The following is a 95,694-nucleotide window of genomic DNA, read 5'->3' as shown; positions in this document are numbered from 1 at the left end:
GCTTCGTCACCAATCAGCCGGCAGAAAAACTCAGTCCTGTGGAAGTAATCAGCTACTACCGGCGTAAAAATAAAATCGAGGAAGCTTTTCGAGAAATCAAGCACTATCTCAAATTACGACCTGTCTTTGTAACCCGGGAGAAGCGGGTCAAAGCCCATGTAGCTATCTGCGTCCTTGGTTACCTGCTGCTTAACACCCTTGACGAAAAATTAGATGACAGTAGTGACACCAGAAGTGCTGTGCAGGTGCTGGAGCAGATGGGGAAATGCCTATTGAACCGTATTGGATTGAAGGGGGACGATAAATACTCAGAGAGCCTCACTGAGGTTACCGAAAATCAACGTGAAACATTGGAAACATTGGGTTGCGGTTATCTTGTGTCGAAGAAATTCCTCCAACCGTTACTGTCAAATTCTAACATGTAGTAGCGAAAATCGCTCTTTCTAAACCAGGAACCCTTGTCACCATTGGCATGGAAATATTTGTCGCCAAACTCGGGTTGCAACAAAAAAAACCCCTAATAGGAGTTTTAAAAGGATTGTGCTCAGCACAAAACCCTTATTCCTACCGTTCTATCCTTCCTGCCGTTTTTAATTTTATGCTTTCCAAATAATTACACCCGTGCTACAAAATCATTACTGCTGTACTCATATTTGTTGATAACCGCTGGATTGGTATTATTTTAACCCGCGGCGGTTCCTCAAGTCAAGTGGTTCGGAGCCTAAAATGTGTTCGGAGCCTAAAAATCACAGAAAAGCCTGTCCCCAGCGACCTGCAGGGACAGGCTTTTAACCATTTCCGCTAATACAGTATTTTAAGGTCTTCTTCTTTTACCCCGCCAAAAACATGCTCGTCGGAGGGAAAAATTCCTTCCTTTACCTCCTGTTTGTATTGCCGCATGGCCTTGACCACTTCTTCTCCCAAGTTGGCATATCTCTTCACAAACTTCGGCGTGAATCTTTCAAACAGGCCCACCATGTCGTGATAGACGAGAACCTGCCCGTCGCAGTATCGTCCCGCGCCTATCCCGATTGTCGGGATCTTCAGCTTCTGGGTGATGATTCTTCCAACCTCTTCAGGCACGCACTCAATTACCAGGGAATAGGCCCCCCCATCCTGGAACGCAAAGGCGGCATTCAGCAGCTCGCGGATGGATTCCATGTCCTTGCCTTGCACCTTAAACCCTCCCAGCTTGGAAACAGTCTGGGGAGTGAGCCCGATGTGCCCCATTACGGGGATCCCGGCATTGACAATGGCCTCCGCAATATCGCCCATTTCCTTTCCGCCTTCAAGCTTTACCGCATCGCAGCCGCCTTCCTTCATCAAACGGGTGGCATTCATGACGGCCTGTTCTTTCGACTGGTTGTAAGAACCAAAGGGCATGTCTCCAACCACCATGGGATTTGAGGCTCCCTTTACCACCGGCCTGATATGGTGGATCATCTGCTCCATGGTGATAGGTACCGTAGAGTCTAATCCCAGAACCGTCATGGCAAGGGAGTCTCCGACCAGTATGACATCCATTCCCGCCTTGTCCGCAAAATATGCGGTCGGGTAGTCATAGGCGGTAATCATGCTGATCTTTTCACCCTTCTCCTTCATTTCCTGGAGTTTCTGAATGGTTACCTTCGCCATTTTCGCCTTCCTCCTTTGGCAATAATTTTTATTTGGGTTTGAGGATAAACATAAACAGGTGGCCTCTCGTTATTTGCCACCCTTGCCGGCGTAAAAGCACGTTTTTAATGTGTTTTCCTTTAATTCTTCTTTCTCTTTTATTATTTCTTTCTGGTGGACGTGAAGGGACTCGAACCCTCGACCTTCTGAATGCGAGCCAGACGCTCTCCCGACTGAGCTACACGCCCACGCTGCACCGATCGATGCTATTATAACACAAAAAGTTTTAACGCGCACTAGTCAACCTCTCTTCCTTCTTCCTTTTCCTCCGCCCTGTTTTTATATAGTGATATTACCGAAACTTCATCATCCCTGATCACCAGGATACCCGTGGGCCGTAAATTTGCGCCGAACCCCACCAGGCCAAACGCCGGGTCCTTGCCGCCGTTTTTTCCTCCCGACGCCAGTCCCAGGCCAACCTCAACCAGGGGGATCAGTTTTATCTCCCCAATAACAACAGGTTTGCCAATCACCGTCTCAGTGCGGAAAACAACCCCAAGTTGTTCAAAAATCATCTCCAACTCTTCATGAAATGACATGAGAATCAGCCTCCCGGGAGGTTTTGAACGTCCTTCTTTTGCTGGCATTATTTTACAGTATACCCCGTGAAGACGCGTTTAAGTCTACCTGCTTTTTTAGAATAGCCAATCCTCGATTTTGCATAAAATAAACATATACACATGGCAACACTCTTGAGACTATTACCGCGAATGCTTTGGAGGAACAATGCTGATACTTGCAATACGCACTATCATCCTGTACTTTTTGGTGGTCCTGGTGATGCGCATAATGGGAAAACCGCAGATAGGGCAGCTCCAACCCTTTGAACTGGTGGTGGCGATCATCATTTCCGAGCTGGCTGCCGTGGCTATGGCCGACCCGGAGGTTCCCCTTCTAAGCGGCATCATTCCCATAGTGATTCTCGCTTTGACCCAGATCACCATCGCTTATGTAACCCTGAAGAGTGAAAGGGCTCGCTCCCTGGTCTGCGGAAGGCCAAGCATCCTTGTCGAAAAGGGAACCATCAACGAAAATGAGCTCAGGCGCCTGCGCATGAACATCAATGACCTCCTCGAACAGCTCCGCGTAAAAAATTTTCCCAATATCTCCGAGGTTGACTACGCCATCATGGAAACCAACGGCGAACTGAGCGTAATCCCGAAGGGGGACGCGCGCCCTGTCACCACAAAAGACCTCGGCATAAACGCCCCTGATCCAGGGCTTCCGCTGACGCTGGTAATTGACGGCAAAATAATCAATGAAAATCTTAAAAGAAGCGGCATAACGCTAAAACAGCTGGGTTCCGCTCTGCAAAAACAGGGTGTGCAGAGCCTAAATGGCCTTTTTTTTGCCAGCATTGACCCACAGGGTGTTATTTCCTGGCAGCTAAAGGAGGAAGCCGTAAAGAAATGAAAAGAGACCACCTTGTTCCCCTGGCCCTTTTCTTCCTTGCTCTCTCAATTATTTTGCTCGGTTGGGGCAACTACCTTCTCCTGGACCGGGACTCCCGCGATCTTTTAGAATCCGTCGGGAAAATGCGGCAAGCGGTGGAAAACGGCGGCTGGGACGATGCGCAAAAAACATTGGACGAGGCAAGGCAAAAATGGCAAAAAATAAACAGGTACTGGCCCATGCTCGTGCACCACGAAGAAATTGACCGTATAGAAGAAAGCATAAATAAGCTGAAGAGCTATCTCGCACACGAGGATAAGACCGAATCGATGGCGGAACTGTACAGCCTGGGTTACTTTCTCAAGCACATCCCGCAAAAAGAGGCCTTTACTCTCAGGAACATCCTGTAAAGCGCCCAAGGTGCCACGTATCGTTTATATGTTTTTTATTGATATATAGGTCGAATTTCTCCTCCCAGCGTTTCCGCAGGACTTCCGCCAGTTTTTCGGCCATTTTCTCCGCGGTGATCTCTGCCCGGATAAATGAACGCACTACCGGGAAGGAAGCCCGCACTTCCTCATGGGGGCCGGGCAGGTTGACAATGGTCGTCAAACCGGCCTGGCCGACGCCGATACGAACCCCGTCCTTAACATGCCGGCCTTCGCCCCGGTTAAACTTGATGATATAAGGTGTCCAAACATCGTCGGCCACTTTGCTCAACGCTTCAATATTGAAATCCTTGTCTTCGGCCCCCACTCCTCCCGTGGTGATAATTAATCCATAGCCTTCGTCAACCGCCCGGTTGAGCCTTGCAGCCGCAATCACAAGGTCATCGGGCAAAACTTTGCCCCGCACAGCCTTAAAACCCTCGCTTTGAAGTTGTTCCACCAGGTAAGGCGTGTTGGTATCTTCAATCAGGCCGTCCCGGACCTCAAAACCGCTGGGGAAAACGATGGCCCGCTTGGCAATCCGGTCCCTTATTTCCCGGCTTATTGTTTCAGCGGCCTTGATAGCCTCCTTGGCCCTTTCTGCGGCCAATTCAAGATAACCGAGAATTCCGGATGAATTTATGCTTGTCTCCGGGAACACGGTCAGTCCCCTGATCTTGGCCAGCTCTCCGAGCAATTCTTTTCCCTTGCCAAAGACCTGTTCGGCTTTGATGTGCCGTTTTAAGACATCCAAGGCAATACTGTCCTCTCTTACGTCGATTACCTGCACCCTGTCGGCGGGAAGGCCCAAAACCCTTGCCGCCGTCCGGGATATCTCGCCCAGGTTGGCGTCATCCAGTTTTACCGGCCGGATATGAATCTCCGTTTTTTCCAGCAAATTTAGTTCCACGGCTGTCTCTCCTTTATCACGTCATAACGGAAATCCAACAGCGGAGCATCGAGAAGCTCCCTGCCTATGTCTACAATGTCCACGTCCTCCTGCTGCAGGCCGGGAAGATCGGCTATCCGCACCCCACCGGCAAAAGCAAGCTTTATTCCGCCCCTGAGCCCTTTCCTGAACAATGCTTCTGAACAGGCCCGCAAATCCGCTATTTTCCCGGTATCAACCATTATAACGCCGGCCCCATGCAATACCGCTTCTACCGCTTCATCTCCTATGGAGCCAGTCTCGCCGCGGATCTGAACCGCCACCGGGTACCTGCGGTCGGCAAGCGTTTGGGCTGCCCGGAGAAGGGCTTCCAGGGAGCCAAAAATGCGAAGATAGTTTTTGTCAAGATAAAGGAAAGGTTCTTCCAAAAGTCGTATTCCTACTCCTCCTATTATCAACGCTGACCGAACCATTTCTTTTGTTTTAAGAGGTATTTTTTTCCATGCGCCGCTGACAATCTTAACACGTCCAGCCATTGCAACCGCAATATTGCCCATAGTTGCAATCCCTGATGCTTTTGAAATCAAACTCAGCAAGCAATCTTCACCCTTAATAATCTGAACCGGGTCGCCGGTCAAGGTGGCTATCTTTTGACCCGGAAAGATTTTTTCGCCTTCTACAGCGTGAAGGTTAACTTCCATACCAAGTTCCCGGGCCTTTTTTTCCAGTTCATTGACTCCGCATAGGACTCCTGATTCAGTCACAGTAATTTCCGCCCATACAACCATTTCCCTTACATCTTTCAGCAATGTCTCCGGAACGTTGGCAAGTTGTGTAGGCAAAAGCTTCTCTCCTACCTTTCATTTCTAGTGTTAATATCATTACGCTTTGACCATATTATGGTTGTAATAACAACCAATCCCATTATAATACCGGGAACATCAGTAAAATGCCCTGGAATTATAAGCATTATCCCTGCGGCGAGCATAATAAACCTCTGCCATCCGGCTAAGCTCTTTAAAAAATAACCTACAGTCGACACAGTCATAAATAACACCCCGGCACAAGCAGTAACCACCGCGAATATTACTTCCATAGCCGTACCAAAACCCAACAGTGCTGGTGAATATACAAAAATATAGGGGACGATGAAGGCCGGTAAAGCTATCCTCCATGCTGCGTAACCAGTGGCGAATGGCTCAGCACCTGCTAAGCTGGCTGCTGCATAAGCTCCCAAGGCCACTGGCGGGGTAATAAACGAATACATGCCAAAAAAGAATACAAAAAAGTGGGAGGCTAAGGGTTGTATACCCATTTTTATCAGTGAAGGCGCAACAAGCACAGCCAAGATAACATAACAAGCGGTAGTAGTCAATCCCATTCCAAGAATAAGCGAAACTACCATCGTCAGCACAAGCAGTAGAATCAAATTCCCTCCGGCCAGGTTGATCAATAAAGTAGAGAGTTGTATGCCAAGTCCCGTGAGAGACAATGAGCCGATGATTATCCCAGCGCATGCCGTAGCCATTATTACCTCTATAGTATTTATAGCAGCTGACTTTAGTATTTCAATGAGTCTCTTAATATTCAACCTATTTTCAGGTTGTATTAAACCGATGATAAAAGCTAGTACTATTGAATAGAAGGCTGCTTTTGTGGGTGACCACTCTAGAGCTACCATCAATAGGATCAGCATTAAAATGGGCAAAATCAAATATCCTTTACCTTTTGCTTTTTCGCGGTATGCCGCCACCCTCTCTTCAGAAAAACCGGTTAGTCTCAATTTTACCGCTTCAAGATCAACAAAGATGAACTCGGCTAAATAATAAAGAAAGGCTGGGATTAACGCAGCTTTCATGACCATTACGAAAGGAATTCGTAAAAACTCAGCAATAATATAGGCTGCTGCGCCCATAACTGGTGGCATGATCTGACCACCGGTCGAACTTACTGCCTCCACGGCGGCTGCCGTTTTATGGCTGTACCCATTTTCTTTCATTAAAGGTATTGTAAAAGTTCCGCTCCCCATTACGTTTGCAATCACACTGCCAGTAAGCGTTCCCATCAGGGCGCTGCCAACAACTGCCGCCTTTGCCGCCCCGCCACGCGTTTTGCCAAACCTGCTCATAACTGCATCTATAAAATACTGGCCTGTTCCCATCCCATTTAGAAAGGAAGTAAAAATGATGAATGTAACAACCACTGTAGCCGACGCTCCCAAAGGAATCCCAAAAATTCCTTCCGTTGTTAAAGTAAAATGACTAATAATCCTGGTAGCATCGAATCCTCCGTGGGCGATAACTACTGGAAAACGATCACCGAAAAGGGCATAGAAAATAGCGGTAATTGCCATCAATGGCAATGGCCAGCCCATTACGCGTCTCGCACCCTCCAAAACCAGAATAATAAGTAAGCCTCCCGCAACTATATCAAGTCTGTTGGTATTACCCAAGCGGTAAGCTATTGCTTCGGAATTAATCAATAAATAACCCCCAACTACCATACTAATCAACGTTATCCCAATATCTGTTATTCCGGGCAATCCTTCTCCTTTGCGTTTACCGAAAGGACAAACCAAAAACACGATCATTAAGCCCAAGGTTAAATGCACCAGTCGCTGTTGCATAGCCGGGAATTCTCTTATACCGGAAGTATATAAATGGAACATGGAAAACAGAACCGCAAACAGCGTGATCATCCCTGCTACCCAGGCCAACCCATTACTCCTGTTATTGTTCATGCCAGTTCCTCCTTGAAAAAGTAAACGCCACATTCGGCATAACCTTTGTTTTCAAAACCAGAAATGCCGTCTCTGGGCACAGCGAATTTATATCCAATTCCCGGCTGTTGCCGAGTAACAACTTGTACTGTGTGCCGTGCCCTAGGGCAAAACGCACAGCATCAAAGTGTTCATTAATCCCTCTAATGACATACCCGTCTGGAATCCTTTCCAGCGGGTAACGTGAATAAGAATCGTAATACCACGCCGCCTGTATGTCCTCAAAAAACAGCTCCCTCAGTACCAGAAAATTTCCTTTCACTGCATATGATTCTTTCTGCCAGACATGATAAATCGAATGCATATATTCAAAAGAAATATCTTCTGCTTTTTTTACGTTTATCAGTGCAAGTTCTTTTTCTCCACTCTGAAGGATTAGCACCTGCACAGGCCAAGCTGCTCCTGCTAAAATAAACAAAAGCACCGGCAACAGCACCAAAACGATATGAGCTCTATTAAGACTCATAAATTTTCCCCTTGAGTTTATGTCCTAAGCTGGCAACAAAATCTTTTGCCGCCAGCTTAGGCATTTTATATTCTTTTATTCCATCGCTTAATCTATTTGATCACGCCTTTTTCTTTGAGATATTTTGACGCCCCTGGATGCAATTCGATGGCGACTCCCTGATTTGCATCCTCAAGGTTCCATTCCAGACCTGCTGGATGGATTTCGCCCATCTCTTTTGTATGCTCAAGAATAACCTTGGTTATGTTATACACTACTTCTTCACTCACTTCAGCATGCGTAATCAAAATTGCCGGCGCTGTCAACACCCAAAGGTCATTGGTTTGTCCTTTGTAGGTGTTTGCTGGTATTTTACCCTTGGAAAAATATGGATATTTCTTTAGAATTTCATCCGCCTTATTTTCCTCCATACCCAAAATCCGAATATTTGTCGTAGTAGTCAGATCCATTACCGAAGAAGTGGGAACTCCTGCAAACACAAAACCGCAGTCTATTGAACCATTTTTCACGGCTTCAGCCATTTCAGCGTAACTAAGAAAAACAGGTTTATAATCCCCTTCCTTTAATCCATAAGCTTCTAATGCCGCCATGGCTACATACATGGAGGGGCTACTTGGTGCGCTTAAGGCTACCTTTTTACCCTTCAGATCTGCCATTGATTTGATCGGCGATTTTTCAAGAACAAGTCCCTGGAGCACGGAGGTATGGCCGGAAACAACTGCCCGGAGTTTCTCATATTTCTCATTTCCCTGAAACTCTCGTTCGCCTTTCATACCAAAAAACGCACTATCAGGCATTGTGATAGCAAAATCCACCTTCCGGGTCCCGACCAATCTTGTATTCTCTGTTGAGGCGGCCGTGGACTGAACAACCAGTTTATACCCCGGAAGGTATTGTTCCACCAGTTTGGCGATCCCGCTGCCGATTACAAAATATGTTCCACCTGAGCCGCCAGTAGCAATGGACAGGGTTTTTTGCGTTTCTGCTTTAGGGGCCTCTTTTTCCGCACTGCCCTTAGAACATCCGGCTGCCAAAACCAAGACCATAACCGCAAAAATAAAGCATACCAGAATTCGATTTTTGTGCATTTCATCATTCCTCCCTAATAATTTAACATAATAATATAGTCTTGATATCAGATTTTGCCTGAAAAAGTCTAATTCAATAGTCCATTTAAATCCCCCTCTCCCCAAATTGATTGTTATTGATTTGCCGGTTCTTTTACTTTAGATAGTTTCTTGAAAAAATTATATTCACGGACACTTTTTAACCTGTTTCGCCTCGTAGATGCCCCCGGCCAAGGCCCGCAAATTGATTTCTTCCGTCCCGGCGGGCGCCCGTTTTAGTATCACTTTCTCCAGGCTCTCCTCGCTCACAATTCCGCTCAAGGACGACAAAACCCCCAGCGCCACCACGTTGGCCAGAATGGCTTTATTGGTTTTCGCGCATGCTATTTCGGTTATCGGGACCATGTAAATATTGCCGGTATTGTTAATCATTGAGATGTCTTTTACAAAGCTGGAATCGACGATGACCAGCGCGCCGTCTTTAACTTCAGGCCCGTATTCGTTTAAAGCGCTCTGCGACATGGCCAGCAGTATATCCGGGTGTTCGATTTCCGCATAGTTTATTTCCTCATCGCTGATGATTACTTCCGACTTGCATTCCCCGCCCCTGGCCTGTACGCCGTATGACTGGTTTTGCGTAACGTTCATGCCCTCGTGGATAGCCACCGCCTCGCCCAGGAGAACGCCGGCCAGGATCAACCCCTGCCCGCCGTACCCGCTTAAGACTATCTCTTTTCTCATTTGCCGCCACCACCTTTTAGCCAGCGCCTTGCTTTTTCTTTCAACTGCTCGTTAGCCTCCACGAATTCCATCCTATCATGGCGGACCAGTATTTCTCCAATAACAAATTTATCCTTCATTTCTTTTGTGCTGAGTTTTGCGGCCTGTTCCACGGGGACGGCGTGTTCTTTTTGCCACATCAGCAGCTGGTAGGGATCGACCATCTTGTTGCGTTTCCCATATCCCGTAGGGCATTGCGTTATCACTTCCACATAACTGAATCCTTTATGCTCCAGGGCGCGGGCGATCAATTTTTCGGTGAGGCTAAGGTGGTACACCGTTCCCCTGGCGACATATGTAGCGCCAGCAGCCTCCATCAACTTACAGACATCAAAAGGATATTCCACGTTTTCATACTGCGCGGTGGAAGCAATGGCGCCGTAAGGAGTCAACGGCGAAAACTGCCCGCCGGTCATCCCGAAAATCTGGTTGTTGATCAATATAACCTTTATATCAATGTTTCTTCTGGCTGCATGAATCAAATGGTTCCCGCCTATTCCAGCCCCGTCCCCGTCGCCGGCCACCACGATAACCTTCATTTCCGGCCTGGCTATCTTGAAGCCGGTGGCAAAACCGACAGCCCGGCCGTGCGTCGTCTGAAACGAATTGAAATCCATAATGTTGTTAACCCGCGAAGAACATCCGATACCGGTGATAACCGTTACCAGATCCCGGTCGATCTTCAATTTGTCGATTGCGCGGATCAAAGCCCCAACTACCGTGCCGTCGCCGCATCCCGGGCACCAGATGTGCGGCAGCATCCCAGGCCGCAAATAATCTCGTACCGTAGCCAATTCATTTCACCGCCTTCACTTTTTCAATGATTTGCTTGGGTGAAACGGCAATGCCGTCCGCCCTGTTGACACCCGCTGCGTCCCGGCCTGAAGCAAGGCGGACCTCGTTGATCAATTGGCCCATGTTCATTTCGGGAACAATGATTTTTTTGGCGCCAGCACAGAACTTCCGGACAATGCCGGCGGGAAACGGCCAGATTGTTTGCAGCTGTAAAAGCCCCGCTTTAATGCCTTCCGAACGAAGCGCTTTTACGGCATCCTTGGCCGAGCGGGCCACGCAGCCATAGGCCACTACCATATACTCGGCGTCCTCAACCTCAAATGTTTTATAGTAGGTCACCCTGTCCTGGAACACCTCAATCTTTTTATGCAGCCTCCGCATCAGCCTGTCGGCGATTTCATGGCCGGAATCCGCCGGGAAACCCCACTCGTTGTGAACATTGCTGCACATGTGGTACCTGTAACCGTTGCCCCTGTCCGCAAATTCCGGCGCACAGTCATCCCCGGCCGCAAAAGGCTTGTATTCACTAGGAGGAAGGCTGGTTCTTTTTCTTTCGATCAGCTTAACCGAAGCGGGATCGGGCAGTTCGACCCTCTCCCGGATGTGACCGACAATGGCGTCCGAGAGTAGGACGACGGGCACCCTCACCATTTCTGAAATGTTGACCGCTTCAATAGTCAGATCAAAAGCCTCTTTCACGTTTGACGGACTCAAAACCACGACCGGGTGGTCCCCGTGAGTACCCCACCTGGACTGCATGACATCGCCCTGCGAGGGATGAGTCGGCATGCCGGAAGCCGGCCCCACCCTCATCACGTTCACAATGACACAAGGTATCTCCACCATGGAAGCGTAACCCAGGTTTTCCTGCATCAATGAAAACCCGGGACCGCTCGTCGCGGTCATGGCCTTAACGCTTCCCATCGAAGCTCCTATAACGGCGGCCATGCTGGCTAGTTCGTCTTCCATCTGCACATACGTGCCGCCCACCTGGGGCATCCTGATGGACATCAACTCGGCGATTTCGCTTGCCGGCGTAATGGGATAACCGGCAAAGAAACGGACCCCGGCAGTTATGCCCGCTTCGACCACAGCCTCGTTTCCCTGCATGAACCGGACTTGTTTTCCCTTGTTCATCAGTCCATCGCCTCCACAATTACTGCAAAATCCGGGCATCTTATCTCACAGGTCTTACAACCCAAGCACCTGTCCTCATTCACAACTTTGAGCTGTCCGGTTGCCGTCAACTCCAGGATGCCGGCAGGACAAAACTTGACGCATATCCCGCACCCTTTGCAAAAGCGCTCTTCCACTACAACCCGGTACTTTTTCGTAGACACGAAGCCGTCTCCTCCTATAATTGTTTCTGGTTCCCGCCGGTTGCCTTCCTGGTGATTCTCCCCGTACGGATGCATTCGCTTCTCAAGGGCCGCCCCACAATTTTTTCCACCATCCGTCCTATTTTCAGGACCCTGTCCACATCAAGCCCCGTTTCAATATTCATCTCGTCCATCATTACCACCATGTCTTCCGTCGACACCAGGCCGACAATATTGGGATCCTGGTAGTAATACTCGCCCGTTCCGGCCACCGGGCAGCCGTCAACGAAATTGGCAGGCTGCCCGCCTATCCCGCCCAGCGTGCTTTCAAAATGAGTTATGCCGGCCTGCAGCGCGGCCAATACGTTGGCCAATCCCCAGCCCCTGGTGACATGAAAATGAGCTATATGAAGTTTAGGATCGGGAACAGCATCCAGCACCCTGCTAAAATATTCATATACCCTGTCCGGTGTGGCTGAACCGTCATGGTCGGCGTGTTCAATATCGTCCGCCCCCAGTTCAAGGTAACGCCTGGTAAACTCGATGGCTTTATCTAACTCCGTCGGCCCTTCTATCGGGCAGCCCCAGATCGTGCTGATGGTGCCATTTATCTTTATCCCCGCGTCATGCGCCTTTTTGATGCATTCTTCTGTCATTTTCCAGTATTCTTTATGATCAAGCCCCGAGTTCTTGATCATGTGGGACCGCGAGGTGGAAACCATTTGCAAGATACGGTCCGGGCCATAGCCCCTTTTCTTCAGTTCGACAGCCCTCTCCACCGCTTTTTCCCTTATAGTGACCGCAGTGAGTTCGACTTCCGGCAGTAATTCTTTTACCCGCTCGCTGGTCCGCACCAGCCTGAACAGTTCGTCGGCATCGGCAAACTGCGGCATGCCTTTCGGGTTCCCAAGGTTGGTCACTTCAAGGCGCTTAAAACCAGCCAGTATTAATTCTTCCAGGCACCATAACTTGGCGTTCGTGGGAATAGTTTTTTCTTCATGTTGAAAACCGTCGCGAACCGTGATATCTCCCAAGACGACTTTTTGGGGTATATTTAAAGCGCCCATTCCCTCTCACTCCCATCAATATCCCATATAAACAGGCCTGCGCTTTTCCATAAACGCTTTCAAGCCCTCTTTGCGGTCCTCTGTGTTCAGGCACGTATTGTAGCATTCGGCCTCGAGTTCAAATGCCGTATTGATATCCAACGCCGACCCCAGGTTTACCGATTTTTTGGCCTGCTGCAAAGCGACCGGGCCGTTTTTGGCTATCTCCTCCATGAACTCCAGCGATTTTTCATAAAACCCCTCCGCCGGGAAAATGCGGCTGACGAGCCCAATTTCGTAAGCCTCCCGCGCGTCTATGCGCCTGCCGGTAAAGATAAGCTCTTTGGCCTTGTTGATGCCGACCATCCGGGGCAGGTTAACGGTCCCCCCACCGCCGGGAATAATCGCCAGCCCGACTTCAGGCAGTCCGAAAACGGCATTCTCCGAAGCGATAATGAAATCGCAGCACATGGCCAGTTCAAAACCGCCCCCCAGGGCCGGGCCATTGACCGCCGCCACCGCCGGCTTGGTGAACCTGGATATTTTGGAGAAACAGTCAACCAAAAGCCTTCTAACCTCTTTTGTTTCCGGCACAGAAAGTGAACTTCTCTCTTTCAAATCCGCCCCGGCGCAAAAGGCGCGGTCGCCTTCGGCGGTGAGAAGAACGGCGACCACGCTCCTGTCCTGTTCCAGTTCTTCAACAGCAGCCTTCAACTCTTGCAGCGTCTTTTTGTCCAGCGCGTTCATCTGCCGGGGACGGTTCAAAGAGATCACCGCCGAAGGACCTTTGACCACAATGATATTCTCGTAACCCATGCCAAAACCACCTGGCCTGATTTCTTTTCAAAGCTGTTTGTCATCTTTCGAATTTGCATTCAACAATTTAAAGTCGAACTCGCTTTTACAATTAGGAACATTTCAGCTTAGTTGTCCAGCGGGAGTTTGATTGCCGGTTCCCTAGCTCTGCTGCTTATCTTGGGCATTCTGTCTGCAACCGGTTAAAGAAAAGTAAGAACAAAAACCATAAGCACCAATAAGCCCACTACTTGCTTTAACCACTTGTTTTTCAAGTTTATCTGCCCCCATTAATCTCTCAATAATTAATTTAATCATTCATTATCCCGCGCTGCCTCAGCCACCTCGGCATTAATCTCCCGTCCACCTCCTCCGCTATTATCGGGGCCAGTTTATGCATATAACCGGCCAGTGCTTCACTGACGTTAAACCCGCCCACGGCCCCGTCAAACACCAATATATTGTCCGTCTTGGCGAATTTTCGCGCGAATTCCACCGCTTTGCGCAGGTTTTCTACCTCAACGGCAAAATCCATAAACAGGGTGTTCTGCTCGCAGCCCCTGAACACGTCGGCCTGTGGACCCACCACCAGGGTGGGCAGCTGCTGCGCAAAGAAAGTCCCCGGATACCCCTTTGAGCAATAGTTAATGATCAAAGCCTTTATGGCGGGGTTGGGCGGGGGCAAAACACCCTGGCGCAAGGGAGTGGGCCCCGGGTACAACATGTCGGTGTAACGGGTAAAGGGAGTGAAGGGAATGTCCAGATCAAATTCGTCCACGTTGGCGTTTAAGAAATTGCCGAAGAGTATGCCGCCGGCAGTCGTGTACGGAATCGGCCCGGGATAATCGATGATCAAGATGACATCCTCAATGCGGCCGAGGAGGGTAATTATCTTGCCGTACCAGGAAAGGTTCAGACGGCTGAAAAGTTTATCCTGTTCCACCAGGTCGTTATCCGCATCAACACCCATTATCCCTGCCGGTCCAACCTGGAGCATCACGGCGCAGACGAACTTCTCCTGCACAAAGGGGGATTCGTATATGGCGCGGGCAATCAGATTTGCGGCCCGGGGCCCCATGCTCTGGTGGAAGGAGGAACGCGTCTCGATAGTGGCGTAGGACATGGCAAAAGGCTTGAACAGTCTTCCCAACTGCCGGTGGTAATGAAGCTCCCGCACGTCATTGTTGTGGGCGTGAATGATCCACTTGGCGGAGTAAGCCTGGGCGATGCCGTACAAGGTCCCCAGCTCGGTTTCAATGGGTACGCCCCTGTCAACCGGCGCTATGCCGGAAGCTTTCCCGTTAAAATACTTGTCAAGCTCGAACTTCTGGATGTATTCCTCAGTCTCACGAAAGCGCAGACCCACGCCGGCCCGGAGGTAAATATTGCCGGTCCGGCACCGTCTTTCCACCTCGTCCCTGATGGTCCTGACCATCTCGGCGTACGCCTCTCCCCCGTAAATGCTGAACCCGTGGTGCGAAGTGAGGATGTTGACCGAATCCCCCGGCTGTATTTTGCTCAAATCGACCTTTTCCAGCGCTTTAACGGTCAGTTTCCGGATGGTTTCCCTGGTTTGCTCGGGGCTCCCTACCGGGATGGGTTTGTCGGCATCCGGAAACAATTCGTGTATTCTTACCCCGACCATCCCCGGCAATGAACAGGCTCGTTCACCCAGCAAGTCCGGAGCCATATTGTATGTAGAAACCCTCGGCCTGGCAGGAGTTAACGTCGCGGCGCCCATTATTCGCTTTCACCCCCCGGAAAGAGTTCGTTCATTTTTTCTTGATCTTCAGCCAGGTAATACTGTTTGCCGTATTTTTGCATGACCTTCTCCGGGATCTCCCAGATGGTAGCCATTTTGCCGTACCACTGGTACCCCGGCGCCTGTCTTAATTCTATGCCCGCGGCTTGAAGCAGCCTGATAACACCCGTTATGCACAAGACGCCGCAGCCTGTCCGGGCCCCGGTCATCTTGGCCACCTTTTCCGGCGTATCTGCTCCGGATAAAATCGCTGCCGCTATTTCCTTGGCCTGGATGCGGTGACAAAAACAGACCACCTGGTCGGGGTACATGTGAGCCTTATGACAAATGGCGGCAATCTCTTCCCCGCCGGAGATCTTGCCGGCATCCATGCCGACCTCTAGGGGTGAACACCGCTCTTCCAGGCAGATCGCGTGCTGCGGGCAGCGGGTTGCGCATATGCCGCAGGCCTGGCACTCATCCTGCTCGATTTTGGCCACCCTGTGTCCTTCTACATTAACCACGGAAATAGCAACAACCGGGCAAATACGAGCGCAGGTTTCACACCCTGTGCATTTCTTTCCGTCCACGACTGCGGTCTTGGTAACAGCCCTCACTTTTTAACCCCCTCGCAGTGTCTATATATTAGCATTTCATAATTGGTATACCATTTGTTTTATTGCGGTATATTATTAGCTACTTATAATATATTAGAGAATATCTTTTCAGTCAAGCCAAAAGTACTCATTAGACATCATGCAAATTGCAAATACGCCTAAATATGCTCATACAATAAATCTGCCCAAAAGCGATGCTGGTATACCGCACATTTGTTGATTTTCCGGCAAACAAAAAAAGGGCATATGGCCCCTTTAGTCTCTCTTTCCCTGGTCACCTGTCGATTTCCAATTCTTTCAATACCCTGATCACGTTTAAAAATCCTTCCGTTTTCTGCTTGTAGATGATGTCAGCCGCTCTGCCGTCATGCTCTTCAAGCAGCTTTACCAGTTCGACGTGTTCCCTATTGGACAATTTCAGCCTTTCCGGAAACATGGAGAACACCCACCTGGTCCGCTCACTCCTGTCCCACAAATCTTCAATCATATTATAAATCAGTTCGGCCTGGCTGCTCCGGTAAATGGTCAAATGAAATTCCTTGTTGATAATACCGTACTGGTTGACATTACCCGCCTGCCTCTCGGCTTCCATTTTGTCTATTAAGGTATAAAGCTTTTTGATGGTCTTTCGGTCGATTTTTTCAGCAGCCATCCTTGTTGCCAGCGTTTCCAGTTCCCGCCTGATAAGCATCAGTTGTTCCAGTTCATTCAGATCAAGTTTTTTTACCCGCACGCCGACATTGGGAGTTGTTTCGACCAGCCCGATCGACTCAAGGCGTTTTATCCCTTCCCGTATCGGGATTTTGCTGATGCCCAGTTCTTCTCCCACTTTTTGCAGGTTGATGTACTCCCCCGGTTTTAGTTCGTTCGCTAAAATTTTTTCTTTAAGATACTTGTAAACAAGTTCCGATTTGCTCACAGGATTCGTCATGTTCATTCCTTTCTTTCATTAATTAATTAATATTGTGCCATTATGAATTAAATACGACCCTCCTGTGGTATATTATTCTATAAAACAAAATATACTAGTTGATTATTATAGTCAAGACCTGAAACGCTTTTTTCCTTTATTTTGCAGCATTCAAGAATTATATCTTTCCAATTGTCTTGTAAAAACATTAAAAGGCACTATTTCCAGGAGTAATTTTTACTGTATTAATAAACGGAAGACCAATGGATACAAAAAATGTTAATACAAGTATACCTGATACGATTTTTTGACGGTTTTTTATTATAATATCTATTTCAATGGTATCGAATAAAACATATGTCCCAAAATTATTTCCCTGACAATATCAACTTTATCTTATGGTTAATTAAGAACTCACTTGAAGACCTTTTGGATGAGGTCTTTTTATCTTCTGAAAATAACAGCGTGAAGTAGCTGGTCGTTGGAATGAGGTCGTTTTTCAAAAGAATACCGGAATTGGTGTGGTCCAGTATTTGAAACTGCCTGTTCCCTCTTTTCTCGGCATCACGCAGGACCAAGGCTAAACAAGCCGGAGAGTCGAGGTGGTCGTTGCCCATGCTGTAAAGCTTGTTGTAATCGAAGTCCCGCATCGCTTTTAAGGTGATCTCATCCTTATACTCTGCCGCCTGCCTGGTCAGGTAGTGGGAAAAGTCTACCGAGGCAACCAGGACGGCCCCTTCGTCCAGGTAAGGTTGAACAGCTGCTAGGAGAAAGTCGATCTCTTTCAAGGATACGTCACGGTGGAGGATGAGAGGAACAACGCGGGCTTCAGGAAGGTAATGCCCAATAAAGGGGATAACAGATCCCACCGAATGTTCCCCGGAAAGGGTGCCTTCGTCCCGCACGGCCGCGCCTTTTTCCAGTAAGGTTTTAACAACCCGGGAATCTGTTCTCACAATCCCTTCCGGCGTCTCCCAGTCATAGAACCCGGTGATCACCCTGGCCCCCAGGTTCCGGTGGTTGGGTCCGGCCACGATTACCACTCCGGGATGCTGCAAAGCCAAGGCTTCCATAAATCTTGCCGTCAGGCGGCCGGCCAGCAGGTGGTGCGGCACCACACCGCCCCTGGCGGCCCCTTTTATTTCCACGGCTCCTTCCGGCTCCTGCCGGGAAAGACAGCGCGCCAGTTCTTCCCCCGTTACGAATATGTTTTTATGAGCAGGGTTGGGAACCGCTTTTCGCTCAACCGGCTTCCCTGCCGGGCAGCCGGAAACCGCCAGCAGGAGAACTATTAGCCCCAGGATTGACAGCCGTTTTCTCATTTGATGACGACCCTGCCCCCGCCGCCCGCTGCGCATATTTTATCGCTCCTGGCATTGCTTAAAAGCGGTGGCTCGGCCTTGTATTCTCCCGGCGAAACCACCCTGGCGTAGTATACCAGCTTGCCGCTGCCTTTGGACACGGCAAAAGTAAGCTTCTGACCCTTGACCGCCGTGGGAAAGGCAAGGTCCTTGCTGGTCTTCTCATTCCGCACATAAGGCCGGGAAACGTAGCGCAGGCCGGCCGGCAGCACATCGACTATCTCGTACGTTCCCGCCGGCGCCTTTTCCCCGATGTCGTAATTGATGACAACCTCAACCAGGTCGGAGCGTCCCAGGGCATCAACCTCTTGGTTATTGACCCTGTAGCTGCGTTTTATGGTCAAACCGTCCTGCCCTTCAATTTCTTTCGCCTCGCAGGGAACCGTGAAGGTGACAACCACGCCCGCTTTCCCCTGCACCCCGCTGAACTTGAGAGTGTCCGCTTCGCCCGGCAGAACCGTAAGCCTGAACGTTTCCTGGCCTTTTAAAGACCTGGTGAAGCTTTCGCCCCTGTACTCGCAAGTGAAGCTGACCGGATCGGGTTCCATATACTGCAGGTTGTACTTAAGGATCAAGGCCTGTTCGACCAGGTTTAGCCTGTCCCGGCCCTGGTTCTCCAGCAGGTACTGGTAGAGCTTGTTCTTCTGGGGATGGTCCAGCCTTGCGGCCAGAAGGGACATCCGGGTGGTGGCCTGGATAATCTCGTCCTGGTCCCGGCCCACGTTTATCCGCATGGTGGAACCAAGATCTTCGCCGTATTCTTTGAGCAGTTCTTCAAAAGTTTGCTTCCCGACCGGACCGTTGCCCAAATCAAGGCTGGCCAAGGCCAGGTTGATTTTTTCCTCTGCCGACAAACCATTCTCTTTCAACATCTCGTTGACCTGCAGCAGGACGGGCTCGTTTAACGCGCCTAATCCCCACAGCGCCGCGCTCCTGTCGCGCTCTTTTTCTTCGTCTTCCAGCACCCTGTAAAAATAGCCGGCCATCGCCCTGCCGTCCAGGTACAGGCTCGAGCAGGAAGCCGCCAAGGCCGTGAGATAAAGATCGCTTTCCGCGTAAGGAAGTATGGAAATGCCCCCGTCCTGCTGCTGGAAGCGCAGCAGTGAGCCGGGTTCAGTATTTCCGTGTACAAAACAGTCTTTTTCCTCCGGGAAGTACTGTTCCAGAAGGCGGCGCGCTTCCATCGCCGCCAGCTGCTGCTCAAAGCGGCTCCCGTCCTGCCAGGCCAGCTGGCAGATGCCCCTTAGGTACTGGCTTTTCTCATAATCGCTGAAAACAAGAGTTGCCGGTTCTTTTTGATCTTTCAGTCCTTCCGGAACATAGCCGTCCGCCAGCTGCGCCTGCCGGGTGACTGACCTTTCAAGAAGGGTTTTGACAGCCTTAAACTGTTTGCTCAGCCGGTCGCTGTAATCCCCGCAATTCCCTTCCACAGTAAGGCTGTAGCTGCCTTCCTGCAGCGGCGGCAGAACCCAATCGAAAGGAGTAAAGGATGTTCCTTCTCCAGCAGAGATTAACTCCTTTCCTTCCGGCGTAACCAGCTTCATCCGGTAGGAAACCGGAGCCCCGGCAGCCAGTTTGTCACCGTATGAACGCACTACCACCACGGGCGCATCCTCTTCGAGGTAAGTGTCGTTTGCCACCAGGTCCACAAAGTAGGGCAGGCGCACGGGCAGCCGGGCGGCGCCGCTTCCCGCCAGGAGGTCGGAAGTCACGGCATGAGAGGTTATCCGCCAGGAGGTGAGATTGTCGGGCAGCCTGAATTCGGTGCCGGCTTTCCCTTCATCGTCCGTGTGCAGCGTAACAAACAGCACCGTATCGCGGAAGTCCTTGCGCACCCCTTCTCCTTCGCCCCCACTTTCCGCTCCCCCGCCAGAACCTGGACGGCAGTGGGATTTTCGGGTATAAAGGACAGTATGGATATAGTCGGTGTAAAGAGAATCCAGCAGGTTGACACTCTGGTCGCGCAGGCTGTAGAGGGCCTCATCAACCAGGTTGATGTTGACGGCGGCCCGGACGGGCCTGTTCTCCCTGTCGGTCACCACCACGTTAAGGCCCACTTTTTCCCCGGGGCGGTACTCTTCCTTGTCTGTTTCAATTCTAACCCGGAGGGTCCTGTTTTCCCTGGCAAACGGGACAAGACATGCCTCGGTTTCCCGGAAAGAGACCCCGTCAAAGTATACGCCGTATACGTTGACATTCGGTATATACTCTGCGGCAAAGGTAAAGCTGTACCAGGGATTCCCCGTCACCTCGTAGGAGTCAATGTTTTTTTGGCCGCGGAAATAGATGAATCCTTTTTCCCTGAGCAGCAGCTCCTTTTCATTTTCCATGAAAGTAAGCCGCACTTCGTCGCCCTGCTCAAACCCTTTTTCCCGCCCCGGCAAAGCCAGGTAATACCGCTTGTAGTCGTATGCTTCGGGCCGGCCGGCTCCGGGAACCTGCAGCCTCTTCTTGAACAGGCGGCCCTCATCGTCTTCTGCCGTCAGCTCCAGGTGGTACGAATTGGTCCGGTCCAGCTTCCCGCTGTAGCTGCCTTTCCCGCTGTCATCCGTGACCAGGCTGAAATCGGAAATATGCCTGGTCGAGTACTTGTAGTCATAAGCTTTAACGACTTTCTTGCTGATGAAGTCATAGTATTCGCCTGTTTCGACTTTCGTCCAGACATCCTGGTAAACGCTTCCCCTGACAAGCACGCTGCCTGCCGGCCCGGCCAGGAAGTTCTCTTCCGCGGGATACTCGCCGGCATTGATCTTGCTCAAATCAACGCTGGAAAGCGTGACGTTCACTGAAAACCGGTCGCCCTGGCGGGACACCTCCCCGTCAAGGTAGACCCTGCTCCTGAAGACATAGATGCTGTCGGAGGCGGAAATCTCGCCCGCCTCGGGCAGGTTCGCGCTTACACCTATAAACTGGCAGTCATGGGGAGCGTATTGTTCTCTCTCTACCTGCCCGAGGTAAGGGATGCGGGCCGTTCCCCTGTCTTTCGTCGTTACTGTGCCGTTTTTGCCTCCGATCCGGTAGTTTAAGCTTAGGCCGGGAACCGGAGTCCCTTCGAAAAAGGTGGCCTGTACCTGGAAATTCATTCCTTCCCCGGTGAAAATAGCCCTCTTCTCCGGCTTGACCTCCAGCCGGTAGGCCGGTTTTTCATAGGTTTCCACGGAAAAGCCGCGCGAGAGGATGTTCGTTTCTCCAAGCTTAACCTGGAGGTAGTAGTAGCCCGGCTTGAGGACCGGCAGCCGGATGCTTCCTTCATAGGTCTTGTCCTTCAAAGGGACTTTAATCCTCATTATGGGGCTTTCCTCCGCCCCTTCATAAAGCGGACCGTCGGTGCCTCTCAATTCAACAAGGACTTCTTCCGGCTCACGCGTTCCACTGGTCCGGGAGGCCAGCACGCCCCAAAAATGCAGTTCGTCGCCAGGTTTAAACAGTTCACGTTCCAGGTAGAGGTATTTCCAGTAATCCCGGGCGCCGGAATAATCCTCGAACGAATAGAACGGCCAGCCGGCTTTCAAGGGAACGACGACCTCGCGGCTGCCTGTGCTCACCCAGGCGTAAACGCAGCCGCCGGTTCCGGCTGCGCCGGCAAATCCCCGGTTGATTACAGCCGCTCCCCCCTCGTCGGTGAAAGCGGTGCTGCTTGCCCCGGCCACTTCGACCTTGGCCCCGGCAGCCGGTTTTTTCTCCTGCAGGTCGTTCACCCAGAGCAAGGTCTTTTCCTCTCCAAGAGCCGAATACGTGGCGAGGTCGCTTACCTGGAACCAGACCTGGCGCGCGCATTCGCCGGACTTCAGCTCGGCGACATAGTAACCGGGGGGCAGGCTTTCCGGGAAAGCCACATAATGATTGTAATTATTGACGCTTAAAAATTCTGTCTGATAACGCGCCGCCTGCATTAAACCGCTCAAATCCGCCCGGTAGTTCCTTAAAACCTGGTAGGACCATTCGGGGATTTTATCCCTGTCCTCCAGGGCCCGGATAAAAGCCTGGTGGTCGGGATACCTGTACACGCTGATCTCGAGGGGAGGAATTACGGGTTTATCCTGCGTTTTCGTTTTCAGGTAGTACCCGGAAGAAAAATAAGTGTAAAAAACCGGCGCTTCTCCCACGGCAAACTCACAAAGGCCGGTATCCATCTCGAAAGCGAAAGCTTTTGTGGATTCCTGGCCGGAAGCGGTTTCGAAGCCAAAGGTGTAATCCTCCTCCAGGATTCCCTCGCTTCCCTTGATGGGAAGCCCTTTTTTCACCGTCACCGTGTATAGGGTGGACGGCTGGAGCTTGTCGGGCACAAAAACCAGTGTTTTTTTGTGCTGCTCGAAGCGACCTTCTACCTGGGGAGAAATACAAAAATAATCCTTTATTTTGGAGAAGTCGTAATTTTCATGGGAGAAGGTCACTTCAATCCCGGTATCAAGCGGCACGTGGGTCGTTCGCTCCCGGGGCAGGGAGCCCGCGACGCGGAACTTGCCCTTGGTTTGGAAGGCCCAGCTCAAGCTCTCCCTGCCTTTGCCGCTGGTATCGAAAGAAAACCGGTAGACAGTATTGGCCGCCAGCTTTTGGCTGGGAATAATCCGGTATTCCTTCCCGCCCGCCTGTTTTTCCAAGCTGTAGGAAAACGCGGGCTTGATTCTCAAGGTGCCGCGCACCGTTTTTTCATCCAAGGGCTGCCGGCTGGTCAGGAGAAAAGCGGTGCCCGTGTCCACCCCCGTTTTATCCTCCTGGAGAGCCCGGATGCTTACCTCGGCAGCAGCAACAGGCTTATTCAGGAAAAGACCCACCCTGTCCATTCCCCAAAAAACGGCGGCAAACATGAAAACAACAAGGGCAAGACTGGCCACGACCAGCAACCTGTTCATCGTTTTCTTTCCCGGCGTCCTTCCGCCGCCCAATAAGCCAACCCTCTTTTCCTGTTTCCCTTCCATCGCAACTCCTCCCCTACCACCCGTATATGCGCTTTTGCGGCAAAGCGCCGCAAAACACATACTGACATGGCCGCACGCTTTTTAAACAAATAAAAGACAAAACCGCTGAACTGATTATAGCACAGCGGTTTTAAATATTCACGAGATTCTTGCGGCCATTATATCGCCCTTAAATTGCCTCTTTCGCCCGTTTTTGGCCGGCAAAGGCAAAAATGGCGCGCACGGCTTCCTGCGACCGGCCGGCCTGCACAGCCCAGGCCCCGCCGGAAGGCAAGTGGAAGAACCCGGCGGTCTCAATCCTGGCATCGCCTAACACCGCCCCAACAACCTCTGCCGTCACGCCGCTTCCTGGTTCCCAGACCACCGTAATAAGGTCGCAATCTCCGGAGACCGTGCAGCCTTCCGGTATGACTTCCCCGGACGGTACGGCCAGTACGGTCCCGCCGGATTCGCCCCTGTAAAACAGGTCGTCGACGGCTTTTTCCTGCCAGGTTCTTCTTTCATCTTCTCCTTTTACGGTCACGATGAGGACATTTTTAGTCAGGGCTATCCCGTACAGCCCGCCAAAATTCTCTCCTTTCTGGCCGATCAGGGTACCCGGTTCGTCGGTGAAAGTCGATTTCACCAAAAAAGGCATCTTGAAATTAATGGCCGCCTTGACCGCGCGGGGATGGATCACTTTAGCCCCGGCACGGGCCAGGATATGCATGGGGTAAAAATCTATGCTCTTAAGGTAGGGGGCTTCCGGAAGCAAGCGCGGGTCGGTAAACGCAATCCCCGGCACATCGGTATAGATTTCCACCATTTCCGCTCCCAGGGCGCCGCCCAAAGCGAGCGCCGTCGTGTCGCTGCCGCCCCTGCCCAGGGTGGTTATATCGCCGTCTTCCGTAATGCCTTGGAACCCTGCGACAACCGCTATTTTCCCGCCGGACAGCTCTTTATGTATCCTCCCGGCGTTAACTTTCATGATTTCAGCATTGGTAAAACTGTCATTTGTGCCGATCCCGGCCTGGAACCCTGTCAGGGGACAGGCCTTGTATCCCTTTTGTTCAAGGGCGTGAGCGACAAGACAGGTGGAAATTATCTCGCCGCATGAAGCCAGCAGGTCTTTCGTCCTTGGACTCGAACCAGGTCCCACTTCTTCCAGCAAGCCCAGAAAAGTATCGGTGGCGTACGGCTCTCCTTTCCTGCCCATGGCGGAAACGACCACCACCACATCGTAGCCTTTATCCTTCGCCGCAGTAACCTTTTCCAGGACCTGATCACGCTTTTGCGGTGTATTCACTGAAGTGCCGCCAAACTTTTGCACCAGTATGGGCATTTTCCCGCTCCTTTCTATAATTCCTTAATACATTATGCATATAAAGATATTTTATCAATGATCGGGGAAAATGAACAGCACTTCGGAGCGGGAACTTTTGAACTTTACACGGCTAACATCTTTTGGCGTCCCGCCGCCGCCCAGTTCCTGGCAACCAGGAGCTCCACAATCTGCACGGCATTGAGAGCGGCGCCTTTCAGCAGGTTGTCCGCCACTATCCACATGTTGAGACCGTTGGCCACGGTGTAGTCTTTGCGGATGCGGCCCACGAAAACTTCGTACCTGTACTGGCAGTCAATAGCCAGCGGGTAGAGATTGTTGGCCACATCATCGACAACAACGACCCCCGGCGCATTGGCCAGTATATTCCTTATCTCTTCCACGTCCGGCAGCGGCTTTTCCGTTTCGATATTGACCGCTTCCGAATGGCAGCGGACCACGGGAACGCGCACTGTTGTGGCCGTAACCCGGATGTCGCTGTCGCCCAGGATCTTCCTGGTCTCGTTATGCATCTTCATCTCTTCTTTGGTATAGCCGTTTTCCATGAAAACATCGATGTGCGGCAGCACATTGAAGGCGATCTGGTGGGGATACACCTCGCGAGCCAGTTCGCGGCCGGCGACATAGGCCTGGACCTGCCCGTTCAACTCGTCGATGGCCTGCAGGCCGGTTCCGGAAACGGACTGGTAAGTGGAAACAACGACCCTTTTTATCTTGAAGCGGTCGTGAAGCGGTTTCAACGCCACAACCATCTGGATGGTCGAACAGTTTGGATTGGCAATCAGGCCGCGGTGTTTTTTGGCCTCAAGGGGATTGACTTCCGGCACAACCAGGGGGACGTCCGGTTCCATCCTAAAGGCGTTGCTGTTATCGACGACCACCGCCCCTTCATCCAGGGCAAGCGGGGCCAGTTCGCGGCTCGCCTGCTCGCCGGCGGAAAACAGGGCAAAATCTATATCCTTGAAGCAACCTTTCTGAACCAGCCTGGAAACGCACGTTTCACCCCGGAAACCGATCTTTTCCCCTTCATTCCTTCTCACCAGGGGTACGAGTTCACATATAGGCAGCGCAGACTTTTCGAGGGTAGCAATCATCTCTCTTCCCACAGCGCCCAGTCCCACTACCGCCACTCTGTACTGTTTCATCGCCAACACCCTTTCTGTAAATTTGCATACAATTTTGTCTGCGTGTGGTGTACATTTATCTACGTTCGGTAGACTATATAGTACGTATTATACTACTTTTTGGAGTTAAGTCAATAAAAAAGTCAAACAAAAAACAGTATTTTTTGCAGCTCATCGATGAGTAGTCACGAGAAATAAAATACAGCCAGAGGCGTTACCCCTAGCTGCTTCAAGCTATAGATACCCCCCTCTCTTCGCCCTCCGTGAGATAGTGCTCCACCCGGCCCTGGGCTAAGCCGGGTGACAGTCCTGTATTTGTTAAATACAGTCCCAGCACGGCGCACCGGTTGCACGCCGCACTTCGGCGAATGCCCCTTTCGTCCGGTTCACAGCCACCACGCTCCCCGGAATACTCTTGGCCTTCGCGACCCCTACCCCACTCCAGTGAGTGAGGTAATTGCATATCTGATTTTTAGTCTATTTTATGCCGCCAACACCTGTTTTGTCAACAAAAAAATAGATTTTACCGCCTCTTTAGCCAGTCGTTTTTCACCAGGATCTCGGCTATCTGCACGGCATTGAGGGCCGCTCCTTTCAGCAGGTTGTCCGCCACCACCCACATGTTAAGGCCGTTGGCGATGGTAAAGTCCTTGCGGAGCCTTCCGACAAAGACCTTGTCGGTGTCCCGGCAATAATAGGGCATGGGGTAGACCTTGTTCTGCGGGTCGTCCAACACCTTGACGCCGGGGGCGGAAGAAAGGATCGCCCTTATTTCCTCTATTTCCGGCAGGGGTTTTTCCGTTTCCACGTTGACAGCTTCGGAATGGCAGCGAATCACCGGTATCCTGACCGCCGTGGCCGTGACCTGGATGTCGTTATCTCCCATAATCTTTTTTGTTTCGTTGTACATTTTCATTTCCTCTTTGCTGTAGCCGTTTTCCATGAATATATCAATCTGCGGGAGGGCATTGAAGGCGATGGGATACGGGTACACCCGGCAAGTCAATTCCCTGCCTTCCACATATTCCCTAAACTGCCTGTTTATCTCCTCAATAGCCGGCAGCCCGGTTCCGGAGACCGCCTGGTACGTGGCGACAACCACTCTTTTGATTTTAAACCTGTCATGCAGCGGCTTCAAGGCCACAACCATTTGAATAGTCGAACAGTTGGGGTTGGCAATCAGGCCGCGGTGTTCCCTGGCGGCGCCGGGATTGACTTCCGGCACGACCAGCGGCACGTCTGGGTCCAGGCGAAAGGCGTTGCTGTTGTCGATCACCACCGCGCCTTCTTCAACGGCAATGGGCGACAGGACCTCGCTGGCTTTTTCTCCCGCCGAGAACAGGGCAACGTCAAGGCCTTTAAATGCCCCTTTCTCCGCAGTTTTGACTGTCAGCCGCGTCCCGCGGAAAACTACCGTTTTGCCTTCGTTCTCTTTAACATCCAGCGGCACAACCTGTTCTACAGGCAAACTGGACTTTTCGAGCGTGGCCAGCATCTGGGTACCCACGGCCCCCATGGCTCCGACCACACCTACCCTGTATTTCCTCATACCTTCTTCCTCCCTCGCTGCTTCTTATCTTTGGGTATAAACTGTTTTACAGTCTTTGCATGGACTTTACTTCCTCGAAAAATTCCTTTGGATACTTGACCGTTATCAACGGCGTCCGGTTATTTTTAGGAATATCGACCACCCTTAACACCTCGCCGCGGCAAACAGGTTCACCCATTTCGTCCACCAGCACGACCTGCCGCCCTTTTTCAGGAAGGGGCCAGTACTCAAATGGAAAGGTGATCAACGCTTCCGTCTCGCTAAAGGTGTAATCCTTCACGTAGATGGCCAAACCGGGGCAGGCCGCGATGCACGCGCCGCAGCCCAGGCACTTGTTCCCGTCAAGCACCGGCAAGTTGGTGATGGGTTTCCCCACTTTTATTGCTCCCTGCGGGCAGGAGGTCTCGCAAGGATTGCACGGTATTTCTTCCACGCATTCGATAAAGGCCAGGGGCCCTTTCCCCCAAAGTCCCTCCGGGGGATAGCCCGGACTGTTTCTAAGTTCTTCACGGTTAGGAGCGCCTGACAGTTTAACGCCCGCATGCTCAGAATGCCCCGGCATTGACGATCTCCCCTTCCCGATGCAGTATGACTTCTTTGGCTTTGCGGCGCCCTTCGCCAAACGGCCCGCTTCTCAAGGAATTCAGCCTGTCCCATACCTTTTGCGCCTCTTCTTTTAAAGCGCCAGGCTCCAGGTATCCCAGGGAAGCGGCAGCTCCGATCCCCGCCAGGCGCCCTTCTTCCATTGCCGTGCTGGCTTCCTCCACCCCGGCGATGTCCCCGGCGACATAAATCCCCGGAATGTTCGTCTCCATAAACTCGTTGTGATCAGGCACAAACCCGCCCAGCGATGGAATGTAATGGAAACGGCAGCCCAAAAACCAGGCCAGTTCGGTAAGAGGCGTAAGACCGGTGGCCACGCAGATGGTATCAACATCAAGCGTTTTCTCCGTGCCGGGAACAGGGTTCCATTTATCATCAAGGGCCACTATCTCGGCTCCTTCGACCTTATCTTTGCCCAGGGCCCGCTTGACGGTATGGGAAGTGTAAAATGGCACCCCCGCCCTGCGGACTTTGGCCGTATGGACTCCATATCCGCCCAGCCGGGGAGCGGCCTCGATGATGGCGACGACCTCGGCGCCGGCTTGCATCAGCTGGTAAGAAACAATAACTCCAACGTTTCCCGAACCGATCATCAGGATCCTTTTCCCGGGCTTAACCCGGTGGATGTTGATCATCGTCTGCGCCGCTCCTGCCCCCATCACCCCGGGCAATGTCCATCCCGGAAAGGTGAGAGAGTTCTCGACCGCGCCGGTGGAAAGGATTATCCTTTCTCCTCTCACCTCCAGCGAATTTTTACCGTTTTGTATAACCCAGACCTTTTTATCTTTGTCTATGCCGACAGCCTCGGAGTTCAGCCATACTTCAATGCCCAGCGCTTCCGTCTGCTCCAGCAGTTTTTGGCCGATGTCCAGTCCCCGCACGCCGGCCTGGTGCTCACGGGAACCGAAAAACTTATGGATTTGCTTAAAAAGCTGCCCGCCGGGCCGCGAATTCTCATCAATGACGAGCACCTTGGCGCCAAGGCGCGCCCCTTCTATCGCCGCCGACAGCCCTGCCGGCCCGCCGCCGGCAACCACTATCTCAGTCGTTTTCACTGCCGCCACCTTCTTTCCACTGGCCCAACCCTTTCTGGGTTTGAATAACCATCCCGTCGCGCACCGGTGTAACGCAGGTGCGCACATTGGGAACGCCGTCAACAATCATCACGCAGTCGGTGCAGCGCCCGATGCCGCAGTATATTCCCCTCGGCCTGTTGTCCTTTTTTGTATAACGCAGTGTTTTCTTGCCGTGGGCCCACAGCGCCGCCGCAATCACTTCTCCTTCGTAAGCTTCCAGCGGGTCGCCGTCGACAAAGATCGTCACTTTTTTTCGCTCCGGGGCGTCCCCAAGGATAATGTGATGTTCAACCCGTCCCATCTTAATCCTTCCCTTCAACCAGCGATAAATTTTGCAGATCCGCTTTCAGCCTGGCCACTATTTCCCCGGACGCTTCCACCAGCGGGAGCCGCAGGGAACCCGCGTCAAAACCGCACAGCCTTAGAGCGCTTTTTAAGGGAATGGGATTTGCCGTCAAAAAAAGGCTCTCGTAAACCGGCGTAAGAGCGAGGTGCAGTTCTTTTGCTTTCTCCACCCGTCCCGCCAGGTAGTTCTCGATCATTGCTTTCATTTGCCTTCCCGCGACATGCGCGGCCACGCTCACCACCCCGTACCCGCCGATAGCCAGGATTGGCAAAGTAAGGTGGTCTTCGCCCGTATACACCTTGAAGTGGGGAGGTGCTTCCCTTATAACCCTGGAAATCTTGCCAAAGTCTTCAGTGGCTTCCTTGATGGAATGGACAAAAGGTATTTTGGCAATTCTTAGAATTGTTTCCGCGTCCAGGTTCAGTGCGGTTCGCCCGGGTACGTTGTAAACCATCAGCGGTAACTGAGCGGCCTGGGCAATCGTTTTAAAATGCTGGTAAATCCCCTCCCGGTTGGGCTTATTGTAATAGGGAACAACCGCCATAATCCCGTCGATGCCCGTTTCTTTCGCCTTTTGGGCCAGCAGGGCGGACTTTTCCGTGTTGTTGCTCCCCACGTTGGCTATTACCGGGATACCCACATTCCTTTTTACCGTTTCAAATAGAGCGAGTTTTTCATCGTCCGACAGGGTAGGGCTTTCTCCCGTGGTACCCGCCAGTACCACTGCCGTGGTTCCCTCGCCGGCAAGCCTTTTCGCCAGTTCAGCGGCCCCGGCCAAGTTAAGCTTGCCTTCCCTGTCAAACGGCGTAGCCATTGCCGTTATCAATCGGCCCCAGTCCTGCACTCCCAACACCTCCACAATAGATTGTCATCTTTCCTTATTCCTTAGTGATTACATCTATCCTTACCGGGCGAACCGGCTGGCGAACAGTGGACGGCAGCACCTCCTCCGGCTTTTTGCCGGTCGCTTCGCTGACAATACGGGACACGTTCCGGGAACAGATTTTTCCCTGGCATAATCCCATGCCCGCCCTGGACCAGCGTTTAACTTCATTCATTGTCGTGGCGCCGTTTTTGATGGCCTCTTCAATTTCTTCCCTCGTTACTTCTTCGCAGCGGCAAATGTAATTTTTGGGTCCTTCCTGCATCAGGCATTTCCTCCTTCCCCACCATTACTGCTCATCATGGGGTGAGCAGCTCTTTTAGTCCATTATATCTTTTTTCCAGCCGCGGGGTCAATAAACATCTTTATTAATTATAAATTTTTTTGCAAATTGCTTATATTAAATTATTCAAAAGTGCTGAGTTGACAATTATTTACATTGTTAAAATTAAATTTACCATGAAATTTTTTTAAAAATACCTTGTTTTCTTTTCAAAATTTATGGTATGCTATTCATAACAGCTCCTCACTATATGATGAGCAGGCGAAAGGAAAGCCCGGAGGTATCAGCATGCAAGAAAAATATGACGCAATAATAGTCGGCGGCGGCATAATCGGCCTTTCAACTGCCTATTACCTGACCGCCAGCCCAAGGAAAGTTCTGCTTATCGAAAAAAAAGAGTTCGGCTCGGGCGCTTCGGGAGCATGTGACGACCAGATCCTCCTGCAGTCCAAAAGGCCCGGCATACTCCTCACCCTGGCCTTAGAGAGCCTTGAGCATTATCGCCGCCTGGAAAAAGACCTCCCCCTGGAAATCGACCTGGAAAACGCAGGTGGGATGATTTTCATCGAAACCCAGGAACAGCTGCCCATCATGGAGGATTTCGTCAACCAGCAGCACAGCTGCGGCCTGGATGTAACTTTCCTGGACAAAAAGGAAATGAAAAAACTTCATCCCCACGTAAGCCCCCACGTCCTGGCATCTACATACAGCCCCCTGGACTCCCAGGTAAACCCCCTCAAAACCATGAGGGCGTTTGCCGCCGCGGCTCAAGACAGGGGCCTTAAAATCAAAAAGGGTTCCAAAGTGCAATCAATTGAGTTTATCAGCGATTATAACTGGAAGGTCGTTTGCGAAGACGGCCAGCGTTTTTACTCCGAATCGGTCATCAACGCAGCAGGTGCATGGGCGGGCGAATTGGCCGGCCAGCTGGGCATTGACATCCCTATCCGGCCGAAGCGCGGGCAAATCGCAGTGACGGAGCAGATCCCCCGCCTTGGCAAAACGAATTTCTGGAACGCCGACTATATTGTCATGAAACTCTATCCCTCCCTGGCCAAAAGCCGCAGGCAGATCTTGAACGACCTGGGCATCGGGCTGGCGGTTTCCCAGACCGGTGAAGGCAACTATTTTATTGGCGGCACCAGGGAATACGCCGGGTATGACAACACCACGAGCTGCGAGGCCATCCGGCTCGTAATAGGGGAAGCCGCCCGCTTTTTCCCGATTCTTAAAAACGTGCACATAATCCGCACCTTTGCCGGGCTGCGTCCGGCCTCCGACGACGGCAAACCCTTTATCGGCCCTGTTTCCAGGTACCCCGGCTTTTACATGGCAGCAGGGCATGAAGGCGACGGGATAGCCCTGGCCCCTATTACCGGCAAACTGATCGCCCTTATGCTCGATTCGGAAACGCTGCCTCACGACATAAGCGAACTGTCGCCCGACCGCTGTCTGCAGTACTCCTGCGCTTGAATCATTAATGCAAATCAGCAAGGCAAAACATCCATATTCCTTTTCGCGCCTGGAGGTTTTCGATAATGAATGTAAAGACCCTGGACGAAAAAGAGCTCCTTATCCTGGAAATGATCAGCGAGGCTTCGGACCCTATTGGTTCCTGGCACATTGTAAACCGGCTGGCTGAAGAACAAATAGAAACGAGTTCCGCAACAATAGGCAGGATACTTAATAAACTGGAAAGCCTTGGCTATCTGCAAAAGGAAAAATACCGCGGCCGGGTCATCACCGAAAAGGGCCTCAGGGCTATTATACTGAACAAGCAGTTAAAAAACATGGAGTTCTACCAGAGCAACCTCAACAAATACATCGACCCCAAGCTCCTGGAGGATTTTTTGGCCGTGCTGGAAGCCCGCCGCACGGTGGAAAGGGGGACGGCCAGGCTGGCCGCCCAGCGGATAACCACAACCGAAATTGCCGCCATGGAAGAGACCCTTTTTCTCCAGGAAAACAGCTACAAAGAAGACAAGCCGATAACTCTCCACGACCTGGAATTTCACAAAGCCATCGCCCGCGCTTCGAGAAACCCCATTCTGGAACTGATGTACTACCAGCTGGCCATCATGGGCCAGCAGTCCCAGGCTTTTGAATATATCAGGAAAAAAATCAATTCGGAGTACATGGTTTCTCACCGCCGCATTCTTGACGCCCTTCGCAGGCGCGACGCCGACGAGGCGGAAGCGGCCATGCTCGCCCACATCGACAGCCTGGTGGAGGATGTCAACAAGTACTGGAAAACTTGCCTGAACACTTAATTTGAATTGCATAAGGCCATGCGGAGCTCCCTCGCCCATTTGCCCGGGCAGCGATTGAAAAAACCCTTTATAGCCGCAGCAAGCACTGACCCGAACCGATTTTCGGGCAGCGACGCTCCTGGTTAGGCTCTGTTTAAGCTATACTCGGGGCGTTTTTAATAAATTGAATGATTCATAATTATCTTGACCTTCAAGGAGGTGGGGTGCCAGGATAAACGAAAAGTAGTAAAGCGTAAACTGTAGGCGACTTTTTGAAAATCCATCATTTTCGGGGAGGGTGAATGTATTGAAACGTCGAAATCTAATGTGGATTGCCCTGCTTTGCATCGCGCTGCTGGTGTTTGTGGCCGCCTGCGCGCAAAAACCCGCTGAAAAGCCTGCGGAAAAGCCTAAAGAAGCGCCTAAAACAACAACTCTCACCTGGACGGCCGGTTCGATGGGCGGCGGCTGGTATTCCCAGGCCGGCGGTTTTGGTGAACTGATGACCAAAAAGAACACGGGGATTAGCCTGAAAGTCATCCCTGGCGGCGGGGTTCAGAACGTACCCCTGGTTAACAAGGGCGACTGCGAAATCGGCTGGGGACTCCCGCCCCTCGTCGCTGCGGCCGCTGCCGGTGAAGACCCCTACACCGAAAAATACACCAACGTCCGCGGGATTGCCACCGACCTGGGCATCAGTTACTTCCATTTCCTGGTGGCAGATGACAGCCCTTACAAGACCATTAAAGACGTCCTCACCAGCAAGAAACCGATCAGGATTACCGTATCCGTCGTCGGGAGTTCCGACGAATGGGTCTTCAGAAAAGTTATGGCTTTTTACGGAACATCATATGATAAACTTAAAGCAAACGGTTCCAAGATATTCCATGCCGGATACGCCGACCAGGCCACCCAGTTCAAGGACAAGAACGTCGATGTCTACTTTACTTTCCTCGGCCTGCCCGGAGCAGCCGTTACCGAGGCCTCCATCGGCCGGCCGATGCGGATCCTGGAATGGCCCGATGACCTCCTGCAGGCCTTAAGCAAGTTCAATCTCGGCAGCGGTGTCATTCCCGCCGGCACTTACCCGAAAGCGGTCAACGGCGACAAGGATGTCAAAACCGCCACGATGAGCAACTGCGTCATTGTCAACAAGAACGTGCCCGATGACATCGTTTACACCATCACCAAGACCATCTGCGACAACCTAGAGGAGACAAAAGCCATCCATCCCGCTTTCAAGGTGTTTGATCCGAGCAAGGCCTGGGATAAGATCGGCGCCCCGCTCCATCCCGGCGCAGAAAAATACTACAAGGAAAAAGGCTACATCAAGTAATCTGGAACTAGCGGTAAAGGGCCCGGGCAAGTCCCGGGCCTTCTTTAAAATGATAATACATAATGAAAAGTATGAAATCTGCGGGTCTTAGGAGAAAACATTTTTTGAAAAAATATGCTGGCATTAAACAGCCGGTGTTTTAAATATATTTCTACAGCAATGCGAGGAGGTACATTATGAACACGCGCCAACTCAAAGGTCCTGCAGGAATAGCCGTCACACTGTACGCAGTAATTGCCACATTGTTTCATTTATACACTTCGGGGTTCGGAGTCCTTGAACCCAGGGAAATGCGATCCCTCCACCTCTTGTTTTTGATACCGCTTGTCTTTTTCCTGTACCCCGCCACCAAAAAATCGCCCGCGAACAAAATCCCCTGGTACGATTGGCTGCTCGCCGCGGCTGCCTTTGCCGGCAGCGCTTACAGCTACCTGAACGCCGAGCGGATCAATTTCCGTTACCAGGGGGTTACGGAAGTCCTGCCGGCTGAAGTCATCTTCGGAACCATCATGGTGCTGCTGGCCATAGAATCATGCCGCCGGCTCATTTCCAAGTGGTTTGCCCTCATGCCCGTCATCTTTTTAACATACCTGGCCTTCGCCCAGTACCTGCCCGGCATCCTTCATTTCAAGTCATACTCGTTCGAACGCATCATTGAAATGATGTACCTCTTCGTAGACGAAGGGATGTACGGCTTCTTAACCGGCCTTTCCGCCAACGTGCTTTACATTTATGTCGTCTTCGCCGTATTCATGATCCGCTGCGGCGTCGGCGACTACCTGATCGAACTGGCTCACGCCCTGGCCGGCGGCCTAAGAGGCGGTCCCGCCAAAATAGCCGTGCTGGCCAGCGCCCTTTACGGCACCGTGAGCGGCAGTACGGTGGCCAACGTCTACGCCACCGGCAGCGTAACCATCCCCATGATGAAAAAAATCGGCTACAGGCCGAAAACAGCGGCCGCCATCGAAGCCGCAGCCTCCACCGGCGGGCAGATCATGCCGCCCATCATGGGCGTGGGGGCCTTCGTCATGTCGGAACTGACGGCGGTGCCGTACTCCCAGATTATCAAAATCGCCTTCCTGCCCGCAGTCCTCTACTACTTAGGCGTTTTAACGATGGTCCACTTCGAGGCCGTGAGATTGAACCTGCAGCCTGACCCGGACCGGGAAAAGCCCGACTGGCGCTCAATCTTGAGCCGGAGCTACATGGTGGTGCCTTTTCTCCTGATCGCCTACCTCCTCATCGCCGGCTATTCGCCGACCAAGTCTGCTTTTTACGTGGTATTGCTCACCGCCGTCCTGGGGGTCATCAACCCAAGAGTGCGCTTCAATTTTAAGTCCCTGTGGGAGTCCTTGTCGGAAAGCGCCGTCACCGCCGCCCAGATCGCCGTGGCCCTGGCCAGCGCGGGGATCATCGTCACCTGCATGACCCGCACCGGCGCCGCTCTTTCCTTCAGCAGCATGGTGATCCACTTCTCCGGCGGCATTCTCTTCCTCGTCCTCTTGATGGTCTTCGTGGCCGTCGCTCTCCTGGGAGCCGGGATCCCCACCACCGCCGCCTACATCATCGCCGTGACCATCGGCGCTTCCGCCCTCGGTGAGTTCGGCGTCCCGCTCATCGTCGCGCACCTCTTCGTCTTTTACTACGCCGTATTCTCCGACCTGACGCCGCCGGTGTGCGTGACCGCTTTTGCGGCGGCAACGCTCTCCGGATCGGAAATGATGGTTACGGGACTTGAGGCCTTCAAGCTGGCGATTTCAGGCTTTGTTGTGCCGTTTGTCTTCGTCTACCAGCCGGCCTTGCTCTGGCAGGGAACAGCCGCGGAAACACTCCAGGCCTTCGCCTTAACTTCGGCGGCCATCTTTGTGCTTTCCATCGCGCTGGTCGGCTGTTTCAGGGGGCACATCAACCTTCCCGGCAGGGCCGTGCTCCTCGCCTCCGGCCTGCTCCTGGTTTATCCCTCTTTGCAGTTCCAACTGGCAGGGCTGGGGATAGCCGCAGCAGGGCTCCTCTGGGCTTACCTGCAGGGCAGGCCCGTGGCCGTCAAAGCAGCCGAATGACTGGTCTACTAATCTAAACGGTTCAAGCCGTAAAGAAACAAATAAACCCCTGAAAAACAGGCTGCCTAAAAGCCTCTTTCAGGGGTTTTCGTTCTCCCGGCAAATATTGAAATTCAAGCGCCTGGATCGGCTTCCAGGGCCAACTGCCCTTCCAAAAAATCGACAAACTGGCGCGCGGTCCGGGCAGAGCGGGCATTGAAGCTCATCTCCCACTTCAGCGCTCTCTGGTGTAACTCCTCCACCGGGATGTCAATGCCCCTTTCCCTGGCCATTTTTTCCACGATAGCCAAGTAGCGTTTCTGGTCAGGCGCGGCAAAGGTGACGGTGATGCCGAAACGGTCCGCCAGCGAGAGTTTTTCCTGCATGGTGTCCATGTACCTGACATCGTCCTGTTCCTTATCGTACCCGGTGATTTCCCTGTCGGAAAACCTCTCCTGCACCAGGTGACGCCGGTTGGAAGTTGCATAAACCAGCACGTTTTGGGGGCGGGCTTCCAACCCTCCTTCCAGCAGGGCTTTCAGTTCGCGGTACTGCCCCTCCTGTTCCGTGAAAGACAGGTCGTCCACAAAAAGGATGAACCTCTGCGGGCGCTCGGCCAACAAAGAGATCACCAGAGGAAAATCGGCCAGGTCCTGCTTCTGAACCTCAATAAGCCGCAATCCCCTTTCCCCGTAGAGATTGACCAGAGCCTTGACGGTCGATGATTTTCCCGTCCCCCTGTCGCCGTAAAGCAGGACATTGTTGGCCGGGTAGCCCCGGAGAAATTGTTCCGTGTTCTGGATAATCCTGCTCTGCTCCCTCTCGTACTCGTACAGCTGGTTCAGCTGGATGGTATCGGGGTTTTTTACCCCCACCAGCATCCCGTCGCCATTCTTGTGTACCCAGCGGAAAGCGTAGTGCTGGCCGAAGATTCCCACACCGTTTTCCCGGTAATAATCGCCAAGCAGCTTCAAGGCCTTCCTCCAACTGTCCAGCCTGTGGATCCGCCTGATCACCCTGTTTCTCCTCTCCCCGCCTGTTTCCTTTTTGCCGTTGAGGTATACTCCTTCCCAGTCGGGGAGATTTTGGACATCAAAGCCCCGGCCTATTTTACCGGCTAAGACCTCCCTGATCAGGGAGCCGGAGACCTGGGAAACGGACTGCAAGTACTGCAGGTCCTGTTCGGCCATTCTTTTAACCTGCGGGGGTATGTCGCGCAGCCTGAACCTCTCCGCCTGGCGGCTGAATATGTTTTCATCAAGCAGGATCAACTTTAACAGGTAGTTCGGCCAGGCGAACCTGCCGCCTGTCGAGACCTCGGCAGCCGCGGGAATAAACGAGGCTGTAAAATCGTTGTACAAAGCAAGGGCTCTTGAGGGATCGGGTTGCGGTTTTGCCGTTTCCTTCAACAGCGATAAAAATTTGACGACCAGCGGATCATTAACCACACTCCTGTATAGAATAACCTTCCACTCCGCCTGGATTGCTTTTTCCATCTTTTCTGTCATTTGGCGTCCTCCCATTATCTCTACCCTGATTAATATCCAATAATTAACCGCAAAACCGTGTTCTTTTGTTATTGTAATCTATTATAATAACAAAAAAACACAAATGCTATATTTTATTTCTTTCTCTTCTTGTTGTTTTATATAAAGAATAAAAATGACCCGCTATTTACCAAAGACGAGTTTTACTATAGAATATGCTTGTTGCAGGGAGGACTGGATATGAAAAAGCTGGGAACCGCTTCGGCCTTATTATTAATACTGGTATTCTGCTTTGCCTTTGCCGCCCGGCCGGTGGAAGCCGCGCCGGCCGCGGCTGGTTTTGCTCTCCCCACGGACCCCCAACCACTGGCCAGGACACCGGCCCGGGTGGATGAGGTCCAGACGGTACTGAACTGGTACGAAGAAAAGACTGAAGTGACGAGCACTTACTACCTTGTAAATCCGGCGAAAAAAATCGTTCGCCTCACCCTGTCGTTTCCTGCCCGGTCGCTTGTCGTCCTGCCCGTTGACGGCAGCGCTGGCTCCCGGTCCAAGCAGCCATCCGGGGAAACCAGTTTCCTCTTCAAAGTCTTAATTAACGGTGAAGAAGCAAAAATCCGGTACAACAGCAAGCAGCAGTCGCTTACCTGGTCGGTTCTTTTCCAGCCGGAACAAAGCGCAGTCATGAACCTGGAATATGCGATGAACTGCGTGCATACAGCAGAAGGTTTGCTGGCAACCGGTTTCCGCTGGCCTGCCAGGAACATGTGGGCGAAAGATGCTGCCAGAAACCGCGTTACCCTGAAAATGAAAGAAATCAACCCCGGCTTAATCAAAGAAGTGCAACCGGAGGAATTCTCAATAACCGCCGACAGCCTGTCCTGGTCATGGGAACAGTCGCCGGAAGGCAAAGAGCTGCTTGTCGCGGCGGATATTGAAACAGAAAAAGAATCCTGGGAAAAGCACCTTGGGGAAGTGGAAAAAACGCAGCTGGAACATTACCTGCAGGAACGTGATTATCTTGTCGCCGCGGGTCTTTTTGCCGCTTGCCGGGAAAAAGCGCCCAGAGAAAGCAAGGTTCCCCTTTGGACAGGGCAGGCTTATTACCTGGAAAAGGCGGGTAAAAGAGATGAAGCGCTGTCCATCTGGAAAGAACTGGCCGACAATGAAGGTGCCTCTCCTTTCATTTACTGGCACCTGGGAAAAGAATACGCCAGCCAGGTCGGAAAACTGGCCGGCCTTTACAACCAGGTCCGGGAGCTTCAGGTCCACCCCCTGCTGCAGCGCTGGCTGGCAAACCAGCTTCCGCCAAGCCGGGTAAAAAGCTCCCCTCCTGAAGTTGCTGCCCTGGCTGCGACCGTCGAGGAAGGGAAAGACGGCCTTCTGGTGAAGGGCGCCGTTTCAGACAGGGATGGAGATGTTCGAAAGATCGCGCTTCGCTGCCGCTGGGAAGAAGGCCCGGTGGAGGAAAAGCCCTTTGAAATTATCCCTTTTTGCTACAACCATAAGATTTCTTGTTTTATTCCCGCGGACAAACCCATGCAGCGACTTTACTACCAGTTCATTGCCATTGACAGCGCAGGCCAGGAGACCGCCTCGGATTGGAAGGAGACTTTTTACCTTAACAGGCTGGTGCCCAGCGACACATATACACTGCCGGGAGCCAAGCTGGTGCTTGGCGACTATTCCCAAGAAGAATACGACAAGGTCTTCAAATGGTTCAAAAGCTACTTGAAAATGGCCAAAGAGGCCGGGTTCGTCCCGCTCGAAGGCCAAAGTCCCTATTTCATATTTCTGGGAAAACCCCACCAGTTTACGGGAGATTACCAGGGCCCGCTCTTTCTTCTTTATACGCCAGCGCCCTTTTCTCCGGATGAAACCAAAATCCACGTTCACCGTTATTTTCTTTCTTTCTGGTATGGTTCCGGGTGGAACAATTTGCCGCGCGGCCAGCTGGAGGACCTTGGCGACGGGCTGCTGCTGGGCAGGGGCCCGTATGTTCTCACCCTCAAATACCTTAACGACAATAATCCCCGGCAGTTCGCCGCTCTCCTGGCAGCAGTCGGCCAGGGCAAGGAATGGACGCAGGCGCTGGCCGAAACATACCACATGTCCGCAGCCGAAATACGGTTGAAATCGCTCTGGTTCGCCTACGGTTACAACCTGCTGGCCGTGCTGATCATCTTGTTCCTGGCCTGGCTTGGAAAAACGGGTTACCTGGTAAGGTTCATACGAAGCATGCGTGCCCGGTAAAGGTGCGCGGTCAAATCTTACCACTTTTCTACCGGTTTGAACTTTTGCCATTCTTTGCAGTCATATATTTCCAGCATAAAAACGTCATTTTCAGGCAGGAATCCCCTTTTTCTTGTCGAAACCAGTTAGTGACAGAAAGGGGGACAGGCATAAAAGCATGAAAAGAATGGAAAAACTGGTTTCTCTGATTATTATCGCTTTTTTTGCCCTTGGACTGTCTTCTGTGGGGATGGCGTCAGAAACCGACCTCAAAAAACGGCAGGAAGAGATCGAGCAGCAGATCCAGCAAGTCCAGCAGGACTTGCAGCAGAAAAAAATTGAAGAGAGCAAGGCCCTCCAGGAACTGCGCAAACTGAACAATACGCTCTCCAGCATTGAAAAAAAACTTAGAACCACCGAAAAGAATCTCAGTACAACCGAAAAGAATCTCCGGGAACTGGAAAGCGAGCTCCAGAAGTCCGAAAACAACCTGGCCGCAAAAACGCAGGCGCTGAGCAACCGGCTTAATACCATTTACGAACAGGGCAACGTCCACATCCTCGAAGTCCTGCTCAGTTCCACCAGTTTCACCGATTTCTTGACCCGCTGGGACCTGGTTAGCCGCCTAGCCGAACAGGATATGGCCCTGATTGACGACGTCAAAGCGGAAATCGGCAAGTACCGGGAAAAACGCCAGCAGGTCCTGGTAAAAAAAGAATCCCTGTTCAAACTGCTTAATGACCAGAACGAACAACGGCAGGAATTGAAAATGGCCAGTTCCCGCCAAAGCGAAATATACAGGGACATAGCCTCGGAAAGAAAAGAAATTGAGGCGGCCCTGGACGACCTTGAACAGGAATCGGCCAGGATCGCGCTGGAGCTGAGCAAGCTTGACTCCAACGCCGCATACATGGGGACCGGGGTTTTTGCCTGGCCGACGCCCGGCTACAAGCAGATAACCTCGCCCTTTGGCTGGCGGCGCCATCCAATCCTGAAATCCAACCGTTTTCATACGGGGGTTGACATCGGGGCGCCTTACGGCGCCGCCATCGTGGCCGCGGACCACGGGCGCGTGATCGAGGTCGGCTGGCGCGGGGCGTACGGCCGGGTGGTTATGATTAACCACGGCGGCGGCATTGTGACCATGTACGCCCACACCTCAGCTTCGCTCGTCGATGCGGGCGACTTTGTAAAAAAAGGCCAGGCCATTGCCAGGGTCGGGACGACTGGCTGGAGCACCGGCCCGCACCTTCATTTCGAAGTGAGGAAAAACGGAGAACCACAAAATCCCACGGGTTATATAAAATGAAATCAGGGCAATAACTGAACCTCATATATTAGGCTCATACAGCGGCGTGCCACGTCACCGCCGTATTTTTTTTGCTCATGTCTTGATAATTTTAGCAATACTTGCATATAATAGATAATGCAAATGATAATCCTTTGCATTTAAAGAGGTGCCCGGCCGATGAAAAGAGCCCGCGTTTTTTACTTATGCCTTACCCTGGCTGTTGTCCTGGCCGCAGGCTGCAGACAGGATCTAGTCCCCGGCGAAGCCCAGCCAGCCGGGCAGCAGTTGAAAGTTTACACGAGCATTTACCCGCTTTATGATTTTACCAAAAGGATTGGCGGGCCGGGAATAAACGTAATAAACATAACCCCTCCCGGCGCGGAGCCCCATTCGTTTCAGCCATCCGCCAGGCTCGTGGCGGAGCTTGCCCGTTCCAGGATTTTCATATACAACGGGGCCGGCATGGAACCTTACCTGGAGAAGCTGAAACAGGCCGTACAGGGAAACGCCCCTTTAATGGTCAACGCCAGCCAAGGCCTTGATTTACTAGAAAACGACCCCCATACCTGGCTTTCACCCATCAACGCTGAGAACCAAGGAAAAACGATCCTTGAAGCACTTATCCTGGTTGACCCCGCTAACAAAAAGGCGTATGAAGCAAATTACGAGGTTTTCAGAAAGGAACTGCAAACACTGGAGCAGGAATACCGGGAAGCCCTGTCAAAATGCAAAAAAAACCAAATCATAGTCTCTCATGCCGCCTTCGCCTACCTGGCCAGGGACTTCGGTCTGGTCCAAATACCGGTTATGGGCCTGAGCGCCGAGGCGGAGCCCACTCCCGGCAAGCTCCGCGAGCTTATCGAACTGGCTAAAACAAACGGCATATCCTGCATTTTTTTTGAATCTCTCGCCAGCCCTAAAGTCTCCGAAACAATTGCCCGGGAAATAAACGCGCGCACCCTTGTCCTCCACCCCCTGGGGAGTTTAACGGAAAAAGAGATCCGGTCAGGGGAAGACTATTTCAGCATAATGAGAAAAAATTTGGAAAACCTAAAAACAGCCCTGGAGTACGCGCCATGAATGAAGATGCCGTTTTGATCAGGGACATTACTTTTTCATACCCGAAAGGAGCGCCGGTCCTGGCAAACCTGAGCCTGACCGTCCGCCGCGGCGAATTCCTTGTCTTGACGGGGCCAAACGGTTCGGGCAAAACCACCCTCCTCAAAATTATGCTGGGTTTGCTGAATCCCCAGGCCGGACTTGTCCGGGTAAACACGCCGCCCGGGCGGGGAAAAAATAGAATTGGTTATGTCCCGCAAATCTCTTCTACATATAACCAGGGTTTCCCGGCTACCGTAGAAGAGGTTATCGCCGCGCATCTTCCTTTTGTTTTTCCGGGGCGCAGGGAGGCAATCAATAAAGTCCTGGAAAAAGTCGGCCTGCGGGAAAAAAGAAAGTGCCTCCTCGGCTCCCTGTCCGGGGGACAGCTGCAGCGGGTCAACATTGCGCGCGCCCTGGTCGTAGGCCCTGATATGCTTTTACTCGACGAACCGTATACAGGTCTTGATGCCCAGGCACAGGCGGATTTCACCAGCCTGCTGTTCGCTTTGCACGAAGAAAGCCTGACCGTGGTCATGGTCACCCACGACCCGGCCCCTTTTTTAGGGCGTGCCTCGCGCGTCATCCGCATAGAAAAAGGCCGGGCGATCGAAACGGCAGTAAAACCCGAAAGCGGTGGTATACTTGGAAATTTTGCATTATGAGTTTATGCGCAGAGCCGTCCTGGCGGGTTTGATGGTCGGCGCCCTTTGCCCCACTATCGGGCTTTTCCTTGTCCTGCGCCGCCTTTCCCTGGTTGGAGATACGCTGGCCCATGTTTCCCTGGCCGGTGTACTCCTGGGAATCCTCTGGGGGATAAGCCCCCTGCCCACTGCTCTTCTCCTTTCCGTTCTCCTTTCCCTTTTCCTGGAGAAATTGCGCGGCTTTTTCCACTATTACGGCGAACTGTCCCTGGCAGTCATCATGGCCGCCGGCCTGGGCGCTTCCGCAATCTTGCTGGGGATCACCAGGGCTTCCGACGCCGGTATTACCAGCCTCCTCTTTGGCAGCATCATCACCCTGACCCGGCAGGACCTGTTTCTGATCATGTCCCTGGCCGCATTATCCTGCGGTGTGGTTGCCTATTATTACCGCGAGCTGTTTTTTGTCACCTTCGATGAAGAAGGGGCCGGCCTGGCAGGAATCAACACCCGCTTTTTCAATCACCTGCTCGTTGTCCTGGCCGCCGTTATAGTCGCCCTTGGCCTGCGGCTCGTCGGCGCCCTTCTCGTCGCCTCCCTTATGGTTATTCCCGCGGCGACCAGCCTGCTGCTGCACAAAGGTTTTTTGGCCACGCTCCTTTGGGCTGTCTTTTTTGGAATCCTGGCCGTCGCCGCAGGCCTTGTCGCTTCCTATTACCTCGACCTGGCTCCCGGCGGGACAATAGTAATGTCATCAGTTTTGAATTTTCTCATCCTCCTTTTGTTTTCCAAAGTTTGAGCTTTCAACCGTCTATCTTTTTTTGTTAAAATTATATATGATTTTGAATTGATGGTGGTTATGATGAAAACAAAACAGGCCGATCCCGGGAATACCCTAAAAATGAAAGGTTTAAAAAGCACTCCCGCCCGCAGGTTGATGCTGACAGTCTTTTTAAAAGAAAAAAACAGACTCTACAAGCCTCTGGAAATTTTTGACCAGATCAGAAAAACTGAACCGGGCGTAAGTTTTTCTACCGTTTACCGGAACCTGGAATCCCTGGTTTCACACGGGATAATCGAAAAAATCACCCTGGAAGGGGCCGCCCGCTACAAACTGCTTGCCGAAAACACCCACCGCCACCACATGATCTGCCTCCTCTGCCATAAAACCGAACCCCTTCCTTACTGCCCGGTCAAGCAAATGGAAGAGATGTTGAAAAACAGCCAGTGCGGCTTTTGGCCGGTAGAACACCGGGTCGAGGTATACGGCTACTGCAAAGAATGCCGCAAATTTAAGGCGCTTGAAAACCCCGGCTAAGAGCAACCCGTTTTTATCCGGCCGCCTTCTTTCAACTTTTTATGCTGTTGGATAAACATAAACGCCAGTTGCTGGAAAGGGAGCCAGTACCCTCCTATGTAATTGCAATGAAAGCGCTGTTATAATTGTAAAGTGACATTAGCAGCTCATTTTTCAAAGGAGTTGATTCTGCGTGACCCTAAAAGGCAACTGCCTGATAGCCCAGTCCGGCGGGCCGACTGCAGTCATCAACAACAGCATCAGCGGTCTGATCAAAGAAGCAATGCGCTATTCGCAGATCAAAACAATTTACGGCGCCCTGTTCGGCATAAAAGGCGTCCTGGACGAGCAGCTGATTGACCTCGGCCTGGAAAGCCGCCAGACGATAGAAGGCCTGCGTTACACTCCCGGCGCCGCTCTCGGCTCCTGCCGCTATAAAATAAAAGAAGAGGATTACGATACCCTGCTCAACATTTTTAAAAAACATAATATTCGTTATTTTTTCTATGTCGGCGGCAATGACTCCATGGACACCGCCAGCAAGATAAACAGGCTTGCCCTGGAAACGGGCTATGAAATGAGGGTGATCGGTGTCCCCAAAACAGTGGACAACGATCTTCCCCATACCGACCACAGCCCCGGGTACGGGAGCGCCGCAAAATACATCGCCACGGTCGTAAAGGAGACAGGCCTTGACCTCCAGGGTATAATCGCCTCAAGCGACATCGCCATACTCGAGGTCATGGGAAGAAACGCCGGCTGGCTCACGGCGGCAGCCGCTCTGGCCAAACACCACGATGAGGACGCCCCGCACCTGATTTATCTTCCCGAAGTGGCTTTTAATAAGGAAAGGTTCATTTCCGACGTGATCAAGGTCTACAACAAATTGGGCTACTGCTACGTTGTCGCCTCCGAAGGACTCAAGACCGAGGACGGCAGCTACCTCGCGGCGGAAAAAACAACCGACGCCTTTGGTCATGTCAAGCTCGGCAACGGCCTGGCCAACACCCTGAAGGACATGATTACCAGCGAAATCAAGGTGAAGGTAAGGTGCAACATCCTGGGTTCCTCACAGCGCAGCGCCATGCACCATGCGGCCAGGGTCGACGCTTCCGAAGCATACATGGTCGGGCGGGAGGCGGTCAAGCTGGCTGTGCGTGGGCTGTCAGGCGTTATGGTTACCCTGGAAAGAAACGATTACCCCCAGTATATCAGCAAAACCGGCTTCGTTGATCTGGACCTGGTGGCCAACGTCGAAAAGACGATGCCGCTAAGCATGATTAACGAAGACCGGAATTACGTGACTTACGAATTCATCCGCTATGCCCAGCCCTTGATCGAAGGCGAGGTTTCCGTGCCGATGAAGAAAGGCGTGCCCGACTACGTCAAGCTGGAAGGCTACAAAAAGCTTCATGCTCTCTCGCGTAAAAAACACGTGAGCTGAAAGCAAGAAAAGATTAGCAAGAGGGGACGGTGCTGGCTTGCCCTTTAAAGACGAGCAAGGACCGTCCCCTCTTTTGCTGTCAGGAAAAAAAGAAGGAAAACGGGAGATAATAAAACCTATACCGCCATATTTCTTGAAAACGACAAACCGGAAGCTAATTTAACCTTTCCTGACTATTGCTTAAACAGCAGTGCTCCGGGTTATAATTAAACTAAGGTCAAATTTGGTCAATGACCACATTTTTACAGTACTAACCCACCCATTGCTCAAAGGAGGTATGAAATAATGGGAAAAACTGTAGGAATAGACCTGGGCACCACGAACTCCGTGGTGGCCGTCTTGGAAGGCGGCAAACCAACCGTGATCATCAACGCGGAAGGTTCGAGAATCACTCCTTCCGTGGTGGCTTTCCGCGACAACGGTGAACGTTTGGTGGGCCAGGTGGCCAAGCGCCAGGCCGCCCTCAACCCTGAGAAAACGCTTTATTCGGTCAAGCGGTTTATCGGCCGCCGTTATCCTGAAGTCTCCAGCGAAAAAGAACTGGTCCCGTACAAAGTGGTTCAAGGTCCCAACAACACGGTACGCTTCGACATCGGAGGCAAGCTCTATGCGCCGGAAGAGATTTCCGCGATGGTGTTAAAAAAGCTGGTTGACGACGCCTCTAGGTACCTGGGAGAAAAAATCACCGATGCGGTGATCACGGTCCCGGCCTACTTCAATGATTCACAGCGCCAGGCGACCAAGGATGCCGGCAAAATAGCCGGGTTGAACGTCCTGCGGATAATCAACGAACCCACGGCGGCCTCCCTGGCTTACGGCCTGGAAAAGAAAAAGAACGAAACCATCCTCGTCTTCGACCTGGGAGGCGGCACCTTTGACGTTTCCATCCTGGAAGTCGGCGACGGCGTGTTTGAAGTTAAAGCCACCAACGGCGACACGCACCTGGGCGGCGATAACTTCGACAAGGTCATCGTCGACTGGCTGGCCGAAGAATTCAAAAAGGATTACGGCATCGACCTGCGCAAGGATAAGCAGGCCCTGCAGCGCCTTACGGAAGCTGCAGAGAAAGCGAAGGTCGAACTCTCCAGCGTCACGGAGACCCAAATAAGCCTGCCGTTCATCACGGCCGATGCCACCGGCCCCAAGCACCTGGACATGAAACTGACCAGGGCCAAGTTTGACGACCTGACCAGCCACCTGGTGGAGCGCTGCCGCGGGCCTGTGCTGGCCGCGCTCTCCGACGCCAAGCTGACCGAAAAGGACATCGACGAGGTCATCCTGGTCGGCGGGGCTACCAGAATACCGGCCGTACAGCGGCTGGTGCGGGAACTTACCGGCGGCCGCAACCCCAACCAGAGCGTCAACCCGGATGAAGTGGTGGCCGTAGGAGCTGCCATCCAGGCCGGCGTGCTGGCCGGAGAAGTCAAAGATGTCGTGCTGCTCGACGTCACCCCTCTTTCCCTGGGAGTTGAAACCTTGGGCGGCGTAATGACCAGGATCATCGAACGCAACACCACCATCCCCGTGCGCCGTTCCGAGATATTCAGCACCGCCGAAGACAACCAGCCGGCTGTCGATATTCACGTGCTGCAGGGAGAACGTGAGATGGCCAAAGACAACAGGACTCTCGGCCAGTTCAAGCTCGACGGGATAACGCCTGCTCCCCGGGGTGTGCCGCAGATCGAAGTCACTTTTGACATTGACGCCAACGGCATACTCAAAGTAAGCGCCAGGGACAAGACCACCGGCAAAGAACAATCCGTCACGATAACCGGGTCCTCCACACTCAGCAAATCGGAAATCGACCGCATGATCAAGGAAGCCGAGGCCAATGCCGCTGAAGACAAAAGACGCCGGCAGGAAATCGAGGTGCGCAACGAGGCCGATTCTCTGGTCTACCAGGTGGAAAGGAGCCTCAAAGAAATGGGCGACAGGCTGGCCGTGCATGAGAAAGGGCGCATCGAACAGCTCGTCGGCGAACTGAAAACCGCGCTCAAAGAAAACGCCGGGATCGACAAGCTCCGCTCGCTGATGAGCGATTTGACGCAGGCGGCCGCAGCTTTCCACACTGCAAGACAGCAGGACCACGCTTACCAGGGACCCGGCCGGAATGACACCGCCGGAAAACACGGCGCCTCCGATGACGTGATCGATGCCGAATACACCGAAAAATAGCGGGAGACATAAGATGCCGGCAATGAGGCCGCAGCCCTTTCCGGCATCTTATGGTCCTGTGGGGTGATTTGTATGGTCGCGACATATAAAGACTACTACAAAATACTGGGCGTTGAACGCGGCGCCACCGACAAGGAAATAAAGGCCGCCTACCGCAGGCTGGCCCGCCAATACCACCCCGACCTGCATTCCGGTAGCGACAAAAAAGACGCTGAGAACAAGTTTAAAGAAATCAACGAGGCCTATGAAGTGTTAAGCGACCCGGACAAGAGGGCCAGGTACGACAGCCTGGGAACTGGCTGGCAGCACGGCCAGGCATGGCAGCCGCCGCCCGGCATGGACGGCTTCCAGTACTACACCTGGACATCCGCAGGGGAAAAAGACTTCGATTTCGGAGGCTTCAGCGAGTTTTTCGAAGCCCTGTTCGGCCATGACATCTCCGGCTTCACAGGTGCAAATTTCCGGCAGCCGGAAAAACTGCGCGGCCAGGACATTGAAAGCGAGCTGGAACTTGCCCTGGAAGAAGCCTACCGGGGCGGGGAAAAGGCCATCCAGCTCACCTCGCGCGACGTCTGCCCTTCCTGCCGCGGCACGGGCCGCACCAGCGCCGGGGTCTGTGCTTCCTGCGCCGGCCTGGGAAGCAGGAACACCGTTAAAACCCTGGAAGTGAAAATACCGCCGGGCATCCAGCCAGGCAGCAGGATCCGCCTGAAAGGGCAGGGCGGAGAAGGGCTGGGCGGGGGACATCGCGGCGACCTTTATCTCAATGTAAGAATAAGGCCGCACCCTGTCTTCACCTTGAACGGCAGCGACCTGGAAGTGCAGCTGGTTCTGACTCCCGAACAGGCGGTCAACGGTGACCGTGTTCCCGTGCCCACCCTTGACGGCGAAGTCCTGCTGACCGTGCCCCCAATGACCCGCAGCGGCCAGAAGCTCCGCCTGCGCGGGAAGGGCTGGCCCAAAAAAGGCGGGGGCCGGGGGGACGAGTATGTGAGAATCCAGATTGACATCCCGTACAGCATGAGCCAGCAGGAAAAAGACCTTTATCGCCAGCTGGCCAGTTTGAGAAGAGGAGGGAATTCCCGTGGATATTAACCACTACACGCAAAAGTCCAGGGAAGCCGTCAGCGCCGCCCAGAACCTGGCGGCAGAACTGCACCACCAGGAGATAACCGGGAAGCACCTGCTGGCGGCCCTTCTGGAGCAGGAAGGCGGCATGGCTCCCCGCATCCTTGACCACGCCGGTGTCAGCAGCCATTCCCTGCGGGAAAAGGCGAGGGAACTTTTGAACAGGCTGCCGGCCGTGCACGGTTATGACGGCGCGCTGCGCCTCGGGAGCGGCCTGGCCAGGGTGCTGGCCCGCGCCGAAAAAGAGGCGCGCGACATGAAGGACAGCTACGTAAGCGTCGAACACCTATTGCTGGCCCTGCTGGAAGAGGGCGAAAGCGACCTGCGGGAACTCCTGCACAAGGCTGGCTTGCGAAGGGACTCCCTGCTCAACTCCCTCCGCGCGGTGAGGGGGAACCAGCAAGTAACCAGCGAAAACCCGGAAGAGACTTACGAAGCCCTGGAAAAATACGGCCGCGACCTTGCCCGACTGGCCCGGGAAGGAAAGCTCGACCCGGTGATCGGGCGGGATGACGAGATCCGCCGGGTCATTGAAATCCTTTCCCGCCGGACGAAGAACAACCCTGTGCTCATCGGGGAGCCCGGGGTGGGCAAAACGGCCATCGTGGAAGGGCTGGCCCGCCGCATCGTGGCCGGCGACGTCCCGGAGGGATTGAAAAACAAACGGGTGATCGCCCTGGACATGGGCGCTCTTATCGCCGGCGCCAAGTACCGGGGCGAGTTTGAGGAACGGCTGAAGGCGGTTCTCAAGGAAGTGCAACGCTCCGAGGGCGGCATCATCTTGTTCATCGACGAGCTCCATACAGTGGTCGGCGCAGGCGCAGCCGAAGGCGCGGTCGACGCCGGCAACCTGCTCAAGCCCATGCTGGCCCGCGGCGAGCTGCGCGCCATCGGGGCAACCACCCTGGACGAGTACCGCAAGCACGTGGAAAAGGACGCCGCCCTGGAACGCCGTTTCCAGCCGGTTATGGTTCACCAGCCTTCGGTGGAGGACACCGTCTCCATCCTGCGCGGGCTTAAAGAGCGCTACGAGATCCACCACGGCGTGCGCATCAAAGACAGCGCGCTGATTTCCGCCGCTGTGCTTTCGGACCGCTATATCAGCGACCGCTTCCTACCCGACAAGGCCATCGACCTGATGGACGAAGCTGCTGCCCGCCTGCGCACGGAAATTGACAGCCTGCCCACGGCTTTGGACGAAATCAACCGGCGGGTCATGCAACTGGAAATTGAGGAAGCGGCCCTGAAAAAAGAGGACGACCCCGCTGCCGGGCAGCGCCTGGAAAAACTGCAAAAGCAGCTGGCTGACTTAAAAAGCGAAGCGGATGCCCTGCGTGCCCAGTGGCAGGTTGAAAAACAGAGCATATCCAGGGTCCGCCAGCTGAAAAAGGAGATCGAAGAGACCAAACTGGAAATCGAAAAGGCCGAACGCGAATACGACCTGAACCGCATGGCCGAACTGAAATACGGCAAGCTGGCCGACCTGGAGCGCAAGCTCAAGGCCGAAGAGGAGCACCTGGCCGGCAAACAGAAGGGCAGCATGCTGCTCAAGGAAGAAGTGGACGAAGAGGACATCGCCCGGGTGGTCAGCCGCTGGACCGGCATACCCGTCAGCAGGCTGATGGAGGGCGAAAAAGAAAAACTGGCGCGTCTCGATCAACTGCTGCACCAGCGGGTGGTCGGCCAGGACCAGGCCGTCAGGGCCGTAGCCGATGCTGTCCTGCGGGCCCGGGCCGGGATCAAAGACCCCAACAGGCCAATCGGCAGTTTCATCTTCCTGGGTCCGACCGGGGTGGGCAAAACCGAGCTGGCCCGCGCGCTGGCCCAAGCCCTTTTCGACGACGAGCGCAACATGATCAGGATAGACATGTCCGAATACATGGAGAAACACTCCGTCGCCCGGTTGATCGGCGCCCCTCCCGGTTACGTGGGCTACGAGGAAGGCGGGCAGCTGACCGAAGCTGTGCGCCGGAAACCATATTCGGTAGTGCTGTTCGATGAAATCGAAAAGGCCCACCACGACGTATTCAACGTAATGCTGCAGATACTGGACGAGGGCCGGCTCACCGACGGCAAGGGCAGGACCGTTGATTTCAAGAACACCATCCTGATCATGACCTCTAACATTGGCAGCCAGGAAATCCTTGATTTCCAGCGCCGGGGAACCGGAAACTATGACCGGATAAAAGAGGTGGTAACCGACCTTATGCGCCGGCATTTCCGCCCCGAATTCCTGAACAGGATCGACGAGGTCGTCGTGTTCCACGCCCTGGAACGGGAGCAGATGCGCGAAATCGCCCGTCTAATGCTGGAGAGGCTGGCGCACAGGCTGGAGAACAATACCCAGCTGAAGCTTTCCTGGTCCGGCGCCGCCCTGGACTATCTGGCTCAAAAAGGGTACGACCCCAGCTTCGGCGCCAGGCCGCTCAAGCGCCTCATCCAGCAGGAAATCGAGACGCCCCTCAGCCGGATGATGGTGGCCGGCAAAATCGAACCCGGAGCAACTGTCACCCTGGACGAACAAGACGGGCAACTGGTCCTGCGATGACGAAGGGAGCGCCCCGGAAGCAGCACCGGCTTCCGGGGCGCTTTTTGTAATAATTCATTCCTGCTTGATTTGATAACATGCCTTACTGCTCATAAAGGCCCGGCCTGTCTTATTATACAGTATTATTATGTAATACATCGACAATTAATACAATTTAAAGTATTATTGATATATAGGGCCACCAAAGGAGGGTAGTGGTATCGCTATGAAAATATAAAAATACATTTATACTCATTCTTTTCTCAGTATTTCTTTTAACACCCTGCCTGCCGACAACGGCTGGAGAAAATGAAATGGATGCATTAAAACAATACGAGATATATGGAGAGCGCAATGTCGAACCGGACGCCAATGCTGAGGAAAACGCAAAGAGAACCATAGAGAAATTAAAGCTGCTAAAAAATTTCAATGAGGAGCGAAAGGCAAGAACAATACGAGGTACTACCATAAACATTGACACTATTTACTATTCAACAAATGTTCCCTATCGAAGTCAAGAAACAAGTTATTGGTGCGGGCCAGCCACCGGGCTGCAAACAATAGCAAATTGGGGGAGAGAATCGAAAGGATTCAATCATTATGTGTATATTTAAGAAAAAAGCTTTGATATTTGTACTGTCTATTCTTATGATGACTACTGTCTCTTGTTCAAACACATCAATCACTCCATTGCCAAATCATCCGCCAGCTATTGCCATTGACTTTTTCGAGACAAGTACAACACAATTTTTAACCTGGCCCGGCATATATAATAACAAAGTTGTTTACTCCACTTATGATATAACAAATACCGAAAGTCGAAATATTTTTTTATTGGACCTAACAAATAGAATTGAAAAAAAAATATATAGTGTTGGTGAAAACAAAAATATAGCAATTGAAGATCCAAAAATCGGGCCCTCAAGAGTATATTGGGTTGAAGGTATTCCTGAGACCTGGCAAATCAAATCGTACAACCTCTACGATGGAAATATCGAGGTTATTAGAAAATCCGGTATAAAAGAAGGAGCTACTCTTATCCCCAGGCTTTCAAACGAAGGCGATTTACTTGTATGGCTTGAAGGATATAAAGATAAAAACGGCTCAGTAAATCATCAAATATACCTATATAAGCCCGAAACAGGCATTGAAGAAATAACGGATGTCAACTATGTTGAAAACCCCTATGATATTATCAAAATTAAAAACAATTCGGTGGCCTGCGTAGAAAAATTGAACCAAAACTGGGCTGTCAGAATCATTGATGTGAATACCAAATACGAAAGGAAGGTTTATCTCGACAATAAACCGTCGCGGCCCGTATCAGACGGAAAAGTCTTGGCCTGGCAAGAAGGAGACATGAAAAAAAGCCTTTATTTTATTAAGGATATCGATATGCCTAACAAGAAGAAGCTTATCGCAGAAAAAATTTTTTTATTTGACATTTTTAATGGAGACATTATTTACTCCCAAAGCAAAGAAAAGCATCATCTTTATAAATACTACTCCACTATAGACGTAACAACTTGCTTAACTGAACAGGTTAACAATAACCGTATTTATTTTGAATTTGTCAGCGCGTATGGAGATACCATAGTCTGTGTCTATGACACCCTGCCAAAACCACAAACCCTGGCAATAATTAAGGAAATTTACTAATTATGGAGTTTTCGGGTTTTAAGCAATATATTCCTTCTATGAATTCCAGAGAAGCGGTAAATTTCTTATGATAATAATAATTGGTTGTTATATCTTTAGCAACTTTATTGAAAGGATTTCATCATATGCCTAAAAACAAGATTGTATTATTTGCGCTGACCCTTCTCATAATAATCAACAACGCCCGCGGGCCCGCGCCCTTGCCGGGCGTACCGCTAACAACAGGGGGCCGCTTCATAAATCAATTATGAGGCGACCCCTTCGTTTTATCCTTTTCGCGCCCGGCGTTCATGCCTTGCTACGCCTGTTTCATGATCCTGGAGGCGTTCTCCAGTTCCTCCTCGTAAGTGAGCACGCGCCGGGCCACTCCCGATTTCACCGCCGCTTCAGCCACGGCCGCGGCCACTCGCGGTCCCACCCGCAGGTCGAAGGCCCTGGGGATGACGTAATCCTCGTTGAGTTCCTCCAGCGTGATGATTTCAGCCAGGGCCCTGGCGGCCGCGATCTTCATCTCCTCGTTAATGTCTTTGGCCATCACGTCCAGGGCTCCGCGAAAGATACCGGGGAAAGCCAGGACATTGTTGACCTGGTTGGCGAAGTCGGACCGGCCGGTCCCCACAATGCGCGCGCCGCCAGCCTTGGCTTCGTCCGGGAAGATCTCCGGCACCGGGTTGGCCATGGCAAAAATGATGGCGTCCTTGTTCATGGATTGCACCATCTCTTTCGTGACCAGGCCAGCCTGCGATACGCCGATGAACACGTCCTTGCCCCGGATAATGTCTTTCAGGTCTCCCTTTTCCCTGTTCCTGTTGGTCTCTTTGGCCAGCAGCGCCTTTTCGCTGTTCATCCCCTCAGGTCGCCCCTCATAAATGGCGCCTTTGGTATCGCAAAGCACCACGTTCTTGGCCCCGAACGTGTTCAGCAGCCTGGCCGTGCTGATCCCGGCCGCTCCTGCACCGCTGATCACTATTTCCACCTCGGAGATGTCTTTATTAACAATTTTCAGGGCGTTGATCAGGCCGCCCAGCACCACCACCGCCGTGCCGTGCTGGTCATCGTGGAATACGGGGATGTCCAGGGCCGCCTTGAGGCGCCGCTCGATCTCGAAACAGCGCGGCCCGCTGATGTCTTCCAGGTTGAACCCGCCGAAGGAGGGAGCCAGCCTGATCACCGTCTCCACGATCTCGTCCACGTCTTTGGTATCCAGGCAAAGAGGAACAGCGTCTACGCCGCCGAATTCCTTGAACAGCACGCATTTCCCTTCCATCACGGGCATGGCCGCTTCCGGGCCGATGTCTCCCAGCCCCAGCACGGCGGTGCCGTCGGATACCACGGCGATGTAATTGGACTTGATGGTGTAATCGTACACCGCGGCCCTGTCCCTGGCGATGACCTTGCAGGGCTCGGCCACTCCCGGCGTATAAGCGATGGAGAGATCATCCTTGTTGGACACCGGCACCTTGCTGATCACTTCCAGTTTTCCTTTCAATTCCTTGTGCAGTCTCAAGGCTTCCTTGCTGTAATCCATTTTTTGCAACCCCCTCAATTCTGTCTGTATTTTTCCGGACCGGTCAGGTACAGGTTGTTGCCCTCGCTGTCGATCACCACGATGGCCGGGAAATCTTCCACCACCATCTTCTGTACGGCTTCGGCGCCCAGGTCTTCATAGGCGACCATTTCCACCTGTTTGATGCTCCTGGCAATCAAGGCGGCCGCCCCGCCGGTGGCCGCAAAATACACGGCCTTGTTCTTTTTCATGGAATCTATGACCGCCTGGGAACGGAGCCCCTTGCCGATCATCCCTTTCAATCCCCTGTCCAGCAGGGGCGGGGTCAGGCTGTCCATGCGCGAACTGGTAGTCGGGCCGGCTGCGCCGCTGGCCTGACCAGGTTTGGCCGGTGCCGGGCCCACGTAATATATGATCTGCCCCTTCAGGTCGACCGGCAGTTCCCGGCCCTCGTTGATCAGGGCGATGAACCTTTTATGAGCCGCATCCCTGGCCGCATACACCGCCCCACTGATCAGGACGTTGTCTCCTGCCTTGAGGCCGGCTACCGTCTCGTCGGTTAACGGGGTGGTGATTCTTTTGACATTGTCGCTCATTTTCTTACCCTCCTCCCTCATATTTCCGCTTCGGCGTGCCTGGCCGCGTGGCAGCAGACGTTCACCACGACCGGCAGGCCGGCGATGTGGGTCGGGAAGCAATCAATGTTCACCGCCAGGGCCGTAACCCTGCCCCCCAGGCCGGCCGGGCCTATTCCCAGTTTGTTGATCTCTTCCAGCGCTTCTTCTTCCATTTTCGCGTAGCGGGGGTCGGCGTTGCGCTCGCCGATCTTGCGCAGGGTGGCCTTCTTGGCCAGGAGCGCCGCTTTTTCAATTGTTCCGCCCACGCCGACGCCCACGATCACGGGCGGGCATGGATTTGGCCCCGCTATCCTGACCGTTTCCACGATGAAATCCTTGACACCTTTTTCCCCTTCCGCCGGGGTCAGCATCTTCATCCGGCTCATGTTTTCGCTGCCGAAACCCTTGGCAGTCACATGAAAATGGATTCTATCGCCGGGAATCAGTTCCAGATGGACGATGGCCGGCGTGTTGTCTTTGGTGTTTTTGCGGTCGATGACGGGATCGTCGACGGCCGACTTCCGGAGATACCCTTCGATATAGGCCTCTCTTACCCCCTGGTTGACGGCATCGTTGAAGTCCCCGCCGACAATCCTCACCTCCTGCCCGATTTTGACGAAGAGCACGGCCAGCCCCGTGTCCTGGCAGATGGCAATCCTTTCGCCGCTGGCGATCTCGTGGTTTTTGAGGATTTGCTCCAGCACTGCTTTCCCTGTTTCCGATTCCTCTTTCTCCAGTCCCTCCCTCAGGGCGGCCAGGATGTCCTGGCCAATGTAATAGTTGGTCCGGAGATAAAGCTCTTTGACGGTTTCTTTGATTTTTTCACAGCTGACTTCCCTCAAATTCTTACCCTCCAATCATAATAGCTCATGTTTTCCACCGTTTAAATAACACTCATCCTTAATCCGTGACCCAACCTCCTTTCTTCATTTAAACCTGCAGCACCCATGTCCCGGTATACATAGACAAAATCCCTTTCCGCAAAAAGATATGCTTGGGAACTCATACGGAAAACTGTGTGCCGCCAGCCTTTATTATAACACGATTCATTCGCTGTGCAGGATAGGCTTTATTATTTTCTCTTGAACATTAATTTCTGTTATTTTTTATGATAATATCTATTTATAACAATTTATTTTTATTTAAATTTAAACAAAAAGGAGAAGACAACCCATGTTTACATGCGCCGAATGCCAGGTATTGGCCTGCAGCGGCCCGGGCAAGGACAACCTGCCCAAAAACTGTCCAATGAATCATCCCCGGATCATAGAGACAAGCCTTTGTGAATACAAAGGCGAAATCTTGAGATTCGCGCGCCAGTCTGCAATTACCGAAGGCCGCGGGTATGCCAAGTGGACCCGCGTTGAAGAAACAATCCATTTCTGTAAAGAACTGTCTTACCAAAAAATCGGCATCGCTTTTTGCCGGGGAATGAAAAACGAAGCGGGACTGCTTTCAAAAATCTTGCGCGCCCACGGGTTTTCCGTTTCCTCCGTCCTGTGCAAGTGCGGCGGCATCGCCAAAGAAGACGTCCTGGACCTGAAAGAAGAAGAAAAAGTTTATCCAGGGCAGTATGAAAGCATGTGCAATCCGATTGCGCAGGCAATGCTCCTCAACGAGGCAAAAACCGAATTCAACATAGCGGTTGGGCTGTGCGTCGGCCATGACAGCCTCTTTTTCCGGTACTCCCACGCGCCCGTGACCGTGCTGGTGGCCAAAGACCGCGTGCTGGCCCACAACCCCGCCGGTGCGCTTTACTGCTCCGAAAGCTATTATAAAAAAAAGGTGTACCCGTAAAATGTCATTTATATCCCTACGCTTGCCCTTCCTGACAGCTCAACAGCTTTTTGTTCAAAATTCCCGCTGTTTATAGAAGCGAATCGACAGTAAAAGGGAAACCTGCAGCAGCGCCAGCACGGCCAGGACAAGCCCCAGCCCCACCAGCCAGTCGGGCAGGGCGACTAGCCTTACCACGGCCTGCTCCAGGTTTTCTCTGCTGTATTGCTTTTTTAAGTATTCGCTTAAAACCGCCGGTGAAAAAAAGACCAGCATAAACAGCACAAGGTTGAACATCCGCGACTTGATATAACCGAACCGGAAGGCGAAAGGATAATAAAGGGAAGCGAGCAGTCCCAAACTGGCGAAAGCGCCCGCCATGTCCGGCCACCCGATGTAACGTTGAGGCACAGGCAGCCCTATCCCTTTCATCACCGCTCCCATAAGCCCGATAATCAGCAGGGCAATCGCTGTAAAGACAAGAACGCCAGCGTATTTAGCCCTGACGATGGCGGCGCGTTTAACCGGCAGGCTGTTCAGGACGATGTCGCTCTTGTTTTTCTCGTCGTAGGCGCAGGCACCGAGGATGAACATATAACCGCTTGCCACGGCGCCCATTATATAGGCGGCCTCGGAAAAGACGGGATTCTGGAAAGCGATCAAGATAAACAGGCTGTAGCCGATGGTAAACAGCACCGCTTTTTTCTGCAGCAGGATGTCTTTTAAAATCAGGCTGGACACCTTTTTTCCCTCCTTACCATGTAGAGCATTATTTCTTCCAGTGTCGGGCGCTCAATGAGCACCGAGTCTTTACAAGCGCGCCGTATTTCTACGGCCTCCCTGGTCAGGCCGGAAAAGCCAAAATCGCCAAGGCGCAAGCCGATCAGCCGTTTTTTCATTTCCTCGTCCAGGTATTTTTTCTCCCCTTTTACCACGGCGTACTGCTCCTGCAGTTCAATCCTGGAACAATCCAGCACGATCTCGCCTTCGTCAATCAGGCAGACATAGTCCGCAATTTTGTCCAGGTCTGAAGTCAGGTGGCTGGAGAAAAGAATACCCTTGTTTTCATCGGTTATGAATTCCTGGAGGATGTCGAGAAACTCGCTGCGAAATACCGGATCCAGGCCGGAAGCCGGCTCATCCATGATCAGCAGTTCGGCCCGGTGCGACAAGGCCAGGGCAATGGCCATCTTCATCTTCATCCCCCGGGAAAAAGTTTTCAGCGCCTTGCGAGGCGGCAGTTCGAACTCCCGCAGATACCGGCTGAAGGCGTCGTCGTCCCACGACCGGTAAAAAGGCGCGATGATTCTCTTTATTTCCAGCGGGGTCAGCTCCTCGTAGTAATAATTTTCGTCGTAGACAAAGCCCAGTCTCTGCTTAATCTGCTGTTCATGGCGGATGTTGTCGAGGCCGAAAACCTTTATTTCCCCGCCCTCCCTGTTAATGAGGTTCATGATGAGTTTGATGGTGGTCGTCTTGCCCGCCCCGTTCGGGCCGATGAAACCCATAATATAGCCCTTTTTGAGAGCAAACCCGACGTTGTTCAGGGTAAAACCCGGGTATTTTTTCCGCAGTCCCTTTACTTCCAGGATGTTTTCCACTTTCATTCCTCCCCGTAAATGACATCAAGCAGTTGTTCAAGCTCCCGGCGGCTGACTTTGAGCGTCCTGGCCTCCTGGACTATCCCGGCCAGCTTCTCCTCCATCAGGCAAAGCCGCTTTTCCCTGAGGTATTCCTTATTTTGTCCCGCCACAAACGAGCCTTTTCCACCCACCGTTACGATCAACCCTTCTCTTTCCAGTTCTTCGTAAGCCCGCTTGGTCGTGATCACGCTGATCTGGAGCTGACGCGCCAGGTTCCTGATCGAGGGGAGGGGTTCGCCGTCTTCAAGTTCACCGGTAATGATCTGGTTTTTCACCTGTCTCACAATCTGTTCGTATATCGGCTCCGGCGAAGCGTTGGATATGATAATGTCCAGGGCTGCATCCCTCCCTTTCGTGTCCCTGTTATTATTGTATATACTGCATATATACAGTATATACACTTCCGGCATCCCTGTCAATAGTATTTGCCGCATAAAAAACCGCTAAATAATCGTGCGTTTTTATCGATTAAAACATTATAGGGAATAAACAAACTAATGGCCGGGGTGATTTTTGATGAAAATCGAAGGTTTTCAAATCAGCATGGCTGCATCTCATCAACTGCTGGCAAAGGAGGAAGAAAAAGAAAGCCTTGCCTTCTGGACCGGCGATCAAATCCGGGAGGCAAGCGATATTCTCGACCTGTCACCCGAAGGCAAAAAGAGCCTGCTGGTCGTTGACAAGACCAATAAACCGTCTCCCGTCTGCAGTGAGGACGAATATGAGGAAATAAGCATAAGCGATGAGGACAAGCTCAAAATAAGGCTGATCGAAATCTTTATCGAAACGCTCACCGGTAAAAAAGTCAAGATCAAGGTGCCGGCGATAAAATTAAAAAAACCGCCGGAGGCTGAAGCAAGCCCGGCCGCACAGCCGGGCAACGCCAGGCAGGGTTGGGGCCTGGCTTATGATTATTCTCGCCAGGTTTATGAAAAAGAGACAACGACTTTCTCCGCGGAGGGGGTTATCAGGACCAGCGACGGCCGGGAAATCAAGATCGGCCTGGAACTTAACATGAGCCGGGAATTCATTGAGAGAAACGAAATCCGGATCAGGGCCGGCGATGCCGCCAGGATCGACCCGCTGGCGGTGAATTTCGGCGGCGGCCTGGCCGGGTTGACGGAGGCCAAGTTTTCCTTTGACCTGGACGCGGACGGCCGGGAGGAACAAGTCTCCTTCCTGCAAAAGGGCAGCGGTTTTCTTGCCCTTGACCTGAACGGCGACGGGATAATCAACAACGGGAGGGAGCTGTTCGGCCCGAGAAGCGGGGACGGCTTCCGGGAACTGGCCGCCTACGACTACGATAAAAACAACTGGATCGACGAAAGCGATCCCGTTTTCCGCTGCCTGCGCATCTGGACGAAAGACAGCGAAGGCCGCGACTATTTGCTGGCCTTGGGAGAGGTTGGGATCGGAGCCGTCTACCTGGGCAGCACGGCGACCCCTTTTGCCTTGCGTGACTTGGGCAACCAGCCGCTGGGCGAAATACAAAAAACCGGCCTTTTCCTGAAAGAGGACGGAACAGCCGGCACTGTGCAGCATGTCGATCTGACGGTATGATTTTTATTGACCGTACCAAAACCTGCGGCTTTTCGCCCTGATTTCTTCCTTGGTCAGTTCGCGGGGCCACAGCTGGATCTCCCTGCCCTCGCGCATGGCCGCCGCCAGGTGGTAAAAAACGTGGGGGTTGTCTTTTTTCATGTTCCTGATCAATTCTTTGACCTCCGCGCGCCTGGTGGACCCGTCCAGCGGGCAGGGGCTGGCCACCGGCGCGATGCCCAGCCTTGCCGCCTCCCTCCCGATTTCGCTTTCCCGCAGGTAAACCAGGGGCCTGATCACCGTCACGCCCGTCCTGTCCAGAAAAGTCTTCGGCAAAAAAGTGTAAACCTGACCTGAGTAAAGCTGGCTCATCAGGAAAGTCTCCACGGCGTCATCCAGGTGGTGGGCGAAGGCCACCTTGTTGAAGCCGTTTTCCCGCGCGTAATTATGGATAATGGCCCGCCTCAGGTATGAGCAGCGCGCGCAGGGATTCTGGACGGGATTCTCCAGGATCTCCTTCCCCAGTTCAGCCCTGATTGTCCTGTGCGGCACCTGCAGCGTTTCACAGGCCGTCTCCAGGGGACCAAAGTCCGTCTCTTCCGCTTTTTTGAAGCCGAGGTCAACGGTGAGACCGCCCAGTTCCACCTGAAAAGGCAGGTGTCTGGCCAGTACTGACAGCGCGTAAAGCAGGAACGTGCTGTCCTTGCCCCCGGAAAGGCCCAGCAAAACCCTGTCGCCGCTTTCCAGCAGGTCGAATTCCACCACGGCCCGCTGGATTTTCCTGATGATGTTTCTGGGCAGAGACAAGCGCGCGCTTGTTGGGCGGTTTTCACTGCAGGTCATGCGTCGCCCTCGGGCGGAACGATGCATATCCAGCAGAATTTGTCGCTGCCCGTGTTGACAAACTGGTGTTTCACACCCGGAGGAACATAGGCAAAAGAGCCCTCCTCAACCTCATGGTCTGTTCCCGCCATGTTTACAATCCCCTTGCCCTTAGTGACGTAAGCGATGTGCGGCCAGGGGTGGCTGTGGTTCGGCGAGTAACCGCCCGCCTCCACCTCGAACAGGCGCATTACATAGTCTTTCCAGCCTTCTTTGGGGCCAATCAGCGACTTTTTCAAGGCGTTCTTCGCTCCGTTGGAGTTATACAGTTTTCCTTCTACATCCCTGGCATGTCCGGCAATCATAAACCAGCCTCCCTTAATCAATTGATATTCAATGCTGGCAGCCTAGTATTTTGAGGAAAGGGCTTCTTTTGTTTTCGCCGCCAGCCCCGGTATCTTGGAGAGAGCAATCGAACAAATGGCGAAACGGATGCCTTTTTTCAACGGGACTGCAAAGATATTGTCCTGGGCAAGCTTTTCTGTTGCCGCTTGCGGGTCCTGCGCCGGCACGGTGATAAAGAACCCCCCGTGATACGGCAGCGTCTTAAGGCCTACCTCTTTGGCCTCCTTAAGGAACAAGGCGGCGCGCTTTAAGAGCATTTCCGTGTAAACCCGTCTTTCTTCATCACACCTGGCCTTCAGTTCCGGGTTTTTGCCGACTTCGGCCAGCAGCCGCTGGGCTCCCCTCGTGCCGTTGGACCATACCCCCCTGTTGGAAAAAGAGTTTATCCTGAAAAACTCTTCGGCAACTTCCTCCGAGGAACTGACGCCGATAACAGCCCCGGAACGCATTCCGTACAGGAGGAAGGACTTGGACATGCTGTAGGCCATGGTTATGAGAATGTTCTCCGGCAGTCCCTCAAACAGGATCATAAAATCCCTTGTTGTTTCAGCGCTCCCGACAAAATCAATGTAGGCCAGGTCAACCAGGATTGTTATTTTTTTCTTCCTGTTTTCGGCACAGTTCTTGTAAAAGTCCAGCAGCTCCGTCCATTCCTCGTGTTTCATGCTGTAGCCGGTAGGATTGTGCCCCGGCGTGTTGAAGACCACCACCAGGCTGTCCTGGGACTGCAGGAGTTCCAGGGACTTGTTTTTTACAGCGGATATGTGGAAATTGTTGTTCTCGTCAAACATTGGATAATTTTCCATTACCCGCAGGTGTTCATGGATAATTGTCCGGTATGGACCCCAGAACCAGTCTGGAACCAGGATTTTTTGCCCCTGCTCGGAGTAATTGTAAAAAACGTTGCGGACCGCTCCGGTGCCGCCGGGCGTGGCCACTGCCCTGATGAAGGTGTTTTTTGGTTTTTTGCCCTGGAAAGCCTGCTCTACGGCCGCCTCCAGGAAACCGGGCAGCCCGGCGATTGGCGCATAATTCATCAACTCCTCCGCCGGCATCTTGCGCAAATAATCGTCTACGGCGGGAAGCGCGGCAAATTTTTCCTCATCGTCAAAGATCGAGCCAACCGAAGCGTTAATCACCTTTTCCTTGCCGTGCCTGGCCAGGGCTTCGTTGGCCAGCCGGAGGACGCCGAAAACGGCGTCTACTTCGCCTTTCCCCGCCGCATGGGACGCCGCCATGGAAAAACCGCTCATAAAACCTACCCCCTTGCATAAATTATTGGTTTTCCTCATCTCTATAATTTATGCAAATATCATGCCCGAAGGAGGAAGCCGGTTTTGCCGGGCGGGCACGCTTTTTATACGGCAGGTGTTGTATCAGTTTTGAGACGGCGCTGCGGGCGCCGGCGCCCGTCATGGCCATGTTTTATTTATATTGTCTCATTTCTGAGACATTCTCATCTTTGAGACTGATTTTAAGCCTTTTTATCTTCCTGTAAAAAGTAGCCCTGCTGATTTTGAGGTCGCGGCAGATTCTTTCAATACCCCTCCTGTCGTGCCGGTAATGCGCCATGATGTTTTGCCAGAATTTCTTTTCCGCTTTCTCCAAATAAGCCTCCAGCGTTATTCCCCGTTCCCTGGCCGAAGGCGGGGAAACCTCGTCTCTCTCCAGGGAGCAGTATATCCTGTTTTCAACGCATTCCCTGCTTATGATTGTGCCTGTTTCAAAGTTGACGGCATACTCGAGAACGTTTTGCAGTTCTCGCACGTTTCCCGGCCAGGGATATTCAAGAAATATTTTCATGGCCTCCCGGGATATGCCGGTTATGTTTTTATTCAGTTTTTTATTAAAATTCCCAAGTAAATGCTCGGCAATATAAAGAATATCTTCTTTCCTTTCCCTTAAAGGCGGTATATTAAGCGGGATGATGTTCAACCGGTAATAGAGATCCTCGCGGAACAAGCCCTTGCTGATGCGTTCAAGCAAATCGGTGTTGGTGGCGGCAATTATCCTCAGGTTTACTTTCCTGATGCTGTTGCTTCCCACCCGGCACACTTCCCTTTCCTGCAGGACGCGCAGGAGTTTAACCTGCAGGCCAAAGGGCATTTCGCTTATTTCATCAAGAAAGACTGTCCCGTTATCGGCCACCTCAAATTTTCCGTATTTCGTGGTATAAGCGCCGGTAAAAGCCCCTTTTTCGTAGCCGAACAGCTCGCTTTCCAGCAGTTCATCGGGTATGGCCCCACAGTTAATAGGTACAAAAGGATAGTCTCTCCTCGAGCTCTGGTTGTGAATGGCCCTGGCGAATAATTCTTTGCCCGTGCCGCTCTCGCCGCAAATCAAGACATCGGAATCGGAAGCGGCGGCTTTGGCGGCAATTTGCTTTACTTCAGCCAGTTTCGGCGAGATGCCTATAATGTCGGAAAACTGAACCTTGACCTGGTTTTTCTCCGCCGACTGAATAACTCTCTTTTGAATTTTTCTCAGGTTCTGCAAGGTAACAATTATTTCCGGCAAGTATTCGTCCCCGCTTAAAATGACGTTGGCCAGCAGGACAATACGTTCATTATTGTACTCCAGGATTATTTCATTAGGCCCAATTTCCGTTTCCGGCTTCAACATTTTTTTGCTGTTGAGGCACTGCCAGAGGTCTTTTAAGAAAATCCCGCCGTCAGCGGCGCCCGCCTCCCGGGCCAGGTCCTTCATGGCTTCGTTATGGTATAGAACTTCCCCGTTTTTTTTGAAAACCACAAGCCCTTCATCAAGGGTATTGACGATATTGGAAAGGCGCTGGTTCAGCAGTGTATTCTCTTTCGTGATTTGAATTTCGGCATACTTTGCTTCCAGAAACGATGCCATTTTTTGCAAAAACTCCAGGTATGTTTCCTTGTTCGCTACCACCTTTGTTCTTTGTTCTTCCGTGGAAGCGACGATAGCAATTACGCCGATGACCGCGCTTTTATACTTTATCGGCACGCAGATTTCGGCCTTTTCAGCGCAAGTCGCCAGTCGCGGGCAGGCAAAACAAATCTCATTGGCGCGGGGCTGCTCGATGACATAAGGTTTCCCGTTTTTAAAACAGTAATCAAAAATGGTGTTCTTTTCTATCTTTTCGTGCAGGCGGCTGCTGTAGAACTTCGTGCCGGCAATGCGCCGCATTTCTTGATCCATGATTGTTACATCAAGTTTGAGCACGGCCTCGATCGCCTCTGCTATTTTTTGCGACATTTCGTTATATTCTCTTAGTTCAGCCATGACCTGGTACCACCGTTTAAGGGGCTGCCCCCCGCTTTTATTAATAATGTTCGGTGTGTTTCCGTCACATCCTGCGGCCTTGCCGGGAAACCGGAAAAATTTTTTCCGGCCGGCGGGCTCTCGTTTTTTGATTGCCCATTTTAAGCCTTGCCAAAACTGCAGGCGGGATAGCGGCAATCCTCGCAGTCCAGGCAAAGGCCGCCGTGTCCCAGGCGGGCGATGTCGCGCTTGCTGAGCTTCTCTCCGGCCAGGAGGCGGGGGAAGACCAGGTCAAAGACGGTCTGGCTGGCGTACATGACGCATCCCGGCAGACCCAGGACCGGTATCCCGTTCCAGTAAGACAGGAGAAACATGGCTCCGGGCAAAACCGGCGAGCCGTAAGTGACCAGTTCCGCTCCCAGTTCCCTGATGCTCAAGGGCGTGACGTCGTCGGGGTCAACCGACATCCCGCCTGTTACCAGGATTATTTCGGCCCCTCTGTTTCTCATCCCCATGATTGCCTGTTTAATCAAGGCCGGCTCGTCCGGAACGATTTCCTGGCCGGTTATTTCGCAGCCGTAATGGAGCATTTTTTTCTGCAAGGCCGGCCCGAAGCCGTCTTTGATCCTCCCCTTGTATACCTCGTTCCCCGTGGTCACGATCCCGACCCTGGCGGGCTTCAGGGGCTTGAGGAAAATGATTGGCCCGCTTTTGGCAATTCTCTCGACTTCCCTGACCCTTCCTTCTTCGATCACCAGCGGGACCACGCGGGTTGCGGCAACTTTTTCGCCCTCCTTTGCCGGCCTGTTGTTGTGCAGGGTGGACAGGACAACCTGGTCGATTGTGTTGATGAGTTCCAGCCTCTCCACGTCAACCTTTATTAATCCCGCACAGCCGGCCAAAAAGGTTATTTTCCCTTCCTTTGGTTCCGTAAAGCGCAGCCCTTCCCCGGCAACCGCCCTGGCGATGGCCGCGGCCGCCTCGTCCTCATGGAGCCACCCTGGCCTGGCCTCCCAGGCATAGACATGCTCCTTGCCCAGGTCCAAAAAAGCGCCGATGTCTTCAGCCCGGATGACATGCCCTTTTCTGAAAGCCGGGCCCTTGAATTCCCCCGGCACTATCCTGGTAACGTCATGGGCCAGGACCATCCCCACCGCTTCTTCAATCCTGACCTTGCGCATTCCGTTCACTTTGCGTCCTCCCTGCTGAAATGTAATATCGCTTCCAACACCCCGCCGCCCACCGCCCTGGCCTTGTCGGAGATGGAAAAACAGTGTTCCCGTACCTGGCGCGGGTCGACATCTCCTATTTTCATGCCTTTTTTAACCTCAACCCCCTTGTTGATGAGGCCCCGCAGGATTCCCTCAAGCGGTGACTTGACTTCCACCCCGTTCACGCTGCCCAGCGTTTCACCGCGTTTCACCCGCTCGCCGATTTCCCTCGCCGGGAAAAACAGGCCATCGGCGGGAGAACGCACAACCCTTTCTTTATCCACGCCTTCAATCTTACCGGGTATCCCCGTGTCAGGAATGGCGCTCCCCTCGTAATAGACTTTCCCCAGGTAATGGCCCCTCTGCGTTTCAACAACGGCGTGCACGTCCCGGCGCGCCGTAAATCCCGGCCCCACCCCGACAACGATTGGGGCCATATCAAGAGACGTCCCCATATTCTTTTTGGCTAAAATCGCGTCCACCACCACCGCCGGCCGCAGTGCTTCCAGGAACCTGGCCTCCGGGTCGACCAGCACCGGGACCAGCCCCTTTCCCGCCATCTCGAGAGCCTCCTCCGGTGAAGCGGCCAGCCTGGCCTTCAGCCCTTCAACCTCTGTCTCCCCGCAGAATACGCACTGCGCAACGGCCACAGTCCGCCTGATGACGGTCGGTTGCGCCGTCTCCAACGCAGCGACCTTAAAACCGGACCGGTAAAGGCGGTGGATTATCCCCGTGGCGATGTCCCCGCCGCCCCTCACCACCACGAGCCCGCTGCTTTTCATTAAAGTCATCCCCTTGCCTTCCTGTTTTCATTCAATCGCCGCCAGGGCTGCCATCCTTCTTGCTGAGGCTTCCCGCTTTTTCCGGATTGCCGCCTCTTACCACCGCCACCAGTTCCGCCAGGATGCTGACAGCCACTTCGGCCGGCGTTTCCGCCCCGATGTCAAGACCAATCGGGGCGTGCACGCGGTTAAGCAGTTCCTCCGACACACCTTTTTCCTCCAACTTTTTCCTGATTAACCCGATCTTGCGCCTGCTCCCGATCATGCCCAGGTAGCGGGCCGGCCGCCGGATCACCTCTTCCAGGACTTCCGCATCCGCATTGCGGGTCACAATGACCACCAGGCTGCTGCCGGAGATTGCCGTTTTCCGGACGGCCTCCACGTACGTTTTCCCCCAAACTCCTTTCGCCCCGGGCGGGAGCAAGGCCGGTTCAAGCAGCTCCGCCCTGTCGTCCGCTATTTCGATCCGCCACTGCAGTTCCGAGGCCATCCTGGCCAGGGCCATCCCCACGTGCCCGGCCCCGGCAATCACCAGGTGGGGAGGCGGGGAAACGACCTCGATAAAAACGCCTACCCGGCCGCCGCACTGCATGTTCAGATTGCCGCTTGCGGTTTGATCAAGGTTGTATTCCCTGAACTTGTTCTCTTGCTTGTCCAGGCTGTCCAGGGCCTCGTTGACCACCATCGCCTCCAGGTCCCCCCCTCCTACCGTGCCAAATATGGAACCGTCTTTTTTTATCAGCATTTTCGCCCCCGCTCCCCGGGGAGCCGAGCCTTCCCGGGTGACGACCTGGGCCAGGGCGAACGTTTCGCCTCCTGAAAGCAGTTCCAGGATTTTCTCGTAAATAATCATGTTTTCAACCACTCCCTCAGGACTTTTTCATAGTCTTCCCACCGGTCGATATCCAAAAAAGGGCGGGAATCATTCCAAGGCAAAGAAATCACCGCCCGGGGATTCTCTTTAATCAGCTGGCGGCCGCCCCGGTCCCCTTCCAGCCGGGACAAGGCCTCCCGCCAGCGCGAAGCGAACAGGACGGGACTGCGGGCCTCCCCGCCGTGAAAGGGAACAACGATCCCTTCTTCTTTCCCGGACCTGCCGAACTCCCTGATCATCGCCTCCACCAGGTCGACACCCACCAGGGGCTGGTCTCCCAGGAGAAAAAGGACGCCGTCCAGGCCGGCGGGCAGGCGGGAGAGGCCGAGGCGCAGCGAGCTGCTCTGGCCCGCCCCGGGGTCGGGATTATGGACAAAAGGGAAACCGTATTTTTTGCACACTTCTTCCAGCGGCCCGCGCGGCTCGCCAGTAACGACAACCCGCCCGCTCCAGTCAAAACAGGCGGCGGTTTTCAGGACATGGCCGAGCAGCGTGTCGTCTCCCAGTTCCAGGAGAAGCTTGGGTCCACCCATGCGCGCGGCTTTCCCGGCAGCCAGCACTACAACGCCCAGGCCGTTACTCATAAGAGTATACCTCCACGGGCTTCATCAGTTTCCCGTAACCTTCCGTAACGACGCACGCCGCTATATGTGCCGGGCTGCTGTTCAATTGTTCGGCTATTATTTCGGCCTGGCTGCCGTTTTCGCCGTCCCTGCCTGCCAGCACAAGCACTTTTTTCTGGCCGGCCCCTTTAAAAATCCCCTGTGGGTGTGCCGCCAGTGTCGCCAGGTCAGCGGCTTCTATCCTCTCTCCAGGCTTTTTCCCCAGCAGTTCCGCCGCAATCTCCAGCCTGTGGACAAAGCGTGAAGAGAATTCTTCCCCGACGGCTTTAAGGCTTAAAACGCCGGCCACCAGGTTTGATGCGGACGGGATCACCGGCTCGTGAGGCGCCGGGACCTTCAGCAGCTTTTTCCTGGCCCCGTCCCCTTCCACCAGCACATTAGCCGCAAAGCCCGTGCGAATAAGCTCATCGATCCACTCCGGGGGCAGCCCATCCACCTTTGTTTCCCGCCAGGCCCTAAACCAGGCGGCGCAGCCGTGTTTTGACATGAACTTGCGGACCTGCCGGCTGCCCCGTTCATAGTCCCGGCAAAAAACCGGGTAAAAGTCGAGCACCTGCCAGCAAAACATTTTGGTGGTCGCCGTAAGGAGAAAAGGTCTCCCCTCTTTTTGCCACTCGGTTCCCAGGGTCATTAACAGAGAAGTTTTCCCGCCGGCCCCCACGCACGTCAGGAAGCTGTTTTCTTCCAGCCCAAGGGCTTCAGTCAGGTTCACGGCATACCCTCCATTTCCTCAGAAAAAAAGCGAAACTCTTCAGGCCGGCCGGTTCGCACGATTTTACCACGCTCCATAACAGCCATCCTGTCTGCCATTTCCACCGCCTCGCAGTAATCATGGGTAACGTAGACGGTAGTTATACCCAGCCTTTTTTGCCACATCCTGAATTCAGCCCTCAGGCGCTTGGAAGTGCGGTAATCCAAACTGTTGGTTGGCTCATCAAGCAGCAAAACATCCGGGGCAATGGCCAAAGCCCTGGCCAGGGCAACCCGCTGCCTCTCACCCCCGCTTAAGCTGCCGGGAAAACGGGAACGCAGGCCAGCAAGATTAAACATGCCCATTAATTCTTCAACTTTTTCCGCGATCTCCACGCTGCCCGTCCCCCGCACCTTCAAACCGAAGGCTATATTGGAATACACATCCATGTGCGGAAAGAGGTTGTTATCCTGAAAAAGGTACCCGATATTTCTCCGGCCGGGCGCAGTTCCATCCACCGGCAGGCCGTCAAACAGGACCGTTCCCCGGTAGTCTTCCAGCCCGGCGATAACATTTAACAGGGTGGTTTTTCCGGAACCCGTCGGTCCCATCAGCACCAGCAATTCCCCGTCCGGTATTTTTAAATTAACCCTGTCAAGGCAGTATGAATTGGTTATTTCCTTGAGCTCGATAAAAGTCACGGCCTTACCTCCAGTAACAGGTAAACCTCTTTTCAAAATACCGGATCATTTTTTCAAAAGAAAAACACATCAGGGATAAAACCGCCAGGCAGACCATGATGGTATCCACGCGGATCAGGCTTTCCGCTTTCATCATTAAAACGCCAATCCCCGTGGGAACGGCTACCATCTCTGCCGCGATGATTACGCGCCAGGCCATGCCCGCTTCGAGTTTGAGACCGGTAAAAATGCTGGGAAGGGCCAAAGGCAGCACCACGCTGCGGAGTATTTGCAGTTCAGAGGCTCCCAGCGTCCTCGCCGCCCTGATATGCCTGGCATCCACGTTCCTGATGCCCGATGCCGTATTGTAGAGCACCGGGAAAAAACAGCATATAAAGACGATCAGGACGGGCAGGGCTTCATTGAGACCAACCCAGAGCATGAGCAGGGGAAGCCATCCCAGGGCCGGTATGGGATAAAAAATGCTGACCAGGGGCCCCAGGGAACCGGCGGCCAGCCTGTTCCATCCTATGAGCACGCCCGCCAGCAAACCTGCCGCGCTCCCCAGCACAAATCCGGCCGTCACCCTGAACAGGCTGGCTGTAATATGCGTCCACAGGGACCCCTGGGTTACAAGGAGCGTGTAAAACTGCCGGGCAACCGCGGAAAAAGGCGGAAACAAAGGGCTGCCCTTCCAGGACGCCAGCGCCTCCCAGGCTAAGATCAGCAGGCCTGCCGGCACGATGTAAACAACTCTGGATAACGGAAGACTTTTTTTGTTGACAGTCATTAACCTGCCCAACCTTCCTCGAGCATGATCTTCTCCGCCGGAAACGCTTCTTTTATGTATCCTAATTTATGCATGAAATCGATGACTTCCTGTACTTTTTCTTTTTCCAGCCGGGTGGTGTATGTCAGGCGGTCCATTGAACGGCGCATGGTCTCCGCGGTGGTATAGAAATCGCCGCCAGCGCCCGCCGTTTTACTCAATCCCGCCGGCCCTTGAAGGTCATTGAGCTTTTGGGCCACAATTTCCGCCGCACCGGCGGGGTTCTCGTTGATGTAAGCGGTGGCTCGGGTTACGGCCGCGTATAGTTCCTTTACCGCGGCCCGGTTTTCAGTCACCAGCCTGTCCGTTGCCAGCAGGACGCTGCCTGGCATTTCGGGCCAAACGTCCTGGCTTTTCAGCAGCATTTTGAATCCGAGTTCTTCGGCCAGGGTCGCGAAGTGTTCCGGAACCACGGCCGCGTCAATTTCCCCCGCTTTCAGGGCCAGCAGCTGCCTGGGCGGGTCCATCCGCAAAACGTTGCGCATGACTTTTTCTTTTACCAGGGCGTGCTTTTCGATGATTTTGTGCAGGAGGATGTCGGTGGTCCCTCCCTCACTGACGCAGCCGATTTTTATCCCGCTTTCTTCCAGGTCCCTGACCTCTTTAATCCTGGACGCGTTGCAGACCAGGCCGTAGCCGTACTGGTGGGTCCCGCATACTATTTTAACCGGCACGCCGCCGTTGGTATAAGCGGTAACAGCCGGTATCAAGCAGATGAAGGCGGCATCCACATCACCCCGGGCCAAAGCCCCTGAGAGGGCCACGCCTGTGGCATACACGCTGAACAAGCCCCTGCCCCGCTCCGGCCGGGGAAGCCAGCCTTTTTCCTGGGCAATGAAAGCGCATGCCGCGTGGGTATTATACTCCACCGCCAGCCCTGGCGCCTGCGTCTTTTTGTCCTTGCCGCACCCGGAAACAAGGAAAAAAAGAGACAGCATAACCAGCAGGCCGGCAAGGAGGCTTTTATTTATCGCCTTGCCCGCATCCACTTTTATTTTGCGCATGGGCAGAACCTCCTCAAGCCAAGTATTTTCGCTGCGCCCGCAATAGTCGTGCCGTAGAAGATGACCGGCTTATCAACCTGTAAAAAGGCGCTTATCGTGCCGTTGGCTATTGTGCTCCCCGTTACAAGAAGCAGGTCGCACCACTCAACCAGTTCTTTTGTTTTCAGTTCGGCATCCTCGACAATTATCCCGCATTTTTTCTGCCCGATGTTGTCTTTGTCCAGGTCGACCAGCCTTACGGGGAAGGCCTTGCTGCAGTGTTCCAGGAGAGCCGGCTGAAAGCCGGCCAGGGCAACCCTCGGGTTCCCGTACTCGCGGCGAAGAAGATCCACCAGTTGCCCGGCGCACCTGGCCGGTTCTTCGTCCTTACAGTGCACGGTGCCTTCAATCATCCCCAGGTGCCTCATCACCGCATTCAAAGCCGCGGTGAAGACCGCCCGCTGAAAGTTTGTGTCCAGGGGCATGTTCAAAAAATCCGGCAGCGCCCCGGCAAACGGGCCGGGGCTGTCGGTAAAGGCCTGCCCTGTTGCTCCCCTGAATTCGGCCTGCAGCATTTTTTCCTTTCCTTTAATCAAGGGATAATCCTGGCGACCGGGTTTGCCAATCGCCTCCTCGGCTGAAAGCTCTTTTCCCCTGATGAGGACTTCTTCATCCCCAAGGTGGTGAGAATATATGATTTCTTGCAGGTAAGTTTTCAGCCTCTGGTATAAGCCTGTGCTCTCCATCGCTTTCCCTTCTCCTCCTGTCAGTCGTTATTCTCGCGCGTACATAACGATGGCCAAACAAAAAATCTTGCCGCGGGCAAACCTCTCAGCATAAAAATATAACAGTTGAAAACGACTGTCAACCTGCAAAGTGTTTTTCAAATGCTCTCTTCAAGCACTCTTCAGCCTCGCTCATAAACAGGGCGTACCTTTGCACAAATCTCCTGCCTTCTTCGGTCAGCCGGGACCCTCCCCCGCAGCTGCCGCCCGCCTCGCGCTCGACAAATCTGAACCCCAGCCTCTCCTCAACCATGTTGACGATTCTCCAGGCCTTGCTGTAAGACAGGTGGAGCTCTTCCGCCGCTTTGCGCAAAGACCCGTGCTGGTCGATCTTCATAAATATTTCATACGGCCCGGCGCCAAAAGCCTTCCCGTTTTGGTCAAGCCATATTTTATAACACAATTTCATCCAGGCACCTCCTCAACAAGTCCGCCGCCAACCTGGGGGGTAGCAATTTTTCAGGTGTTCGCCGGTTTGCTTGGCCCAACCCAGGGGAAATTCCTCCAGGCAGACAAGCGTCCAGCCCTTTGGTCCCCCTGTCAGGAGCGTTTCTCTTCTCAGGTAGCGCTCAACGCTGCGGTCATTTATTTCGAAGGAAACGCTTCTGGCCGCATGTTCACGGCGAAGCCCCATGGCCATCGCCTGGGAGGGCTCAAACCTCCCGTTCTTTACTATGCCCATAAACCAGCCCGGGCGAGGAATTTTTAAGCTTTCCGGCAGGATAAGCCCCGGAGGACGCCGGTAAACATAGTGCCCTTGTTGAATGAATTCGCCCTCAATGGGGCGGACCAGGTTTTTCTCCATAAAAGCGCGAAAAGGTTCTACCGGGCGGCTCCCATCAGCCCCTGCACGCGGCGGCATCTGCCGCCCGCAGTCTTCTTCTCTTTTCTCCAGCAGGGCCATAAAATGCCCTTCGCCCCTGGCGCGGTGCGGCCACAACCTCCTGGTCTTTCTTAATTCTTCCCGGAATTCTTCCCGGCAATCCCAACCGGCGTCGGCAAGCCATTCCGGTCTTCCCGGATCCCAGTCGTGCGCCTGGTGGATGTCGAGTAAAGAAAAGTGCGGGTGTGCCTGTAAAAAATGTTCCACTACGCCCTCGTTTTCCTCAGGCGAAAACGTGCATGTGGAATAGAGCATGCGCCCGCCCTTTTTCAGCATTAAAGCCGCCGCGGCCAGCAGTTCCTTCTGGACCGCAACACAGGTCCAAAAGCCGTAAGAAGACCAGCTCCCGGCGGCACGCCCGTCTTTTCTGAACATGCCCTCTCCGGAGCAGGGCGCATCAACCAGGATTTTATCGAAAAACTCGGGGAAATAAGCGGCCAGCCTCGCCGGTTCCTCGTTTGTCACCGCCGTGTTGGAAGCACCCCAGTGTTCAAGATTCCAGACGAGGGCCTTAACCCTTTTCGGGTTGTTGTCGTTGGACAAAAGCAGTCCCTCGCCGCGCAGGAGGGAAACAAGCTGTGTTGACTTTCCGCCCGGAGCCGCGCAGAGGTCCAGGACCTTATCTCCCGGCTTCACGCCCAGGCAGGCAGCCGGGGCCATGGCGCTGGGCTCCTGAAGGTAATAGAGCCCGGCCTGGTAATAAGGATGCCTGGCGGGCCTTTCGCCGTCCAGGACGTAAAAGCCGTCTTTGGTCCAGGGAACGGGTTCAAGAGCAAACGGCGCCCGGGACAAAAAGTCCTTCACGCCAATCTTGAGCGTGTTGACCCGCAGCCCCTGGTGGGAAGGACCTTCCCAGGCAGCCAGCAGTTCTTTCCACTCGGCTTTTAAAAAGCCTTCCATCCTGGCGGCAAATTCTTCCGGCAGCCTCACTTTTATTATACACCTCGCTCCATATGCAGAATTTTTGGGCATTCCATCAAAACAAAGGACTGATCGCTTCACATCGGCAGATGGGTTTTCCCTGTTTAACAAACTTTTGCTCGTACTCGGTCATTACACTGCCACCGGCAAGGGACCCGTGAAGGTCAAAGGTGATTTTTTGCAGCGAAAAGCCGGCACCCGCCAGGGTCTCCAGGGAATACTCGAAAAAATCCCGGTTGTCGGTCTTCAAATGTATTTCCCCGCCTTTTTTTAAAAGCTTCATATAAACATCCAAAAAACGGGGACTGGTCAGTCGCCTCTTGGCATGGCGCTTTTTAGGCCAGGGATCGCTAAAATTAAGGTATATTCTTTCAATTTCGCCGGGGTTAAAGTAAAAAGGAAGGCTCTCCGCATCGGCCAGCAGCAGGCGCACGTTGCCGGTTCCGCCCGCTTCTATTTTCACGGCGGCCTGGTAAATTATTTCCGGAACTCTTTCCACTCCCACGTAGTTTATAGCGGGACAGGCACGGGCAAGCGCGGCCAGAAAGGCGCCTTTTCCGGTTCCAAGCTCCACGTGCAGGGGGCGCTCATTCCCGAACACCTCGGCCCACGTGCCTCTCAATTCATGCAGCCCGCTCATGATCAAATGACGTTTTCTTTCAATTTGCTGTTCAATCCCTCGTTTCCTGCGCAGCCGCATGCTGCTGTCACCTCGAAAGAAAAAGGAGTTTTCCATTTCACATGGTATATTTTTTTCGGAGCGCGCGCAAGGTTTCACACATTGATCCGGTCAATGAAGAGGTGAATTTTTTCAAACAGCAGGCCGACAACGAACCAGACCGGCAGGTAGTCCAGGCGAATCAAGCCGTTGACGTGGTAAGGCGTCGAGCGGCTGTAGTCCCACGGGCAGCTGCCCAGCAGGGAATAAAGCAGCCAGCCGGTCAGGTATTCAAAACAAATGATTACGCCCGCCCAAAAAATACCCCTGATGTACCAGGGATACATCCTTATTCTATCGTGCAGCGGCTCTAGAAACACGGCCGCTCCGTATATGGGAAACATCCAGAGATAAGTGAAACCAGGCAGCAGCAGATTTCCCAGCATTAAGGCGCCCAACCCTGTCCACATGACCTCCATGGCCCAGCCCAATATGCCGTAAATTAAAAATCGAGTCACCATACACTTAGTTTAACTTTTTTCCCGGGAAATATTAAATACAAACGTTTATTTATTTTCTCAAGAAGAAATAAAAAATTTGCAAAATATTTTATCTCCATGTATACTGAAAATGAAATATTGTGATTCCCGCTTCTTGCATGAAGGCAAACCATCCCAAACTCCTCTTTTTCCCGGGGTTAGATTTGGCCGTCTATCAAGGAGGTAGAGGAATCCAAATCTGCTCAGGAGGAAGAGAAAGCATGGAAGACAAGGTTATTATCTGTAAGGACTGTGGAAAGGAGTTTGTTTTTACGGTCCAGGAACAGGAGTTTTATGCCGAAAAAGGGTTTCAAAACGAGCCCGCGCGCTGCCTGCCCTGCCGCAGGGCGCGCAAGAGCCAGATGAATAGCCGCGGTGAGCGCCAGCTGTACACGGTAAACTGTTCCAACTGCGGCGTGGAAACCCAGGTGCCTTTCAAGCCCAGCGGCATAAAACCTGTTTACTGTCGTGACTGCTTAAATAATCTCAAGTAGCGGCAAAGACGAATATGAAAGCCCCCAGCGGGGCTTTCATTCTTGCGGAGTTCTATTCCTGCTGCGCAGCGGGGGAGCCGCCGGGGGAAGCCCATTTCACCAGCAGCTGCCTGAGCAAGCTGTGAAAGGCCGGTGATTTCAACATGTCCAGAATGCTGTCGATCTGCTCTTCCGACATCTGTTGAACCACGGCCTGATCCCCGCCGGCTGACAGTATTGCCCGCTCTTTAACCTTAAGATTGTTGATGATGTTCAAAACGGCGTCTATTTTGTGGGTCCCTTCGTCTAACAGCGAACAAAGGGTGGAACATCTTTCTTTCAACCCGGCCACCTGATCGCTCATGGCCGCGATGTTCTCCAGCAAGCGGCCCTCTTGTCCGCCTTTTTCTGAACCAGTAGCGCTGTTCATACCTCCACCTCCTCGCATAATTGCACCTTATTGTATGTAGCCGCACTTCTATATGTTACCGGGCTGCGCGGCAAAAAAAGAAAGCACAGCATGACACTGTGCTCTTTTTTTTACCCGTTTTAATAGCCCGGTCCGAAAGGCTTGCAGAAACAGCTGAAAATAACGCAGAAGATAATGATTAAAAAGATCAGCCAAATAAGCCCTCCTCCGAAACCAAACCCGTACCCATACGCGTATTGAGCAGCCTCAACATTTTCCTGAACCATCAGAATACCTCCTTTTATTATGCTTAATCTTATTATTATTCCCGCTGCTTTCTTGCGGCGGAACTTGAAACCCCTACCCCTGGGAAAAACAGCAGAGCAAACAGGATCATAAAGGCTATGCCAAAAGCCCTGCCGTAAGATATTTTCAATATGTCCTTCCCAACGTTTTCTTTATTATCCTCCATGGTTTTGCCGCCTTCTTTAACAACTACCAGCCGCGCTGGCGGGCCAAAGAGGTTTGCCGTCTTGATGCTCCTGTATCCCGGGTAAGTCGCATGGTTTGTCATTTTCCTTACCTCCCCCGTACCATTCTATGAACTGCGGCCGTTAGATGTTCCTCAACCACTATTTTTTCACGATGAAATTTAACGCCAGCTGCCGCATGATGCCTTGAAAAGCGGGAGTTTGCAAGATTTCAAGTATTTCATCCAATGTGTCTTTTGTCTCTTTTTTTAATGAAAGGGCGGCCTCCGGGGGAGCGGTTTTTCTTTCCTCATTGCTCCTTATGATGTCAAGCAGCTGGGCAAAACTATCCAGTTTGAACATTATCTCATTAAAAGCGTGTCTGAATAAACTGGCCTGTGCTTTTAAACCTACCAGACCGGTTTCGGCGGTTTCTAAGAAGGCAATGAGTTTTTCACTTGCGCTGACGACGCTGTCTTTTTTTCCCTCCTGGCCGCCTTCTTTAATCTCTTTTGCTTCGTTTTCGCTGTAAACGGCGCCTTCCGGTGAAGGAAGCGCCTTATCCAGTTCTTCTTTTACTTCCTGCTTTGCTGCCGCTCCTTTTTTTGTGTCTTCGCAGCAGTTTTCCCTTTCAACCCGGTCTTCCCGCTTTACGTAAACGGGGTAGATAACCGGATACAGGCCGCGCCCTCTATGGCTTCCCGGGCAAGGAAACGGCGAAGGCCGCCTCCACCCAAAACTATGACCGCTGACCTGGCGCCTTTCCCCGTCAAAACTGAACCGCAAGCTCGCCACGCCGTTCACCTCTTTCTATCCGCTACTCACCTGTTTATCATATGACGAAAACACGTAAAGAGTGCAGGTTCTCACTTAATCCCCATTCCCAGATTGCCGAACAGGGCAGCAAGATCGATCTTGTTAAACTCCATAGCCTTCTCCAAAAGTTTCTGGGCTACGCCCTGCTGGTCAGGGCTTAAAGGTTTCCCTTCTTGAAAACAGGTAAGGATATTATAGGCTGTTTCCTTTTCCTCGCCGTCAAGTCCCAGTTTTTCCACGAAGCTCATTTTTTCTTTCTCGTCCATTTTCTTTATTGATTCCACGATCTGGGGAAGCATTGACAGCGCTTTCATAAACTGCTCCAGGCCCATGCCCGCCTCACATCCTTTTTATTATTCCTCATAATACTATGCGGCCTTTTTCCGTCCTGTGCCTGGGCACCCGGAATACTCAAAAAAAAGAACTCCCTTTTGCCGCCGTTTCCGGTCTAAAAGGGAGCTAACAGTTTTTCCAGGGTGCGCCTGAAGCGCTCGTCGTCTTCCCCGCTGCGGGCGGGAGGCCCTTTGGTCCGTCCTCCCGCCCGCCTTGTTTTGGCCTTCAAATATCGGCGTCAGCCGCTGACGACTTTTGTCCCGCCGCCGCCTTCCTTTTCCAGGAAAATTATGTTTTCCGTGACCGCGTCAAATGTATCGTCGTGGCTGATCAGGAACAGCTGGCGAAAATCCCCGGCCAGCCCGGGAATAACCCGCGCCAGGTTGTTCCTCCTTTTTTCGTCCAGGTTTGCGGTTGGCTCGTCGAAAAACCCGACGCCCAAACCCGCCACCTGTTTCAGAAGGGCAAGGCGCACGGCCAGCGCAGCCGTCATCTTTTCCCCGCCGGACAGTTGGGCAAAGACACGTTCCCGCTCTTTACCGCCCGGCGCGTCTTTCAGCTTGACCTCGTAATCTTCTTCCCACACCAGGTGAACGTTCTCCCCCGCTATCTGCTGGTAAATCAGGTTCGCTTCCCTCCCCAGGTGTTCGCGGTAGACCCTGGCCATTTTTTCCCCGCTCTGGTTGAGAACGAGCCTCACCAGGTTCAAAAGAGCCTGGGCCTTCCTCTCGGCGGCCATTTTTCTTTCCAGTTCAAGGATGTGCTGCTGGTAGCCCTCTTTTTCCCGCACTTGCCGCTCGTTTTTTTCCGCTTCCAGCAGGGCATGCTCCAGTTCGGTCACTTTCTTTGCCTTCTCGGTCACAAGCCGGTCACGCTCAAGTTTCAAAGATGACAGAAGGTCGGCTTTGTACCTTGCGCGGAGGTCCTGTATGCTGTTTTCCAGCCTCTTTTCTTCCTCCTGGCGCCTGGCCGTCTCTTCTTCCAGCTTGTTCTTTTCGTTTTTCAGATTTTCCAGCCTGGCGGCCCCTTCAATGTTTTGCATGTACTGGATGAAAAACGGTTCAAGTTCTCTCTTGCGTTCCTTGTTCTTCTCCCACTCCCCGTCCAGGCCGTCATACTGTTGAAGCCTGGCCTGCAGGTCCGCCCCAGCGCGCTCCTTAGCCGCAAGTTCCTCTTCCTTTTCCTGGACGGTCCTGTCCTCGTTTATTCTCTTGATTCCCTCGTTCACTTTTCTGAACCTGTCCCGGAGAGCGGCCAGCCTGGCTTCGCAGGCCGCCAGGACGCTGCCGGTCTCCTGCAAGGTCTCCCTGAAACCTGATTCCGCCCGTTCCCACAATTTGTCGGCCAGCGCTTTGATCTGCGCTGCCGCCTGCGCCAGCGGTTCTAAAAAGCGCCTCCCCTCAAGGGGGTCGAACCCGCGGCAGAACTCCACAAAGAGGCGTTCATACCGCTCCACAAGCTGTGCCAGGTATTCGCGGCCGGCTGTTTCCTCTTCGCCCGTACTTATTCCCGCTGCCTTCAGGATTTTCACCGCGTTCCCGACGGCTTCCCGGAAAGCGCGGGACCGCGCCGGCCCGATTTCGGCGGACAGCGTTTCTTTTTCTTTTTCCAGACTGCTCCTGTTTTGCGCTTCCATCCTCTCCAGTTCCTGCAGCCGCTCCTCCTGGTGCCGCAGGACAAAAAGATCCCCCGCCGCTTTCCTGGCGGCGGCAAGCCGGTTCTCAAGCTCCGCCTCTTCCTGCAGCAGTCCCGGTATTTCCGCGGTGATCTTTTCGATCTCCCGGCTGAAGTAATCTTCAAGGCTTCCTTCAACGTTGAGGCAGGGTTTTTTCAAAAACGGGCACAGCCCGCCGCTGCTGGCGCTGCGGTTCTCTTCCAGGGCCGCAGCCCTGGCCTTCGTTTCATTCAGCCTTTCTCGCACGCCGGCCAGCCCTTCCTCCAGCCCGGGAACGCTTCGCGCGAGCCGTTCGGTCTCTTCCATTCGTCCCAATGCCGCCGCCAGCTTTTCCTTCTCCTGCTTAAGCTGCTCGTAATTCTCCCGGTGCAGGGGCAGGGCGGCCTTTACCTGTTCAAAGCGTTCAGCGGCCTGGCCGGCGAACTGCCACGAGGCCTTCAGTTCCTCAAATTTCTTGTGCCATCCGGCAACCTCGCTCTGCCTGGTCTCAATCGCTTGTTTAGCGGTTTTTTCTTTTTCCCCCTCCGCCATTATCTCCTTGAGCTCAGCTTCCCCCTGGATGACCTGGCGCCTGCGGCTTTCCTTTTCGCTCTCTATCCCCGCTTTAAGGACCGCCGCTTGTTTTTGCAGTTCCTGGATTTCATTTTTCAGCGATTCCCTGGACTTTCGTTTTTCTTCCAGGTCTTTTTCGCGCTCCTGCAGGCGGAGGTATTCACGGTAGCCAGGTTCGGCCGCGGCCGCTTTTTCCCGGCTGCGGGCGGCTTCTGCCAGCTGGCTTTCCAGCCGCTCTTTTTGCGCGCAAAGGTTGTCAAGCCGGATTTTAACAGCCTGCAGCTCGCTCTCGCGCTTTTCCAGTTCCGTCCTCAAGCGTTCCTGGACCGCTGTTTCCTCTTCCAGGCGGGCCAGGTTCTCCGCCAGCTCCTGCAGGCTTTTATCCAGCAGATCCGCTTTTTCCCGGCTGGCTTTTAACTGTTCCCGGCAGGCGGCCAAGTCTTCCACCCTGACCAGCAGGCTTTTTATCTCCGCTTCCCCGGCAAAAATCCTGTCCTTGAGAGCGGTGACAAGTCCGCTCGTTTTTTCAAAAGCCTCCCGGTAACTCTCCAGCTGCAGGACGGTATTGAATATTTTTTTCCGCCGCTCCGGCCTTTCCAAAAAAGGGGCTGTAAAACTGCCCTGGGAAACAGCAACCACATCTTCAAACAGCAGGGAAGGCTCAAGACCCCCGGCGATGCCCAGGCTGGCGGCCAGCCAGGCTTTGACGTCCTGGCTGCCGTGCAGTTCGGGAAGCTCGCGGCCCGACTCCTCGTCGATCACGCTCCAGGAACCGCCGGAAGGCCTTCTCAGGCGCCGCACCACCCGGTACAACCTTTCATCCGCAGCCTCGAAGACCACAGTTATTACGCCGCTTTTTGCCCCCTCCCGGATAAATTTCTGCTGGGAAGAAAGCGGGCTGCTGTCAAACAGCGCGCAGCCAATCGCTTCGATGACCGTCGTTTTCCCGGCCCCGTTTATCCCGGAAATGAAGTTGACACCGTCATAAAAAGCGATGGATTCATTCACGTAGCTTTTAATATTCTCCAGCGTCAGGCTCACCAGCCTCATTAATTCTCACCCGCCTCGCCGCCGTTTTCCCCTCGCTCCTGTCCGGTTGCGTCATCTCCCAGCAGCGCGCTGCTGGACTCCAGGAGAAATTTGATTATTTCCTCGCTGTCCTCTCCGGCCAGGGCCATTTCCTTGACCCGTCGGACGGCTTCCACGGCGCCCGCCAGGTCTCCCTCCTCCCAGTTCCTTTCCTGGGCAAGAACCTGGCGGAAAACAAGCCTCTCGACATCCTCCCGCTTCACCGTACTCCCCTCCGCCAGTTTCTCCTCAACGGGCAGGTTAATCCTGTTCAGTATTTCCACATGAAGGCAGGAGTACGTTTCTTTCAGCCTTGCCGCCAGGAACTCAAGATCAAGGCCCAGCGGGCTGTAAGGCACCTGGCCGTAAAGCGTCACCTGGACCTGCGCTCCTTCCGCGGGGGCCTGGGGAGAGATCTCCCGCCAAAGCAGTTCACAAACATCCCGCGCTTCACGGGAGGCGGAAATGTCGACGGAATAACGGCAAACGGGCCGGCAGCGGCTGGGAACATAAACCGCCTCCACCCCTTTGTCACCGGCGCTCACATGGTAAAAGCCCTTTTCTTTGCCGGGACCGAATTCGTCAAGGTGAACGCATTCCAGGGACCCGGGATTGTAGATCCACCCGTCCAACTCGTAGCGGCTGTGGATGTGACCCAGGGCCAGGTAGTCGACCTTGGGGCGAAAAGGTTCCAGCAGTTCCCTTTTTATGCCGCCAAGCTCATGGACAAGCAGCCTGTTGACGGCGGCATGCAGCATGAAGACCGTGAAACGGTCCCCTTTACCGGGGAACTGCCCCAGTATTTCTTCCAGCCGGCTGGCCGTGGTAACGCCCAGGTAGCCCACCCCACAGACCCTGGCGCCTGGAAGGTCATAAACAGACCCGCTTTTTGTCTCCTCGTTCCACGGAGATAAAACAAGTTCACCCCCCTGAAAAGAGGGGGTCAGCAGGTTAAGATAACCCTGGTTGTTCAAGAAACCCAGCCAGGAGTTTTTGTCCACGTAATAGGCTTTGTCATGGTTGCCTTCAATGGCGAACACCGGGATGCCGGCTTCCTTCAGGGGTGAAAGCAGGTTAACGGACTGTTCCAGGGTCTCCGCGTTAATCGAGCGCTTATGAAAAAAATCCCCGCTCACCAGGACGAAATCGACCTTGCTGTCCAGGGCGTAATCGACCACCTGCCGGAAAGCGCCGGCGAAATCCTGCAGGCGCCGGGGTTCGTTATACTGCAGGTTTCCCAGGTGGACGTCGGCACAGTGAAGAAATGAGACGCGGCTCAAAATGACACCTCGTTTCTTTGTTTACCCGATTTAACCTGCCCTTATTATACCAGATTTAGCCTGAAGGATAGTTTTCTCTTCTAATCGCCAGGCAGGGAAATTCTAATCAAATTCTAATCTTTTCTTAATGCTCCTCTAACCCCCAGGGGTTACTATACGGATCGTAACGTCAAAAAAATTGCAAATGGAGGAATAACAATGGAAATCACGCTGGAAAAGATTGACCTGTTGAGAAAAAGGGCCAATGTGAGTTACAAGGAGGCCAAGGAAGCGCTGGAGAAAAACGGCGGTAATGTTGTGGAGGCTCTCGCCTTCCTGGAAGAGGAGAACAAGATAAGGCCGGAAGAATTTGAGGGCAGCGCTTCTTCTGTTTTCAAAAAGATAAAGAACATATACACAAGGGCAAGTAGAATAAGGTTGGTCATCACTAAAAACGAGGCAACCATCCTCAATATCAATTTGCCGCTTGCCTTGCTGGTTGCCGTCCTGGCCATGCCTCTCGCCGCCGCCTTGCTGGTCTTGGCTCTTCTTACCGACTGCAGAATCAGGTTTTACAAAAGCAGCGGCGAAGAATGCAGCATAAACAGCAGCATCGAAAACATCACCAGCAAGGCAAGTGAATTTGCCGACAGGGTTTCCCGGGAAATCAAGATCGACTGAATGCAAGCCGCACTTAGGACCTGCTGGTTTTAAGCAGGTTTTCTTTTTTTATCCGGCCTTGGCCCGTTTATTGGCAAAGACCGGGGAATATAGTAAATTAGATTATATCAATGTTTTCCCGGAGGGCTTGTGCCGTGACCAGAAAAAAAATACTCGTAATCGAAGACGAGGCCAAGATTGCACGGTTTGTGCAGCTGGAACTTGAGCATGAAGGATATGCCGTCCAACTGGAGCAGGACGGAAGGAGCGGTCTGGAAAAAGCGTTGTCCGGTGATTACGACCTGATCATCCTTGATGTCATGCTGCCTTCCCTTAATGGCATGGAAGTGCTGAGGAGACTCCGGCAGTCCAGCGAAGTCCCCGTGATCATGCTTACCGCCAAGGGAGATATAATGGACAGGGTCATGGGTTTGGACTCGGGAGCTGATGATTACATGGTAAAACCTTTCGCCATCGAGGAGCTTCTCGCCCGCATCAGGACAGCTTTTAAACGTAATACGACCAGCCCGGCCAAACAGGAGATCATCCGCACAGGTCGTCTCTGCCTTGATGTTCGCAAACGTACGGCAACTTATGACGGCGAGCAGTTGGGCCTGACAAAAACAGAATTCGATCTCCTGAAATACCTGATGCAAAACAAGGAGATTGTCTTAACAAGGGACACGATCCTGGAGGAGGTATGGGGCTACGACTATGCGGGGGAAACAAACATAGTCGATGTTTACATCCGCTATCTCCGAAGCAAGATTGACGACCGGTATAATACCAGGTTCATTCACACCGTGCGCGGAGTGGGGTATCAGCTGAAAAATGAAGAATAAAAACGGCGCCTTTTCAACCATCAAAAAAGTATTTAAGGCCTTTTCGCTGGTAGTTCTTCTTGTCTTCAAACTCATTTTTTTCATCTTCAAGACACTTTTTTATTTCCTGGCCCTGATTAAAAAAGGCCTGGGGAATAAGCTGCGTTTTTCCCTCAGTTTTAGAATTACAATTACTTACGTGTTTCTTTTTTTCTTTATTTTTTTGCTGATGAGCATAGGCATAATTTTAAGCTTCGATTATTACGTCAAATATTACCCCCCTGGGGATTACGTGTTCCTGTTAGGCGGGATTCTGCTGGTGTTTAATGCTATCGGCATTTTTTTCATCACTTTCATCGGTTCCAGGGCCAGCAGAAGACTACTTTCCCCCATAAAGGCCATGACCAGGACCGTGCAGGAAATTTCTTTTAATCAACTTGACCGGAGGCTTGATGTCAGCGGGTCAAAAAACGAATTGAAAGAACTGGCCCAGACCTTTAACGCTATGCTGGACCGGATCCAAAAATCCGTCGAGCAGCAAACCCGGTTTGTCTCCGACGCCTCCCATGAACTGCGGACGCCAATATCCGTCATCCGTGGTTATGCAAACTTGCTGTCCCGCTGGGGAAGGGACGATAAAAAAGTCCTGGATGAGTCAATTTCCGCTATTTTAAGTGAAGCCGAAAGTATGAACCACCTGATTGAAGAGCTTCTTTTTCTGGCCCGGGGAGACAACCGCGCTTTAAAGGTTAACAAGGAAGAATTTCAACTGTGCGAGGTCATAAATGAAATCTTGCAGGAAACAAGATTAATAGATACGACCCATCAAATCATCAATGAAAGAAACGAAGAATTTGTAATCATGGCCGACAGAAAGCTTCTCAAGGAAGCCATCAGGATCTTTGTGGACAACAGCACCAGGTATACCCCGCCCGGCGGCGTTATAAAGCTAAATTGTTATCTCAGCAGGCAGAATGCCGTCATAAGTGTTGAAGATACCGGAATCGGTATCTCCAAAGAAGACCTGCCTCATATTTTTAACCGCTTTTACAGGGCCGAAAGGTCCAGAACAAAAGAAAGCGGCGGAACCGGCCTGGGACTTACCATCGCCAAATTGATAATAGATAGCCATAACGGCAGAATAAACGTGTGGAGTGAAATAAACGAAGGCACAATTTTCAGGATCCAGCTGCCCCTCTCCTGATCCTTTATTTTCACTTCTGCTGGCGCAAGGTAAGCCATTCCTGGGCGAAGTGGGCAGCGGCGGCTCCGTCGGCAGCGGCGGTAATCACCTGCCTGAACCCTTTCTGGCAGATGTCGCCTGCTGCAAACACACCGGGACAGTTCGTTTCCATCCGCTGGTTGACAAGCACATAACCCCCCTCGTCAAGCGCAGCCAGCCCCCGGACAAAATCGGAATTGGGAAGATGGCCCACGGCCACGAAAACTCCGCTGGCTGGAATTGTTTTTTCCTCCCCCGTTTTAACGTTGCTCAGGACCACCCCTTCGACCAGTCTTTCACCTGTTATCCGCCTGACAACCGAATCCCACTCGAATTCGATCCTGGGGTTCTGGAAAGCCCTCTCCTGCAGTATCTTCGCCGCCCTAAGGCTGTCACGGCGGTGGACGACGGTCACCCTGCCGGCAAATCTGGTCAGGTAAAGGGCGTCCTCCAGGGCCGTGTTCCCGCCCCCAACCACAACAACATCCCGGTCTTTGAAAAAGGCCCCGTCACAGGTCGCGCAGTATGAGACCCCTGCGCCTGCCAGTTTGTCCTCGCCGGGCACGCCCAGCTTTTTGGGCCTGGCGCCTGCGGCTATGATCACGGCCTTGGCCGGATAAGCGGCGTTTCCCGCAGTTTTTACCAGGAAATAATCAACCGTTTTATCGATCCCGGTAACCTCGGCGTATTCCAGTTCCAGGCCGAACTTCTTCGCCTGTTCGGTCATGAGATCGGCCAGTTCGGCTCCCCCGATCCCTTTTGGAAAGCCGGGGTAGTTTTCGATCAGATGAGTCATCGCCGCCTGCCCGCCTGTTCCCATCCTTTCCAGGAGCAGGGCCTTTAACCCGCCTCTTGAGGCGTAAAGTCCGGAGGTCAAGCCGGCCGGCCCTCCCCCTACAATCACCAGATCATAAATGCCAACCATTTTTTTGTTAATTCACCTTCCCTCAAACGCGCGCACTCTTTACAAGCGCACGGTCTTGTTTTTTTAATTCTAACCCAACGCTGCGCCGGGCTCAAGCAAGCCGGCCGTTTTTTTTAAGACCTCCGCATTTATGCGCCCCCAGCCTGTTTTTGCCTGAGTATTCCGGGAGGCAGAAGCCGGGAGGAAGACCTGAGTTTCCAGGCGACCAAACCCGCGAAAATAAACAGGGCTGCACAGCCGTGAAAAGAACTTGCCGTGCCCAACTGCTCGCTCATGAATCCCCCGGCCAGCGGGCCGACCACCGCTCCAAAAGAAGTGAAGGCGTTTAAAACCCCGAAGACCCGTCCCCTGGTTTCCGGCACCGAGTGCTCCGTAATGAGAACGTTGCCGCCGACACTCACGGCCGCGTTGGCAAACCCGAAGAGGAACCGCAGTACGCCAAACGTCAAAACGGAAAGCGCCAGCCCTTGCAAAACGCACAAACCGCCGCTTATAAACAGGCCGGCTAACAGCATCCTCAAATAATCGGCTTTCACCCGCCCAAAAAGAAAAGAGCCAAGGGCCAGGGTAAGACCGGTCAGGGAAAACAGCATGCCTGTCGTCAACTGTGCGCCGGAAGCCGTGAGTTCCCCCACCCGCAGCGGGAGCACGGCCACAAATAAAAAGTTGGAAGCCTGCAGGACCACCATGCTGAAGAAAACCCGCAGCAGAGACCGGTTCTGCAGTACAAGCCGCACATCCTGCAGGATGGTCGTTTTTTCAGCCTGCCTGTTTATTTTTTCGCTGGTGAAAACAAGGGCGATGGTGGTAGCAATAAAAATCACCGCGGCGGAGGCCAGGAAATTGTTTCTGATGCCGGCAAACTCGACCATGGCCCCGCCGACAAAAGGCCCCATAATGCTGCCCACGGCGATAAAGGTGTTAATGACTCCCAGGGCAAAACCCATGTTCTCCTGCGGCGTATTGGAAACGGTGAGCATGACGGCGGTGGGGATCAACCCGCCCAGCAGCCCGAACAGTACCCGGAAACCCAAAAGATGCCACTCGCTTGTGGAGAAAACAATCAAGACGCTTAAAAGCGCAAGCCCGTACCCGGAACGCGCCAGCATTATCCTTTTACCGTAGCGGTCAGCCAGCGACCCCCAGACCGGCGCCACCAGCCCGGCAACCAAAAAAGTAACAGAAACCAGGATCCCGGTCCAGATGGGTATGTTTTCTTTCATGCCCACTTCTTCCAGGAAGACCGGAAAAAAAGGTATAACCATGTTAAAGCCAATATTGCCGATAAACATGCTCAGGGAAAGCGCCCAGAGGTTTTTTTGCCAGCTCACTGTTGTCGCCTCTTTTCCAATCCAGTACTGTTGAACGCCGCCTGCCGGCTTACCGGTTCGACGGTTTGTTCAGGCCATAACCAAACATGTGCTGGCGGACTGCCTCTTCAACCTGGTAACCGTCAACCTTTTCCCCGCCGGCCAAAAGCTCCCCTTCCATGAGGTGGCTGTAACCAATCATCAGCAGTTTCACCAGCTCGCTGTTGTTTTCTATATAATCCTGTTGCCTGCCGGGGTCAGCGTCCTTTTTCGCGCAGCCGGCCGTAAGAATGCCCAGGGCCAGCAGTACGGCAAGCAAAAAACAAAGGGTCCTGTGCCAGTTCATGCTTTATCACCTCGTGTCATTTACTGTCAAGCCTGTCGGAAAACACCTTGCGCAGGCCCAGGATAATCTCGTTCTCGCGCCTGCAGGTGGCTTCATAAACCTCTTCCACAAGAGGGGGCAGCCCCTTTTGCAGCACCTTGAGCCCTTCAGCGGTACATCCTCCGGGAGTGGCGACCTGGCGCGCCAGTCCCTCGAAATCCAGCCCCTTTTCTTTCATCAGGAGCGCCGTCCCCAGCATGGTCTCCAGGGCAATCTCATCGGCTGCCTGGCGAGGTATCCCGCGCCTGACTGCTTCCGCGGCCAGCGCTCCCACCATGCAGGCCATAAAAGCCGGGCCGCAGCTGGTAACGTCGCCGGCTGCCCTGTAATATTTTTCCGGGAGTTCGTAGTATTTCCCCAGCACAGCCAGGTAAGGAATCAGCTTGGACTTGTCGCCTGCCTGGACCTTTTGCCCCCAGGTGAGAAGTGTCACACCCCTGCCCGTGCTCTGGGTGACGCTCGGGTAGATCCTCGCCAGTTTGCCGTCGATTATCCGTTCCAGGTCGCTCAAGGGCGGGGCCAGCAGGGTGGAAACCACGATTTTCCCCTCGTCGAAGCTGTACCCCGTTTTTTCCAGGACAGCCTTCAAATCTCCGGGTTTCACGCATAAGAAAATGATTTCCGATTCTTTCACCAGTTCCCGGTAATCCCGGAAGAGATTAACCCCGGGCAGTTCCTCCGCGAGTTTTTGGGCTTTCGCCTGCGTGCGGTTTAAGATATTGATTTCCCCGGCTTTTGCTGCTTTGCCGTTCACGAAACCGCGAACCAGCGTGCTTCCCAGGCTGCCGGTTCCAATAACGCCAATTCTTGCCGCCATCACGATCCCCCCTGGCATAATTTGCTGTGAAAAATGGCGCAGGCAGTTCACTTGCGCCATCATCCTACCATATTTTGATGCGGTTTAAAGGCCAGTAGGTGATAAAGGCCTTACCCTTAACGCTGTCCAGATCGGCGAGCTCCTTCCATTCGTGCGAATCGTAAGAACGGTTGCGGTTATCTCCCAGCACGAATATTTTTCCTGGTGGCACGACCATCTTGTTAAAGGTGTACTGGATTGGCTCGTTCAGGTACGGCTCCTCTTTTGCCTCGCCGTTTACATAAAGCTTGCCGTCTTTGATTTCCACCGTGTCTCCCGGAAGGGCAATGAGTCTCTTGATCAGGTCCTCTTTCAAGCCTGAGGATGCCGGCGGCTTGAAAACTATCACCTCTCCCCTTTCCAGGCCTTTGAGACGGTAGGTTATTTTTTCGACAAACAGCCTGTCGCCGGGCATGATGGTCGGAACCATGGAAGTCGTGGGTACAACCCTGGTATCCAGGATAAAAGTCCTGATGATGACTACAAGGATAACGGCGGTTACTATGGTGTATATCCACTCTTTTATTTCCTTTTTGTTCATTAGGCTTCTCATCACCACTTTTTCTTAACCTTTTGCCGGAAAGCAGCCACTTATTTAGTATACATGAAATTCGTCCAAACGTTAAGGCCTTATTTTTACATTATTTGTATGCTTCCCTAATGAACGAAGGGAAGCAGGAGGGCGTAAATAAGGGAAAAGAGCAGGCAGAGCGACCAGTTCAGGCCGGGTACAACATAAAGCGGGTTCTCCCCGGTTGTCCCGGCCATTACCAGCGAAAGCCCCGAAAAAGGAGATACTGTCACCGCGACCCCGTAGCCGAGCATCAGCAAGTAGGCATAACCCAGTTTTGAAAAACCAAGCGCTGCGGCATCCAGGGCTGCCGCAAAAGCGGAAATGCTGACAACGGGATGAACTCCAACAAAAGCCAGCAAGGCCATTAACCATGTTAAAGTGAAAGCGGTGAGGCCAGGGTAAGGAAGCTAGACATTTATTTTATTCTCCACTGCGGCCACGGTGAGCGGGAACACCACCGCCGAAAGCGAAATGACCGTCAGTATTGGAAACGGCGTAAAGATATTCATAACGGCAACCAGGCCAATCATGCCCAGGTATGTTAAGAGCAAATGGATAAGCGGGCGCCAGGAAAATTCTTTGGTGACGGCCTGTACGGAGCCGGCTTCCGGCGCCGTTTTCCTGCCCGCCAGATAAAAGCGGGCCGTCAGCAGGCACATCATAAGCAGCGAAAGCGCTATTCCCGGAGGCATTATGCTTATCCACTCAAGCCTGGTGTAAAGAAGGACGGTGGCCACCGCCACATAATTCGGAGCCCAAAATACTCCCGCCACATTGCCCCAGGCCAGGGCCCGGTAAAAATTATTCCTCGTCTTACCGTTCCGGGCGTTTTGACCCAGCAGTTCATAAAGCACCGGGATAGAGGCCACGTTGATGATGGAGCTGAGGATAAAACTCACCCACACGGTCATGACATTCAAACCCGCGCCGCTGCGAATGTACCTGTCAAAAAAATCTTTAATCGCTCCCTGGTAATCCTGGTATGAAAGCATAGAGGAAAAGAGGGGTATGGAAATAAAAAAGGCAACCAGTCCCCCATTATTGGTGAGGGCCGTTAGCCACTGTCCCGCTGCTGCGCGCGTCAAGGCAAGGCTGCACATACCCAGCCCAAACAAGCACAGGGCAATCACCCTGCAGGCAGCCTTGGTCCCCGGTGCCGCCTGGACCACCAAGATGATAAATAAAAACCCCAAAAGAACCTTAAGATAAAAGAACCCTGAAATGCTCCAGGCCAGAAAAACGAAAAGGAAAACCAGGCAGAGAATTGAATGCAGATTCGACTTTTCGCAGCGCATAGTTTCCCTTTCCGTCTCTATCCAAAAATATTTACTTCAAATTATGATAACACTTCTTTAAGAAAATATCACCCTCATAATTCGCAATTCTATAACATAAAGAGCATTTCGGCATAGGTGGGCAGGGGCCATATTTCAGCATCGATCATTGTTTCCAGCATGTCGCCGTCAGACCGCAGCGCGTTCATGGCCGCAACCACTTTTTCCCGGCAGAAAACGGCCCTTTCATATATTTCCGGTATCTGGGCGGCTTGGGCTGCCCTTTTTTCCAGGTCTGCCGTTTTTTCCTTGAAAGACACCATTACTGCGGAAAGTTCCTGGAGAGTCTTTTCCTGCGCAGAGACATCGGCGCCCGCAGCGGCGCTTTTCACCGCGTTTATGGAACCGGCCAAGGCGGCGGCATATTTTACGGCCGCCGGCAGCAGTTGCCTTTTAGCCATGTCGATCATGGTCAACGCTTCGATGTTTATCGTCTTGCAGTACTGCTCAACCATGATTTCATAGCGGGAATGCAGTTCGGTTTTGCTGAAAACCCCGTGTTTTTCAAACAGCTCTTCCGCTTCCCGGCTGATCAGGTCGGGGAAAGACTCCACAGCCGTCCTGATATTGGGCAGCCCGCGCCTGGCAGCCTCCGCCACCCATTCTTCGACATAGTTGTCTCCGTTATAGACAATCCTCATGTGCTTGCTGGCGATTTCCCGTAAAAGAGCCTGAAGCTCGCTTTTGAAGTCCTTCGCTTTCTCCAGGCGGTCCGCAATCTGAGAAAGAACCTCGGCCACAATGGTGTTTAACACTATGCAGGGACCGGCAATGGAGAAGGAAGAACCGACTGTCCTGAACTCAAACTTGTTGCCCGTAAAGGCAAAGGGAGATGTGCGGTTTCGGTCCGTCGTATCCTTGGGGATCGGCGGCAGCGTGGTGACCCCTATGGTCATCTGTTCTCCCCGGCGGGAAGCCCTGGCACCGCCGTTGGCCAGCTGCTCAAAAATATCGGTCAACTGCTCCCCAAGGAAGATGGAAATAATGGCCGGCGGGGCTTCATTGGCTCCAAGACGGTGGTCGTTGCCGGCATTGGCGCAGGAAACCCTGAGCAGCCTGGCGTAATCGTCAACTGCCTTGACCACCGCACACAAGAAAGTGAGAAACTGGGCGTTTTCGTGCGGGGTCGTACCCGGCTCCAGGAGGTTGATCCCGTCATTTGTCCCCATGGACCAGTTCAGGTGTTTGCCCGAGCCGTTAACACCGGCAAAAGGTTTCTCATGGAGCAGGCAGGTCAGGCCATGTCTTCCGGCAATCCTTTTCATCAAGTCCATAAGGAGCTGGTTGTGGTCGGTCCCCACGTTGCTGGAAGTGAAGATCGGCGCGATTTCGTACTGGGCCGGCGATACTTCATTGTGCTGGGTCCGGGCGGAAATGCCGAGCTTCCACAGCTCCGTGTTAAGTTCTTTCATGAAGCCGGCTATGCGCTCCCTTATGCTCCCGAAGTAGTGGTCTTCCATCTCCTGTCCCTTGGGAGGCCTGGCACCGAAAAGCGTCCTTCCGGTCAGCATCAGGTCCATCCTTTTTTCATAAAACTTCTTGTCGATGAGAAAATACTCCTGTTCCGGTCCGACAGTGCTGACCACCCTGGTTGAACTGGTATTTCCAAAGAGCCTTAAAACCCGCACAGCCTCTCTGGAAAGCGCTTCCATGGACCTGAGAAGAGGGGTCTTCTTGTCCAGAACCTCGCCCGTGTATGAACAGAAGGCTGTAGGAATACAAAGGGTAATCAGGCCTGCGTTTTCCCTGATAAAAGCCGGAGACGTACAGTCCCACGCCGTGTAGCCCCTGGCTTCAAACGTGGCGCGCAGCCCGCCGCTGGGAAAAGAGGAGGCATCAGGCTCTCCTTTGATCAGTTCTTTCCCGGAAAACTCGGTCAGGGCCCGGCCGTCCGGCTGCGGCGAAATAAACGATTCATGTTTTTCCGCCGTGGAACCTGTCATCGGCTGAAACCAGTGGGTGAAATGGGTGGCCCCTTTTTCTTCAGCCCATTCCTTCATGGCGTTGGCCACCACATCCGCAATGGAAGGATCCAGCGGCAGTCCTTCGTCTATTGTCTTTTTCAGTGTTTTATAGACGGACTTGGGCAGGCGCTCCTTCATTGCGGCATCGTTAAAAACATTGATTCCATAAATCTGCATTATTGACACTCCCCTTCTTAGGATTTCCTTAAAAAAGTAAAGGCGTCCTCAAAGACTGCGATAACAATCTTTTGAGAACGCCTTTGCCCTCAAAAAGTGTTAAATTTTATAGCAATAGATTACCACATACCCCTGGTCCATACAAGGGGTTTTTTTTACGTATACAGTATTTGTGAGTGATCAGCGCGCGCCGGGTTTATTTCTCCAGGGCTTCGATAATGCTGTCAATTTCCTTTTGCAGCCGTCCAAACCCTTCCCAGTCTCCTGCTTTCAACCTCTCCCTGCTGTCTTTATGCAGGGATACCAGCCGCTTAATCAGGTTCTCAGTGGTATCGTCCGCCGGCAGCGGCAAAGAAGGCTGGCCCGGCCGCTGCTCCTTCCCCGGAGCTGGTTCCGTTCTGCCGAAAAGGCTGGCCAGGGCCTTTTCCAGGCTATCTTCCATTATCACCCTGTCTTTATAGAAAACGAACACCTTCCGCAGCTGGGGAAACTTGTTCTGTTCCGACTCGATGTAGAGTGGTTCCACGTAAAGCAGCGAACCGCCGATCGGATAAACCAGGAGATTGCCCCTGATAACCCTGCTCCCTCCCTGTCCCCACAGGGTAAGCTGGCTGGAAATTCCGGGATCCTGATCAATCATGGACTCCACCTGGATAGTTCCGGGAACCTGCACCCCTTTGGGGAATTTGTACAAAAGCAGCTTCCCGTAATTTTCTCCGTCTGAACGAGCTGCCAGCCAGGCGACCTGATTCTGTTTGCCGGTGGGTGTAAAAGACCTCATGAGGATAAATTCCCTGTTTTTTTCACCGGGCAGGCGGATGATGCAGTAATATGGTTCCTGCGGCTGCTGCTTGCCCGTGTAAATCTCCTGTGAAAACTCCCACCTGTCCTCGCGGTTGTAGAAAACAGTGGTATTGCCCATGTGGTAGTCGCGGAGCATATGGGACTGCACGGTGAACAGGTCTTCAGGATACCGCACGTGCTGCCGGAGGTCGGCCGGCATGTCTTCAGCCTCTTTGAACAGGCCTGGAAAGATATTGCGGTAGACCATGATGATAGGGTCCTGCTTGTCGAAGAGATAGTAATTCACCTCGCCGGAATAAGCGTCTACCGTAATTTTCACGCTGTTGCGAAGGTAGTTGAAGCTCCCCGACTCGTCAACCGCTTGCGAATAAGGATACTTGTTCGTGGCGGTGTAAGCGTCCAGCATATAGTACAGCTTGCCATCGTCGCCCAGCACCAGGTAGGGGTCCCGGTCGTAAATAAGGAACGGCGCGATCCTTTTGACCCTGTCCTTGATGTTGCGGGTTTCCAGGTACTGGCTCCGGGAAGTAATATAATCGGAAAGAAGGTACTTTACCTGCATATCCCGCACAGCCAGCAGCACTTTATTAAGGAAAGTCATGGGTATCCCTTTGTTGCCTTCGTAGAGGTACTCGGCGTTGTCGTTGCCGACAGGGTAGTCAAACTCCTTCAGCCCCGTATTGACAATGACGTTGTTATCGGTAATCTCCCCGAAGTAAATACGCGGCTCGCTCACCTTGAAATGCGAAGACTGGGGAGGGATGTCCTGGATCAGGTAAGCCGGCATTCCCGTTTCGGTAACGGAATTGGTGGGACTCATTACCAGTCCGAAACCGTGAGTGTATTTAAAGACCAGGTTGTTGAAGGTTCGGGCCTGTTCGGGCAGCGATTTCTGGTTCAGTTCCCGGCCGGAAAGAAAAACCTGGGTCAGGTTGCCGTCAACCATATAACGGTCCACGTCAACATCAACAAAATCATAATAAAGCCGGATTTCCTGCTGCTGGCCGTAAGTGCTCCTGGTGGCCCGGTGGTCCAATATTCTGATATTGTCTATTATATCGCGGTTTTCCGACAATTGCCCAGGCGATAGTTCACCGACGTTATATTCCACCTCGTTCAGTTTATCCAGCCCGTAAGCCATCCGGGTATATTTGATGTTTCGCTCAAGGTATGGTTTCTCCCGTCCCAGCTCGTCCGGGTCGACGACCAGTTTCTGGTAAAGGCCGGGTATAAAGCCGGTCAGCAGGACAGCCGCTCCGAAGAAGGCGGCAATGGAAACCAGGGCCAGCTTAAGCCGTCTTTTGAAAGTAACGATGATCATGAACCCGAGAAGGATGGAAAGCCCTATCATCACGTTGTATGCCGGCAGCCTGGCCCCGACATCCGCCGCGCCCGCGCCGATCACGGAACCTGTCTGAGAATAGAGAAGCTCGTAAGTGGAAAGCTTGTACTGGACAGCCTGCCAGGCCATGGTCAAGCCCAGCAGGAACCCGGCATGCGTAAGCCCTCTTTTTTCCAACCCTGTGAAGATGCGGGTCGAAAAGCCGTGGGACGCGATCTCCATTCCCCGCGGAAAGTAGAGCAAGTAAAAGATAACGGTCGCGATCAGGTTCACAATCAACCAGGCGTTCACCAGCCGGTAGACCAGCCACAAAAAAGGCAGCTTGAAAGCGTAAAAGCCAATGTCCAGGTGGAACTGCGGGTCGGTCACGCCAAATGGTACGGCATTGAAGGCGCTGAGAACGGTAAGCCACTGCGCCCCCGCGTTTCCCGCCACGATGCCGGCGGTAAACAAGGCTACAGCCAGCATAATTAACGGTTTAAACGGCCTCTTAGCCACCCGGTGAACCAGCCAGAGGTTTAAGGTGTTCAAGGCAAAAGCCGCCAGGAATATGCTGCCGCCAATCAAGAGCTTGGCTAAAAGCGACCGCCAGAAAACGTGGTCGTATCCCAGGACCTTGAACCAGTTCCAGTCCAGCCTGAAATAAATAAAGACCCTGATGACAATGAAGAGAAAGATGAGCGCAAGCAGACCAATCACTTTCCGGTTAAAAAAATGGAACCCGGGAAACTTCCTCACCTTACCTTGCTGTTCATAAATATCTTCAAACACCAAACCACCCCTTAATTATTTCCTTGCCGCCCGTTGCCAGGCAGTTGCCGGCGGAGAACAGGCGTCAAAACCAGTAACCGCGGTATATGTCTACAGTATATCATATGAATTTCCCCTTTAGCCAATCGATTTGTCCACTTTATGCTCAGAAACAAACAATAAACCCCGGTAATTTTTCCCGGGATTCTAGTCGATGTTTTAATTGCCCCCACTATCGTCGGAAGCACCCGCACCCGCTGCTTCCTCCTCTACTTTGGCCACACCACTGTCTATCTCCTGCTGTGTCAATCCCTCTTTTTGCAGCCGGAAGTTGATGGCATCGTTCCAGAAAGAACACTTTTCCGCCATCTTTTTATATTTTTTGCTTTCGGGACCCTTCCTGGCCGCCCTAGCCTTGCCGTTCCTGCTTACGATGTCAACAATAAATTTTGCTGCAAACAGTTCCTCTTTTCCCATGACGTTATAGTTTTTTTGCAGGTAATCCATAACTTCATGGTAGTAGTCTTTAAACTCGGCAAACGTTATCTCGGTGTCCATCTGCAGATATTCCTTCATCTTTGCCAGCAGTGGTTCCATGAACAGAATCAACTCCCCATTATGTATTTGATTTTGTCTTTTAAATTGTACAACAACTGTTTTGAAATGGCTACACAAAGCCGATCTGTTTTGTCAAGAGCTAATTGCTATGTTCAGGGGGCCAAACAGCACAAGCGTTGAAAGGAACGC

Annotated in this window: 94 protein-coding genes, 1 tRNA gene and 1 riboswitch; of the genes, 25 read left to right on the top strand and 70 right to left on the bottom strand. The window is 52.9% G+C overall.

What is annotated here, in order from left to right:
- The coding region (locus NUV48_04965) for a transposase (protein MCR4441491.1) at positions 1-425 on the top strand (425 nt) is incomplete at its 5' end.
- 376 nt (positions 426-801) lie between these two features.
- Here the strand turns inward: NUV48_04965 and panB are convergent.
- The 3 genes from panB to NUV48_04950 form a co-directional block, all read right to left on the bottom strand.
- The gene (gene panB, locus NUV48_04960) at positions 802-1,635 is read right to left on the bottom strand and encodes a 3-methyl-2-oxobutanoate hydroxymethyltransferase (GenBank protein MCR4441490.1); all 834 of its coding nucleotides are present in this window, start codon (positions 1,633-1,635) and stop codon (positions 802-804) included.
- Between the two features lie 151 nt (positions 1,636-1,786).
- Positions 1,787-1,862, bottom strand: a tRNA-Ala gene (locus NUV48_04955).
- 48 nt (positions 1,863-1,910) lie between these two features.
- The gene (locus NUV48_04950; protein ID MCR4441489.1) at positions 1,911-2,213 is read right to left on the bottom strand and encodes a spore germination protein GerW family protein; all 303 of its coding nucleotides are present in this window, start codon (positions 2,211-2,213) and stop codon (positions 1,911-1,913) included.
- A 187-nt stretch (positions 2,214-2,400) separates the two neighbouring features.
- On the opposite strand from NUV48_04950, the gene NUV48_04945 reads away from it, so the two are divergent.
- Positions 2,401-3,087 carry a DUF421 domain-containing protein gene (locus NUV48_04945; GenBank protein ID MCR4441488.1) on the top strand — a complete coding sequence of 229 codons (687 nt, stop codon included), beginning with the start codon at positions 2,401-2,403 and terminating at the stop codon, positions 3,085-3,087.
- Complete coding sequence (locus NUV48_04940) at positions 3,084-3,476, top strand: DUF4363 family protein (GenBank protein MCR4441487.1); 393 nt, start codon at positions 3,084-3,086, stop codon at positions 3,474-3,476. Before NUV48_04945 ends, NUV48_04940 begins: the two co-directional genes overlap by 4 nt.
- Here NUV48_04940 and NUV48_04935 read toward each other — a convergent pair.
- The 25 genes from NUV48_04935 to NUV48_04815 all read right to left on the bottom strand — a co-directional run bounded on the left by NUV48_04935 (position 3,460) and on the right by NUV48_04815 (position 30,145).
- A complete protein-coding gene (locus NUV48_04935; GenBank protein MCR4441486.1) occupies positions 3,460-4,404 on the bottom strand; it encodes a molybdopterin-binding protein in 945 nt (314 codons plus the stop codon). The genes NUV48_04940 and NUV48_04935 overlap by 17 nt on opposite strands.
- Positions 4,395-5,225 (bottom strand): hypothetical protein, encoded by an 831-nt coding sequence (locus NUV48_04930; protein ID MCR4441485.1) that lies wholly within the window; start codon positions 5,223-5,225, stop codon positions 4,395-4,397. The genes NUV48_04935 and NUV48_04930 overlap by 10 nt, the downstream gene beginning before the upstream one ends.
- A gap of 11 nt (positions 5,226-5,236) precedes the next feature.
- On the bottom strand, positions 5,237-7,123 hold the full coding sequence (locus NUV48_04925) for a TRAP transporter fused permease subunit (GenBank protein MCR4441484.1): 1,887 nt from the start codon (positions 7,121-7,123) through the stop codon (positions 5,237-5,239).
- Positions 7,113-7,628, bottom strand: coding sequence for a DUF1850 domain-containing protein (locus NUV48_04920; protein MCR4441483.1), 516 nt, complete (start codon positions 7,626-7,628; stop codon positions 7,113-7,115). Before NUV48_04920 ends, NUV48_04925 begins: the two co-directional genes overlap by 11 nt.
- A gap of 92 nt (positions 7,629-7,720) precedes the next feature.
- Positions 7,721-8,716, bottom strand: a complete 996-nt coding sequence (locus NUV48_04915; GenBank protein MCR4441482.1) for a TAXI family TRAP transporter solute-binding subunit — start codon at positions 8,714-8,716, stop codon at positions 7,721-7,723.
- A 165-nt stretch (positions 8,717-8,881) separates the two neighbouring features.
- Complete coding sequence (locus tag NUV48_04910) at positions 8,882-9,436, bottom strand: 2-oxoacid:acceptor oxidoreductase family protein (GenBank protein ID MCR4441481.1); 555 nt, start codon at positions 9,434-9,436, stop codon at positions 8,882-8,884.
- Complete coding sequence (locus tag NUV48_04905) at positions 9,433-10,269, bottom strand: thiamine pyrophosphate-dependent enzyme (protein ID MCR4441480.1); 837 nt, start codon at positions 10,267-10,269, stop codon at positions 9,433-9,435. The genes NUV48_04910 and NUV48_04905 overlap by 4 nt, the downstream gene beginning before the upstream one ends.
- Before the next feature lies 1 nt (position 10,270).
- Positions 10,271-11,407, bottom strand: coding sequence for a 2-oxoacid:acceptor oxidoreductase subunit alpha (locus NUV48_04900; protein MCR4441479.1), 1,137 nt, complete (start codon positions 11,405-11,407; stop codon positions 10,271-10,273).
- Positions 11,407-11,610, bottom strand: a complete 204-nt coding sequence (locus tag NUV48_04895) for a 4Fe-4S binding protein (GenBank protein ID MCR4441478.1) — start codon at positions 11,608-11,610, stop codon at positions 11,407-11,409. Before NUV48_04895 ends, NUV48_04900 begins: the two co-directional genes overlap by 1 nt.
- A 14-nt stretch (positions 11,611-11,624) precedes the next feature.
- The gene (locus NUV48_04890) at positions 11,625-12,656 is read right to left on the bottom strand and encodes a pyruvate carboxyltransferase (GenBank protein MCR4441477.1); all 1,032 of its coding nucleotides are present in this window, start codon (positions 12,654-12,656) and stop codon (positions 11,625-11,627) included.
- Positions 12,657-12,671: 15 nt separating this feature from the next.
- Positions 12,672-13,451 (bottom strand): enoyl-CoA hydratase-related protein, encoded by a 780-nt coding sequence (locus tag NUV48_04885; GenBank protein MCR4441476.1) that lies wholly within the window; start codon positions 13,449-13,451, stop codon positions 12,672-12,674.
- A gap of 141 nt (positions 13,452-13,592) precedes the next feature.
- Positions 13,593-13,748, bottom strand: a complete 156-nt coding sequence (locus NUV48_04880; GenBank protein MCR4441475.1) for a hypothetical protein — start codon at positions 13,746-13,748, stop codon at positions 13,593-13,595.
- A complete protein-coding gene (locus NUV48_04875) occupies positions 13,741-15,171 on the bottom strand; it encodes a hypothetical protein (GenBank protein ID MCR4441474.1) in 1,431 nt (476 codons plus the stop codon). The genes NUV48_04880 and NUV48_04875 overlap by 8 nt, the downstream gene beginning before the upstream one ends.
- Positions 15,171-15,788, bottom strand: coding sequence for a (2Fe-2S)-binding protein (locus NUV48_04870; GenBank protein MCR4441473.1), 618 nt, complete (start codon positions 15,786-15,788; stop codon positions 15,171-15,173). The genes NUV48_04875 and NUV48_04870 overlap by 1 nt, the downstream gene beginning before the upstream one ends.
- Before the next feature lie 274 nt (positions 15,789-16,062).
- On the bottom strand, positions 16,063-16,719 hold the full coding sequence (locus tag NUV48_04865; protein ID MCR4441472.1) for a GntR family transcriptional regulator: 657 nt from the start codon (positions 16,717-16,719) through the stop codon (positions 16,063-16,065).
- A gap of 347 nt (positions 16,720-17,066) precedes the next feature.
- Positions 17,067-18,020, bottom strand: a complete 954-nt coding sequence (gene amrB, locus NUV48_04860) for an AmmeMemoRadiSam system protein B (protein MCR4441471.1) — start codon at positions 18,018-18,020, stop codon at positions 17,067-17,069.
- On the bottom strand, positions 18,017-22,978 hold the full coding sequence (locus tag NUV48_04855) for an Ig-like domain-containing protein (protein ID MCR4441470.1): 4,962 nt from the start codon (positions 22,976-22,978) through the stop codon (positions 18,017-18,019). Before NUV48_04855 ends, amrB begins: the two co-directional genes overlap by 4 nt.
- Before the next feature lie 169 nt (positions 22,979-23,147).
- Positions 23,148-24,299: an aspartate kinase gene (locus NUV48_04850; protein MCR4441469.1), complete on the bottom strand. Its 1,152-nt coding sequence runs from the start codon at positions 24,297-24,299 to the stop codon at positions 23,148-23,150.
- Between the two features lie 104 nt (positions 24,300-24,403).
- Positions 24,404-25,444: an aspartate-semialdehyde dehydrogenase gene (locus NUV48_04845; protein MCR4441468.1), complete on the bottom strand. Its 1,041-nt coding sequence runs from the start codon at positions 25,442-25,444 to the stop codon at positions 24,404-24,406.
- A gap of 240 nt (positions 25,445-25,684) precedes the next feature.
- Positions 25,685-25,865, bottom strand: a riboswitch (Lysine riboswitch).
- Between the two features lie 81 nt (positions 25,866-25,946).
- Positions 25,947-26,972, bottom strand: a complete 1,026-nt coding sequence (locus NUV48_04840; protein ID MCR4441467.1) for an aspartate-semialdehyde dehydrogenase — start codon at positions 26,970-26,972, stop codon at positions 25,947-25,949.
- Positions 26,973-27,018: 46 nt separating this feature from the next.
- The gene (locus tag NUV48_04835; protein MCR4441466.1) at positions 27,019-27,534 is read right to left on the bottom strand and encodes a 4Fe-4S binding protein; all 516 of its coding nucleotides are present in this window, start codon (positions 27,532-27,534) and stop codon (positions 27,019-27,021) included.
- Positions 27,518-28,630, bottom strand: a complete 1,113-nt coding sequence (locus tag NUV48_04830; GenBank protein ID MCR4441465.1) for an NAD(P)/FAD-dependent oxidoreductase — start codon at positions 28,628-28,630, stop codon at positions 27,518-27,520. The genes NUV48_04835 and NUV48_04830 overlap by 17 nt, the downstream gene beginning before the upstream one ends.
- Entirely contained in the window at positions 28,617-28,952 is a 336-nt protein-coding gene (locus NUV48_04825) for a (2Fe-2S)-binding protein (protein MCR4441464.1), read from the bottom strand. The genes NUV48_04830 and NUV48_04825 overlap by 14 nt, the downstream gene beginning before the upstream one ends.
- Position 28,953: 1 nt before the next feature.
- Positions 28,954-29,841 (bottom strand): 4-hydroxy-tetrahydrodipicolinate synthase, encoded by an 888-nt coding sequence (gene dapA / locus NUV48_04820; GenBank protein MCR4441463.1) that lies wholly within the window; start codon positions 29,839-29,841, stop codon positions 28,954-28,956.
- 34 nt (positions 29,842-29,875) lie between these two features.
- A complete protein-coding gene (locus NUV48_04815; GenBank protein ID MCR4441462.1) occupies positions 29,876-30,145 on the bottom strand; it encodes a (2Fe-2S)-binding protein in 270 nt (89 codons plus the stop codon).
- Between the two features lie 306 nt (positions 30,146-30,451).
- Between NUV48_04815 and NUV48_04810 the strand changes: the two genes are divergently transcribed.
- From NUV48_04810 to NUV48_04795, 4 genes are all read left to right on the top strand, one after another.
- On the top strand, positions 30,452-31,636 hold the full coding sequence (locus tag NUV48_04810; protein MCR4441461.1) for an FAD-binding oxidoreductase: 1,185 nt from the start codon (positions 30,452-30,454) through the stop codon (positions 31,634-31,636).
- A 65-nt stretch (positions 31,637-31,701) separates the two neighbouring features.
- Positions 31,702-32,433 carry an FCD domain-containing protein gene (locus NUV48_04805; GenBank protein MCR4441460.1) on the top strand — a complete coding sequence of 244 codons (732 nt, stop codon included), beginning with the start codon at positions 31,702-31,704 and terminating at the stop codon, positions 32,431-32,433.
- Positions 32,434-32,719: 286 nt separating this feature from the next.
- Positions 32,720-33,748, top strand: a complete 1,029-nt coding sequence (locus tag NUV48_04800; protein MCR4441459.1) for a TAXI family TRAP transporter solute-binding subunit — start codon at positions 32,720-32,722, stop codon at positions 33,746-33,748.
- 176 nt (positions 33,749-33,924) lie between these two features.
- Positions 33,925-35,808: a TRAP transporter permease gene (locus tag NUV48_04795; GenBank protein ID MCR4441458.1), complete on the top strand. Its 1,884-nt coding sequence runs from the start codon at positions 33,925-33,927 to the stop codon at positions 35,806-35,808.
- Positions 35,809-35,921: 113 nt separating this feature from the next.
- Here NUV48_04795 and NUV48_04790 read toward each other — a convergent pair whose 3' ends face one another.
- Positions 35,922-37,295, bottom strand: coding sequence for an ATP-binding protein (locus tag NUV48_04790; protein MCR4441457.1), 1,374 nt, complete (start codon positions 37,293-37,295; stop codon positions 35,922-35,924).
- A 219-nt stretch (positions 37,296-37,514) separates the two neighbouring features.
- Between NUV48_04790 and NUV48_04785 the strand changes: the two genes are divergently transcribed.
- From NUV48_04785 to NUV48_04730, 12 genes are all read left to right on the top strand, one after another.
- Complete coding sequence (locus tag NUV48_04785; GenBank protein MCR4441456.1) at positions 37,515-39,527, top strand: hypothetical protein; 2,013 nt, start codon at positions 37,515-37,517, stop codon at positions 39,525-39,527.
- A 157-nt stretch (positions 39,528-39,684) separates the two neighbouring features.
- Positions 39,685-40,815 carry a peptidoglycan DD-metalloendopeptidase family protein gene (locus NUV48_04780; GenBank protein ID MCR4441455.1) on the top strand — a complete coding sequence of 377 codons (1,131 nt, stop codon included), beginning with the start codon at positions 39,685-39,687 and terminating at the stop codon, positions 40,813-40,815.
- Between the two features lie 159 nt (positions 40,816-40,974).
- Positions 40,975-41,877, top strand: coding sequence for a zinc ABC transporter substrate-binding protein (locus NUV48_04775; GenBank protein ID MCR4441454.1), 903 nt, complete (start codon positions 40,975-40,977; stop codon positions 41,875-41,877).
- Positions 41,874-42,560 (top strand): metal ABC transporter ATP-binding protein, encoded by a 687-nt coding sequence (locus tag NUV48_04770; GenBank protein MCR4441453.1) that lies wholly within the window; start codon positions 41,874-41,876, stop codon positions 42,558-42,560. Before NUV48_04775 ends, NUV48_04770 begins: the two co-directional genes overlap by 4 nt.
- Positions 42,541-43,335 (top strand): metal ABC transporter permease, encoded by a 795-nt coding sequence (locus NUV48_04765; protein ID MCR4441452.1) that lies wholly within the window; start codon positions 42,541-42,543, stop codon positions 43,333-43,335. Before NUV48_04770 ends, NUV48_04765 begins: the two co-directional genes overlap by 20 nt.
- 60 nt (positions 43,336-43,395) lie before the next feature.
- Entirely contained in the window at positions 43,396-43,854 is a 459-nt protein-coding gene (locus NUV48_04760; GenBank protein ID MCR4441451.1) for a transcriptional repressor, read from the top strand.
- Positions 43,855-44,026: 172 nt separating this feature from the next.
- Positions 44,027-45,277: a 6-phosphofructokinase gene (locus NUV48_04755; GenBank protein ID MCR4441450.1), complete on the top strand. Its 1,251-nt coding sequence runs from the start codon at positions 44,027-44,029 to the stop codon at positions 45,275-45,277.
- Between the two features lie 285 nt (positions 45,278-45,562).
- The gene (gene dnaK, locus NUV48_04750) at positions 45,563-47,452 is read left to right on the top strand and encodes a molecular chaperone DnaK (protein ID MCR4441449.1); all 1,890 of its coding nucleotides are present in this window, start codon (positions 45,563-45,565) and stop codon (positions 47,450-47,452) included.
- 72 nt (positions 47,453-47,524) lie between these two features.
- A complete protein-coding gene (locus NUV48_04745) occupies positions 47,525-48,547 on the top strand; it encodes a J domain-containing protein (protein ID MCR4441448.1) in 1,023 nt (340 codons plus the stop codon).
- On the top strand, positions 48,537-51,128 hold the full coding sequence (gene clpB, locus NUV48_04740) for an ATP-dependent chaperone ClpB (protein MCR4441447.1): 2,592 nt from the start codon (positions 48,537-48,539) through the stop codon (positions 51,126-51,128). Before NUV48_04745 ends, clpB begins: the two co-directional genes overlap by 11 nt.
- Positions 51,129-51,421: 293 nt before the next feature.
- On the top strand, positions 51,422-51,721 hold the full coding sequence (locus NUV48_04735) for a hypothetical protein (protein MCR4441446.1): 300 nt from the start codon (positions 51,422-51,424) through the stop codon (positions 51,719-51,721).
- Entirely contained in the window at positions 51,708-52,766 is a 1,059-nt protein-coding gene (locus NUV48_04730) for a hypothetical protein (protein MCR4441445.1), read from the top strand. The genes NUV48_04735 and NUV48_04730 overlap by 14 nt, the downstream gene beginning before the upstream one ends.
- A gap of 298 nt (positions 52,767-53,064) precedes the next feature.
- Here NUV48_04730 and NUV48_04725 read toward each other — a convergent pair whose 3' ends face one another.
- The 3 genes from NUV48_04725 to NUV48_04715 are packed head-to-tail and all read right to left on the bottom strand — an operon-like array spanning position 53,065 to position 55,732.
- Positions 53,065-54,294 (bottom strand): NAD-dependent malic enzyme, encoded by a 1,230-nt coding sequence (locus NUV48_04725; GenBank protein MCR4441444.1) that lies wholly within the window; start codon positions 54,292-54,294, stop codon positions 53,065-53,067.
- 14 nt (positions 54,295-54,308) lie between these two features.
- Positions 54,309-54,869, bottom strand: a complete 561-nt coding sequence (locus NUV48_04720) for a Fe-S-containing hydro-lyase (protein MCR4441443.1) — start codon at positions 54,867-54,869, stop codon at positions 54,309-54,311.
- Positions 54,870-54,886: 17 nt separating this feature from the next.
- On the bottom strand, positions 54,887-55,732 hold the full coding sequence (locus tag NUV48_04715; GenBank protein MCR4441442.1) for a fumarate hydratase: 846 nt from the start codon (positions 55,730-55,732) through the stop codon (positions 54,887-54,889).
- 331 nt (positions 55,733-56,063) lie between these two features.
- On the opposite strand from NUV48_04715, the gene NUV48_04710 reads away from it, so the two are divergent.
- Positions 56,064-56,687: a DUF1847 domain-containing protein gene (locus NUV48_04710; GenBank protein ID MCR4441441.1), complete on the top strand. Its 624-nt coding sequence runs from the start codon at positions 56,064-56,066 to the stop codon at positions 56,685-56,687.
- 54 nt (positions 56,688-56,741) lie between these two features.
- Here the strand turns inward: NUV48_04710 and NUV48_04705 are convergent, their stop codons facing one another.
- The 3 genes from NUV48_04705 to NUV48_04695 are packed head-to-tail and all read right to left on the bottom strand — an operon-like array spanning position 56,742 to position 58,644.
- A complete protein-coding gene (locus tag NUV48_04705) occupies positions 56,742-57,407 on the bottom strand; it encodes an ABC-2 transporter permease (protein ID MCR4441440.1) in 666 nt (221 codons plus the stop codon).
- Entirely contained in the window at positions 57,395-58,267 is an 873-nt protein-coding gene (locus tag NUV48_04700) for an ABC transporter ATP-binding protein (GenBank protein MCR4441439.1), read from the bottom strand. Before NUV48_04700 ends, NUV48_04705 begins: the two co-directional genes overlap by 13 nt.
- A 2-nt stretch (positions 58,268-58,269) precedes the next feature.
- Positions 58,270-58,644: a GntR family transcriptional regulator gene (locus NUV48_04695; protein MCR4441438.1), complete on the bottom strand. Its 375-nt coding sequence runs from the start codon at positions 58,642-58,644 to the stop codon at positions 58,270-58,272.
- A gap of 181 nt (positions 58,645-58,825) precedes the next feature.
- Here NUV48_04695 and NUV48_04690 point away from each other — a divergent pair, with 181 nt between their 5' ends.
- A complete protein-coding gene (locus NUV48_04690; GenBank protein ID MCR4441437.1) occupies positions 58,826-59,869 on the top strand; it encodes a hypothetical protein in 1,044 nt (347 codons plus the stop codon).
- Between the two features lie 3 nt (positions 59,870-59,872).
- Here the strand turns inward: NUV48_04690 and NUV48_04685 are convergent, their stop codons facing one another.
- The 17 genes from NUV48_04685 to NUV48_04605 form a co-directional block, all read right to left on the bottom strand.
- Entirely contained in the window at positions 59,873-60,691 is an 819-nt protein-coding gene (locus NUV48_04685) for a tRNA 2-thiocytidine biosynthesis TtcA family protein (GenBank protein MCR4441436.1), read from the bottom strand.
- A complete protein-coding gene (locus tag NUV48_04680; GenBank protein ID MCR4441435.1) occupies positions 60,688-61,035 on the bottom strand; it encodes a cupin domain-containing protein in 348 nt (115 codons plus the stop codon). Before NUV48_04680 ends, NUV48_04685 begins: the two co-directional genes overlap by 4 nt.
- A 42-nt stretch (positions 61,036-61,077) precedes the next feature.
- Positions 61,078-62,328, bottom strand: coding sequence for an aminotransferase class I/II-fold pyridoxal phosphate-dependent enzyme (locus NUV48_04675; GenBank protein MCR4441434.1), 1,251 nt, complete (start codon positions 62,326-62,328; stop codon positions 61,078-61,080).
- Positions 62,329-62,500: 172 nt separating this feature from the next.
- Entirely contained in the window at positions 62,501-64,330 is a 1,830-nt protein-coding gene (locus NUV48_04670) for a sigma 54-interacting transcriptional regulator (protein ID MCR4441433.1), read from the bottom strand.
- 140 nt (positions 64,331-64,470) lie between these two features.
- A complete protein-coding gene (locus NUV48_04665; protein ID MCR4441432.1) occupies positions 64,471-65,490 on the bottom strand; it encodes a molybdopterin-binding protein in 1,020 nt (339 codons plus the stop codon).
- 5 nt (positions 65,491-65,495) lie between these two features.
- Positions 65,496-66,302, bottom strand: coding sequence for a selenium-dependent molybdenum cofactor biosynthesis protein YqeB (gene yqeB / locus NUV48_04660; protein MCR4441431.1), 807 nt, complete (start codon positions 66,300-66,302; stop codon positions 65,496-65,498).
- A gap of 31 nt (positions 66,303-66,333) precedes the next feature.
- Entirely contained in the window at positions 66,334-67,155 is an 822-nt protein-coding gene (locus tag NUV48_04655) for an XdhC family protein (GenBank protein ID MCR4441430.1), read from the bottom strand.
- A complete protein-coding gene (locus NUV48_04650; GenBank protein ID MCR4441429.1) occupies positions 67,152-67,760 on the bottom strand; it encodes a nucleotidyltransferase family protein in 609 nt (202 codons plus the stop codon). Before NUV48_04650 ends, NUV48_04655 begins: the two co-directional genes overlap by 4 nt.
- Positions 67,753-68,511 (bottom strand): selenium cofactor biosynthesis protein YqeC, encoded by a 759-nt coding sequence (gene yqeC, locus NUV48_04645; GenBank protein ID MCR4441428.1) that lies wholly within the window; start codon positions 68,509-68,511, stop codon positions 67,753-67,755. The genes NUV48_04650 and yqeC overlap by 8 nt, the downstream gene beginning before the upstream one ends.
- Positions 68,508-69,191: an ABC transporter ATP-binding protein gene (locus tag NUV48_04640; protein MCR4441427.1), complete on the bottom strand. Its 684-nt coding sequence runs from the start codon at positions 69,189-69,191 to the stop codon at positions 68,508-68,510. Before NUV48_04640 ends, yqeC begins: the two co-directional genes overlap by 4 nt.
- Positions 69,192-69,195: 4 nt before the next feature.
- Positions 69,196-69,960, bottom strand: coding sequence for an ABC transporter permease (locus NUV48_04635; GenBank protein ID MCR4441426.1), 765 nt, complete (start codon positions 69,958-69,960; stop codon positions 69,196-69,198).
- Positions 69,960-71,003, bottom strand: a complete 1,044-nt coding sequence (locus NUV48_04630; protein ID MCR4441425.1) for an ABC transporter substrate-binding protein — start codon at positions 71,001-71,003, stop codon at positions 69,960-69,962. Before NUV48_04630 ends, NUV48_04635 begins: the two co-directional genes overlap by 1 nt.
- Positions 70,991-71,728, bottom strand: a complete 738-nt coding sequence (locus NUV48_04625) for a DUF364 domain-containing protein (GenBank protein ID MCR4441424.1) — start codon at positions 71,726-71,728, stop codon at positions 70,991-70,993. Before NUV48_04625 ends, NUV48_04630 begins: the two co-directional genes overlap by 13 nt.
- A gap of 118 nt (positions 71,729-71,846) precedes the next feature.
- Entirely contained in the window at positions 71,847-72,176 is a 330-nt protein-coding gene (locus NUV48_04620; protein ID MCR4441423.1) for a LysR family transcriptional regulator, read from the bottom strand.
- 12 nt (positions 72,177-72,188) lie between these two features.
- Positions 72,189-73,580, bottom strand: a complete 1,392-nt coding sequence (locus tag NUV48_04615) for an RsmB/NOP family class I SAM-dependent RNA methyltransferase (GenBank protein ID MCR4441422.1) — start codon at positions 73,578-73,580, stop codon at positions 72,189-72,191.
- Between the two features lie 46 nt (positions 73,581-73,626).
- On the bottom strand, positions 73,627-74,271 hold the full coding sequence (trmB, locus tag NUV48_04610; protein ID MCR4441421.1) for a tRNA (guanosine(46)-N7)-methyltransferase TrmB: 645 nt from the start codon (positions 74,269-74,271) through the stop codon (positions 73,627-73,629).
- A gap of 74 nt (positions 74,272-74,345) precedes the next feature.
- The gene (locus NUV48_04605; GenBank protein MCR4441420.1) at positions 74,346-74,750 is read right to left on the bottom strand and encodes a putative ABC transporter permease; all 405 of its coding nucleotides are present in this window, start codon (positions 74,748-74,750) and stop codon (positions 74,346-74,348) included.
- A gap of 239 nt (positions 74,751-74,989) precedes the next feature.
- Here NUV48_04605 and NUV48_04600 point away from each other — a divergent pair, with 239 nt between their 5' ends.
- On the top strand, positions 74,990-75,262 hold the full coding sequence (locus tag NUV48_04600) for a zinc-ribbon domain containing protein (protein ID MCR4441419.1): 273 nt from the start codon (positions 74,990-74,992) through the stop codon (positions 75,260-75,262).
- A 52-nt stretch (positions 75,263-75,314) separates the two neighbouring features.
- On the opposite strand, the gene NUV48_04595 is transcribed toward NUV48_04600, so the two are convergent.
- The 8 genes from NUV48_04595 to NUV48_04560 all read right to left on the bottom strand — a co-directional run bounded on the left by NUV48_04595 (position 75,315) and on the right by NUV48_04560 (position 81,844).
- A complete protein-coding gene (locus tag NUV48_04595) occupies positions 75,315-75,671 on the bottom strand; it encodes a hypothetical protein (GenBank protein MCR4441418.1) in 357 nt (118 codons plus the stop codon).
- A gap of 119 nt (positions 75,672-75,790) precedes the next feature.
- The gene (locus NUV48_04590; GenBank protein ID MCR4441417.1) at positions 75,791-75,937 is read right to left on the bottom strand and encodes a hypothetical protein; all 147 of its coding nucleotides are present in this window, start codon (positions 75,935-75,937) and stop codon (positions 75,791-75,793) included.
- Positions 75,938-75,972: 35 nt separating this feature from the next.
- Positions 75,973-76,224 carry a hypothetical protein gene (locus NUV48_04585; GenBank protein MCR4441416.1) on the bottom strand — a complete coding sequence of 84 codons (252 nt, stop codon included), beginning with the start codon at positions 76,222-76,224 and terminating at the stop codon, positions 75,973-75,975.
- A gap of 58 nt (positions 76,225-76,282) precedes the next feature.
- Complete coding sequence (locus tag NUV48_04580) at positions 76,283-76,915, bottom strand: hypothetical protein (protein MCR4441415.1); 633 nt, start codon at positions 76,913-76,915, stop codon at positions 76,283-76,285.
- A gap of 71 nt (positions 76,916-76,986) precedes the next feature.
- Entirely contained in the window at positions 76,987-77,268 is a 282-nt protein-coding gene (locus NUV48_04575; protein MCR4441414.1) for a hypothetical protein, read from the bottom strand.
- A 116-nt stretch (positions 77,269-77,384) separates the two neighbouring features.
- Complete coding sequence (locus tag NUV48_04570; protein ID MCR4441413.1) at positions 77,385-77,498, bottom strand: DUF188 domain-containing protein; 114 nt, start codon at positions 77,496-77,498, stop codon at positions 77,385-77,387.
- 9 nt (positions 77,499-77,507) lie between these two features.
- Positions 77,508-80,546: an SMC family ATPase gene (locus tag NUV48_04565; GenBank protein ID MCR4441412.1), complete on the bottom strand. Its 3,039-nt coding sequence runs from the start codon at positions 80,544-80,546 to the stop codon at positions 77,508-77,510.
- A complete protein-coding gene (locus NUV48_04560; protein ID MCR4441411.1) occupies positions 80,546-81,844 on the bottom strand; it encodes an exonuclease SbcCD subunit D in 1,299 nt (432 codons plus the stop codon). The genes NUV48_04565 and NUV48_04560 overlap by 1 nt, the downstream gene beginning before the upstream one ends.
- A gap of 198 nt (positions 81,845-82,042) precedes the next feature.
- On the opposite strand from NUV48_04560, the gene NUV48_04555 reads away from it, so the two are divergent.
- The 3 genes from NUV48_04555 to NUV48_04545 all read left to right on the top strand — a co-directional run bounded on the left by NUV48_04555 (position 82,043) and on the right by NUV48_04545 (position 84,508).
- Positions 82,043-82,504, top strand: coding sequence for a DUF4342 domain-containing protein (locus NUV48_04555; protein ID MCR4441410.1), 462 nt, complete (start codon positions 82,043-82,045; stop codon positions 82,502-82,504).
- A gap of 110 nt (positions 82,505-82,614) precedes the next feature.
- Positions 82,615-83,325 carry a response regulator transcription factor gene (locus NUV48_04550; GenBank protein ID MCR4441409.1) on the top strand — a complete coding sequence of 237 codons (711 nt, stop codon included), beginning with the start codon at positions 82,615-82,617 and terminating at the stop codon, positions 83,323-83,325.
- Positions 83,315-84,508, top strand: a complete 1,194-nt coding sequence (locus tag NUV48_04545; protein ID MCR4441408.1) for an ATP-binding protein — start codon at positions 83,315-83,317, stop codon at positions 84,506-84,508. The genes NUV48_04550 and NUV48_04545 overlap by 11 nt, the downstream gene beginning before the upstream one ends.
- Before the next feature lie 10 nt (positions 84,509-84,518).
- Here the strand turns inward: NUV48_04545 and trxB are convergent, their stop codons facing one another.
- The 10 genes from trxB to NUV48_04495 all read right to left on the bottom strand — a co-directional run bounded on the left by trxB (position 84,519) and on the right by NUV48_04495 (position 95,544).
- Positions 84,519-85,451: a thioredoxin-disulfide reductase gene (trxB, locus tag NUV48_04540; protein MCR4441407.1), complete on the bottom strand. Its 933-nt coding sequence runs from the start codon at positions 85,449-85,451 to the stop codon at positions 84,519-84,521.
- Between the two features lie 128 nt (positions 85,452-85,579).
- Positions 85,580-86,782, bottom strand: a complete 1,203-nt coding sequence (locus tag NUV48_04535) for an MFS transporter (GenBank protein ID MCR4441406.1) — start codon at positions 86,780-86,782, stop codon at positions 85,580-85,582.
- 49 nt (positions 86,783-86,831) lie between these two features.
- Positions 86,832-87,107, bottom strand: coding sequence for a hypothetical protein (locus tag NUV48_04530; GenBank protein MCR4441405.1), 276 nt, complete (start codon positions 87,105-87,107; stop codon positions 86,832-86,834).
- 16 nt (positions 87,108-87,123) lie between these two features.
- Positions 87,124-87,963, bottom strand: a complete 840-nt coding sequence (locus NUV48_04525) for a pyrroline-5-carboxylate reductase (protein ID MCR4441404.1) — start codon at positions 87,961-87,963, stop codon at positions 87,124-87,126.
- A gap of 64 nt (positions 87,964-88,027) precedes the next feature.
- Complete coding sequence (gene lepB, locus NUV48_04520) at positions 88,028-88,543, bottom strand: signal peptidase I (GenBank protein MCR4441403.1); 516 nt, start codon at positions 88,541-88,543, stop codon at positions 88,028-88,030.
- Positions 88,544-88,659: 116 nt separating this feature from the next.
- On the bottom strand, positions 88,660-88,935 hold the full coding sequence (locus NUV48_04515) for a hypothetical protein (protein MCR4441402.1): 276 nt from the start codon (positions 88,933-88,935) through the stop codon (positions 88,660-88,662).
- A gap of 48 nt (positions 88,936-88,983) precedes the next feature.
- Positions 88,984-89,871 carry a hypothetical protein gene (locus NUV48_04510; protein MCR4441401.1) on the bottom strand — a complete coding sequence of 296 codons (888 nt, stop codon included), beginning with the start codon at positions 89,869-89,871 and terminating at the stop codon, positions 88,984-88,986.
- Between the two features lie 89 nt (positions 89,872-89,960).
- Complete coding sequence (locus NUV48_04505; protein MCR4441400.1) at positions 89,961-92,051, bottom strand: glutamine synthetase III; 2,091 nt, start codon at positions 92,049-92,051, stop codon at positions 89,961-89,963.
- A 196-nt stretch (positions 92,052-92,247) separates the two neighbouring features.
- Complete coding sequence (locus tag NUV48_04500) at positions 92,248-94,968, bottom strand: UPF0182 family protein (protein MCR4441399.1); 2,721 nt, start codon at positions 94,966-94,968, stop codon at positions 92,248-92,250.
- 198 nt (positions 94,969-95,166) lie between these two features.
- A complete protein-coding gene (locus NUV48_04495; GenBank protein ID MCR4441398.1) occupies positions 95,167-95,544 on the bottom strand; it encodes a hypothetical protein in 378 nt (125 codons plus the stop codon).
- Positions 95,545-95,694 lie beyond the last annotated feature (150 nt).

This window comes from Peptococcaceae bacterium, from assembly GCA_024655825.1.
Lineage (GTDB): Bacteria > Bacillota > Peptococcia > DRI-13 > PHAD01 > JANLFJ01.
The sequence above is the reverse complement of the archived record's forward strand: the minus strand, read 5'-3'. Positions and strand labels throughout refer to the sequence as shown.

Coding starts and splice junctions, on each gene's coding strand:
- NUV48_04675 (MCR4441434.1), bottom strand. CDS start 62,328: ATGAGCGGTTTTTCCATGGCGGCGTCCCATGCGGCGGGGAAAGGCGAA.
- NUV48_04625 (MCR4441424.1), bottom strand. CDS start 71,728: ATGGAGAGCACAGGCTTATACCAGAGGCTGAAAACTTACCTGCAAGAA.
- NUV48_04600 (MCR4441419.1), top strand. CDS start 74,990: ATGGAAGACAAGGTTATTATCTGTAAGGACTGTGGAAAGGAGTTTGTT.
- NUV48_04775 (MCR4441454.1), top strand. CDS start 40,975: ATGAAAAGAGCCCGCGTTTTTTACTTATGCCTTACCCTGGCTGTTGTC.
- yqeB (MCR4441431.1), bottom strand. CDS start 66,302: ATGAAAAGCAGCGGGCTCGTGGTGGTGAGGGGCGGCGGGGACATCGCC.
- NUV48_04915 (MCR4441482.1), bottom strand. CDS start 8,716: ATGCACAAAAATCGAATTCTGGTATGCTTTATTTTTGCGGTTATGGTC.
- NUV48_04620 (MCR4441423.1), bottom strand. CDS start 72,176: ATGAAATTGTGTTATAAAATATGGCTTGACCAAAACGGGAAGGCTTTT.
- NUV48_04680 (MCR4441435.1), bottom strand. CDS start 61,035: ATGATTGCCGGACATGCCAGGGATGTAGAAGGAAAACTGTATAACTCC.
- NUV48_04855 (MCR4441470.1), bottom strand. CDS start 22,978: ATGGAAGGGAAACAGGAAAAGAGGGTTGGCTTATTGGGCGGCGGAAGG.
- NUV48_04885 (MCR4441476.1), bottom strand. CDS start 13,451: ATGGGTTACGAGAATATCATTGTGGTCAAAGGTCCTTCGGCGGTGATC.
- NUV48_04670 (MCR4441433.1), bottom strand. CDS start 64,330: ATGGCTGAACTAAGAGAATATAACGAAATGTCGCAAAAAATAGCAGAG.
- NUV48_04555 (MCR4441410.1), top strand. CDS start 82,043: ATGGAAATCACGCTGGAAAAGATTGACCTGTTGAGAAAAAGGGCCAAT.
- NUV48_04545 (MCR4441408.1), top strand. CDS start 83,315: ATGAAGAATAAAAACGGCGCCTTTTCAACCATCAAAAAAGTATTTAAG.
- NUV48_04495 (MCR4441398.1), bottom strand. CDS start 95,544: ATGGAACCACTGCTGGCAAAGATGAAGGAATATCTGCAGATGGACACC.
- NUV48_04530 (MCR4441405.1), bottom strand. CDS start 87,107: ATGAACTGGCACAGGACCCTTTGTTTTTTGCTTGCCGTACTGCTGGCC.
- NUV48_04725 (MCR4441444.1), bottom strand. CDS start 54,294: ATGGATTACAGCAAGGAAGCCTTGAGACTGCACAAGGAATTGAAAGGA.
- NUV48_04595 (MCR4441418.1), bottom strand. CDS start 75,671: ATGAACAGCGCTACTGGTTCAGAAAAAGGCGGACAAGAGGGCCGCTTG.
- NUV48_04835 (MCR4441466.1), bottom strand. CDS start 27,534: ATGCCGGGGCATTCTGAGCATGCGGGCGTTAAACTGTCAGGCGCTCCT.
- NUV48_04510 (MCR4441401.1), bottom strand. CDS start 89,871: ATGCGCTGCGAAAAGTCGAATCTGCATTCAATTCTCTGCCTGGTTTTC.
- NUV48_04840 (MCR4441467.1), bottom strand. CDS start 26,972: ATGAGGAAATACAGGGTAGGTGTGGTCGGAGCCATGGGGGCCGTGGGT.
- NUV48_04945 (MCR4441488.1), top strand. CDS start 2,401: ATGCTGATACTTGCAATACGCACTATCATCCTGTACTTTTTGGTGGTC.
- NUV48_04720 (MCR4441443.1), bottom strand. CDS start 54,869: ATGAGCGACAATGTCAAAAGAATCACCACCCCGTTAACCGACGAGACG.
- NUV48_04810 (MCR4441461.1), top strand. CDS start 30,452: ATGCAAGAAAAATATGACGCAATAATAGTCGGCGGCGGCATAATCGGC.
- NUV48_04825 (MCR4441464.1), bottom strand. CDS start 28,952: ATGGGACGGGTTGAACATCACATTATCCTTGGGGACGCCCCGGAGCGA.
- NUV48_04735 (MCR4441446.1), top strand. CDS start 51,422: ATGGATGCATTAAAACAATACGAGATATATGGAGAGCGCAATGTCGAA.
- NUV48_04710 (MCR4441441.1), top strand. CDS start 56,064: ATGTTTACATGCGCCGAATGCCAGGTATTGGCCTGCAGCGGCCCGGGC.
- NUV48_04910 (MCR4441481.1), bottom strand. CDS start 9,436: ATGAGAAAAGAGATAGTCTTAAGCGGGTACGGCGGGCAGGGGTTGATC.
- dnaK (MCR4441449.1), top strand. CDS start 45,563: ATGGGAAAAACTGTAGGAATAGACCTGGGCACCACGAACTCCGTGGTG.
- trmB (MCR4441421.1), bottom strand. CDS start 74,271: ATGCGGCTGCGCAGGAAACGAGGGATTGAACAGCAAATTGAAAGAAAA.
- NUV48_04805 (MCR4441460.1), top strand. CDS start 31,702: ATGAATGTAAAGACCCTGGACGAAAAAGAGCTCCTTATCCTGGAAATG.
- NUV48_04880 (MCR4441475.1), bottom strand. CDS start 13,748: ATGATTAAATTAATTATTGAGAGATTAATGGGGGCAGATAAACTTGAA.
- NUV48_04925 (MCR4441484.1), bottom strand. CDS start 7,123: ATGAACAATAACAGGAGTAATGGGTTGGCCTGGGTAGCAGGGATGATC.
- NUV48_04665 (MCR4441432.1), bottom strand. CDS start 65,490: ATGCGCAAGGTCAGGATTGAAGAAGCGGTGGGGATGGTCCTGGCCCAT.
- NUV48_04690 (MCR4441437.1), top strand. CDS start 58,826: ATGAAAATCGAAGGTTTTCAAATCAGCATGGCTGCATCTCATCAACTG.
- NUV48_04605 (MCR4441420.1), bottom strand. CDS start 74,750: ATGGTGACTCGATTTTTAATTTACGGCATATTGGGCTGGGCCATGGAG.
- NUV48_04850 (MCR4441469.1), bottom strand. CDS start 24,299: ATGCCCATACTGGTGCAAAAGTTTGGCGGCACTTCAGTGAATACACCG.
- NUV48_04790 (MCR4441457.1), bottom strand. CDS start 37,295: ATGACAGAAAAGATGGAAAAAGCAATCCAGGCGGAGTGGAAGGTTATT.
- NUV48_04890 (MCR4441477.1), bottom strand. CDS start 12,656: ATGGGCGCTTTAAATATACCCCAAAAAGTCGTCTTGGGAGATATCACG.
- NUV48_04650 (MCR4441429.1), bottom strand. CDS start 67,760: ATGAGTAACGGCCTGGGCGTTGTAGTGCTGGCTGCCGGGAAAGCCGCG.
- amrB (MCR4441471.1), bottom strand. CDS start 18,020: ATGAGAAAACGGCTGTCAATCCTGGGGCTAATAGTTCTCCTGCTGGCG.
- NUV48_04865 (MCR4441472.1), bottom strand. CDS start 16,719: ATGACGAATCCTGTGAGCAAATCGGAACTTGTTTACAAGTATCTTAAA.
- NUV48_04770 (MCR4441453.1), top strand. CDS start 41,874: ATGAATGAAGATGCCGTTTTGATCAGGGACATTACTTTTTCATACCCG.
- NUV48_04745 (MCR4441448.1), top strand. CDS start 47,525: ATGGTCGCGACATATAAAGACTACTACAAAATACTGGGCGTTGAACGC.
- NUV48_04630 (MCR4441425.1), bottom strand. CDS start 71,003: ATGCGCAAAATAAAAGTGGATGCGGGCAAGGCGATAAATAAAAGCCTC.
- NUV48_04875 (MCR4441474.1), bottom strand. CDS start 15,171: ATGGGCGCCGCGACGTTAACTCCTGCCAGGCCGAGGGTTTCTACATAC.
- NUV48_04795 (MCR4441458.1), top strand. CDS start 33,925: ATGAACACGCGCCAACTCAAAGGTCCTGCAGGAATAGCCGTCACACTG.
- NUV48_04550 (MCR4441409.1), top strand. CDS start 82,615: ATGTTTTCCCGGAGGGCTTGTGCCGTGACCAGAAAAAAAATACTCGTA.
- lepB (MCR4441403.1), bottom strand. CDS start 88,543: ATGAACAAAAAGGAAATAAAAGAGTGGATATACACCATAGTAACCGCC.
- NUV48_04565 (MCR4441412.1), bottom strand. CDS start 80,546: ATGAGGCTGGTGAGCCTGACGCTGGAGAATATTAAAAGCTACGTGAAT.
- NUV48_04525 (MCR4441404.1), bottom strand. CDS start 87,963: ATGGCGGCAAGAATTGGCGTTATTGGAACCGGCAGCCTGGGAAGCACG.
- NUV48_04635 (MCR4441426.1), bottom strand. CDS start 69,960: ATGACTGTCAACAAAAAAAGTCTTCCGTTATCCAGAGTTGTTTACATC.
- trxB (MCR4441407.1), bottom strand. CDS start 85,451: ATGGTTGGCATTTATGATCTGGTGATTGTAGGGGGAGGGCCGGCCGGC.
- NUV48_04505 (MCR4441400.1), bottom strand. CDS start 92,051: ATGCAGATTTATGGAATCAATGTTTTTAACGATGCCGCAATGAAGGAG.
- NUV48_04900 (MCR4441479.1), bottom strand. CDS start 11,407: ATGAACAAGGGAAAACAAGTCCGGTTCATGCAGGGAAACGAGGCTGTG.
- NUV48_04950 (MCR4441489.1), bottom strand. CDS start 2,213: ATGTCATTTCATGAAGAGTTGGAGATGATTTTTGAACAACTTGGGGTT.
- NUV48_04655 (MCR4441430.1), bottom strand. CDS start 67,155: ATGATTATTTACGAGAAAATCCTGGAACTGCTTTCAGGAGGCGAAACG.
- NUV48_04575 (MCR4441414.1), bottom strand. CDS start 77,268: ATGGGCCTGGAGCAGTTTATGAAAGCGCTGTCAATGCTTCCCCAGATC.
- NUV48_04585 (MCR4441416.1), bottom strand. CDS start 76,224: ATGACAAACCATGCGACTTACCCGGGATACAGGAGCATCAAGACGGCA.
- NUV48_04730 (MCR4441445.1), top strand. CDS start 51,708: ATGTGTATATTTAAGAAAAAAGCTTTGATATTTGTACTGTCTATTCTT.
- NUV48_04920 (MCR4441483.1), bottom strand. CDS start 7,628: ATGAGTCTTAATAGAGCTCATATCGTTTTGGTGCTGTTGCCGGTGCTT.
- NUV48_04590 (MCR4441417.1), bottom strand. CDS start 75,937: ATGGTTCAGGAAAATGTTGAGGCTGCTCAATACGCGTATGGGTACGGG.
- NUV48_04780 (MCR4441455.1), top strand. CDS start 39,685: ATGAAAAGAATGGAAAAACTGGTTTCTCTGATTATTATCGCTTTTTTT.
- NUV48_04940 (MCR4441487.1), top strand. CDS start 3,084: ATGAAAAGAGACCACCTTGTTCCCCTGGCCCTTTTCTTCCTTGCTCTC.
- panB (MCR4441490.1), bottom strand. CDS start 1,635: ATGGCGAAGGTAACCATTCAGAAACTCCAGGAAATGAAGGAGAAGGGT.
- NUV48_04760 (MCR4441451.1), top strand. CDS start 43,396: ATGATGAAAACAAAACAGGCCGATCCCGGGAATACCCTAAAAATGAAA.
- NUV48_04685 (MCR4441436.1), bottom strand. CDS start 60,691: ATGACCTGCAGTGAAAACCGCCCAACAAGCGCGCGCTTGTCTCTGCCC.
- NUV48_04845 (MCR4441468.1), bottom strand. CDS start 25,444: ATGAAACAGTACAGAGTGGCGGTAGTGGGACTGGGCGCTGTGGGAAGA.
- NUV48_04785 (MCR4441456.1), top strand. CDS start 37,515: ATGAAAAAGCTGGGAACCGCTTCGGCCTTATTATTAATACTGGTATTC.
- NUV48_04815 (MCR4441462.1), bottom strand. CDS start 30,145: ATGCAGGAAGGACCCAAAAATTACATTTGCCGCTGCGAAGAAGTAACG.